Here is a 114,567-nt window from a genome sequence, read left to right as displayed (position 1 = left end):
GATTTTAAAGAAGGAGCAGCAAGAGCAGTCGTCGGCCGCTTAAAGCCAATCCAGGAACGCTATTACAGTTTGATCGAATCTGAAGAGCTTGATCATATCCTGGATCACGGAGCCGAAAAAGCGAATCGCGTAGCAAACAAAATGCTGAACAAAGCGGAACGTGCCATGGGATTGGCCAGAAAACGTTTATAACAGAAGAAAGCCTCCGCATGAAGCGGAGGTTTTTTCGTGCACAAGTGATTTTTCAAAAGCAGGACTCAAAAAGGAGACTCTTTAAGAGCCTCCTTTCTTTACTCAGTTTACATGTGTTCCATTTTCGAGTTCCCAAATCTTTTCAAAGTAGGGCTGACCTTTTACAAGCCGTTCGCAAATGGCGTAATGATGATTGCTCCAGCCGTCCTTGATTTCCGAATACAATGCTGCCCATGCTTCTTCAAATTCCATCGATTGAATTTTCATATACTCTTCTGGCATCCACTCGGTATACCAGTATCTCACCTCAGCCACATTCTGTGTCGTATGCAGCTGGTCGAGCAACATGAACAAAAGCTGCTTCAGCTGCCGTTCCTTTCTTGTGAGTCCTCTCATCACAACCGGTTCAGGCGAAAGAATATGATGCTCTTTTTCTTTTATATCCGGAGTAAATGTGTAGGAAACGGTCTCCATCTGCTCTGCCATTTCATACACGAGCTGTTCCTGCCTTGGGATCAGCCTGCTTTTTCGGATGGGAATACGGTAGCCCATTGTATCTATCACCATGGTTTTCTTTTCATCAGTGATTATAAAGCAATGGTCCAGTTGAACTCTCTGGTTGTTTTTCCTTACGTATGCTTTCTGGTGTACTTCATCTAAAAGGGAGTCTGGAAGATCGCTGAGTTCGTTTTCGATGTAGTGAAACAGTGAAGACTCTAATTTAACGATTGGCACCTGATCCAAAAGCTCGATGAAATCGTCCTTCCTCCACTCATGAAACTCACAAACGTTATAGCCATTTTCTTCACCTTCAAACCAATTCACCCAAACATCTCGTAAATATAACATTTGCTACCCCTCACTTACCGATTTAGTTAAAAACAGTATAGTCAGAGGTTGTCCAAAATATTCTTTTGTAAGAAGAATTATCTAGAGCAAATAAAAAAAGATGGCTGATTGCGATCAACCATCTTTTTACTCTTACTCGCTGTATTTTTTAAAGATCAAGGTTGCATTATGCCCGCCAAAGCCCAAGGAATTACTTAAAACAGTATTCACTTCCGCTTTTCTGGCTTCATTTGGTACATAGTCCAAATCACACTCAGGATCTGGTGTTTCATAATTGATCGTAGGTGGAATAATTCCATCCTGAATGGATTTTACTGAGAAAATCGCTTCGATTCCACCTGCTGCTCCTAACAGATGGCCTGTCATGGATTTAGTGGAGCTTACAGCTAGTTTGCGTGCATGATCACCAAAGACTTCCTTGATGGCCATCGTTTCAAACTTGTCATTATAATCAGTGCTCGTTCCGTGAGCGTTGATATAGTCGATTTCTTCAGGTGCCATTCCGCTGTCCTGTACAGCCTGAGTCATCGCACGAACGCCGCCTTCCCCGCCAGGAGCTGGTGCCGTAATGTGGTATGCATCTCCTGTTCCGGCATAACCCACGATTTCAGCATAAATTCTGGCTCCGCGTTTTTTTGCAAATTCAAGGTCTTCAAGAACCAGGATTCCTGCACCCTCGCCAATGACAAACCCGCTGCGGTTTGCATCAAACGGACGGCTTGCAGTGGCAGGATCGTCATTATAGGACAATGCTCCAGCCTGACAGAAGCCGGCAAGCGCCATATCGGTAATTGGAGCTTCCGTTCCTCCGCAAATCATGGCGTCCGCATCTCCACGCTGAATGACTTTAAATGCATCGCCAATAGAGTTGGCCCCTGAAGCACACGCTGTTACAGTACAAGAGTTCATTCCTTTAGCGCCAAGCATGATGGAAACCTGGCCTGCCGCCATATCGGGAATCATCATCGGTACGAAAAACGGGCTGACCCTGCGGTATCCCTTTTTCTCAAAAATGCGGAATTGCTCTTCATGCGTATCCATGCCGCCAATACCGGAACCGATCCACACACCTACACGAGGGGCGATTTCATCCGTAATATCAAGCTCGGCATCGGCTACCGCCATTTTTGACGCAGCGATGGCAAATTGAGTGAAGCGGTCCATTTTTCTCGCTTCTTTACGGTCCATATATTCATGAGGATCAAATTCTGTTGCTTCTGCAGCAACTTTTACCGGGAATTTTTCCGGATCCCTGCGAGTTAACGGGCCAACACCTGATTCACCGGCAATAATTCGGTTCCAGGTTTCTTCTACACTATTTCCAAGGGGAGAAATGGCTCCCATTCCTGTGATTACTACGCGTCTTTTCATTGTTAATACAACTCTCCTTTGAAGAATAGTCAGCTTTTACTTCTATCTTCCCCACCGGAGCGCAACGGCACCCCATGTCAGGCCGCCGCCAAATCCAACGAGGACCAGCAAGTCATCATCTTTTATCTTACCATTTTTTAAGGCATCAGAAATAGCCATTGGAATGGAAGCAGATGATGTGTTTCCATATTTATTAACGGTTACTGCCATTTTTTCCTTAGGCAGCTCCAACCGCTCACGAGATGCTTCCATGATGCGGATGTTGGCCTGATGAGGGATAAGGTAATCAACATCATCTTTTGTCAATCCTGCCTTTTCAACCACATTCATGGAGGATTCACCCATTTGGCGTACCGCAAATTTAAATACCTCGCGACCATTCATATGAAGGTACTTATCCTGGTACAGATGTTTTGCGCCTCTGCCGTCAGACCCCAGTTCAAAGGACAGAATTCCTCTTCCTTCAGATACTCTGGACATAACTGCAGCTCCTGCTCCATCACCAAATAATACAGCTGTATTTCTGTCATTCCAATCGGTAATCTTAGACAGCTTTTCAGCGCCAACCACCAATACATTTTTATAGGTATTCGATTCAATAAATTGTTTGGCCATCACCATGCCATACATAAATCCTGAACATGCTGCACTAATATCCATTGCTACAGCATGAACTGCGCCCAACCGTTCCTGAATTAAACAGGCTACAGAAGGGAATGGGGAGTCAGGAGTTACAGTGGCAACAATGATTAGATCAAGCTCTTCTGCACTCAGACCGGCATTTTCCAATGCTTCCCTTGCTGCCTGTTCTGACATATGTGATGTATTAACATCGTCTGCCGCAATTCTTCGCTCTTCTATTCCAGTACGGGTGCGAATCCATTCATCGCTGGTGTCCACCATTTTTTCAAGATCAAAATTGGTTAACACTTTTTCAGGGACATAAGCACCTAAACCTATTATTCCAGCATTCATGTTATTACCCCTTTATTCTTATTTTTATGTTGTTTCTTTCTGCATTTGGTTTAGTATCAATTTTTAAGACCTGGTACTAATTTTAATTTATATTTCATTTTTTGTCCAGTATGCTGATTACATGGGACAACACACCATCTATTCATACAGACATATTCTATAGAGAGCTTATCAGTCTGAATACAGGAGTGGTACATGTGAATTTTCCTCGCTATGGGCCTCCTTCCCCGATGCGGCAAAGATCGGCCATGCAAGCCAGACACCCATTTCCACCGCCTCGGCAAACAAGGGAACAGCAGCCGCCACCCAGCGAGCCGCCTTTTATCCCAATGGCCTACCGTCAGCCTTTTCCCCGGCCGAATCCTTTAATCAGCGCCTTCAGGACGAATGATGGAAACTTTGATTACAATAAACTGATGGCTGTCATCGACCAGACCGTGAAAGTTGCACAGCAAGTTTCCCCTCTGTTTACAGCTTTCAGGAAAAAGTAAAAGAGCCAACACCAGAAGTTGGCTCTTTTACTTTACTGACAAACGTTATTCTTGATTTTGTTTTCCAAGTTCATAAGCATCGTTCATGACTTTCAGAAGAAGATTCAGCATGGGCTGGATATCCTCCATGGACAATTCTACTCCTTTTTTCTCCAAAAGCTCTTTTCCTTCTGGCAGATGCTTCATGGCAATTTGCATAAACTGCATGTTCAATTCCTGATTCATTGGACTTCCTCCTGAGTTTGTTCTCGACTGTATTTTCCGTTGGGGAGTTTTCCGGTTTTTTTATACTCTTCAATGTCCTTACTGATCTTTTTCTGAAAAGCATAAGGCACCCGGGGACTGAAACGGCCCATTGTAATGGCTTTTTCCTTGAAACCATATTGAAGATTTCCGGTCTTAAGCTTTCCAGCATCAAGCTGTCCAGCAACAGATTTATATACATATTCTACGTTTTGCACCGTGCTTGTCAATACCGTAGCACGGCCTAAATCTGATTGATCCGTTACATATCCGATGGCATATAATGCCTTCTTTTTTACTTCTTCAATTACCGGTACAGTATAACCGTCACCAGTTGGATAAAAAACATCTGAACCATTAGCAGCCATCCGCTTAAATGAAGCAATGGCCCGATCCTTATCGCTCCAGCTGTGCATCACTTCGGTCTCGACGGTGATATCCTTTTTTTGAAAATGGGCTCCCTCGGCAAATCCTTTGATTTCAGGCTGCCATTCCTGAGCGGCGATCACACCCAGGTGGTTGGAGTGGCTCATTTTTGCGGCAACCATGCCGGCAAAAAAACCCATCGCGTACGATTTAAAATGAATGCTTGTCGTATTTTCACCTGTCACATCGCCATTAAAGCTCACAAAATGCATCTTCGGATAATCCTTGCTGATCTGACTGAATAGATCGGCATAAATTTTCCCGTGGCCAAAAACAAGGTTTACATCATCCTTTTGAAATTCTTTAACCGCCTGCTTAACTTCAGCTTTCATTTGCATCTGTTCTTTATATACTACTTCGTTTCCGTATGTATCCTGGATCTTGATCAGGCCTTTGTATCCTTGGTCCGCCCAGCCTTGATCATTAATGGTATCCTGGACAAGGAGCCCTGCATTTTTAAGGTTTCCTTCCCTTTTTTCCTGACATCCAGTCAGCGCGGCCAGCAGACATGCGACCAACAGCCCTTGTAAGATCTTCACGGTTCACGTTCACATCCCATTCTTTCATCCTGGTTAACCCCCTAAACTAGTATAATAGAAGAAATAAAAAAAAGGGAAACATAATTTCCCTTTTTTCATCCTTCATTCTTTCTCCATTGCCTGGTATGCTGTATTTGTCTTTTTAACCCCTCTTCAATGTGGACATCCAATTGAAACCCTAATTCCTGCTGAGCTTTTTCACCGACAACCACCATGTTCCTCTTTTCCTTTGGAAAGTCTTCTTCTTTTATGGAGAGAAGTTTTAACCCCTTGCTCCATTCACCGTTTGTACCGCTTCCTATATTATAAATCGTCCGTTTTTCTCCTTTTTCTGCTGCCAGGCATAATGCACGTACGGCATCGTCCACATAAATGGCGTCCTCGGTTATAGAATCTTTTTTAATGTTCATGGTGTCCCGTTCCTGTTCGTTAACATTGATGATTTGTTGAAAAGTCATTTCAGCTGGCTGCCAGGGACCATATATCGTGGGAAAGCGAAGAATAACGTAGGAAACTGGATGGTTTGCTGCTGCCATACGAATATAATTTTCTTCTGTCAGCTTGATGAGGCCAAATAAGGTTTCAGGATTGGTTGTAGAGGTTTCTGTCACTTTTCCTGTTTTTTTTCCATACACATCATAGGATGACGCATAGATGAGTTTGACTGATTTCGAAGGTATTGCCTGGATCAGACTCCTGGTGGATTGGATATGCTGCTTCACCTTATTTTCTATGTCATTCCATGCTTCATTTGAATGGATACCGCATGCGAGATGAAAGACGGTATCGGCTTTTTTAATGATTTTCTTTAAATTCAGTTGTTCCATGGGCTCATTGATAAGTTCAAAATTTGCATGACGGCCGATATAATCCAGCTTTTCTGTGGATCGGGCCGAATCAATTCCAATTACTTCAATCTCATCTTCCAGCAGCTTTGTGCATAGATGTGAGCCAATAAATCCTGCAGCTCCTGTAACAACAGCACGTTTCATCAAATGCTCCTCCGTTCTTTTTCTCTCTCTATATCGTATTGTTCAACCCGCTGAGTATGCATCTCAATCAATTTTCACAAAAAATCCTGCAGCAGGTTGCTACAGGATGGATTCATATAAACTGAAAAACCGAGGCACAGCCTGAAAATTCCCCAGACTTTTACTGGCCATTTGTATGGTCAGGGAAACAGCATATCCCTTTTCAAGGCAGGATGCTTCAAATGGCCGGCTGTGAATTTCAAATGGATAAACAGTGCCTGTTGCATCATGAAAAATTTTAACCGGCACCTCATGTTTTAAGGTAAAACGCGTTACCGTTTTCTCTAAAAATTCGTCCATATTTTCTTCCTTAATCCCGTAGGCCTGGCTAATTTCTTTACGAACTCTTTTTAAAAATAATTTGTTCTTTTTCTCCTGCTGAAAATGGCTTTTGAGATTCAGGCATGGATTAAGGAAAACCGCAGAACGGATGGATCCTTCCATGTCATTGATAAAATCCAGTGCGGTGAGCGCACCCATACCCTCCGCTAAAATATGAATAGACGGATTAAGAATTTCATATTTTATAACATAACGGTAAACTCTTCTTGCCAGGGATACCGCATCCTGGTTGCCCCAATTTCTTCCATATAGATTGGAATAAAATACGGTGTAGCCTTTTTGCTTGAGCGTTTGAATAAGTTCAAACCGGTCCTTGTTTTGTTTCCACAAACTTGACTGTTGATCTACAAAATGATTGCAATCGCCAAATATCATTACTGCAAAACCGTTTGGCTGTTCAGGAAGATGTATCGTATTCCATTGTCCATCTAAGCTGAAAATCCTCTCTTCGATGCTCACTTTTCTCCCCTCATCCAATATTTTCTTACTTATACTATGTCCGTTTTGTGAAACTGGAGAAGGGATATGCCTATTCTCGGGTGATTTCCTTAAAGATTTAAAGACAAAATCTTTATTTTTTGTTACTATATCAGAAGAAGAAGTCGTTTACATAAAGTTGAGGTGAACAAAATGCGTTATATCTGGACAATCATCTGGTCTTTACTACTTAGCAATATGGCTTTTTACGTACTGGAATCGATGCAGGGCGGAAAATATGACTCTGCAACATTTTCTACGGCATCTGTTTTCGGTGTAGTATTTGCCGTATTTGTCATCATCATTGGTGCCGTACTTCCCGCTGAAGCAGAAACGGCAGAATAAAAAAAAGCAGCCCCTCACACTCTGTGAAGGGCTTTTTTTCATCATATAGGAGGTTATCAACCATGAAAGAGGTACTAACAGCATTCCTCGATGAACAATATCCACTTTTTAAAGAAGTTGCACGATACATCTGGAATCATCCCGAGCTCGGCTATGAAGAAATAAAGTCCTCCGCTAAACTTATTGAAACCCTGGAACACTTTGGATTTGAAGTAGAGCGTAACATTGAGGGGATGGAAACGGCATTTATTGCAACCTATAACAGCGGAATACCCGGCCCTGTGATCAGCTACCTGGCTGAATATGATGCCTTGCCCGAGATTAATCATGCATGCGGACATAACTTGATCGGTACCATGAGTACGGCTGCAGGAATTGCAGTAAGCACAGTGATCAAGGAAACCGGTGGCAAAGTTCTTGTCTACGGAACGCCTGCAGAAGAGACAGGGGGAGCGAAAGTTCATTTGGCGGAAAAGGGCTACTTTGACCGTGTGGATGCAGCGCTGATGTGTCATCCTTACAAGGCGTTTGAACGAAGCGGCTCAAGCATGGCCATGGAGGCATTGCAATTTGATTTTAAAGGAAAATCAGCGCATGCAGCTGCTTCCCCGCATGAAGGAATCAACGCTCTCGACGCGGTGATCGCCTTGTTTAACAGTGTCAATGCGCTCCGGCAGCAAATGACTCCTGATGTACGAATCCACGGCGTTATTACAGCCGGAGGAAATGTTCCCAATGTTATTCCTGATAAAACCCAGGCACGGTTTTATGTACGGGCAGCTACCGTTGAACAGCTTCCTGATCTCGTCCGCCGAGTAAAGGACTGTGCCGCAGGGGCAGCACTTAGTACAGGGTGTGAATGGGAAGCAACCCATTACGAGCTTGGCTACGCCAACTTGCTCACCAATGAATCCCTGTCAGATTCGTTTACAAAAAATCTTGCATCGTTAGGCATTCCCGTAGAGGAAATTGAGACTGGAAATGACCACGGATCTCTTGACCTGGGAAATGTAAGCCAGGTGGTTCCTGCTGTTCATCCTTACATCAAAATAACCGATGCTTCTCATAATCTGCATACAACCGAGTTTTGTGATGCTGCCAATTCGGAGCAGGGATATAACGCCATGCTGACCGGCGCTAAAGCACTGGCACTGACCGGATATGATCTGTTAACAGATCCCCATCTCCTGCAGGATGTAAAAGAAGAATTTCAAACCAGAGAAAAAAGGGCCTGAAACAGGTCCTTTTTTTTCTCTGCCTTATGGCTTGCGCTTATAGGTCCAAACCCGGTTATGGTTGGAATTCTCGGGAAAGGAATCGCCTGCGCTAAGCTTAACTTCCTTTGGATCGTTTACCATGCTGCCCGTTTCCCCGATTTCTACATAAATGCCATTGTTCGGCGCTTTTTGTCCATGCTTGAATTGATGAGACTGCCCCATTTGATCACCCCTTTAACATTTTTGTATTTTACTATGCCCAATTAGGCATAAAAAAACCAGCCATTACGGCTGGCAAAAGTCTTTCTGTTTTAGTAATACGTAACCGGCATCACGTTCCCCAGATTGGATAAAGGAATGATAAACCGTTCGATCTCATAGCTTCTGACCGGCTGTACAAAACCATAATAAGGGTAATCCAGTTCCGTATCACTGTTATCTCTTTCACTGTTCTGCCCCTCGTCCACGATGGGAGAAGCAAAATAAATATTCTGACCGTCCATAAATTCAATAAATCCATCGTACATGCTGCCATCCAGCAAGGTGACTGAAACAAAATGCTGAATATTTTTCCGGCACAGCTTCTGCATTTTTTTTATCATTTGCGGGTTGGGGTAGGCTTGCTGCTGAAAGCCTTGCTGTTGATAGCCTGTTTGCTGCTGTTGGCCTTGCTGCTGAGTATAATAAGGATTTTGATTGTTAAACATGGGGCACCTCCTTACTAACTCATGTTATTCACCCAGCCCCAATGTGTTCATCCCCTTACATGACAGATGCCATTAGCGCTTTTTGAACATGGAGACGGTTTTCCGCTTCATCAAAAACGACTGAATTTGGCCCGTCAATTACATCAGCTGTCACTTCTTCCCCGCGGTGTGCAGGTAAGCAATGCATAAAGATATAATCCGGTTTGGCTAGTGCAAGTACCTTCTGGTTTACCTGATAATCCTGAAAAGCGGATATACGTTCATTGGCTTCGTCTTCCCAGCCCATGCTTGCCCAAACATCGGTATAAACTGCATCTGCATTACAGATACCGTCCTTCAAATCGTGAGTAACGACAATTTCCGCACCTGTTTTTTGGGCAATTTCTTTGGCTTTTAGAACAATCTCTTGTTTCGGTTCGTAGTTCTCTGGCGTAATGATTGTGCAGTTGAGCCCTACCTTTGCAGAACCAATCATGAGTGAGTGGGCCATGTTGTTTCCGTCTCCCACATATGCGAGCTTTTTACCCGCAAATGATTTTTTGTATTCCAGAATGGTCATTAAATCTGCAAGTACCTGGCATGGATGATAATCATCAGTGAGGCCGTTAATCACAGGAATATCTGCGTGCGCTGCCAGCTCTTCCACAATTTCATGTTGAAACGTTCGGATCATTATGCCATCCAGATAACGAGAGAGTACTTTTGCCGTATCCGCAATTGATTCTCCTCTTCCCATCTGAATATCTCGCGAGCTGAGATGAAGAGCATGGCCTCCGAGCTGCAGCATTCCCACCTCAAATGAAACTCTCGTTCTCGTTGATGATTTTTCGAAAATCATGCCCAGTGTTTTGCCTGCCAGCAGCTGTTTTGGCTGCTTTTCCTTTTTCAGCTGAATGGCATAGTTCAGGATCTGCTCAATTTCTTCTGAAGTCCAATCTGCCAGGGTAAGGAGATGCTTTCCTTTCAAACTGATTTCTTTGTGAGTAATTACCGGATTCATAGTCGAACTTCCTTTCTATCCTGAATTTCTTTAATATGAAAAACCTGATCCGTCGCCTGTACAAGCCCATAAAGATAAAAGGCGCATGTTTCCCATTGAGTAAAGACGTATTTTCCTGAAAGACTGGCTTTTTTCAATCTAACCAGTGCCTCTTCATCCTTGCCTTCGGAAAAATAAATGCCGTTCTCTCTGGTTGACACCCATTCTTCAAAAGAGAGCTCCTCCGGATGGATGATGGTAACCCCTTTGTTTTTCCAGCTTTGAAGGATTTTTGTCTCGTTAAGTGTCAGTACGTCCTTGTTTACATCTGCATAAAGACTGACAGGATGGCCACCTTCGCCCGTTCTTGCTGTCGGATTGGTGCCAGTAAGCACTTTTTGCACCGCCTCCTCAATGCTTCTTCCCGTTCCAAGAACCTCCCCGGTTGAACGCATAATCGGTGCTCCTTTTGGTGACAATCCTGGAAGTTTTATGTTGGAATAAACAGGCGCTTTTACTGCTGTAAAATGGCTTTCATGCAGACCGGCGTGTATTCCCTGTTCCACAAGGGTTTTATCCAGCATGGCATGAACCGCAGCCTGAATGATATTCACACCCGAGATTTTATTAAAAATCGGTGCTGTACGGGAAGCCCGTGGATTGATCTCCAGCACAAAAACATCAGGTCCATTAATGACAAATTGAATATTGTATACGCCTTTGAATTCCATGGAAGCCGCAATTTTCTTTGAATAAGAAACGATAACGTCGATGATGCCGGGTTCTAAACTTACCGGCGGAGTAATCGCTGTACTGTCGCCTGAATGAACGCCTGCAGGTTCAATATGCTCGAAGATTCCCGGGATAAATGCATGGGTCCCATCTGAAAGAACATCCACCTCTGCTTCCTTACCGGAAATGTAACGGTCCACCAGCACCGGATACTCGATTGTATGCTGGGCGAGATACGTTTTCAGCTCTTCCTCGTTCTTAACGATGACCATCCCTTTCCCTCCAATTACATAGGAAGGTCTAAGCAGCACGGGGTATCCAATGTTCATCCCGCAATTCAGAACCTCTTGGAAGTCAAAAGCTGTTTCTCCAGGAACATGCGGTATATTCACGTTTTTCAGGAAACCATAAAAACGTTCACGGTTTTCCATTTCGTCAATCAGGTCCGCTTTGGAGCCCAGTACTTCAATACCGGCTTCCTCGAGCTGTTTTGCCACGTTGATCGCGGTTTGTCCGCCAAACTGAAGAATCACTTTTTGTGCTCCTTCAAATTCTAAAACGTTCATAATATCTTCGAAAGAGAGCGGTTCAAAGTACAGCGCATCCGCGACTTCGAAATCCGTACTCACTGTTTCAGGATTATTATTGATCAGTATAGTTTCAAATCCTGCCTCTTGCAGGGCAAGGACACCATGTACACAGCAGTAATCGAATTCTACACCTTGGCCGATTCGAATCGGACCTGACCCGATAACAGCGATCTTCTCCTTATTGCTCGGAGTCTTGTCGTTTGTCCCGCTCCAACTGGAATAGTAATAAGAAGTGTTAGCCATGAACTCGGCAGCACAGGTATCCACCATTTTATAGGTAGGAACAATTCCAGCCGCTTTCCTTATTTCTCTGACCTTCTCCTCGGTTACGCTCCACCCCTTGGCGAGAGCTTGATCAGTGAATCCGGCTTTTTTCCATGCGGATATCTGCTTTTTTTCAGCAGCAGCGATAGAGCTGGACTGGATTTCCTGATAAAGATCCACCAGTTTTTTAAATGCATAAAGAAAAAACGTATTGATCTGCGTGAGCTCATGTACCTCTTCCACTGCCACTCCCCGGTTGAGCAGCTCCATAATCGCAAAAAATCTGCGGTCATCGGCTTGAATGAGAAGGTTTTTCAGCTCCGGAGTATCCCAAGCCGTCAATTCTTTAAGGAAGAAGCCTTCTGTATCCAGCTCCAGCGAGCGGACGGCCTTTTGGAGGGCTGCTTCAAGGTTTCTTTCGATTGCCATGACTTCGCCTGTTGCTTTCATTTGTGTTCCGAGCTTTCTTTCTGCTTCCGGGAACTTATCAAAAGGCCAGCGCGGCATTTTAACGGTAATGTAATCAAGAGCCGGTTCAAAGCTTGCATAGGTCGTGCCGGTTACCGGATTTTTCAGTTCATGAAGGTGATATCCCACGCTCAATTTGGCAGCAATCTTGGCGATTGGATAGCCTGTTGCTTTTGATGCAAGAGCAGAAGATCGGCTGAGGCGCGGGTTAACCTCAATCAGATAGTATTGCTTGCTTTCAGGATCCAGGGCAAACTGGATATTACATCCGCCAATAATTCCGAGTGCGCGGATGATTTTTATCGCTGATGAACGCAGCATATGGTATTCCTGATCTGTCATCGTCTGGCTTGGCGCCACCACAAGAGAATCACCGGTATGTATGCCAACCGGATCAATGTTTTCCATGTTGCAAATCGTTATGCATGTATCATTGGCATCCCTGACCACCTCATATTCGATCTCTTTGTAGCCTGCAATGCTTTTTTCAACCAGGCACTGGGAAATGGGGCTTGCTGAAAGTCCTTTTTTGATGATAACGGTCAGATCTTCCTCCGTTTGAGCGGTTCCACCGCCAAAGCCCCCCAACGTGTAGGCCGGGCGCACGATTACCGGATACCCGATCTCCATTGCAAAATCAATGGCTTCCTGTGGTGTCGTTACAATTTGGCTGTCCGGTACAGGCTCATTCAGTTCGTGCATGAGTGACCTGAAGCATTCACGGTCTTCTGCTTTTGTAATGGAGTCCAGATTTGTTCCCAGGAGAGTCACATTATGTTCTTCAAGAACGCCGCTTTTTTGAAGTTCCATGGCAAGGTTGAGTCCGGTCTGGCCTCCCACTGATGCCAAAAGTCCATCGGGCTTTTCTTTTTTAATAATGTTGGCCACTGATTCGGCAGTCATGGGTTCAAAATAGACTTTATCGGCATACGTTTCATCCGTCATAATAGTAGCCGGGTTGTTATTTACAAGAATGACGTGAATTCCTTCTTCTTTCAGCGCAGCGCAGGCCTGGGTTCCTGCATAGTCAAATTCAGCGGCCTGGCCGATGACGATTGGCCCTGATCCAATGACCAGGACACTATGAATCTCTTGATGCTTAGGCATAAATCTTCTCGCTCCTCTTTTCACGAATTAATTCAAGAAAACTGGAAAACAAATGGGCATGATCTTCTGGTCCGGGATTCGCTTCGGGATGAAATTGGGTGGTCACAACAGGATAGGTATCGTGATACATTCCTTCCACGCTTCCATCATTAATATTTTTATAAAGAACATGAAAACCCGTAGAAATGAGGCTTCCCTCTTCCACGACATAGCCATGGTTCTGAGAGCTCATCGCCACTTTGTTTGTTTTAAGATTAATAACCGGATGATTTGCCCCTCTGTGGCCGAATTTCAATTTTTGGGTATTCCCCCCGAATGCAAGTGCCAACAGCTGATGTCCGAGACAAATACCAAAGGAAGGATAAAGTTCGGCGAGCCTTCGGTATACCGGCATGTAGGGAGCGAGTTCTTTCGGATTTCCAGGGCCGTTGGAGAACAGCAGGCCATCTGGTTTTAATTTATGAATGACTTCTTCTTTCTCATCAAATGGGACAATCGTTACTTTGCATCCATTTTCTACAAGTGCCTCCACAATGGATTTTTTATAACCAAAATCAAGAAGAACAATATGGTATTTGCCTTTGCCATGTGTCTCAGCTTCCTGAACAGAAACCTCTTTTACCAGTTTGCCCTGCACGCCTTTCTTTTCTTTATACTGCTCGATATGCTGCAGGCTGGATGAAAGTACCCCCTTCATGTCGCCTTCTGCACGGATCAGCTTGATGAGTGAACGGGTATCCACATCACTGATCAGCGGAATGCCATGCTTATTAAGCAATGCCGATAAAGGTTCAAGTGACTGATAGTGATGGCCTGTTTCATCTGCGGCACACGTGATCACACCTGCCGGCTGGGGAACAATGGATTCAAAATCCTCTCCATTAATTCCATAGTTGCCTATCAGTGGATAAGCAAACACTACGATTTGTCCGTGATAGGAAGGATCGCTCAACACTTCCTGATAGCCGGTCATTCCTGTAAAAAACACCACTTCTCCGCTCGTACACTGCGGTGTTCCGTGCCATTGTCCTTCAAAGCTTTCACCGTTGGAAAGCTGCAAATATCCTTTCATCGTTTCTTCTCCTTTGCATATACATTTATTTCATTGAATTTTTATACATAAAATTGTATAAAAAGAGGACTTTATGCAGTCACTGTTTGTTTCTTTATCGCTTTGCTGATTTCTTCGATTCCCATCTTTAATTCGTCATAGGATACAGTTAATGGAGGCAAGAGGCGTAAAACATGCTCTCCGGCAGACAATGCAAGAATTCCCTTTTGCTGAAGCTCTGTGATCAGATCTGATACTTTTCCCTTGCATCGGATTCCGATCATCAGCCCAATCCCTTTGACTTCCTGGACTTCATCATAGGTTGATAGTTTATTTTGAAGCTCTTCCTTCAGGTATTCACCCTTCTTCTGAACTTCTTCCAAGAACGAGGGTTCAAATACTTCTTTCAATACTGCACTGGCTGCTGCCATGGCCAATGGATTTCCGCCAAACGTAGTGCCGTGGCTTCCTGGCCCGAATGCGCTGCTTACTTCTTCTGTTGCGATAACGGCACCTACAGGAAAACCGTTTCCGAGCCCCTTCGCTGCTGTTACAATATCAGGCTCAAGACCGAAATGGCTGAACGCAAAGGGCTTTCCTGTTCTGCCGATCCCCGTTTGCACTTCATCAATGATGAGAAGAATGCCATTTTTCTTGCATAGCTCTCCGACAAACGTTAAATAGCCCTCCATTCCCGGGTTGACCCCGCCTTCTCCCTGGACAACCTCGATCATTATCGCTGCCGTATTGGCATCTGCTGCCTGTTCGAGTGCGTTTGAATCATTAAACGGAACGTGTTCAAACCCTTCCACCATGGGTCCAAAGCCCACCTTGATTTTCTCCTGTCCGGTGGCTGACATAGAACCATATGTTCTGCCGTGAAACGATTGAAGGCAGGTGATGATTTTTGTTTTTCCTGTATATTTTCTGGCCAATTTAATGGCACCTTCATTCGCCTCTGCCCCGCTGTTACAAAAAAGGACTCTGCTTAGATGAGTGGGTGCGGTGAGCAGCTGTGCCGTTTGCTCCTGCAGAGATGATTGAAACAGGTTGGATGTATGCCAAAGTTTGTTCAACTGCTCGGTAACTGCTTCTGTTACTGCTGGATGAACATGACCCAAATTGCAAACCCCGATTCCGCTTGTAAAATCCAGATATGTTTTTCCTTGTGTATCGGTCACCTGGCAGCCATTGCCTTTATCAATTTCCAGGTTCCATCTTCCATAGTTGGAAAACAACGCGCTCATGAGAAAACCTCCTCTTTGACAATCAACGTTCCATTTAGCTCTTTGCCGACAATTTGAATTTCTTTTATTTTGCACTGTAGGCAATTCAATGCTGCTTCAACTTTTGGTATCATTCCGCCTGTTATAATACCGGTCTCGATCAGCTTCTGGATGGAAGATGTGGTTGCTTTTTCAACGGTCTTGCCTTCTGCAAGAATCCCGTCAACATCCGTCACGAAAATCAAGGACTCTGCCTCCATGGCCGAAGCGACTTCAAAGGCTACCGTATCGGCATTCAGGTTCAAAATATCACCGATTAAATTTCTGGACACCGAAGCAATGACCGGTATAAAGCCTGCACTCATGAGCTGTGTCAGCGTTCCCTTGTTTACGGATACGACCTTGCCCACATGGCCCCATTGTTCTTTTTTTAAATAATCACATTCCAATAATGCTCCATCGTTTCCATTTAACCCAATGGCCTTCAGTCCGAGCTGGTTCAACTGGTACACAAACCAAGGATTAAGCTGTCCGGCGAGCACCATTTCAGCCGTTTCAGCGGCCTGCCCGGAGGTGCGTCTTACTCCGTCAATAAATTGAACAGGAATGGACAAGGCGGTCATGTATTTGGTGATATCCGGCCCGCCGCCGTGAACGAGAATAATTTTCTTGCCTTCTTCCTCCATTTCCTTTAGCCGCTGAAAAAATAAAGGCTGGAGAGATTTCAGAACACTGCCGCCACATTTAATGATTACGATTTGATCCAATGCCTTCTCCCCCTCACGTTGTGTAGCTTGAATTGATTTGTACATAGTCATACGTTAAATCACATCCCCACGCCTTACCTTTTCCATTTCCAGCATGAAGGTTCACGGTGATAGAAATGTCACTGCCGCTCAAGTAGGAAGAGATGCCTTCTTCATCAAATGGTAAAATTTCGCTGGATAACAAAACTGGAAAATCACCGATCGACAAATCAATCTGTTCTGGAACAATTTCAACATTGGCATAACCAAGGACCGCTACAATCCTTCCCCAGTTAGGATCACAACCGAAAATCGCGGTTTTTACAAGTGGTGAACCCACGATGGATTTTGCCGCAATCCGCGCTTCCTCATCGCTGGCAGCTCCATCTACCGTTACTTCAATTAATTTGGTTGCCCCTTCACCGTCTCTGGCTATACTCTTTGCCAAATCGGTAGAAGTGAGGGTCAATGCCTGCAAAAACGTTCCCCAATCCGGATGCTGAGGCGTCAGCTCTTCATTTCCGGCGCATCCGTTTGCCATGACGAGGACCATATCATTTGTAGAAGTTTCCCCATCCACTGTAATACAGTTAAAGCTTAAATCCGTTACTTTTCTTAGGGCATAGTGAAGGTTCTCGGATGAGATGTTGGCATCTGTGGTCATAAACGAAAGCATGGTTGCCATATTGGGATGAATCATCCCTGAGCCTTTGGCTGTTCCGGCCAGCACTACTTCTTTTTCTCCAACATGGAAGGAATAGCATGCATTTTTTGTTTTAGTATCTGTTGTTAAAATCGCCTGGCTGAATTCAAGGGCGTTCTCTAGTCTGGAATGAGGATGAAGCTTTCCAATCCCTTCAAGAATGGTATCAATAGGCATTGTTTCACCGATGATTCCTGTTGAAGCCACTCCTACATGATGCTCGCTCAAGCCAAACACTTCGCTGACCTGGCTTCGCATGGCATAGGCATCGAGGGTTCCCTGGGTGCCGGTAAACGCATTGGCATTGCCTGAGTTGACGATCACAGCCTGCAAGATTCCTTCGGTTTCAATACTTTCTTTTGTTACTGCAAGCGGTGCTGCTTTGATTTTATTGGTCGTATAAACTGCGGCGGCGGCGGCCGGTTTTTCACTCAGAATGATGCCTAAATCTTTTTTCTTGTATTTGATGCCGCAGTTGATTCCCGCCGCAGAGAATCCTTTCGGCAAGGTAATATTTGATCCTGTCACTTTTTTTAAGGTTGATACGATTGAAGCCACATCAACTCTCCTCTCATTATGGGAACAACGGACTTGCTTGTAATCCTGTATTTTCCGGGAACCCGTTCATTAGGTTGAAATTTTGTACAGCCTGACCCGCTGCACCCTTCATTAGGTTATCGATGACAGCGACCGTTGTGATCCGATTTGTCCGTTTATCGAATGACCAGCCAATATCACAATAATTGCTTCCAAACACCTGCTTTGTGCAAGGGAATGTTCCCTGTGGCGAAAGTCTGATAAATGGATGCTGCTCGGCAAATTCAGAAAATGTTTCCTCAATCTCCCGTTCCGTCGTTCCCTCATTTACCGTGGCATACATGGTGTTCATGATTCCCCGGGTCATCGGAACCAGATGGGTATTAAAGGTTATGGGATCCTTTGTTACGGAATAGTGATGAAGCATTTGTTCAATCTCAGGAATATGCTGGTGCCGGTTCACCTTATAGATTTGAAGATTATCATTGGCAACCGGAAAATGTGCCGCAGAAGAAGGAACTGCACCTGCTCCGGAAATGCCTGACTTGGCATCAATGATGATCGACTTTGTATCTATTAAACTCTTAGTAACAAGCGGCAGCAATCCAAGCAGCGCTGCCGTTGGATAACAACCGGGATTGGCAATCAACTGGGCCGATTTGATGTTTTCCCTATTGTATTCCGGCATTCCGTATACCGCTTTTTCCACCCACTTTCGCTCGGGCGGTTCTTTTTTATACCACCGCTCATATACTCCTTGTTTCTTAAGACGGTAATCTCCCGCCAAATCAATAATCCTCATCCCCTTTTCAAGCAATGGAGGCAAGAGGCTCGCAGATACACCCGTTGGCGCAGAACTGAACAAGAAATCAACCTGTTCCGGCATTTTTTCATGATCGATCGCCTGCAGTGTACCTTCAGCCAATCCGTTAAGATGGGGATAAACCGACTGTATATGTTCATCTTTTTTGCTGGACGAATACAAGATAAACTCATTTACTTCAGGATGCTGCTTCAGCAGGCGGATAAGTTCCAGTCCACCAAAGCCCGTAGCTCCTACAATACCGACTTTCAACGACTCCACCTCAATGTTTTTGATTTATGTATCATTATATGTATGTATAAAGATAAATTCAACTGTATATTTATAAATTTTTATATTTTTTTGATTTGTACGGTGATTTTTAGGGTTTATACTAAAAGTCAAGCTCTTTAGTGAATGTTTGCTGGGGTTGTTGTTTTCCGTTCCAGGATGCTCGCTTTTACCGGCGCGAGCGCCTACTTTCGCAGGGCGTGTGCTGAGCCCCTGGGCGCAAGCGCCTGCGGGTCTCACCTGTCACGCTTCCCCTGCAGGACAAGGAACGCTTCGGCAGCGATACATCGCACGAAGAAAATGTGATATTCATTTTCGAGGAGTCTCGCACCTTCCACTCCAACCAACTTGTCAATGAAGAGTTTAGCCCCCTAAAAAACGAGTAAATGTTATTAAACAGCCAAAGGAGGAATAACGGTGAAAGAATTAGTGGGAAACTGCAGCCAATGTAAAAAGCCCGTCTATTGTCTAGAGGGCTTCTTAAATGGAGTCCACGTAAACGGGACTCTTTTATGCTTTTCATGTTCAGAAGAACGGGATCAAAGCCCCGGTTTTTTATCCTCCGCTGACAGGCGGAATAAAAGCGACAACATCTCCTGAACGAACTTCCGTATCATCTTCAGCAAACTCTTCATTTACTGCGGAAAGACAGCCTGTAAACATTTGCGGAAAATCATATTGATTTTCCAGCTTTCTTTTAATTTCCGAAACAAGAAGATGCGGTTCGTCCAGTTGAATTTCGCTTTTCCCTGCACGCTCCTGCATGCCGGCAAACAGCAATACTTTTATCATTTGGTTTTTCCCTCGCTTTCCGGGCGGCCTTTTGGATAGGAAGTGGTTTCCAGCTGATCCCCAACCCACATGCTCCCGTCTTCCCAGTGCTCTTTCTTCCAGATTGGGACGATTTCTTTAATCCGTTCTATCGCATACCGGCACGCTTCAAATGAATGCGCGCGATGGGGAGTGGAGACAGCGATCACAACAGCAATCTCTGAAATCCCAAGTTCACCAATCCGGTGAGTGATGGCGCATTTCGCATCCGTCCATTCAGCGGCAATTTCTTCACCAATTTTTCTTAACTGCTTTTCCGCCATCGGAATATATGCTTCATATTTCAAATAGGTGGTTCTCTTCCCCTTTGTCATTTCCCGTACGGTACCAATGAAGCTATTCACCGCACCTGCATCGGGATGGATGACCTTATCAATGACTTCCTGAACAGAAATGGGGTCTTTTGTTATTTCAAATGGTTTCATGTGCTCATCCCTTTCATCCAATCCTTCAGAAAATCGATATATTGTTCTTTTTCATTCAGCCTGTAAACAGGATACACCCGTGGAATCAGCTCTGCTGATACCGATGGCCAGATGATAACCAACAGGACATGTGTACTGCTTTGGAGCAGCTGTACATCTTCATCATGTTTTAATAAAACTACGCGAGGAAGCTGTTCTTCCTTAAACCCTTCGATCAGCAGGAGATCAAGTTCAAGCGGCTCATATAAACGAACCAGCCCAGAGAATGATACTGGTTGGTCCAGGCAAAGCTGAAACGTATCTTCCCCCTGCACTCCAGAAACAATTGCTCCTGAGCTGCGGTGGATTCCTGTATCACTGTTTTCATCCTGAAATGCGATCCGTCCGCCATGTCCATGATGCTTTAAGGTTCCTGCCCGAAGGCCGTCTGCAGCAGCTGCTTGCAGCAGGTCTGCAATCAGTGTCGTTTTTCCGCTGTTTTTATATCCTACGATCTGGATTTTAATGCTTGATCCCATGGCCAGACACTTCCTTCTCCATCCAACAAAAGAGTCATCACCTGTGATCCTTTTTCCCAGCCTCTTGTCCCTCCTGGAAGAACGATCAAAGCATTTGCCTCTGACAAGGAGGATACAGACCCGGACTTGTCCAGCCCGACAGGTGAAGCAGCCGCGGCAGTTGCGTTCCATTCCACCCTGCCCCTGACAAATCGTGTAAAAGGATTGGGTTTTGGATAATCCTTTTGGAGGATAGACGTGACAGCACCCAGGTGGACCTTTTGGGCATTTAAGGAACCCAGCAGATATGGCCTTACGAACAATTCGCAGCCTACAAAGCAAGCCGATGGGTTTCCCGAAAGGCCGAACAACAGCTTTCCTTCAAATACTGCCGCAGAGGTCACACTTCCAGGTCTCATTGCGATTTTATTAAAAAGAAGATCTGCTCCCATTTTTTTATAAATGGCAGGCAAATGATCAAAATCCCCGACGGAGACCCCCCCTGTTGTGATGACCAGGTCTGTTTTTTCCATCGCTTTCAGGATGCCCGCATACGTTTCATCAAAGTCATCCGGCAATTTCCCAAGAATTTGCGGTTCTCCGCCCATTTTTTTGATCTGCGAAGCAATCATGTACGCGTTGCTATTTCTGATTTTACCCGGAACCAGGTCTTCGTCCACGTCCAAAAGCTCCGTACCTGTGGCCAGAATTCCCACAACCGGCTTTTTAAAAACCTTGACCGTATGATATCCGAACGTCGCGAGAACTGCAGTTACACCCGCATGGATACGGGTGCCTCTTTTTAGGATCGTTGTTCCTTCAGGTGTGTCCTCTCCCTGTACGGAAATATTATCGCCTGCCTCGACTTTCCGTGAAATCGAAATCATGTTATTTTCTTTTTCCGACACGAGTTCAAGCATGATGACCGCATTTGCACCCTTTGGAATGGCGGCACCGGTCATAATTCTGACTGCCTCGTTCTGTTTTATTTCTTTTTTGGAAACATGGCCGGCGCCAATGGAATCGATCACATTAAGCTCCACAGGCTCATCCCTGGATGCTCTGGCTGTGTCTTCTGCCCGGATGGCAAAGCCATCGTACGGAGACCGGTCAAAAGGCGGAACATCATGCGTGGCCAAAACGTCTTCACCAAGGTAGCGGCCATCACTTTCCTCAAGGGTGACCGATTCTAATGGAAGTTTTAGCTGATACTTCAGGACTTTTTTTACGGCATCCCAAACCTGAATGATTTCCCGTTTTTCAATCGGCATGCTGATCACCTCTTTTTAGTTGTTTGAGTATTATAGATGTTTGATGAACCACTTCACCGCTTCGAGATAAGCCGTCCTGGATACTTTATGGCCAGATGTTTCATCAGATATGTACTGAATGTTTTCAGGATTTTTATAGAGCGGTTTTGCTTTTTGGTAAAATTCATGGCTCTGGCTGTAGGGAACCACCTGGTCGACTTTACTGTGCCATAAAAGCAGCGGACGGTTATCAAGTTTCTTCATGTTTGTTGTCAAATCAAAGGGCTTGATAATTGACATGATCTTCGCCAGCGCTTCCTGGGAATATGGAAGCGAGACTTCAAGCTGCTTCATTTTTTCAATCTGCCAATAGGCAAATGCTTCATATCCCGGTGTTGCCATAAGCGTAACCGCTGTTTTAATAAACGGATATTGCGACAAGGCGCCAAAGGTTATAATCCCGCCCATGGAAGTCCCGGAAAGGCCGACTCTTTCAGGATCAATCAGTCCTTCTTCATCCAGCGCTTTAACCAGGGTATTCACATCTTGAATTCCCTGAATCACGATATCCCAAAAGGAATACATTCGCCTGTCTCCGGAAACATCACTCATCCGATCGCCATGGTGAAGCATGTCCGGAAGAATAACTCTATACCCTTTTTCTGCAAGCGAATAGGCGAAATGAAGGTTGTGCTCCTTTGCACTTGTAAATCCGTGTATGAAAATCATAAATGGAAGTTTGTCGCTCTGTTTCTTTTCATCAAAAGCATGAAGCACGGGAATGGATTTTATAGAACGTGATTCGATGTTTACCATATTCTTCTCCTTCATCGTTATTCTTTTTATATCATAACAAGTTAAATGAAATTTGCCGATAAAAAAACCCGTTTTCACGGGTTCATCGTAAGGTTGAGTAAATTTATTGTTTTCAATATTACTGCTTTTTATTGTAATAATTAACCGGATACACGCTTCCCTCTTCAACCATTTTCGTATCTTCGTAATCATAAGGATCAGGATGACCTGCTTTTTTCACAGGTAAATTCTTAACGTCATCTTTTTTCATAAATGGTATTATTTTTTCTATTACCTCATTGGCCATCATTTTGGCCATGGTGCGGTTTGATCCTTTTCTTAACAGGTAGGAAGTGACTCCTGCAGCGGAAATTGCAAAGCCTGAGAGCAATAAGTATTTTTTCTTCATGGAAAATCTCCTCCTCGTATATATAGTTAGCATTACCCTCACACAGTCTGCGTAAAACTTCCTAATATTGGGCTTATATTGGACAGTGACACGGGAAACCATTACACTTAATTTGAAATTGACGAAAAGGCAGGAACCCTAATGAAGAAACCGTATTTAATTGCACTTGATCTGGATGGCACATTATTGAACGACAATAAAGTCATTTCACAGCGTACAAAAAATGCTGTTCTGAAGGCGAAGCAGGAAGGGCATATTGTTTGTATATCGACCGGCCGCCCTTACCGTGCAAGCACGGAATATTATGAGGAGCTTGGGCTTAATACGCCGATCGTTAATTTTAACGGAGCATTTGTTCATCACCCTCATGATCCATCGTTTGGTGTATATCACTCTCCATTGGAATTGTCACAGGCAAAAAAGGTGATAAAAACGGCAGAGGATTTCCTTGTAAAAAATATAATGGCAGAAGTGCTGGATGATGTATATCTTCATAAAGAAGACCAGGTTATCGTCGATACGTTTATTATGGGTGAAAATCCGGCCCAAACAGGCGATCTTAACGAAAGACTGAATGATGATCCAACATCCCTGTTAATTCATCCTCAGGATCACCATGTAAACGAATTGCGGGATCAGCTTAAAAAAGAACACGCCGAGGTGATTGATCAGCGTGTATGGGCGGCTCCCTGGAATATTATTGAAGTCATTCGTTCCGGACTGAATAAAGCAGTTGGTTTACAAAAAATATCGGCTTATTACAATATCCCCAAAGAAAGAATCATCGCCTTTGGAGACGAAGATAATGATCTGGAGATGATCGAATATGCCGGCCATGGAATTGCCATGGGCAACGCCATTTCCGAACTAAAAAACATCGCCAAGTATGTCACTAAAAGTAATGAAGAAGACGGTATTGCTCTGTATTTGGAGGAAGTCCTTGCGCTGAATATGTAATACGCTAAACATCCCGGCAAAAAGTTTGCCGGGGTGTTTATTTTTGGAATGTTTCCTTTTCTACATAAAACTCAGGTAGCTGCAAAAACTATACTAAACCCTTTGAGGAGGTCATCACCATGAGCAAACACAGCAAATCAAAGCGGGCGGTGCAGCAAGGGGCAGACGCAGTCAAGCATGTAAATGCAGAGCAGCACCTGAATGAAGAAATCAAAGAAACACAACAAGAGGTGCAGAAAAATATAACGTTGGGAGGTAATTAAATGGGAAACAATATTTTTCAGCGGGCAAAAGAAGCTGTTTCCAACCTCGTTGGCAAACATGAGGAGCATGAGCATCAACATCAGAACAATCCTCAACACGAGCAATTGAGTGCCCAATCCAACGATTTCAACAATGAAGATATTTCAGTAGCGGAAAACATCATTTCATCTGCAATGGCAGATTCCTCCGATGCTGAACGCCAGCAGTTGGCTGAACTTCAGGAAGAACTGGATCAGACAAAGAACAACAGCCAGCAAGATCTATAAAAATAAGGCTGAGAGGTCCTCTCTCAGCCTTTTTGTATTTTAGCCATTGCGGCAAAGCCTTTTTTTGTTTTCTTGGCTTTCTTTAATTTTTCTATTTTTTGAATGACCAGACCTGCTAACAGCTTATAGCCTTTTTTATTAAAGTGAAGCCCATCATTTACCAGCATCTGATTATAGTTCCGGCCGGTCATTTCAGTCCATAAATCGATAAAATGGGTGTTATACGTTTCAGCCAGTTCTTTTACAGCTTTCGCATATTGTTGCGTGCGCTTATTCGTTCTGGCATGCTGCTGGTTCTCATCCACCGGCGAAGGCGAAATTAAAATTACTTTTGACGGTCCAAGCTTTTCGATCATATAAACTAAATTGTTCTTATATTCTTCCACATCAATCAAACGGTGTACGCTCGCATCATTTGCTCCAAAAAGAATCGTAACCAAATCAGGTTCATGCCTCAGCACATCTTCCTGAAATCGGGTTAAGGCCAACCTCGTTGTCTCAGCTGGTACACCTGCGTTAATTACATTCCACATATTAAACGACAGACGGACTCGCGAGGTCAGTCTCAGTGAATCATCATCATTTATTTCGTGAGCTGTAATGCTGTCTCCAAAACATACTAATGTTTTCATGAGCTTTCCTCCTGCTCTTTTGTACTCCTCATAAGTATTCGCTTGTAAATTTCATTTGCTCACAGTCGCAAGCAGAATATTTTGTTATAATGTAGCTACAAAACCTATTTGCATGGAGGAACTCGATGTTTGTCTATGAAGTACCAGCTACTGCTTCTGATGAGGTTACGAAGAAAATTGCGGATCTGATCTCTCAACAAAGAACACGATCCGAAGACGACGGAAGCTATGAGAGAGTATTAACCGGCATTTCCCTTGCAATTAAAGAAGAGTCTAATTCGGGAGTCATCATTGCTGAAGAAGACGGAGAAGTCCTCGGCGTTGCCTTTTACAACATAGGAATCAGCCTTCCTCTTGGCGGGCCGTACCTGTGGCTGAACGAACTTTTTGTCCGTGAAGATGCCAGAAATAAAGGGATTGCTCGTAAGATTCTGCTTCATTTGATACACTGGGCAGAACGGGAAGGGATCAAATCCATTGATCTGGAAACCGGGATCAACAATTCTGTCACAAAGCACCTTTATAATTCACTTGATTTTCACGACATCATTTCACAGCGTTATCGATTTAACTTTTAACTTTTATCTTTTAACTGAACAGGAGATGATCACATGGCTCTTGAATTCGCCATCGAACCAACACCCAATCCAAATGCATTGAAATTCTCTGCCAGCCAGCCGTTTCTAGAAGGACGATTGTCAGCACGTGCTGGAGATAACTCTGATTCTCCCCTTGCAGCATCCCTTCTTGCCATTGATGGAGTTGAGTCCATTTTTGGATTTCAGGATTTTTTGACCGTTAACAAATTTGCGGAAGCTGACTGGGAGACACTTGTTCCCCATATTAAAGAAGTACTCGAAACATTATAAGACAAGCAAAAGCGGACTTTCATGTGAAAGACCGCTTTTTCATTGGCTTTTGGAAACAGATTTCTTCACGAGCATTTGTCCTGCGGGATATGCGTGACAGGTGAGACCAGGTAGGCGTTTACGCTGGTAAATGAGGTGCTTGCGCCGAAAGTTAGCCGTTGACGCCGGTCGGGCTCAGCGCACGCCCTGCAAAAGCAGGCGTCCGCGCCGGTAAAAAGAGACACCCTGGAACGGAAATACTAACTTTCGAGTGCACCAAGGTTTGCAAACAGACCTTCCTTTTAATCATCTCTTCGGAACAACCCAAAGATTCCTGTAGTATTGACAATGTTGGTAAAGGCATTCGGATCGACTTCTTTTAGGATATTTTCTAAATCGTAAAGTTCGTAGCGGGTAACGACAATGATGAGCATCTCTTTATTTTCATTGGAGAAGGCCCCTTTTGCCGGGACGATGGTAATACCCCGAACCAGCTTGGAGTGAATGGCTTCTTTCAGTTCGCTCCCTTTTTTCGTCACGATCATAGCCGTCAATTTTTCATGGCGTGTATGAATCGCATCGATGATCCTTGTGCTCACATACAAAGTCACCAAGGTGTAAAGCGCTTTTTCCCAGCCAAACAGCAAACCGGCTGCCAAAATGATAGAACCATTTAGGATCAGAAAATATGTGCCGATGGGACGATTGTGCTTGCGTGACAAAATCATGGCCACAATGTCCAGTCCTCCTGTTGAGGCACCATATTTCAGCGTGAAGCCGACCCCGACCGCTGCGATTACTCCTCCAAATACGGCATTAAGGAGGATGTCTTCCGATATTTCAGCTACGGGTATGATTTCCAGAAAAAAAGACATCATAAAGACGCAGAAAAAACTGTATATGGTGAAGGATTTGCCGACCTTCATCCAACCGATAATAGCCACCGGAACATTTAAAACAAACAAAAGCACACCCGTTGAAATCGGTACAGGGGAATGAACAAGGAGTGAGGATACGAGCTGGGCCACACCTGTAAATCCACTGGCATATACTTTTGCCGGTATTAAAAACAAATTAAGGGCAACCGCATTAAGCGCTGCACCGAACACAATGACGATAATTTTCTTTAATTCTTGGAGTGGTGAGTAGTTCATGGAGGATTTCCTTTCAAATTATATCTTTGTCCAACTATCTGTTTTTATCAAAATTACGTTGTATAGTCAATAGGTTTCCGGCAAACAATCTATTGCCTTTACCTGGGGTGAAGTATACACTTAACGTATCATACATAAAAAAGTGCAGGTGATTGATATGGGCGTCCAGATCATAACAGACAGCGGCTGTGATTTACCACAGCACATCGTCGATGAATTTAACATTACGATGCTTCCTTTAGTCGTTACGATCCATGACCGGGAAGAATATGACCGGAAAACCATACAGCCCGGCCAGCTGTATAATCAAATGCGTGAGGGAGCGGCTCCAAAAACATCCCAGGTTCCTCCCCTGCTGGTCAGAGAAGCGTTCCAACAATACGCAAAGGAAAATACTCCCTGTGTATACATCACTCTGTCCTCAGGTTTGAGCGGCACGTACCAGACGGCCGAGCTGATTCGCCAGGAAGTAATGGAAGAATTCCCTGATGCCGAGCTTTCGGTCATCGATTCACAATGTGCTTCTCTTGGTTTTGGGCTTGTCGTTTATCAGGCTGCCAAACGTGCAAAGGAAGGCGGCTCCTTTGATGACGTAATCACTACAGCAGAATATTGTAAAAATCATACTGAGCATATCTTTACCGTAGATGACCTTGAATATTTATTGCGCGGCGGAAGAGTCAGCAAAACACAGGCCATGATGGGGAGCCTTCTTAAGATTAAACCCGTCCTTCATATGAAAGACGGAAAATTGTTTCCCATCGAAAAAATACGGGGGAAAAAGAAGGTATTTGGCCGGATGATCGAACTGATGAAAGAACGCGGAACCGATTTGAGTGACCAGATTATCGGCATCAGTCATGCGGACGATCAGGAAGCGGCAAATTCGCTCAAAGAAATGATTAAAGCAGAAACAGGTTGTGAGCAGATCATGATTTCTATGATCGGATGCGCCATCGGCTCTCATGCGGGACCAGGAACCATCGCCATGTTTTTTAAGACAAAACCTTACACTGATGCATAATGCCTGATATCCTCGTTCATGTTAATCATGAGGAGGCGATATCCCATGGCACACAAGTACACAAAAGACGATGACAAAAGAAAACAAGACCATCAAGCGGAGAATCAACTGAAAAACGAAGCAGAACAGCAGAATGAAAAAGCTGGAAAACATTCATTCTCCAAGGAAACAGACCACTTATAAAATAAAAAAACATCCGTAATGGATGTTTTTTTATTTATGAAATCAGGCATTTACCACTTCTGGTTCTGTCAGTTCTGCGGCAGGGCCGAAGAATTCAAAATGGATCTGGCTTTCAGGGATATCTAAATTCGTTAGGATGCGGTATACAGCTTTCATAAAAGGAACCGGTCCGCAAAAATAATATTCAGCTTTTGGATCCAGAGCCAATTCTTTCAGCCACTCTTCATTGACATAGCCTTCCTTATCGAACGACTTTTGACTTCTATCCTGTTCTAGCGGTTTCTCATAAACCACATAGCTTTTTATAGTCTCATGTTCATCGGTTACCTTTTGTACATGTTCCTTAAACGCATGGTGGTTGCTGTCAATTGCTGCATGAATAAAAGTAACCTGGCGATTGACCCTGCTTTTCACAAGTGAATTCAGCATGCTGACCATTGGGGTCTGACCCACCCCACCGCTTAAGAGAACCACAGGGCCAGTGCTTTCTTCATTAAGGTAAAATTCTCCGGCTGGAGCACTGACTTGGAGAATGCTTCCCTTTTCTATATGATCATGAAGATGAACAGATACTTTACCTGGAACATCTCCCATGCTTTCTTTTTTCACACTGATTCTGTAATATGCTTCATTCGGTGCATCGGAAAGGCTGTACTGGCGGATATGAGTGTACTCCTCCCCTTCGATCTGGAATTTGATAGAAATATATTGTCCGGGCTTATACGAAGCAATGGGCTTCTGGTCGGCCGGTTTGAGATAAAAGGAAGTAATCACAGAGCTTTCCTCTTCCACACGGTCGACAACAAAATCCCTGAACCCTTCCCAGCCGCCTGGCTGTTGTTCTGCTTCTTCATACATTTCACGTTCAACGTCGATAAAGGCGTCAGCAATTACCCCGTATGCTTTTCCCCACGCTTCAATTATTTCTGGAGTCGCTGCATCTCCCAGAACCTCTTTGATCGCAATGAGGAGATTTTCACCGACAATCGGATAATGCTCGGGCTGAATTCCCAGGCTTCTGTGTTTTTGGGCAATTTGTTTTACCGCCGGCAGAATGGCTTCAAGTTTATCAATGTGTGCAGCCGCTGCATACACGGCATTCGCCAAAGCCGTTTGCTGACGGCCTTTCTTTTGATTGGCATGATTAAAAATATTTAAAAGTTCCGGATGTTTGGTGAACAGGTTACTGTAAAATTTTGTTGTTATTGCTTTTCCATGGATTTCAAGAACAGGCACAGTTGATTTGATGATATCAATTGTTTTTTGATCCAGCATGTTAAAGACCCCTTTGTGTGTTTGTTATTTACAAATACATTATAAAAAAACCCTAAGGGTCACTTTGTGATTGCAATCACTTTTCTCATGTCAGATTTGTGAAAACTAAAAAAACATCCGTTAAGATGTTTTTTCCTGGGCTTGAGGTAGTGAGATTGAAAAGATGGTTTGCTCTTCATTCGATGACACTATAATCCGACCGTTATGCTTTTCAACGATTTGTTTACAAACCGAAAGGCCAAGTCCTGTTCCAAGCTCTTTGGTCGTGATGAAGGGTTCAAAAATATTTTCGAGCAGGTGAGCCGGAATTTGTGAACCATTGTTCGATATCTCAAGACCGATTCTGGAGCCCATTAGGAAGGCGCTCACATGAATAATCCGTTCTTCCGGCAAATCGCACAATTCCTCAACGGCATTGTTCAAGATATTTAAAATCACCTGTTTCAGCTGATTTTTATCTCCCTCCACTTTCAGATTTGGGGCAATGTTTGCGGTTAGGTTGATCTTGGCTTCAAGAAAACGCGGATACATGAAATCGATCATTTCATGTAGACAGGCAGACAAATCAAATATGGAAATCAGGTCGTCCAGTCCTTTCATTTTTGACAACAAAAGAAACTGGCTGATTTTTTCCTGTAGATTTTCCAGTTCACTATTAATGATGGATGTATAGTAATCCGTTTTGGGAGAAGGGGTTAATTCAGAGCTTAAAAGATAGATGAAACCTTTGATAGACGTTAGCGGATTACGAAATTCATGGGCAAAGCTGGCAGCAATTTGTCCTAAGATCGTAAGCCGGTCATTATGCATCTCCTGGATAAACTGATTTTTATTTTCGATGATGAGATCGTTCAGCGCCGAAAATTCTTGGATCGCAAAATAAAGAAGATTATCAAAAAACTGATTGATCATGAGACTGATCCAGCGCTGTTCATTCGTGCCGAAATCAGGAATAAAGATCCGTTCGTGGACAATTTGTCTTCCTGAATTAATATTAAATACAAATTCACTGATATCGGTTTTGGCTTCAATCCGTTCAGGAGCAATCTTTTTGGTGAAATCCTTTATCAGTTCAACGTCCGGATTTTCAAGGTATTGACACAGCAAATGAAGTGTTGTGCTGCCATTCCTCATTACCTCTGTATAAAAGGGATCCGCTTTTTTGATCATCGCGCGATCCAGCCATTCAGAAACAATTATTTCATGATGCGTACGCAAGTGATGAATTGCGAAGTCGAGCTGTTCCACGGTTAATGTTTCTACACCTATCATGAAACCACTGCCTCTCTTTTCTCATGTCTTTTCATTCATTATGCAACACTTTAAAAAGATGAACAATATCTGTCCAGCTTTTTCTAAAAAAGGTTTGATGGAAGGGGGATTGTGGAAGAATAACATCGTATTCAAACATTGGAAAAAGGAGCGATGATGCATGAGCGATGAACAAAACCGAAAAATAGACCCTCCTGCCCAGCACCAGTCTCACCAGCCGGGAACCGAAACGGAGATGACTCCGCAGCCGCAATCGGATGCCAAAACGTACAGAGGCAGTGAAAAGCTAAAAGGGAAAGCGGCAATCGTAACAGGCGGAGACAGCGGAATCGGCAAAGCAGCCGCCATTGCCTTCGCCAAAGAAGGTGCAGATGTCGCCATTGTTTATTTGAATGAGCAGCAAGATGCGGAAGAAACTAAATCCCTCATAGAACAGGAAGGCGTTCGCTGCCTACTCTTTTCCGGTGATCTTGGTGATGAGAACTTCTGCAAAAACGTTATCGAGAAGACTGTCGGTGAATTCGGAAAGCTTGATATTCTCGTAAACAATGCCGGTGAACAACACCCGCAAAACAGTCTTGAAGACATTACTGCCGAACAGCTGGAGAAAACGTTCAGAACAAATATCTTCTCCATGTTCTATCTGACAAAGGCTGCATTAAAACATTTAAAAGCTGGCAGTTCGATCATTAATACGACTTCCATTACAGCTTATCAAGGAAATCCAAAGCTGATTGATTATTCATCCACCAAAGGAGCCATCCTATCATTTACACGTGCACTCTCCAATTCCATCGTGGAAAAAGGAATCCGTGTTAATGCTGTTGCTCCAGGCCCAATCTGGACCCCGCTTATTCCAGCAACTTTCTCTGCTGATGAAGTCGACAAATTCGGCCAGAACTCCCCGATGAAGCGTCCAGGACAGCCGGAAGAACTTGCTCCTGCTTACGTCTACCTTGCAAGCGATGACTCTTCCTACGTGTCCGGGCAAACCATTCACATCAATGGAGGCACTGTCGTCAACGGATAATAGAATATTTATGAAAGCCGAAGTTTCATCGGCTTTTTTTGTTTGGATAAAACCACCCGTCATTGTCACAAACTAAGCAAAAGAATGCTATCGAAAGGGTGTTGACAATGCATACGATGTGGAAAGGAAGCATAAGCTTCGGGCTGGTAAATATCCCGATTAAATTGTTTGCCGCAACAGAAGATAAAGATATTAAAATGAGATACTTGCACAAAAAGTGCCATAATCCTATCAAATATGAAAAAACATGCCCTGTTTGTGAGCAGCATGTTGAACAAGAAGACATTGTGAAGGGCTATGAATATGAACCGGGAAAATTCGTCCTGATTGAAAAAGAAGATCTCGATAAAATCGCGGGCATTAAAAACAAAGCCATTGAAATTATCGATTTTGTATCTTTGGAGGAAATTGACCCTATTTATTTTAATCGTTCCTATTTTATCGGACCTGGAGAAAATGGCACGAAACCCTTCACTTTATTGAAGGAAGCCATGAAAGAAAGCGGGCGGATCGGCCTTGCCAAAATAACGATCCGCTCTAAAGAAAGTCTTGCCGCTGTCCGGGTCTATGACAAAGGACTTGTGATGGAAACCATCTATTACCCTGATGAAGTAAGAAACGTAGATCATGTTCCCGGCATCGACGAAGAAGTACAGGTGAATGATAAAGAGTTGGAAATGGCCAAGCAATTGATCGAACAGCTGACCACTGAATTCGAGCCTGAGAAATACAAAGATGAATATCGGGAAGCGCTTCTCGAAATCATTGACAGTAAAATTTCCGGCAAAGAAGTCCAGATTTCAGAAGAGCGTCCGCGTACCAATGTGGTTGATTTAATGGAAGCATTGCAGGCAAGCATTGACCAATCTAAAACGGGTGAAAAAAAAGCGGAAACCAAACCAAAAAAGACGAAGCCCAAAAAGAAGAAAGCCTGATTGCGTTTTATGAGCAGTATACCATTCAAACCGATGCTTCCTTCCCTGGTCAGCGAAATCCCATCTTCTGCTGACTGGATATATGAAACCAAATACGATGGCTACCGGTGTATTGCCAAATGGACGGAAAGCAATGTGACACTACTTAGCAGGAACGGTCAAAACCTTAATTCTGTTTTTCCGGAGGTTGCTGAAAGACTGATCTCGCTCACACCAAGCATCCGCTCTTTTTTGCCACTTGTCCTTGATGGAGAACTTTGCATTCTGAAATCTCCGTACAAAGCAACATTTGAACCTCTGCAAAAAAGAGGCCGTTTAAAAAATCCAGAAAAGATCCAGTATTTTTCAAAGCTTACTCCCTCTACTTATGTTGTGTTTGATATGGTACATATCCGTGGAGAGACGATCACCGATAAACCGCTATTAGAAAGAAAGGAAATGGTCAACATCGTGTTTGATCACCTGTCAGACCATCTGGCAAAGAATGACCGGATCGCTCTTGTACCTTCCCATAAAGAGAGCGATCAACTCTGGGCGCACATCAAAGAAGAAAATGGTGAAGGAATCATTGCTAAAGTGAGCGGAAGTACCTACGATCCCGGTGCGCGGACCAAAAAGTGGGTTAAAATAAAAAACCCCCAAAAGGGTGTATTTTTCATTACTGCTTATGAGAAATCCAACGGTTTTTTTCATGTAGCAACACTTCAAGAAGGAAAACCGGTCCTTGCGGGTTTATTTTCCCACGGAATATCACCTAAAGAACGGGAAAGCCTGATACTGATTATGAAAAAAAACAAAGTAACGGAGGATGCCCGGTTCATTACCGTTTCTCCATCCATCTGTGTTGAGCTGGAATATCTGGAAATCTATAAGAATCAGTTAAGGCATCCCCGGTTTGTTGCCTTTCGTTTTGATGTCAGCTGGGAGGAATGTACATGGGAAAAAATATTCAGCAGGAAGTAATGATCAATGGCATTAAGGTGGGCATCACGTCTCCTGATAAACCACTGTGGCCAAACCTCGACATTTTGAAGCTCCACTATCTTGAATATTTGGCTAAAATGGCTCCATTTCTCCTTCCCTTTTTGCAAAACCGCGCATTGACAGTTATTCGTTACCCCCACGGTGCGGGAGATGAACGGTTTTATCAAAAAAACTGCCCGGATTATGCCCCCGATTTTGTGGAGACTGTATTCGAGGACGGAATTCACTATATCGTCTGTAACAACCTTCAAACCCTGCTGTGGCTCGGCAATCAGCTTGCCTTTGAGCTGCATATTCCTTTCCGGAAAAACGGAACTGCCTATCCCTCAGAAATTGTTATGGATTTGGATCCGCCTTCAAGAGATGATTTTATTTTATCCGTGGAAGCAGCCCTGTTGATCCAGGAAGTGTGTGAGAGGCTGAAATTGAAAACATTCATCAAAACAAGCGGCAACAAAGGACTGCAGGTTTATATCCCCTTGCCCGAGGCTCGATTCACATTCGATGACACAAGAAAGTTCACCCACTTTCTTGCTCAATATTTAATTACGAAGGAACCCCAGTGGTTTACCATTGAACGGCTTAAAAAAAACAGAGGAAACAAATGCTACATCGATTTTATCCAGCATGCCGAAGGAAAAACAATCATTGCTCCCTACTCGGTGAGAGGCAACGAAGAGGCATTGGTGGCAACCCCTATCCACTGGCAAGAACTCACTCGTGATCTTCGGCCAGAAGCCTTCCCCTTGCCCATCATCCATCGGCGGGTCATGGAAAACGGAGATCCGTTTGAAGAATTTGAAAAAGCAAAAACCAGCCAGCCGTTTGGTCCTGTTTTGGATTGGCTGAACGAACAGGGCTTATAAAAAAACAGCTCGGCGCTGATCCGGAGCTGTTTTTTATTATATCGATCCCTGCTTTTGAGCTGTTTTTGCTTTACAGGACTGCCGTTCGATCAGACGGTAAGGAACTGCGACTCGCATGGGTTTTTGATCCGGATTTGAAATCAGATCCATTAAGCACACCGCGGCTTCGTAACCGAGCTGGAAAATGTTGATATCCACTGAAGTAAGGCCCGGAGTAGAAAAAGCGGCGAGCATGACATTGTTAAAACTGACAACGGAAATATCATCCGGTACTGAAAGCTGCATCTCATTTAGTGTTCTGAGGACCCCAAAAGCCATCAAGTCATCCATGACGAGCAACGCCGTTGGAGGCTCATCCAGCGCCAACAACTTTCTGATCGCTTCCTGTCCCCCTTTTTCCAGAAATTCCTCATGGATGATATAGTCCTCACGATAAGGAAGCTGATGGCTTCGGTGTGACTTCTCATAGCCGAGCAACCGGTCAATCGTCACAACCAGTCGTGAGCTCCCTCCTACAAAACCAATTTTTTCATGCCCCAGAGAAATAAGATAGTCCGCTACATCTCTTGCTGCCTGAAAATTATCATTGTCAATGTGCGTAATGGATTGTTCGTTTTTCAATGGCTTTCCTACAAGAGCAAACGGAAACTTTTTCTCGATCAGATAATTCATTACTTGGTCATCCACACTTGAATAAAGCAAAAGGATTCCGTCTACCCTTCCGCCTTGCACCATTCGCACGACACCATCATAAATTTCTTCTTCCGTTTTTCCCGTTGACATGTAAAGTGCATATTCCTTTTCATGAACGATCGTACTGATTCCGCGGATCACTTCCGGAAAGAACGGATTCTGAAAAGCTTTGTCAGCAGACCCGGGCAAGACCAGACCAATGGCCTGGGAGGATCGGTTGGCGAGGCTTCTTGCATTGAAATTAGGGTGATACCCCAAATGGTCCATCGCTTCCCTTACTCTCCGTTTCGTTTTTTCAGAAATTCTTGGATTATTGGCTATGACCCGTGAAACAGTGGACGGAGCCACATTTGCCAGTTTAGCGACATCTTTAATGGTAGCGGTCATTGTTATCCTCCTTCCGTCTGTTGTATGTTCTATTTTAATCAAAGGAACGGAAAAAGAACAGCAGACGCCAGTAAAAGCATATTCTTCCTGCTTCCAAATGCGGTATACTACATACAAATTCCATTTTGATTCCAGAACCGTATTAAGGAGGGAAAATGTGCTAAAAGAAGCTTTGTATCATCGCCCCAAAAACAATTTTGCATATGCCTATGACGAACAGACCCTTCATATCCGTCTTCGAACCAAAAAGAACGACATCGGGTCCGTACAACTGATTTATGGCGATCCCTACGAATGGAAAGACGGAAACTGGCTGCAAAAGAAAGAACCTATGATAAAAACAGGTTCGGATGTGTATTTTGATTATTACCTGGCTTCCGTACGTCCCGGGTTCCGAAGAATGAGGTACGGCTTCGAGCTCAGCGACGGAAACGAAACATTCGTTTTTACAGAAAAAGGGGTTTTCGAATCAGCACCAACGAATGACATCGCACCCTATTTTTGCTTTCCCTTCCTGCATCCAGTGGACGTTTTCAAGGCTCCCGACTGGGTAAAAAACACGGTCTGGTATCAAATCTTTCCCGAGCGGTTTGCCAATGGCAACTCCTCCAATGACCCGAAGGGGACGCTGGCCTGGGGTTCCTCCGAGCCCACTCCCGCCAACTTTTTCGGAGGAGACTTTCTAGGCGTCCTGCAGCATCTTGACCATCTTTCGTCTCTTGGCATCAGCGGTATTTATTTCACTCCAATTTTTAAAGCAACATCCAATCACAAATATGATACCATCGATTATTTAGAAATTGATCCACAGTTCGGTACTAAGGAAGATTTTCGGCAGCTGGTTGATGCATGCCATGAAAAAGGCATAAAAGTCATGCTGGACGCCGTTTTTAATCACAGCGGCTTTTACTTTGGCCCATTTCAGGATGTGCTCGTCCACCAGGAGAACTCAAATTATAAGAATTGGTTCCATATCAGGGAATATCCTGTCGTCACTGATCCATTACCGAACTATGACACTTTTGCGTTTGAAAAAACCATGCCAAAGCTAAATACTGCAAATCCTGAGGTCAAAAATTACTTATTAAATGTTGCGAGGTACTGGATCGAAGAATTTAATATTGACGGCTGGCGCCTTGATGTAGCTAATGAAGTTGACCATCAATTTTGGCGTGAGTTTCGAAGAACTGTAAAAAGCATCAAAGCGGACGCCTATATTCTTGGAGAGATTTGGCATGATGCTCTGCCATGGCTTCAGGGCGACCAGTTTGATGCGATCATGAACTATCCTTTTTCATCACTGGCCCTCGATTATATTGCCCGCTCCAACATCAATGCGCTGGAATTCACCAAAAAGATATCCGGCATCTTACACTCCTACCCTGAAAATGTAAATGAGGTGATGTTTAACCTGCTTGGTTCACATGACACCGAACGGGTTTTGACTGTAACCGGAGGAAATAGAAAAAAGGTTATGCAGCTGTTTGTGCTGCTTCTTTCCTTCCCAGGAACACCTTGCATATATTATGGTGACGAAATCGGGATGACAGGCGGACGGGACCCGGGCTGCAGGAAATGCATGGAATGGAATCCGGATGCCCAAAATCATGAATTGTTTGCAGGTCTTCAAAAGTTGATCCGCCTGAAAAAGGAAGTTCCATCGTTCAGTGCTAAAAGCCCCATCTCTTTTCTTACCTCCGAAGACACTCTTAATCTGCTGACCTATATAAAAGCTGCCGGTGATGAAAAGCTGCTGTTCGCGTTTAATACCTCATCAAGTGAGCTAACGCTGAATCCTGCTCTCTTTGGGTCAGCAGAACCATTGATCAATATCTGGACCAACGAAACATTAAAATCCGATGAGGCAAGGGTGGAACCTGATGATTTTCTGATCATCAAATGGAACGCAAACTAAGAAAAGACCGCGGAAGGCAACTCCGCGGCTTTTTCAATCAAGAATGTTGATATTGTATGTGCCAAGCCAGGTTTCGATCTGGGCCAGGTGGGCCATCAGCTGCGGCCCGGTCATCAACTGGCCAAACCACGGCACCTTGAATGCTTCTCCATTGCTATCAATGATATCCTGAACTTTTTCTTTCTTAATCAGCTCCAGAAGTGGAGAAGACGGTTTGTCGATTATGGATTGAAGCCATTCCTTCACACTCAGTGTATAATTCGGATTATGTGTTTTCGGGTAAGGGCTTTTCTTACGGTAGAGTACGTCTTCCGGAAGCAGGCCTTCAAGGGCCTTTCGAAGAAGTCCCTTTTCCCTCCCCTGAAGCATTTTCATTTCCCAAGGGATGTTCCATGCATATTCTACGATGCGATGGTCAGCAAACGGAACACGCACTTCCAGGGATGCCCCCATGCTCATGCGGTCTTTCCGGTCCAGCAACGTGGTCATGAACCAAATCATGTTCAAATAGAAGATTTCCCGGCGCTTTGCTTCTACTCCTGATTCGCCTTCAAGCCTCGGCATTTCTTTCAGTGACTCTTCATAACGCTGTTTTACATAAGATGATAAATTCAGTTTATTCTTCCAGTGGTCATGCAAAAGATTTTCCCGTTCGGCTGTCGAACTCATCCAGGGGAAAAGCGGCCGGTTCATGACCTCCGGCTTGTGAAACCAGGGATACCCGCCGAAGATTTCATCCGCACATTCTCCGGAAAGTGCAACGGTTGATTGTTCTTTGATCAGCCTGCAAAACCAGATCAGCGAAGAATCTACATCTGCCATTCCCGGCAGGTCTCTTACCATGACGGCTTCCTTCAGGTGATTGACGAGCAGGTCAGTATCGATAATGCAGCTGTGATGAACAGAACCCGTGGCTTCCACCATTTTCTCGATCCATGGGCCATCGGCATTCGGCTGAAAATCACTCGCTTTGAAGTATTTATCATTATCTACATAATCAATACTGAAGGTGTGAAGGGGACCCCTGTTTTCCCGTTTGAAATGATTGGCAGCAATAGCCGAAATGGCACTGGAATCCAGACCGCCGGATAAAAAGGTGCAAACCGGTACGTCTGCTACAAGCTGCCGTTCAACCGCATCGGTAACCAGGTCTTTGACATTGGACACTGTTTCATCCAAGGAATGCGAATGCCTTTCACTTTTCACGTTCCAGTACCGCCATATCTTCTCACCTGAGCGGTCGAATTTCATCGCATGGCCTGGCCGGAGTTCATTGGTTCCTTTAAACACACCGTGACCCGGGGTTCTGGAAGGTCCGAGTCCGAAAACCTCCTGCAATCCTTCTCGTTCCACTTCCGCTTTTACCTCCGGATGAGCAAGAATGGCCTTCAATTCGGAACCGAACAACAAACGACCGCCCGATAATAAATAAAACAACGGTTTCACGCCAAGACGGTCACGGGCCATAAACAAAGTTTCTCTTTTGGCATCCCAGATGGCAAAAGCAAATATACCGTTAAAATGGTCGATGCACGCTTCTCCCCATTCGATATACGAGATTAATAACACCTCGGTGTCTGAATGGCCTTCAAAACGATATCCTTTTTTCAGCAATTCTTTCCGCAAATCTTCCGTATTGTAGAGTTCCCCGTTATAGCAAATGGTGAAGGTCGCCTCTTTCGCTTCTCGGGTCATCGGCTGCGCGCCGCCCTCCAGATCCACTACAGCCAGCCTCGCATGGCCAAATCCAACGTGTGTCTGACTCCAAACATTCAACGCATCCGGTCCCCGTTTGGAAAGGGTCGCCGCCATTTTTATCAAGGTTTTACTTTCCTGTGAAATGTTGCGCTGCCAGTCAATCCATCCCGTTATTCCACACACCATTATCACCCTTTCTCGAACTGAGCTGATTTCTCCAGACATAAACGCCCAATACTTACTTTATGCAGCGAAGGGATAATGGTTCATTTTTTCAAGGATTGAAAACCTGTCAAACTACCATATATAATAGATACAATACTAGTGAACGCAGGTGAAGCTATGCCACAGTCCAAAGCATTCCGATTCGGTTATGCGATTCTATTGATCTTTCTAATTATTTTAACCGGAACAAAGATTCATTTTGTTTTCCGCCCGCTCGTAGTTCTTGTCCAGACTCTCTTTTTTCCGTTCTTGCTGGCGGGGGTACTGTATTACTTGTTCAGGCCGATCGTTAACTTTCTTCATAAACGAAAGGTGCCAAGGTCCCTTTCGATATTACTTATTTATTTAGCCGCCATTGGATTGTTTGTTCTGCTCTCCTATGCCGTTGGCCCTGTTCTGCAGCGCCAGATCAACAGTTTGATCCATAATACACCGGGACTGATCGATGCGATCCGGGGCAAAGTGGTAGAGCTGCAAAACAATGAATGGGTAAACCGTATTCTTGAAAACAGCCAGTTCAGCGTCAATGACATTTCGGATAAGGTAACAAACTATCTGTCCAAAAGTGCTTCGATGATCGGAACAAGTGTGACAAACTTTATCGGTGTGCTCACGAACATTATCATGGTGTTTGTTACCGTTCCTTTTATCCTCTACTACATGCTGAAAGAAGGGGAAAAAGCACCAAAGATGGTCCTTCGTCTTCTTCAGCCGACACAGAGAAAAAACGGCACAAAGATTTTGGCCGACATGGATATGGCACTGAGCTCTTATATACAGGGCCAGATTTTGGTCAGTATATGTGTGGGAATTCTTTTGTATATCGGTTATCTGATTATCGGAATTGACTACTCATTGCTGCTCACGGTCATCGCCATGTTTACGAACGTCATTCCTTTTCTGGGGCCGATCATCGGGGTAATTCCTGCATTGATTGTGGCGGTCATTGATTCGCCATTCATGATTGTTAAAGTGCTCATTGTTATGGTCATTGCACAACAGATTGAAGGAAATATCATTTCTCCGCAGGTGATGGGTAAAAAGCTTGATATCCATCCTTTGACCATTATTTCCATACTCCTTGTTTCAGGCTCCCTTGGCGGCCTTTTGGGACTTATTCTTGCTGTTCCTGTCTATGCCGTGCTGAAGGTTATCGTTCTTCACACCTACAGCCTGATCAAGCTTCGTAAAGAACAATCGATTGAACAGGACAAAAAAATTATTTCCTAATACAAATGACGTGCAAAAATCAGCACGTCATTTTCTGTTGCTCTGCGGCACTCACCGCTTTTTTCTCCAAACAAATCATACACCATGCCCCTTCTTTTATGATGGGTCTGGTTTCTTCGATTTTGAATCCGCTTTGAACCGCAGCATTTTGTATCTCTTTATAGGAAGGAAGCGGATACAAATTTTCGTGTGCACTCATAAAGCTGTTAAAAGCGGAAGCAAATGCATTCCCGTTTTTATAGTCCGAAAGCGGTGTAATGATGACCAGTGTCCCGCCATTTGTGAGCAGCGAGTTTGCCTTGCACATGATATCAATGCGTTCTTTCGGAGGAAAATAATAGAGAAGGTTGTTCATCATGATCAGCTCTACCTTTTCTGAGACGGTAAATTGCTTGAGGTCGACTTGAAACAATTCAATGCATTGGTTATATTCGTAGCACCGTTTCAGAGCTTCTTCATATACCTCTTTATTCTTTTCCACACCTGTCAGCCGCATTTCCGGATTTTTCGAGGCTATTTTCTGAAGATACCCCGCATGTCCGCAGCCCAAATCCAAAACCGAACGGACCCCTTTTCGTTTTAACACCTGATGGATTTTGGGGAAAGCGAGCTTTTCAATTAATGTAGATGTTTCCGCAACGGTATAGGCGAACTCCTCTTCGGCAAACAGTTTTGACTTTTCGCCTCTCATCAGTTCAGGGTAGGAAAGCAAAACCGGTATGTGAAGCTCGAGCATTTCCTTTAATAGAATTCCAACAGAATAGGGACTTTCCTTTGAAACATACTGCTTAAGCATTCTGGAGGCGATGATTTTCCCGTTCCTTTTCCGCTTCAGGTGGCCGATGGCAAGCCCCACTTCAATCCAACGCTCAAGAAGCAGCTTGTTCAGCTGCATTCTTGCCGCCACACGTGCAATATCCTCCGCCTGCTGAAAGGCATTGAAGAGATCCAATGTATAGCCGACATAGGCATGCCATGTATAAAGAAAGGATTGGTTTCGCTTCATCCAGCTCCTGGCTCTCCATAATTTGATCCAATCGTGTATCATCGTCTTTTCCCCTTCTTTCCTGATCCGGAGGCTCTTGTATACGCCCAGGGATAATCTTCATCCTCAGCAAAATAGTAGGATCTTTTGCTGCGTTTTAATTTCCGATTCACGGGGGCCGGAATACCTGCCTGCTGCAGACGGTCGCCGATGGTAAACGGCAGCATGCCCATCCCCGATATATTCAGCATCTGTTTAAAATGGAGATGCGAAAACGTGCCGGTCTTCTCAATTCCTTTTTTCCGGAGCTTCTGGAACCAATCATAAGGATACGAATAAAAAAGAGCCGCCTGATGGCTCAGCCGCATCATAAATTCAGCTCTGGGCTTTCTTACCTCTTCATACCACTGCAATTCCTTTTGTGTAAGGTTATTTCCACGTATAAGGTATACGAGAAGCTCCCCCAATATATCTGCATCCTGTATGGCCATATTCATACCTTCACCGGCCATGGGATGAACGGTATGGGCGGCGTCCCCAATCAGAACTTTATTTTGTTTTACATACCTCGAAGCATGATGGCGAAAAGGGATCATCAACTGAATTTTGCTCCAGGAGTCGATCTGATCCACATAACCTTCGAGCGAGGGAAGAAAATCGGTATACGCATCATAAAAGGAGGACAGGCCGTTTTTCTTCATTTCTTTCATTTCGCCCGGTTTGATCAGAAGAACGGTTCGTAGTCTTCCATCCGGCAATGGAAAAAGTCCAAGAAACCGGTTTTGCCAGGAGAACATTTCTGCCTTGGTCAAATCGGGCGGTCTTGGAAAAGACACCGTTAAAAACTGATGATTGTATGCATATTCTTTATAGGAAACACCCATTTCCCGGGCAACCCGAGAACCCCTTCCTTCCGCTCCCACAAAGATCGCTCCGCGAATTTCCTGTGTTTCACCCCGGCTTTCCACGAGAGCTGTCTGTTCATCCTTAAATGAAAGAAACTTGGACTGATTCATGTAATGAAAGGTGCTGAAGGATTGCGCTTCCTTTAAAATGATGGATTTTAATTTTTCATGATCGATCATGCAGGCATAATTATATGGCGGATCCAAAATCTCATAACTGAAAACATTGTTTGCCTGCGGGATGAGCCGTCCATTCTCCCTGTTCATCTCAATGAATTCAATCTCAGGAAGGATATAACAATTATCAAGAATGAGAGGAAGGATTTCCAGCCGGTCAAAATGGGAAAGGCTCTTTGGCTGTAGAAGCTCGCCCTTATACAGATGTGATGATTTGCTTTGTTTTTCAATGACTAAGGTTTCCACATTGGACCTGGCGAGTTTCAGACCCAGTGTCAAGCCGGCTACGCCTCCTCCAATGATAACCACCTGATATACCATTCTCTTCCTACACCACCTTTATGACAATAACTACCACCAACTCACCTTGTATAAACCTTGAAAAAAGCATAAAAAAAACTGCCACAAAAAGAAGTTTCCTTCCTTCATGGCAGTCTGTTGTTTATTTTGCTGGGATTCCCTCTTTATCGTAAATCGGCACCCATCCTTCTTTGGCTTTAAAGATTCGAACAGCAACGACTTTTCGATCATCCATCAATGTAAAATAATGACGGTAGTTTTCGGGAACGGAAATCAGATCGCCCGGCTCCAGTTCCACATCAAAGAATCGGCCTTCCGGACCTTCAATGGCAAAAATACCGTGCCCGCTTACGATAAACCGAACTTCATCATCGGAATGATGATGCTCGGCCAAGAAGTTCTTCAATAGCTCATCAAGATTTGGTGTGTCCGGAGACAATGAAATAACATCCTCGGTGACGTAGCCTCTGCGCTTGGATAGTTCGTCGATTTCACTTCTGAACACTTGGATCACTTCTGCTTTTTCCTCATCGGATAACGAATAGTTTTCTATCAGATGAGACGGCAGCTTTGCAATATCCCAGTTTTCATAGATGACACCCTGGCTTTCCAAATAACCACTTACTTTGTCCAGTTCTTCCACTCGTTCATTATTATCATGAAAACGTAATTGTGCCATATTGGCATCCCCCTTTAAACTATTTTTTGACTTTAAAATGCATACTGTGGCTGAAGCAATCTCATTTTAACGTGGTAGGAAAAGAGAAATTCCAATGCCTCAAGATGTTTTTTGGCTTCGAATCCATTTTTCCCCCAAACCGTCACTCCATGGTTTCTGATCAAAACAGCTTTTGTGTCCGGAGTAAGGGCTCCAGCAAAACGCTCAGCAAGAGCAGTCAAATCTGCCGGATTCTCGATGATTGGCACAGTAATGGACCCCTCTTCATCCCAGATGTTAAATGCCTTAATCAATTCCTGACCACGGAAGGTAATTTCCCCCTGATCGCCATACAGCTCGGAAATGATATTGTTATCTACAGTATGAATATGCAAACAACAGCACGCATTGGTATGCTCATACACTTTTGCATGCAATCCGGTTTCAGCTGAAGCACGCAGATGGGTTTCTTCTACAGCTTTACCCGAAACATCCACCAAAACAAAATCTTCATTCGTTCGTTTCCGTTTATCCTTGCCGCTTGCAGTCACCAAAAAAGTAATGGGATCGCCACTAACCTTGATGGACAAATTTCCACTTGTACCCGGAAACCAGTCCCGTGAAGCCAGTTCATCCTTAACATCAGCCAGCTCTTTCCACAATTCCCCCAATGAACTCAAATGCTCACTTCCTTTGTTTGCAGATACGCAATAATGTCATAAAACGTAGTGAAAGGTTTAAAAGCGATGTCTTCCTGTTCACACTTTTCTTTCAAAAAGTCCCTTGCAAACACTTTGTCTGCCATTTTGGCTGCCTGTAGATCGGTGATGGAATCGCCGATTACGATTCTTTCGCATGAATCCGAATCAAAGCTTCTTAAAATAGCCGGCTTGCAGCATCCGCAATCATTGCTGCACTGAGTGTCACAGCTGTGCGGCCAAAGAATTTCAATCGTTTCTCCTGCAAATGAACTGCCGTTGCAATAGATCTGTTCCTCGTCCACTATATTTTTAAGAATCGGATAAACAAAAAAATCAATTCCTCCGCTTACCACGTACAATGGGATGCTCTGGTCTTTCGTATACTGAACAAATTCTTCAAATCCATCCCTGATTTTTGCCGTGGAAAGAACGTATTGAATGATTTCCTCTTTTTGGCTGGAAGGAATAAGAGAAAAGAGCTGTCCGACTCCTCCCCTGATGGATATTTCCTGATTCAGTATTTTATCCTTGATCGGCTCCCATCCTTCGGGAGCAAAGTTTTTCATGATGTCAATGATGTTGTCTTTTTCGGTAATGGTTCCGTCAAAATCACAAAAGATAATCCGTTCTCTGCTCATGATTTCACCAGACCGCCCCATAGATTCAATGCGGCTTTCAGCGGATCGCTCTCCTCGCTGATCTGCTCCAGCGATTTGTTAAGCAGCAAGCCATCAATCGCATCGCGGAACGCTTTTCCTCCGGCAACGGCTCCTCCTGGATGCCCGTGAACTCCGCCGCCGGCATTAATAATGCTGTCGATGCCAAAGTCCTGAAGCAAAAGAGGGGTCAATCCCGGATGAATTCCGGCTGACGGCACTGGGAAAGCACCTTTCCAGTTTATATGCTTTTCTGTCAGCTCTGCAGCGATGCCAACAGCGTCTTCTTTCCTGAGGGCCACGCTGCCATATGGCGACGGAAACAGCACCAAGTCCGCTCCAGCAAGCCGAAGCAGCTTCCCTAAAAGAAGCCGGTTGGAAATGCCATAAAACTCGGATGGTGTCAGTGCACCTGAAACGGCCGGGTGAGCCATGATGGGCAGATTAATTTCAGGATCCTCTGCCAGGCTTTGCAGCACATCCAGTCCGTAGGCAAAAACATTGAGCAACAGGGCGCTTGCCCCGAGCTCGGCTGCACGTTTCGCCTTGTCTTTTAATTCAAATGTCCGTCCCGTTAAATTAACGGCATACAGTGTTTTATGGCCAGTCTCCTCTTCCGTTTCGGCCAGTACTTGTTTGGCTGTTTTAATACGTTCTTCAAATGGGGTCCGCGGATTATCGAACAGGATTTCATCATCCTTGACCAAATCAACGCCGCCAAGTGCCTGTTCTCTCAGCTGATGTTTAAAGTAGTCCATATCTCTGCCGATCACAGCCTTGAAAATGCTCATGAGCAGCGGACGTTCATAAACACCGAGCTGATTTCGAATCCCATCAATTCCAAAGGATGGCCCTGGAAATGCGCTGCTTAAGTCTTCCGAAAATTCCAGATCGATAAGTTTTACCTCGCCATCCAGTGAAAGCTTTCCAAAAACGGTCGTTAAGATCGCTGGAAGGTCAGGAGAAAAGTTTGCAGCTGGATAAGAGATTTTCAGAAGTGCCTGCTTTCTTGGCGAACCAAAGTATTGGTTTACCCGTGCATCTTCCGGCAATTCAATGATCTCTGCCACACTGCCTTTATGATTTTTAAGCTGCTCCTTTTGCAGATCCGGAAGATCGGTCCAGGAGCCGACGGTTAACCCCAGCGCAATTCCTTCCGCTTTTTTTTCAAAATTCCCTTTAGGATCATGAACAAGATAGGTCGCAGTTACTGACGCCATGATGTATCCCTCCAAAACATAAATTCACACGAAAAAAACCTCTTCCCGAGGGAAGAGGCATTATAGACATAAGGATGCCGCTTCCTCTCATCTCCCAGCATGCGCTGCAAGATTTAGCACCGTGTAAATCCTTAGGATAACCGGTTGCCGGGCTTCATCGGGCTAGTCCCTCCACCTGCTCTTGATAAGAGAAAATGTTCATATTACTTCGAATGTTAGAATTACTTGTGATTATGACAGGTTATAAAAAATCTGTCAATCCAATTATAGCTTAGAAGATATTTAATGCGCGGATTCGATCTGCCGCTTCTTTCAAGCGCTCTTCATCCGTAAGAAGACCCACTCTTACATAGCCTTCTCCCTCTTTGCCAAATCCGATGCCCGGAGCGACCACAACATGTGCCTCCTTCAGCAAGTAATCTGCAAAACTCTCTGAAGTATGTCCTTCAGGCACGGGAAGCCAGCAGAAAAAGGACCCTCTGGGTGCCTTAACATCCCACCCGAGTTCCTGCAACCCTGAAATAAAAACATTTCTTCGCTTTTCGTACATGTCGGCAAGCTCCCTGACACAATCCTGCGCCCCAAGCAGTGCCTTTGCCGCTGCTTCCTGTACCGCCGGAAACAGGCTGACATAAAAATGATCCTGAAGCAGATTAATGCTTTCTATCACACTCTCATTTCCAATCGCAAATCCGACTCTCCAGCCTGCCATATTATACGTTTTACTCAATGTATAAATCTCAATTCCCTGTTCTTTGGCACCATGCGTCTGCAAATAACTGACGGGCTTTTCTCCATCAAACCCAATGGCTCCGTAGGCAAAGTCATGAACGACCAGAATATCATGCTTTTTGGCAAAGTCCACGGTTTCCTTGAAAAATTGCGGAGTGGCAACACCTGCTGTTGGATTGTTTGGATAGTTGAGGAACATTAATTTGGCACGGTCGGCCGTTTCTTTATCAATTTCGTTATAGTCGACAAGAAAGTCATTTTCCTCTTTCAGCGCCATCATGCTCATTTCTGCTTCCGCCATGGCGACGCCCGACCAATAATCCGGATAACCCGGATCCGGAACTAAAGCGGTATCTCCTTTGTTCAGAAAACACTGTGCTACTTCTACGAGACCTGCTTTTCCGCCAAACAGCACAGCCACTTCTTTTTTGGGATCAACCTCTACCCCAAACTCGTTTTTATAGTAAACAGCTACCGCTTCTTTCAAAAAATCATATCCCCGAAAAGGAGAATATTTGTGGTACTGAGGATTAACCGCTGCCTCTTGCAAGGCAGCAACAATATGAGGAGGTGTCGGCTGGTCAGGGTTTCCCTGTCCAAGATTAATCACATCATGCCCCTGTGCGGCAACCGCATTCACTTTTCCCACAAGCTTGGCAAAAAATTGTTCAGGCAGGCGTTTTAACGCATCTGCTTGCTGGAAACGTTTCACATTCACACATCCTGTCATTCATAATTTTCTTGAAATTCTAATCCAATATGTTATACGCTTATTAAAAATCTGTCAAAATGTTTTAATGGGGGATACGCATGAAACTGAATGTAGCACTGATCCAAATGGACATCCAGCTCGGATTGCCGGAAGAGAATATTAAGAAAGCCGTACAAAGAATTGAAGAAGCGTCAAAACAAAACGCAGATATCGTCGTACTGCCGGAACTCTGGACGACCGGCTATGATTTGGAGCGTCTTGTTGAAATTGGAGACGCCAACGGGGATAATCTGAAAAAGCTGATGAGCGGTTTAGCACGGCAGCACCGCATCAATATCGTTGCCGGCTCTGTTGCCAATAAAACAGACAATGGCATTTTTAACACACTTTACGCCTTTAATCGCGAGGGTGAGCAGATTGGAGAGTACAGCAAACTGCATTTGATTCGCCTTATGCAGGAAGAGAAGTTCATTGCCCCCGGATCCACCAAGGGGAATTTTATGCTGGAGAACATTCCGGCTGCAGGAGTCATCTGTTATGACATCCGTTTTCCGGAATGGATCCGCGCCCATGTTCTCGATGGTGCCTCCCTTCTGTTCGTGCCGGCCGAATGGCCTGCCCAAAGGCTCTCTCACTGGCGAAATCTCTTAATTACGAGAGCCATTGAAAACCAATGCTATGTGATCGCATGCAACAGAATCGGCCGGGATAACAATAACGCCTTTGCCGGCCACTCTATCATCATCGATCCGTGGGGAGACGTCACCGCTGAAGCAGATGGTGAAAATGAAACCATTTTATTTGCCGAGATCGAGACGGATCTCGTTGATGAAGTCAGAAGCAGAATCCCCATTTTTGAGGACCGCAGACCCGAACACTATTAAACTTCTTGAAAATTGCAATTGACAGCTTCCTTTGAAAGCTGTATGATAGCCATTGTAAATTATTATTGCATTCTGTGTTTTCTAACAACTTAATGATGAATGTCTCTTATCAAGAGCAGGTGGAGGGAATTTGGCCCGATGAAACCCAGCAACCGACCGTAATACCATTGTGAAATGGGGCGTCTTTATTTGAAGCCTGGAACTTCCAGTATGGCACGGTGCTAATTCCAGCAAAGCTTAAGCTTTGCAAGATAAGAGGCGTGGAAACTATACATCCAGGCCTCTTTTCTTCAAGAAAAGAGGCCTTTTTTACATTTATCCTTCGGAGGTAAACCCTATGGCAACGACAACAAAACAAGCCTACACACCGCTCAATGAGCAAACCGTGATCGAACTATCCCAAAAACTCGACTTGTTCAGTGATTACAGATCCATTGAGGTCAATGAGATCGGTGACGGCAATTTGAATCTTGTATTCCGGCTGGTTGAACCGTCTACCCAAAAATCGGTTATTATCAAGCAGGCGCTTCCTTATGCCAAAGTCGTTGGAGAGAGCTGGCCGCTTACCCTGGACAGGGCACGTATTGAAAGTGATTCACTGAAAAAATTTTCTGAGTTCGCGTCTGAACATGTTCCCCAAGTCATTTATACGAACAACGACCTGGCCGTTACTGTCATGGAGGATCTGTCCTCTCATGTGATTCTGCGCAAAGGCTTGATTGATGGAGTAACCTACCCGAACCTGGCTCAACATATCGGAACTTTCATTGCGAAAAACCTGTTCTACACCAGTGATTTTTATTTACATCCGTTTGAGAAAAAAAGATTGGTCCAGCAGTTTACCAATCCTGAGCTATGCAAAATAACCGAAGATCTCGTGTTTACCGATCCATTTTATGATATTGAAACCAATGATTATCCTGCAGAACTGCAGGATGCCGTTTCAGAACTCTGGAATGATTCGGCCCTAAGAAACAAAGCGGCCCGGCTCAAACTTAAATTTTTGACACATGCCGAAGCATTGCTTCATGGAGATCTGCATTCAGGGAGTATTTTTGTAACAGAGGAATCCACCAAAATTATCGACTCTGAATTTGCCTACTACGGTCCACAAGGATTTGATATCGCTCACTTTTTTGCTAATATCGCAATGAACCATATCGCTCAGCGGGCTCATATCAAAGACGGAGAAAAACGGGCCGAATACCAGCTGTACCTTTCCGGCTTAATCAGAGACACATGGATTACCTTTACGGATACATACAAAGAACTCTGGAGAGACGAGGGTGTGGAGCTGGCAACCAAACTCCCGGGTTTTGAAGATGAAGTCCTGGAGAGCATATTTACAGATATGGTCGGTTTCGCGGGCTGTGAAGTCATCCGCCGGACCATTGGCCTGGCTCATGTTGCAGACCTGGATTCCATTGCTGATTTCGATGAACAAATCATCCTTAAAAAGAAGGCTCTTAAACTCGGTCGGGATTGGATCAAGAACAAACAACGCATAAAAAATATTGAAGAATTTATTACCAGCATCAGGAGTGTTTAATTTATATGAGTACAACAGAAACGCAAATTTCATCTCTACGCTATAAAGGGGATCACCTGCTTCTTTTGGATCAGCAGCAGCTGCCCCATCATACGGTTTATATTAATGTCACCACCATTGAACAGGTTTGGGACTGCATCAAAAAATTGAACGTGAGAGGTGCTCCGGCCATTGGAATTGCTGCCGCCTTTGGAATCGTTCTTTGGGCAAAAAGCCACACCTCCCTTTCTTTCGTTGAATTTAAAGAACAGCTGAACCGTCAAACCGCTTTTCTTTCGACATCCAGACCTACGGCTGTCAATTTATTTTGGGCACTTGACCGCATTACAGCTTCGGTCGCCAATGTCCGCGAGACGAAAGAGGCAGTTGAACGCATTGAACAGGAAGCCCTTCTGATTCAGAAGGAAGATGAGGAGATTTGCCGCAAAATCGGCGAGAACGGATTAACCCTGCTAAGCGACGGAGACCGCCTCATGACCCACTGCAACGCAGGCGGGATTGCAACGGCAAAATATGGTACGGCGCTCGCTCCTCTTTATTTGGCAAAAGAAAAGGGATGGAATCTCTCGGTATACGCCAATGAAACACGCCCCGTTTTCCAGGGAGCCCGCTTAACCGCATGGGAATTAAAACAGGCCGGAGTTGACGTTACGCTGATTACGGATAACATGGCTGCTCATACATTAAAAACAAAACAGGTCAGTGCTGTAATCGTTGGATGTGACCGGGTTGCTGCCAATGGAGATACAGCCAATAAAATCGGGACGTTCGGACTTGCACTCCAGGCAAAGGCGCTTGGCATTCCTTTTTATGTTGCCTCTCCCCTTTCAACGATCGACCTGCATACCCCGACTGGCGATGACATTCCGATTGAAGAACGTCCTGCAGAGGAAATCACCCATGTACAAGGTGTGCCTATTGCACCTAAAGGGGTAAAAGTTTTCAATCCAGCTTTTGATGTAACGCCTCACGAGTACATCACAGCCATTATTACGGAAAAAGGCATTGCCCGCGGGAATTATAAGAAAGCACTGGCCAAATTTAAAAAATAACCACATACAAAAAAGCTCGTACTCCTTCATGATATTTCCTGGGGGTACGAACTTTTTCATTTTTTGTTAAAAATGCATTGGCAAAACTGAATATCCGTAATAAAAGACAAGGGCCAATGCCAAAATGAGCGTAATCCAGCGGGACTTTTTATCCTCATTTCGTTTTGCACCCAGCAGCATCACTTCAAACAAGCCGATAACTGCCAGACCCAGGATCCCTTTAATAATGAGCGGTCCCATATTTACCGCACCTGCCTGGATCCACTGATAGATAAGCATCCCACCAGAAAAGATGGTAGTTATGTACAGAAGACGGAGAATCATATGCAAAATGCGGGAAATTTTTTTATTTTTTCTTTTGTATAGGGTATAAGTCAGAAAAAATAAAACAAGCGCAGCCGCCCATGAAAAAACGTGGAAGTGTAACATATTTATTTCCTCCTGTGTATAATCCTTCACTTTACTATACCATGAAGCGTTCCGGCGCGCTTCACGTTCGGAAGTAAGGGTAGGAAGAAAGCCTTTTCATTGCTATAATGTAAAGGAATTCACAATACTAAGATTGGAGTGAGAGATATGATTAAAACAGAAAACATCATCTCCAAAACAGAACAATACGGGGCGAAGAATTATCACCCACTTCCAATTGTCATCTCCAAAGGCGAAGGCGTATGGGTTTATGATCCGGAAGGCAACAAATATATGGATATGCTGAGCGCATATTCAGCAGTGAACCAGGGGCACCGGCATCCGAAGATCATTCAGGCGTTAAAGGACCAGGCAGACCGCATCACCCTGACTTCACGTGCTTTTCATAATGACCAGCTTGGAAACTTTTATGAAAAAGTAACGAAACTCACAGGCAAAAATATGGTATTGCCGATGAACACAGGGGCAGAAGCAGTTGAAACCGCAATTAAAACGGTCCGCCGTTGGGCGTATGACGTGAAAGGTGTTCCAGCCAATCAGGCGGAAGTCATTGCTTGCGAAGGAAACTTCCACGGACGTACAATGACGGCCGTTTCCATGTCTTCTGATGAAGAGTACAAACGAGGATTTGGTCCGATGCTGCCAGGAATCAAGTTGATTCCTTACGGTGACCTCGAAGCGTTGAAGCAAGCCATCACACCGAATACGGCTGCTTTTATTTTGGAACCCATTCAGGGAGAAGCAGGCATTGTCATTCCTCCTGAAGGCTTCCTGAAACAAGCTCGTGAGCTTTGCCGGGAAAACAATGTCCTTTTTGTCGCGGATGAAATTCAATCTGGTTTGGGACGATCCGGAAAGCTGTTTGCGTGCGACTGGGAAGATGTTGTTCCTGACATGTACATTCTCGGAAAAGCATTGGGCGGCGGGGTAATGCCAATTTCCTGCGTAGCTGCTGACAACGATATTCTTGGGGTGTTCAATCCAGGAAGCCATGGCTCCACATTTGGAGGCAACCCACTGGCTTCAGCGGTATCCATTGCCTCACTGGAGGTTATAGAAGAAGAAAACCTGGTGAGCCGGTCCCTTGAGCTCGGCGAGCACTTTTTGAATGAGTTAGCGTCTATTAAGAATCCGAAGATTACCGAAGTACGTGGCCGAGGGTTATTTATTGGCGTGGAGCTGAGCGAGGCGGCCCGTCCATATTGTGAGAAGCTGAAAGAAGAAGGTCTTCTTTGCAAAGAAACCCATGAAAATGTCATCCGGTTTGCACCTCCTCTCATTATTTCTGAAGAGGACCTCAACTGGGCGATCGAACGTATCAAAAAAGTCTTGTCGGTATAAGTGTTATAGCAAACAGAAACAGGCTGGAAGTCATCCAGCCTGTTTTTTTGTGGTTTAATCGGTGGGGAGTGAGTTGTCTGATTATTCAGTTACGTTCAATTATTTCTTTCCCCCCAATATCTTCACTTTTAGCTTAATAAATTTGAAACCTGCTCAATTCTCCATAAAAAGCTTCAGCTCCGCATCAAACTCGCAGTGCTGAAGCTCTTTTATTCTATAATGCCTTGACCATGCCGCCATCAATCAAAAAGGATTGTCCTGTGATGTACGTATTGGCCTCTGAACCCAAATAAACGATGGTCTTCGCAAATTCTTCCGGCGTTCCATACCGGCCAAGCGGAATGTTTTTCACCATTTCTTCCTTTACCTGTTCTTTGCTTATGGAACGCTGCTCGGCGATTTTACCATCCAGTTCCTGCAGACGGTCGGTTCCGATTCGTCCCGGCCCGATTGTATTGATCAGGATGCCGTCTTTACCCAGCTCCTGTGACAGGCTTTTGGATAACCCGCTGATCGCCGTTCTGAAGGTGTTGGATAGCGTCAATCCATCAATTGGCTGCTTGATGGATGAGGAAGCGATGTTGATGATACGGCCACTTCCATTTTTTCTCATGTGCGGCAGAACTTCACGCACCGTTCGGATGAGGCTTAACAAGGTGAGCTGAAAAGCGGATTCCCATTCCTCGTCACCAAAGGAATCGAAGTTGCCTGCAGGCGGACCTCCGGCATTATTCACCAATACATCAATGGTGCCAAACGCCTCCGCAGCCGCACTGACCAGACTGGTGATCTCCTCTTTTTTGGTGATATCACATCTCTTATATTCAACCCTGCTGCCTGTTTTTTCACTGATTTCCTCTGCTGTGGCCTTTAATGCGGCTTCATCACGACTTGTGATCATGACGTTTGCCCCTTCTTCTGCAAATCTCATGGCCGTTGCCTTCCCAAGCCCTTTGCTGGAAGCAAGAACCACTACCGCTTTATCTTTTAGCCCCAAATCCATCTCATTTTTCCCCCTTTGCATTTATATTTGCCAAAATCAGATGACGATGCTGACATATTTGGTTTCCAGATAGGCCTCCATGCCCTCTGTTCCACCTTCTCTTCCAATACCGCTTTCTTTCAGACCGCCAAATGGAGCCTGGGCAGCAGACGGAACACCGTCATTCCAGCCGATGACTCCGTAGTTCAATCCTTCCACCAAGTGTGTGCCTCGTGACATGCTTTCAGTATAAATATAAGCAGCGAGGCCGAACGGACTGCTGTTGGCAAGCTTGATGCCTTCTTCATCCGATGTGATTTTTTGCACCGGAATCACCGGTCCGAAGGTTTCCTCGTTCATGATGAGCATGTCGTGATTCACATCTTTTAAAACGGTCGGTTCAAAGAAACACGCATTTCCTTCATCCTGCCCTTTGCCGCCAAGCAAGCATTCTGCCCCTTTTTCAACGGCATTGTCGACATGCTTTTTAATTTTTTCATAGCCGTCCCGGTTGATAATAGGGCCGATATCAGTGCCCTCTTCCAATCCATTGCCGACCTTTAACCTGCTAGTTTCTTCAACCAGCTTTTTCGTAAACTCATCATATATTTTTTCGTGAACATACACACGGTTAATACAGATGCACGTTTGACCCGCATTTCGGAATTTGGAGGCAATGATCCCTTTCACCGTTTTCTCAAGATCGGCATCCTCAAGAACAATCGAAGGAGCATGTCCGCCAAGTTCCATGGACACGTTCTTAACCGTTTTCGCGCTTTGCTCAATGAGCATTTTCCCTACTTCTGTTGATCCGGTAAAAGTAATTTTCTTCACTTTGTCGCTTTCCATCAATTCACCCGCAATGAGTGAAGATGAACCGGTAAGCAGGCTGACGACTCCCTTTGGAAATCCTGCTTCTACACAGAGCTCCACCAATTTGATGGCGGTAAGCGGTGTTTCCTTCGGCGGTTTAATGATAATCGGGCAACCGGCTGCAAGCGCAGGACCGAGTTTGCGGGTGATCATAGCAGCGGGAAAGTTCCAAGGTGTGATCGCAGCAACAACGCCAACCGGCTGTTTCAAAACCTGCATCCGTTTATTTTCCGCAGACGCCGGGATGGTTCTGCCGTATACCCGCTTTCCTTCCTCGGCGAACCATTTAATAAAAGATGCGGCATACTGGACTTCACCAAGAGATTCCTTCATTGGTTTACCCATTTCCCTTGTCATAAGTTCCGCAATTTCCTCTTTTTGCTCAATCATCAAATCATATAGTTTATCCAGATAGGCGGCTCTGTCGTAAGCCGTTAATTTGGCCCACGGACCAAATGCCTCATGCGCACTTTCAATGGCTGCTCTCGTTTCTTCCTTTCCTGCAGAAGCTACCGTACCAACGAGATCACCATCCGCAGGATTCAGCACCTTGATCTTCTCCAGGTTATTACCTGTCCATTCTCCATTGATATATAACAACTTGTCCATGTTTTATGGCCTCCCTTGAACATAGAATACCTATCTACTTTTCCTTTTACCGAGTGACTTAAAACACATCAAACCACATTATTGACGAGCGTTCCAATGCCTTCGACTGTAATTTCGATGGTATCCCCACTATTCAGCAGCCTTGGCGGCTTGAATCCTTTGCCTACCCCTGCAGGTGTACCGGTCGCGATTACATCTCCCGGTTCAAGGGTCATTCCTTTTGACAGCGCTTCAATAATTTCTGGAATGGTAAAGATAAAATCCTCTGTATTGCCGTCCTGTCTGACTTCTCCATTTACTTTGGTGGTAATCTTCAGTTCATGCGGATTGGGAAGGTCCTCTTTCGACACAATCCAAGGTCCCATTGGACAGGAAGTATCAAGACTTTTTCCGATTAGAAATTGTTTATGCTTTTTCTGAAGATCCCTGGCAGTAACATCGTTGATGATCGTATAGCCAAATACATGGTCCATGGCCGTATCCTGGGTAATCCCCTTGCCTTTTTTACCAATAATAACCGCCAGTTCGCCTTCATAATCCAATTCATCAGTTACCTCTTTATGACGCAAAACATCCGCTTGATGGCCGATAACCGTTGTAGGCGCTTTCGAAAAAATCATCACATGCTCGGGGATATCTGCTTCACTACCCATTTCAACCGCATGATCTCTGTAGTTCTTTCCTACACAAAATATGTTTTTCGCCGGTCTTGGAATGGGAGCCATCCACTCCAGATCAGGGTCGGTTAAACCATATGTAAACAATAAATTCTCATGATAGGCTTCCGATAATTCATGAATCTTTTCCAAAAACTTCTCTTCAAGCTGAAGTCCTTCCAACAAGGAATCCGGAAATTCCATTTCTTTCTCCTGGGCAGCGAGCGACAGATTAAATACTACATTTTCCTCCTCAATCAGCTTACCTAAAAAGATGTCGCCCTGATACTTGGCAGTTACTAATTTCATCTCAAACCTCTCCTTAATACTTAAAGTTTACTGAACGCTTCGTCAAATAAAACAGCCATCTTAAGATCCGCCTGGGTCAGCCCGTTTACACTCCATGTGCTTAATTTCAGGGTAACCAGTTTGTAATTGATGGTAATATGCGGATGATGCTGAAAGCTTTCGGCCAGCTGTCCTACTTCACTAACAAATTCAATTCCGTCTAAATAGTTATCAAACTTGTACTTTTTCACCATCCATTTCCCCGGAATCAGTTTCCATTCGGGATATCTGTTGGCAAAACGGTCGATTTCCTGAAGGGTAAGCAGTTCAGCCATTTCTGTTCTTCCTTTCCTAGCCTATAGTAAAACTATACCTCTCGAATAATTGAGACGTCAAAATATTCGGTTAACAAGAGCGTTTTATTTCCATGATCAACTATGCTAAAATTATATGTTGATTAAATCTAGCAGATATGAGGGATTGCCATGAACATTGTAGTGAGCACACTCAATGCAAAATATATTCATACCTGTCTGGCCCTCAGGTATTTAAAAGCGTACAGTGAACCGGATTTTCACGTAGAAATGGCCGAGTATACGATCAAGGACCCTGCCATTAACATCGTAAGTGACCTGTATATGAAAAAGCCTGATGTACTTGGCTTCAGCTGTTATATATGGAACATCGAAGAAACCATAAAAGTAATTGAGATGGTCAAAAAAATCAGCCCAGAAACAGCCATCGTTCTCGGCGGCCCGGAGGTTTCCTATGATGTTCCTCACTGGCTGGACCGGATTCCGGATGCCGATTTCATCATCGTCAATGAAGGCGAGATTTCCTTTAAGCATTTTCTTGCCGAACATTCAGGGGAAAAGCGCTATGAAAAAGTGGCCGGGCTTGCCTGGAGAAAAAATGGGAAACCAACAATCAACCCTCCAAGGGAAAAATTGGATCTTAAGACGGTCGCAACGCCCTACCGGTTTGAAGAGGACCTGGATCAGCTGTCCAAGCGGGTAACCTACTTTGAAACGAGCCGCGGTTGTCCTTACTCCTGTGCCTTTTGCCTTTCTTCCATTGAAGTCGGTGTGCGGTACTTTGACATCCAGAAAGTAAAAGACGATCTTATTTTTCTGATGGACAATGGCGCGAAAACGATTAAATTTGTGGACCGTACGTTTAACATCAAACGCGATTATGCCTTGGAGATGTTTCAATTTCTAATTGATAACAGACGACCGGGTGTTGTTTTTCAGTTTGAAATTACCGCGGATATCATGCGTCCGGAAGTTATTTCCTTTTTAAATGAACACGCCCCCGCCGGGTTGTTCCGGTTTGAGATCGGCGTGCAATCAACAAACGATCATGTCAACGAGCTTGTTCAGCGCCGGCAGAATTTTGAGAAACTGACGCGAACGGTCATGACCGTAAAAGAGGGCGGAAAAATTGCCCAGCATCTGGACCTGATCGCCGGTTTGCCGGATGAGGACTACCAGTCCTTCCGAAAAACCTTTAATGATGTATTCGCGTTTGGCGTGGAAGAAGTCCAGCTCGGATTCTTAAAAATGCTGCGCGGTACCGGCCTGCGCCTGACAGCTGATCGGCATGACTATGTATATATGAATCACTCGCCTTATGAGATTCTGGGCAACAATGTGCTAAGCTTTGATGATATTATCAAAATTAAGCGGGTGGAAGATGTGCTTGAAAAGTACTGGAATGACCACCGGATGGATGCCACACTGAACTACTTAATCTACCATGTGTTCCACTCTCCATTCGATTTCTTCCAGGAGTTTGGAGATTACTGGGAGAGCAAAGGCTGGTCCAGAATCGGCCATCAGCTGGAGGATCTGTTCGCCCGCCTGAAGGAGTTTTTAACGCAGCGCGGCACCCATAATGAAATCATAGAAGCTCTTATGAAGTACGATTACTTCTCACGAAAAAAACACCGTCCTCACCGTTCATGGTGGGAGGAAACACTTTCAAAAAGTGATCTCGAACACTATCACCGCTGGCTGAAGCACCATCCAGAACGTCTTTCTGACGCATTCAAATCATACAGTCTGAGTGAAAAGGATCTAATGAAGCACACGGTACTGGACCTTGTGCCATTTGATCTGAACCATTATTTAACAACCGGGGAAGTAAAAAAAGACCAGATTCTGTCCCTGATCTACTATCATCCCAAAACACACGAACCTGAGCACTACAGTATTTCTTTGAATCAAATTCAGCTGGAAGAACGTTCTGCTTTAAGTTAAACCAAAAAGGCTGCCCCTATTGTTTGGCAGCCTTTTTTGTGTCTTTTACGGGATCTTTTCTTTTGGTATCGTCTTTCTTCGTTTCGGAGGTAAATACTTCGGTATTTTCGGTCAGATAAGGTGTCGGGTTGGAAACAACGCTGTTGTTATATTTGATGCCTGATGTGATTTCGATCCATGAGCCATATTCCAAGCCGGTTTTTACAGGAACTTTTTTCAAATAGCCCTTTTCCACCATATAGACGGAGGTTTTTTGTTTTTCCTTCATCAGGGCAGTTTCCGGAATAACAACAGCATCTTCCTTGATCACTGGCTTCAGTTCAATCTTTACGGCCTGTCCTGTTTTAAATGGATGCTCCTGGTCGAATTTGACGGTAAAAGGGAAGATGGCTTTTCCTTTTACTTTTGTTGCCTCGCGAAATTCTGCAAGCGTCCCCTCCCATTTCTTTCCTGGTAATGCAGGGGAAACAATCGTGGTTTTCTCACCAGATTGGACAAGCATAGAATCTTTTTCATCCAGCTCTCCATTTATTTGAACATCATCGGTTGAAACCACCTCTACGACCGGTACGCCTGTATCGGATGACCCCTGGTTAACCGACTTGACTACTCCGGTTGTATTACTCTTGATGGAGAGATTTTCCTTTTCTTCATTCAGCTGGATCAGCTGGGTATCGACAGCTGCGGCACGAGTTGTTGCCAGCTCGCTTTTCATTGCCGCTTCTGATTGTTCTTTTTCCAAATCTGCTTTCTTTTTCACCGAATCGGGTTCATCAACCGGCAATGCATCGGCCTGGCTTTGTAGCTCGGTTTGCATTTCCTGATAGTGTTTTTCTTTAACGGTATATTCCTCTTTTTTTTGCTGCAAGTCCGCGATTTTATCGTCAAGCTCGGCATTTCCATACACAAACAGCACAGTGCCCAGTGTAACCTCGTCTCCCTCTTTGACCGCAATTTCTTTTACATAGCCAAGTTTTTCTTGCACGTAAAATTTTTCATTTTCCGAAGGTACAACGGCTCCCTCGGCTACAATGGTTCGTTTAATATCCATTACTCTCGCAGGAGCAAGGTGAACATTCTGCGCACGGGCAAAGGCACCCTCGTCCTTGGAAAAAATCCAGATATTGAATGCAAGCAACAATAATGAAAATACAGCAAGACCTGTCATCAGAATTCTTTTTCTCATGTTGATTGCCTCCATTATAATGTCAGCTGGCCATACTGCAGTGCATGGGTTATTGAGGACAACAGCATAAACCCTATGTATAAAAGCGATACAGCAGCAAAAATATAAGTTTTGGACTTATAGCTTGCCTGTTTCAGTCCCGCATACGTCAGATAAAAGGCCCAAACTGTAAACACCGACAAAAAAGCAAGCACCGAGATTAAAAAGGCATTATTGGAGAAATAGTTCGCTGCCACACCCAGGCTGAACGGGCTCCATACTTCATCCGTATTCAGCAATCCTTGAAAAGGAAGCTTGAAAACAGCAGAGATCATAAATACACAATACACGACAGATTGAAGGATAAAGAGCTTTTTAAAGCCCACATCCCTGAAAAAGGGAAGAAACACAATTGCCATAAAAGCAACCGCAATAACTGGCTTTACCAAACCGATAATCAGTCCGGCTACGAAAAGCAGGTATTTGCTTGCCTCCAGCTTGTTTTCCGTCAGATGAACGTCCTTGACGATGGGCATGTCGAGAAGATGATCTGAGGAAAGAAAGTAACTTATTGCGGTAATGAGAGCACTCACAATACAAATCATTAAAAAACGCAGAAAAAAACCTTCCGTTTGGTTGAAACGGCGGAAATAACCAAATTGCTCCCTGGGCCTAACCAGACTTTTTATAAGATGCACTTCACCCGGCAACGCATGGTCCCCCTCTACTTCTTCTTTTTTCTCCATCATATCACAATTTAATCCAATATTTTGTCCTGATTTGCCAAATAACGTAATTTTATTGCTACAAACGGTAACTGTTTGAATGATTTTAAACAATCATCACAAACTAGCAATAAACCATAATTCAACTAGGAGTGCATCATCATGAAATCGAGGAAAAAATGGTCCCAGCAGTTATATAAAACACCAGAAGACCCTCCTATTCCCTCCACTGCCTCTTTATCACAAAATGTGGAGTATTTGAAAAGCTCTTGTTTTTATACAGATGATCTTATTACAAGGAATCTTAACTATGAAAACAAACCGGGCACCAAAGACCAACCGTGTGCTTACAAAAATGCAAAAAGCGAATTCCGATACGCTTGGTATCGGGCGTGAACTGATCGCCTACCACCCTGATCTGTGGAAAAAAACCGACTGGGAAAAGGATTACCCCAACATCGACCTTTCGGCCAAAGTGACCGTCAACATCGTCGATCACGGAATCATCAATTAAAAACGCACTTGGATGACGACCAAGTGCGTTTTTTCTATGTTTGTTCTATAGCGACTCTGCTGCCGTTGCCTTCGCCGTTGGCCGGAGTGACAATCAGCTTTTTCGTCAGTCTTGCTTTTAATTCCGGAACATGTGAAATAATGCCGACCGACAAGGCGTTCATATGAAGTTTCTCCAGCGCAGTAACGACCGTATCAAGCAGTTCCTGATCCAGTGTTCCAAAGCCTTCATCCAAAAAGAAAAACTCCAGCGGGTATTTACCTCTCAGTTGAATCTGGGTGGAAAGCGAAAGAGCCAGTGCCAGGGAGGTCAGGAATGTTTCACCGCCGGATAGTGTAGATACCGGCCGTTTCACCCCTCCATTGGCATCGTCCCTGATGACGAAGCCATTGGATGAATCAACCTCGATTGCATATCTGCCCCTGGTCAGCTGTCCAAGACGATTGGAAGCATCTCTTGACACCTGAATCAATTGCTCCTCTGCCACGAACTCGACAAAGCTATTGCCCCTGAACACGGCTTGAAGCTTTCCAAGCGTTTTCAGTTGGTTTTCCGTTTTCTTTCTTTCCTTTTCCAGCACTTGATAACGCTCATGCTTGGTTTCAAGTGTCTTGTAGTATTGTCCCGTTTCACCCATTTTTTGGACAGCATTCTGCAAGTCTTCTTTCATAGCCTTTAGAGATGATGTCAGTCCGTTCCATTGTTGCTCTGTTAAGGTTTGCCCGTTCAGCTGTCTCAGCAGTTTTTCTTTTTCGGAAGCATTTCGCTTGAAACTGTCAAAGTGCCTTTCGATTTCTGTCTGCCATTCTTGCTGTTTCAAACGGTTTGCCAGACTTCTCCTTAAGTCTGGCATATCTGTGAACGGAGAAGAACTTCTTTTTTCCTCCCAAATCGCCAAAGCTTCTGTTTTCCGTTGACCGCTTCTTTCTTTTGCATCCTGCGCCGAACGCCAGTCTTTGTCCAGAGCATGGTAAGCATCGATCGCCTTCTGACGGCTGGTTTCCAGCCGATTCACCTGTTCTGTCAAACGTTTGAGGCTGTTCTCTGTGTCAGCAAGCCTTGCCTTACATGTTTGATCTCCTGCGATCCGGTTCACTTTTGCTCGTAAACCACGGCTGTCTTCGCGTAAACTCGCAAGCTCTGATTCCAGCTTAGCGATACTTTTTTCAATCTCTGCAACATGCTGTCTGCACGTTTCGATGATTTTTTCTTTTTCTTCAATAAAGGGAACGGATTTAACCAATCCTTCCTCAATCTTTTCGCGTTGGGCATCCAGTGTACGAATGCGCTCTTTTTCTTTTTCTACCTGATCAACGGGAAAATCGGGAAATTCTTTTTGCCACTTGTTTTGCAGTGCTTCCAAGGCTTTCTCTGTTTTTTCCAGTCTTTGCCGGCGTTCCTGGTCTTCTTTTTGAGCAGAAGACATCTGGGCTTTCACCGTCGCTTCTAGGGAAGAAAGCTCTCTATATTCTGCTCCGACTTTTTTTACCGCTTCATCCGCCTCAAGCACATCCTGACGTAACCCTTTCACTTGAGTTAACGTTTGGGTCAGCCACTCTTCCAGTTGTGCGAGTGATTGCGGAAGTACGGATGGAGAATGAGAAGGAAGGCTGCTTGCAGCGGCTTCCGGCTCTTCCATGTATTGCTGAAGGCTCTCTGACAATCGTTCCAGCGTGCTTTTCATCATATAGATTTCTTTTTCCAATGAGCCCGCCTGTTTTTGGATTTCCCTCACCATATGGATCTGTTGTTCTAGCTCCTGATCCGGTTCATAGTGCCGGATGGGATCTGGATGCTCGGTTGAACCGCACACCGCGCATGGCTGCCCGGCGGCTAGCTGCTGAGACAGACGGGATGCAAGCTCCCTTACCTGATCCTTTTCTCTTCGTTCTGCCAACTGTTCTTCATATTGAGCAGCATGGTAAGACAATTGTTCCTGGACGTATTGAACCTCCGACACCTCATGAAAAACAGCAAGAACCTTCGAGCTGGACTGGTGAATTTTTGTTTCAAGCTGCTCTTTCCTGCCTTTGAACCTGTGAAACTCGTCGATGGAGCTTTGATGCAGCAATCCGGCTTGATCCACTGCTTTCTGCGCTTCTGATACCTGCTTTGCTTCATACTCCAAGTTCAATGCCGCTTCTTGTGCCCGGTTGATTTTGTCCCGTTCTGTTGAAGAAATGATCGTTTCCTTTAATTGTCTCTGCAGTTCGTTCTGTCTATCGACCGCTCGATGCAGCAGACCCTCGGCAGCCTTTTGTTTGGACGCTACCGCTTCCTGCTTCTGCAGCTGGTCGTTGAGCTGTTGTTCCTTCTCCCCTGCCGCTTGTTCTTTCGTTTCCGCTTCCTTTTCCATTTCCATGGCAGAAAGCAGCTGCTCCCGCCTGGAAATCAGTGAAGGCTCTTGATCATCTTTTTCTTTTTTTGCAGCTTCATACGTTTTCTGAACTTTATCCGCAATGCTTTTAGCCTCTGCCGTTGCCTGTCTTAAATCCTGCTCTTTTTTATTGCAGTCTTCCGCTTCCTTTTGAGCTTTTTCAGCTTCATCACCATATGGGTTCAACAGGTCGGCAAGCCTTGCCCTCTCCAGCTTTTGTTCAAGACCCTGGATTAGGCTTGCATTTTGCTGAAGATTTTTTTCCTCATCTTCAACCTCTTTTAAGTGCTCTTGAGCCTGCCATACTTGCTTGTTCTTTTCATATCTTCGTTCTTCTTCCTCAGCATGGCTTCTTTTGTGTTCTACTTCTTCCTTTGCCTCTTTCCAGACCTTCTCAGCTTCTTGCAGCGCTTCCTTGGATGCGTCGCCAAGACCCGCCTGTTCAGCGGCCAGATGTTCCATTTCCGTCCTGGACTTTTCCACCCGTTTTTTCAGCTTTTGATTTAATTGGTCTCCGTACTTTTCGAGCTGAAAAAGCCGCTGAAGCATCTGTCTCCGCTCTGCACCTTTCAGAGATAAAAATTCAGCAAACTTGCCTTGAGGAAGGACAACTGCCCGGGTAAAATCCTCAATCGTCAATCCCAGGAGCTCCTGAACCTTCTGTGTAACATCCCGTTCCTTATCTGCCTGCACCGTCCACTCCCCATTTTCCAAAAAAAGGAGCCGGCAGGTGCTTGTCCGGATCGTATGATCTCCGCTTCGCTTATAATTCCGCTCAATCCTGTACCGTGATAAGTTTTCTCCGGCACCCAGTTCGAAGGCAAAGGACACTGACAGCTCATTTTCTGCGTGGTTCAAAATCCCTTGAGTTCCGCCTGCGGCCCGCTCGACTTTGCCGTAGAGCGCGAGTGTGATGGCATCAAGTATGCTCGACTTGCCGCTTCCGGTCGGACCGAAAATCCCAAAGACCCCACCGCCGCACAGCTGATCAAACTCTATCGTCTGTTTTTCCCGGAAACTTTGAAGTCCTGCAACCTGCAATCCTACCGGTCTCATTCTGCTGCACTCCTTTCCTCATCCTCATCCGAGATCAGCTCTAGAAACAAGGACAGGACGTTCTCGTCAGGCACACCGCCTCCGGTTTGCCGTTCGTAAAACGTTTTGAACAGCTCATCGATTGGCAGATTCTTTTGTACAGACGTCTCCTGCTCCCTTGTTCCTTCAAATGCAGGTTTAATATGAATAATTCCTTTATGCGCTTTCCGGATAGCTTGAATGTCCTCCATCGCAATACTGTCCTTTACAGTAATCGACAGATCTACCCATGCCTTGCTCGGACAGACTTCATCCAGCCATTGATGGACGTCTGCCACACCGTTCGCATGATAAACCATCAAAGGGTGTCCGCATGTGAGCGGTATTTCCCTGATGGACGCTTCCTTGCCAGGTGCCAGATCCACTATGGTTACAGACTTTGTATGTCCCGCTTCAGAAAAACTGTAACTTAGCGGCGATCCCGAATAGCGGGCGGCTGTTTTGGCCCGTTTGACGTTTTGAGGCCGGTGAAGATGACCGAGCGCAACATACTGCGCCTTTTGGGGAAGCGTTTCTGCAGCAACGGTGTAGGCTCCGCCAATATGTACAGGCCGCTCCGAGTCACTTTCGTTGCTGCCTGCAACATACAAATGACTCATCGCAATATTCACAGCCTGGGGGTCAAACCATTCTGTCATCCTATTAAAATACTGTCTGACCCAGTTGTCATATTGATTTCTTAAATGCAACTCCTCTCCTGTATCTGACAGAACTTCCTTCAAACGAGATTCGGACGGATAGGGAAGCGCACAGATATTGAGCTTTTCCTGTGTCCGTTCAATTCCATAGGAATAAAGCTGTGTTGTTGGAAGTCCCACCAGTGTAATTCCCAGGTTCCCCGACAACGGGGAAGAAGCCGCCAGCCGGTCGGGATGATCGTGGTTTCCGGCAATGGCAATCACAGGGCGTCTGCCGCGGTCACTCAGCCTGGCCATGCCGTCATAAAACATTTGCTCTGCCGCCGCCGGCGGATTGACCGTATCAAATACATCGCCTGCCATGATGATGGCATCCACCCTTTCCTCCTCTGCAATCTGTACCAGCTCATCAAGGAACTGCTGTTGTTCTTCCAGCCTGCTGCGGCCTTCCAGCGTTCTTCCCAGATGCCAGTCAGCTGTATGAAGCAGCCTCATTGCGCTTCCTCCTTTTCTCGTAGAAACTCTATTTAACTTCTAATAAATGTGCCCCATCAAAGAAATACAAATAGCTTGCCTTGACCGGTTTTTTCAAAATACGTTCAATGGCTTTGCCATACAGTTCAAGCTGTACTCTGTACCTTTCAAGCAAAACGGGCCTTGCCCCTTCAAACCCTCCTGAAAAACGGTTCGTAATAGCATCGGTTTTATAATCTATTAAAAGAAAGCCGTCTTCTTCAGGAACAAGACAGTCAATGACCCCTTGTACAAGAATTCTTTCATTTGTTGTTTCATTCCAGCCCAAGGCCGCTTCTTCTACAGGAAGAGCCATGTTAAACGGCATCTCGCGAATAACTTCCGTTGCTTGTGTTACTTTTTTGCCGATTTCGGTTTCAAAAAAGGCCGAAATTGCAAAGGCATCAACATGATTTGCCTGTTCCCTTGTCAGCAGCTCCATGGCCACCATCTCTTCCAATAGCTCGTTCACATGGTCCGGAGTTACCGGACGGGATAAATCGATGTGCTGCATGACCGCATGCATCGCAGTTCCCCGTTCGGCAGCCGTCAGCGTTTTTTCTTGCATGAACCGTGGACGGCTGGCCTGGGTGGAGGAAAATCCCCCTGTTAATTTACTGCCGTTGTATTCATCATCAATGTATTGATACTGACGCTTCAGTTCTGTCACGGACTGTTTTGATAAGGTGGCAGTGGAGGCCTGATGCTCGTACTTCCAATTTAAACGCCGCTCCACTTCCTCTTGTTCTTTAGAAGTGATCGCCACCGGATCGTACTCCCGGATCATAGAAAGAATTTCTTCCTGAAGAGCTTTTCTTCCTTCACTTTCTTCTTCATAATGAGCGGCATCAAAGGTCTTGACCTTCCATTTGGCGGGATCTGTGTATACTTCTCCCCTTCCTGTCTGAGCAGCCGGGAGCAGCTTCCTGAGCTCTCCGCCATCCTTGTGCCGAATGACAGAACGGCCAATCCAGTCAAGGTATGTTTTCGCCTGCGAGCGCTCATAGTCCGGCAGCACCCAGTCTCCGCTTTCCAGTACATCTGCCCATTGTCCAACGGACTTTTCCAGGTCATTAAGCGTACCGAGAAGATACAGTTTTTCTTTTGCCCGCGTCAGAGCCACATAGAGCACCCTCATTTCTTCAGCGAGCAGCTCCATTTTTTTTCTGCGCAATATGGCAAGCTGGGGCAGTGTCGGATAGGCGACTCTATACCTTGGATTGATATACCGGGTTCCAAGTCCAAGTTCTTTATGCAGCAAAACAGTTTCCTTGAGATCCATCGTATTAAACTGCTTATTTAATCCTGCAGCAAAAACAACGGGGAACTCCAGGCCTTTACTTTTATGAATGGTCATTACCCGGACAACATCTTCCTGTTCACCAAGCGCACGGGCAGCTCCGAGGTCTCTTCCGCGGTCTTGCATTCGCTCAATAAATCGAAGAAAGCGGAAAAGCCCGCGGAACGACGTTTTTTCATACTGTCTGGCACGATCGTACAACGCCCGCAAGTTGGCCTGGCGCTGTTTGCCTCCCGGAAGGCCGCCGACAAAGTCAAAATATCCCGTTTCCCTGTAGATCCGCCAAATGAGATCGGCCAGAGACCCCTGCCGCGCAGCTTCTCTCCATTGGCTCAGGTTTTTCGTAAAATGAGCCACTCGGCTGCGGACATTTTCATCTTCACCGCTGTTTAGATACTCAGTAAGGGCATCAAAATAAGTTCCCTTGCGGTCAGCAAGTCGCACAGACGCCATCTCGTCTCCTGTCAAACCGACAATGGGCGACCGCAGTACCGAGGCAATCGGAATGTCCTGCAGCGGGTTGTCAATCACCTTCAACAAAGACAGCATAATACTGACCTCAATGGCTTCAAAATATCCGGTCGAGAGCTCCGCATAGGCCGGAATTCCCTGCCGTTTAAATTCCTCCAGGATAATAGGGGCCCACGTGCTTGTGGCGCGAAGAAGGATGACAATATCTTTGTATTTTACCGGCCGCATTCCACCGGTGTTTTTATCGAGCACCTGGTACGGCAATTCTCCTTCAGTCCCAATGAGTTGTTTGATTTTTTCCGCCATCACCCTCGCTTCCAGGATGACGGTTTCGCTGTCTGATTTTTCGCTTTCGCCGGTTGCCTCTCCATCTTCATCCCTTACAGGAGAGCTTTTATTGATCAAGAGAAGTTCTGCTTCTGCACTCTCAGCTTCCGGATAATACTCCGCACCGAAAGACAAGGCAGCTTCACTGCTGTATTCAATTTCGCCCACGGATTCGTTCATGATTTGTTTGAAGATATAGTTGGAGGCGTCCAGCACTTCGTTTCGGCTTCGAAAGTTTTTTGCCAGATCGATCCGCAAGCCCGCACCTTCACCCGGGATTTTGCCAAATTGCTTGTATTTTGAAAGAAAAAGACCAGGCTCCGCCAGGCGGAACCTGTAGATGCTCTGTTTCACATCGCCTACCATGAACAAATTGCCTTGAGCCGTGTTTCCTTTGCTCACAAGCCGGACAATCGTTTCCTGTACCAGGTTGGTATCCTGATATTCATCCACCAGTACTTCCACAAAGCGATTCCGGTATTCCTGCGCTGCCGGGGTGGGTACAGGATTCTCGATCGTTGAAGATGGCTGCTTCAGGATTTCCAGACAAAAATGTTCAAGATCACTGAAGTCCAGCAGCCCCTTTTCCTGCTTTTCTCTTAAAAAACGGATGCCAAATTCCTGTACAAGCTCTACAAGACATTTGACGACAGGCGCCATTTCCTCCAGATGAATCACATAGGACTCCGGCGGCCTGCTGAATAGATCGTCTTTTATGGCATTGACCCTTTTCTTCACCTGATCCCGCATTTTTTTGACATTTTCTTTAATAACAGGATCCACTTCTTTTCCTCGAACCTGCTTCATGGTTGCGAACGAGCCGTCACTGAATACATCATACAAGTCCTGCCAGGATTGCCCCGCCGCTTCTTCCAGGCGTTTTAAATAGGCGAGGTCATTTTCGAGTGTTTCGCCATATGGCGCAGGACCTTCCGGTGAACGGGCTGCTTTTAACGCACGGTCCAGAACATTTCCCAAACCTCTTAGCTGCATCGCCACATCCTCAAGCAGCTCTTTTGTCCAGGGCAGATCATCAATGTTCTCTGCTTTCACATCATACTGGGCAGCCATTTGATTGAGCCAGAGGTCCGGGTCTGGATGGCTTCTCGAAAAATCATACAGTTTTAAGATGAGGCGCTGCAGCTCTGCATCGTTACGGTCTGAACTGTAGGCATCCACCACATTAAAGAACACCTGGTTATTTTCTTTGCTGTACTCCTCTTCAAACAGATCTTCCAGGACTTCCTGCCTGATCAGCTCTGCTTCTGTGTCATCGGCAATACGAAATCCCGGATCAAGATCAATTTGGTAGTAATACTTTCTCAGGACTTCAATGCAAAAGGAATGCAGCGTTGAAATCGAGGCTTTGTTCAACAGTCCCAGCTGTCTTCGCAGATGAAGCGAAGCAGGATGAAGGGAAAGCTCCTTTTCAATCGCATCCCCAATCCTTTTCCTCATTTCAGCTGCTGCAGCATTGGTAAACGTTACAATCAGCAGACGGTCTACATCAGCAATTTCTTGTTTGATCATGGTGATAATCCGTTCAACCAGCACCGCTGTTTTACCGGAACCGGCGGCTGCGGCCACAAGAATATCCTGCCCTCTCGCCTGAATGGCCTGCCACTGATCATCCGTCCACAGGCTGTCTTTTGGTTTTTCCGCAATTTTAATCATTCGCCTTCTCCTCCTTCCTCACGCATTTTGGCCAGGATCTCATCATCGTTTTCCTGCTTTAACAGACGATACTGATTTTCTTCCAGTGACTGATCAAACTGGCACACAGATCTGTAGGAACAAAATGTGCAAGGCATTTTGTTTTTCATTTGATAGGGCGCAATATCGATGACACCTTCGGTAATGTCTGTGCCCACCTCTTTGATCACCTTGCGGACATATTGGGTCATGGTGGTGAAATCTTCTTCGGTCGCGACCGAAGAATGGGTTGGATGAAATCCTTTTGACGTCAAGGAAACAGGAATAATGTCCGATTTTTTTTCAAAGACGGTATCCATCAGCTGTACCGTTTCCGTATCGGCCAGTACCAGGCCTTTCATCTTAAACCGTTTGAAAAGCTCCTGCTGTACCTCTTCAAGAGTGAGCAATTTCTTTTGTGACAATAACGGATTATGAACATGAAAATACAGCACTCCGGCGGGATGCGCTTCTTTTCCAAGCCACTCCACGGAATGGCTGATCACAACATCAAGGTATGTCAGCATCTGCAGGGCAATCCCGTAATACACCTCGGAAAGGTTCAAACCGGTTGAACTTGATTTGTAGTCGATGATTCGAAGCATCAACCCCTGGGACCCTTCCGCTGAATCAACACGGTCGATCCTTCCAATTATCTCCATGGAAGTTCCGTTTGGAAGTGTATATTTAAGAGGCGGAAGCGGCTGCTGTTTTCCGAATCCCAGTTCAAGACCCACCGGTGAAAAACCGCTCACCCGCGCATGCTCGCTCAGCATATGAGATGCTCTGCCCACGATGTCACTCAGTTTGTTTTTGATATACAGATGGCGGTTGGTTGATAGCAGAATCTGGCTTTGCAGTTTTAATGCAAGGCTGTCCACCACTTCTCCCGCAAGCCTGTAGCAGTCTTTCATGGACAGATCACGCCAGGTCATTTGATGGGTTCCCAAATAGTCGTCCATGTTTTTTAATGCCGCATGAAAAAGCTGGCCGATATCGGGAGCTTCAAGCCGGTACAGCCTTCGTTCCTGAAGTTTCAGCCCATATGAAAGAAAGTGCGAAAATGCACACGACTTCTGAAGCTCCATTCGTGATACGCTCGCCGTTATTGCATCGCCATATAATTCTTTCGTGACGGAAGAAGACAGTTTTTTCTCCTGGTTGTAATAGAAAAGACTGCCCAGCACCGTTTGTCCAAGCCACTTCCATTGGTCTTGTGCTGTCGTCCAATTGTATACATCCCACCACAGTCCTGAAATCGGGTACCCCTTCTTCCACTCCCGCAGCTGGGTGTTCAAGTGGGAAATCGCCTTTTGCGGATGATGGATGTAGGAAAGATCATTGCCATACTCCGGATCATTTTGGATAAAGGTTTCCGTAATTCCGGGAAAGAGAGATTTGACCCTGTTGATCACCATGGAAGGAAGAAGGTTTTTTCCTTCTTCGTCAGCAAGCGGATAATAAATATACAGCTTGTCCGTTGCGTTCGACAGCGACAGATAGATCAGAAACTGCTCATCAAGGAGCTGCCGTCTCGCACCTGGCGCAAGCGCCACTCCGTTCTTTTCGAGCAGATCGCGGTCATCTTCTGACAGGATGCCATCGTCCTTTGGTTTGGCGGGTAGTATACCGTCATTCACACCAAGTACAAAATGGCATTTCACACCCGAATAACGGGACCTGTCCATGGTACCAGCCAACACTTGGTCGATCGCCGGAGGAACAAGCGCGAACTTCAGGCTTTCCAGGCCTGTATCGAGCATTTTGATCCACAGTTCAAGCTTTATCGCTTCACTTCCTGTAATTTCAACCATTTCATCCAAAAGCTCAACGACCGCATCCCAAACCTGATCATGTTCGCGCGCCATGCGAAGCCTTCCCTCTTCCTGCGCTTTGCGGCTGAGACGCTCCAGCTTGGCCGGAATATGAAGACGCTCCAGGTAAACAAACAGCACTTCACAATAATCCCTTACCGTTTCCGCCTTTTTCAGATCCCGGGATAGCTTGTCCAGCGGTGACACGATCATATGCCGAACTTCATTCAAAACTTCCTGTTTATGGACCTCTTCATCAGTCTGAACGAATTGATGTTCTTCAAGTGCCTGAAAACGCTGCACCTTCCAGGGCTTTTTATCCTTCCAACGTGTGCCCTGTATGCCATAAGCCAGAACATAATTTTCAAGCTCATCCATTTCATGCCTAAGCTTCGAGGAGGTATACTCGCTGTTTTCCGGATAGAGCAAGTCCGTCTTAACCGCACGGAATACGGATTCGTAACGCCAATTGGCCGTGACCGTTTCAAGAGAAGAACGGATCAGTTCAATAAGCGGATGGTGAAGCATCGGTTTCTTTTGATCCAGAAAGACAGGAATCTCATACTCTTCAAAAACTGTTTCAATCAGATCCTGGTACTCATTCATGTTTCGGATTGAAATGGCGATATCTTTAAATCTGTATCCCTTGTCACGTACCAGGGTAAGGATTTCCCGTGCAGCTCCCTCTACCTCCGCACGCCTGTTGACCGCTGAAGAAATGGATATATCATTTGAAAAACCAAATTCCAGCGCAGGCCGCTGCTCATACTGGCTTTCAAGATGGGCGAGCGAGGGGCTGCCATTAAACCTCGGACACTCCTCAAGGACAACCGGCTCCTCTTCCATCACACCTTCTTCTTTGGCAATCTTGCGGATAACCGAGGAGGTCTTTTTCGGGGTATAAAAAAGATCCAGCTCATGCGGATTTTCAGTACTTTTCCCTGCATCGAGGGTCAGTGCCACGGTGACACGGCGGGCATGCTTTAGAAGCATGCTCAGCACTTCCAGTTCCTGCGGTGTAAATTGGTGAAAGCCGTCTATGTAAAAATCGGCCTGTTGAATGTATTCCGAGTGAGGGATTTTTTCAGCAAGCAGCCTCAAATAATCCTCATTATCCATGTACTTGTAAATTAACGCCTTTTCCATCTCTCCATAAATAAGGGCCAGATCTGAAAGTTTATCCCTGAGCACACTACCTTCATCTGTGCCCGAGAAACTCAAAAGAGTTTGTGCATTCCATTCCAATTGCTCCGGGTTCACACAGTACCGCTTGAATTCCGTAATCATGGTTTCCATCAGCGAATAAAAGCCATTCTGTTCCGAAGCCTTCTTAAACACTTTCAGTTCCTGCTTTTTATTTTCGATAATCTTTCTGAGCATCATGTTCATGCCGACACTTGTAATATGAAGCCGCGTCATCCCGCCGACATCGCCAAGGATCTTCCATGCCAGACGGGAAAAACTGAACACCTGGGCACGCATCATACCATCGAGACCAGGTGTTTTTGCCAATTCATATTCAGACTGAAACGTCATCTGTTCTGGTACCAAATAGATAATCGGCCGGCCTTGCGGCTGTTCAAAAAGAGAGTCTCTGATCTCTCCCAGACTGCGTTCCGTCTTTCCGCTTCCAGCCCTTCCCAGAATAAACCGCAAACTCATAAACTCACCTCTGTCAAACTGTTAATCTTATTTTATTATCTCATAAAACGGCCTGTAAAAGAATGATAGGGACACTCTAAAAACCTGCTCCGGTGTTGTGTAAAAGAGCAGGCATTAACGGCTTCGTTTCCATTTTTTGTACCACCTGTAGCCGATCCTGACTGCATTTAAAACAGGGTACGGCAGTTTAACAGGATAGTTATAAAAAACAGGAAGATACACTCTATAGTAAGCTTTTCTTAAATCGTTCCATTTCGAGCATTTTTCTCGTTTGCAAAAGTCAGAAACATCCACAATGATGCCCCGCCCATCCAGCAGCATAACGTTCTTGCCATGCACATCCCGGGGAAAAAGACCAAGGCCCCGTGCGTAAGACAGGGCGTTATCCACGTCACGTATCACCGTCTCCGGAATTTTTATTCCTTTATGAAGACAATCATAGAGAGTTACTCCTTTGATCCTTTTGAGAATCAAATGGCGTTCACCATAGCCATAGCATTGGGAATAGGCAGGGTGTTCACCAAGGGTCTCGTACACAAGGATCTCTTCCCGCAGCCCTTCAGGATTTCTGCCGTAAATTTTAACAACGAGGTCCGGAAATTCGGGATGAAGAAAAACAGCAGCATAATTTCCGCATCCTACCACTTTCCATGGTTCGGGATGAGTGAGCACTTCTACAGGGTCGCCCGGATCCCGGCTGACTATTTTTGTGTTTTCCGTTAATTCCTCTGCCAACTTCATGTACGTTTTCATGGTTCACCTTGCCGATCATTCAGTCTCCGGCGTCAAGCCTGATTTGCTATTTTCGCTCTACCAGCGTACCAAAAAGAAAGTGTTTCATCAGCAATTCTGCCTTATTCCGGAGATGTACATTGGGAAACCTCATAACTTCCTGATAGCCTCTGATAAAAATCTGATATTCGGTCATATCATCAACCGGCCTCCCATCCGCTACTTTGATCTTCCGCTGCACCATCTCTTTTTTCACGTCCCTCAGCTCAAAACTGATGGCATTCATTACATTCTCTACCAAGGTAATATAGGGCTGCCTTAATTTAAAGGGGGACTGTGCGATCACTTTTAAATCCCGATTAAAAATGGTCAGGAGCATGGGGTACATAATATACTTATCCACCAATACTCGGTCCGTTTCATCACCATATAACATCTTCCGCTTCCTCCACCATCTGTATTAAGCCGTGTTTTTTGCCACAGACAATATATTCGATACTTTAAACGTTCGTATTTGCCTGCGCAGACAGCAAAAAGCGGTTAATGTTTCTTTGTCACAGGAAATGGGATAAACCATACGCTGAGTAAACTGACCGCGGCCAGATTGATAAATAATCATAAAAGGATTTCGTTCAGAAACATAACGCGCCAGCAATGAATTCATAACAGCCACCGCCTTGTTCGTTATTTATTTACAGTATATGCGAACAAACGTTCTTTATGCAACTAGAAAAATATGCCTATCCTTCATAAGGATAGGCATATTGCCATAGTGATCATACGTTTTGAAGCAACTTCTTTTGCTGGAGCGCCTGATGCAGGCTTCCCGCTATGGAAAACCCTTCAAAACTTATCCCTAAGGAAACCACCGTCTGTGCGAGTTCAGGGCGCATACCGGTCAATGTAACGGCCACACCCAGGAGCTTCAGTGAAGTAATGACCTGAAACAGATTATGTGCAACCATAGTATCAATCACCGGAACACCAGAAAGATCAATAAACAGGTGATCGATTTTCATTTCTACGCATTCGTTCAATACGATTTCCATGATCAGCTTCGAACGGTGAGTATCAATAGATCCGACAAGAGGCAAGATACCGACTGAATCCGTGAGGCGCACCACAGGAACAGAAAGCTCTTCCAGTGCTTCCCGGGCCAGGCCAAGCAAATGATTGTTATAGTCTACGTAGGCGACGCTAAAGGAATACACCACTTTGTCCAGTAGAGGATCAATGATTTGAACAGCTTTCATCGCCGTTTGGCCAGTATATCCGTGCTTTGCCACTTCCGTGCTGATGAAATCCAATATGGTCGATCTGTAATAGCGGGTAGTATCAAGAGCAGTATCCAGCGACAATTGAATCTTCACCGCAACTTCTCCACTTTTTTTACCCCAGTCCAAAAACTTTTTTTCAGATTGGGCAAGGTCTGAAAACAATGCTTCACCTAAATATTGAAACAGTTCGATCCTCCAATCGATCAAAAGCTGCTTTTGTCCATCGTCCGATGGGTTGATGCCATTTTGGATTCTGTTTTTAGTGACAATGGCCGCAAGTTCCTCTTTATGCTGTATGATGCAACTTCCAAGTTCCTTTAACTCTTTGTCCATAAGTAACAAACCCCTCATGTCTTGCAGTATGATTGTATCTATCACATACAATATCCCCGCCATCCAATGAAACAAAACAGGGAAAACCGATTAACGCTGCTGCCTCGCCTGATCATACGATCCAAGATATTCATCGATATAGCCCTCATTCAGCCACGCAATCCGGTTAAACAGCTTATTTAAAAAGTACCGATCATGAGAAACGGCCACTACCGTTCCGGTAAATTCCTCAATCGCATCTTCCAGAACTTCTCTTGAATCGATATCCAGATGGTTGGTCGGTTCATCCAGGAGAAGAAAGTTCACATCCTGATGAACCAGCTGTGCGAACCGGAGCCTGGTTTTTTCTCCCCCACTGAGGTCTTTTACCTTTTTAAACACATCCTGTCCGTAAAATAAAAACTTCGACAGGAGATGCCTCGCCATTCCTTCATCAACAGCCACCGCATCACGGAAGGCTGAGAGAACCGTATCTTCCGGCTGATGACTTATCCCGCTTTGCGAGAGGTAGCCGAACTTAACGGAGGTTCCGACTTCCATTGATCCTGTTGTCTTGTGCCACCCCATGATGGCTTTTAGCATCGTGGACTTTCCTGTACCATTATTGCCCACGATAGCAACTTTCTCCCCGAACCGTATAAAAAGGTCTACCTGCTTTAAAACCTCTCTTCCTCCAATGATCGTTCCCACTTCGATCAAAGACAGAGCATCCTTACCGCTGCGGTCTTTCATTTGAAAGGCCATCTCTGCTTTTCGGCGCTGCAGAATGGGGCGTTTGATCTTGTCCATTCGCTCGACGGCGCGCTCCATACTGCGTGCACGGCGGTGGAGATCACCATTGTCGCCCCGAATGGCCCATTCACGCAGCCGTTTAATCGCTTCCTGCATTTTTTTTATTCGCTTCTGCTGCTCCTGATACTGAGCAAACTCGGCGAGGAGGCGCTTTTCTTTTTCCTCTGAAAAAGCGGTATAGTTGCCGTGATAGAGAGTCAGTTGACCATCCTCGAGATCATAGACCTTGTTCACTGTACGATCCAAGAAATAACGGTCATGGGAAATGCAAACCACTGCCCCCTTGTATTTTAATAAATAATCCTCAAGCCATTCCATTGTCCGCAAATCCAAATGGTTGGTCGGTTCATCAAGCAAAAGCAGGTCAGGCTCCTGCAGGAGAAGGCAGCCGAGTCCCACTTTGGTCTTTTCACCTCCACTGATGGAGGAAAACGGTTGGTTTTGAATCTCTTCCAGTCCGAGCCCTTTTAGAATGCCGTTAATTTTGGACTCAATGGAATAGCCACCCATGGCCTCGTATGCTTCCTGCAGGCTGTAAAGCTGGTTCAGCCACTTACCCAGTTGCTTTTCATCACAATCACTCTTCATTTTTTCAGTTAAAGCATGGATTTTTTCCTGTATCTCACGCTGTTCGGAAAACGACTGCATAAACACATCATTTACAGCAGCCTGATCGGATTGAACCGGGATCTGTTCCAGATAACCTGCAGTTGCTCCCTTTTTTAGATGTATCTCTCCTCCATCCGGCTGCTCGGCCCCTGTCAGCAGTTTAAACAAGGTACTCTTCCCGGTTCCATTACGGCCCACCAGGCCGATACGGTCTCCTTCGTGAATCTCCAGTGATAAGTTATTAAAAACAGCATGGCCGCCAAAACTTTTTGCCAGGCTGTATGCAGAACATAGCATCATAGGTAACACTCCTTAAATTTGGTGGTTACCCATCCCAAAGGGTCAAACACTGGCTGGAACAGCTGCTGCATAACCTTTTGCAATACAAAAAAACCAGGTTTTTTGCCAAAGTAAAAAAACAAGTTTTTTTGCAAACAAAAAAAACCATGAGCAAGTACTCCTGCCCATGGTTTGTCCGTAATAAAAGGATGGGTATGGAAAAACTTACTGATGTACGCATATTGTATGAAAATTGGACAGACTTCTCCTGTCATCAGTCATTTCATGTGTTATCGAACGGACTTCAACTGTCAGCCAATCAACCATACAACGTACACCATTCAGCATTCCAACCCCTCCTTTCCTTATTAGATACAAATAGTATATCACCGTATAAAGAACCTTATCAATAACCATTTACAGAAAAATAAATCAAATCTGTCATTTTGTTTTGGTAATGACGGCATCAAAACCCGCTTTTTTCGCCAGCTTTACCATTTCCACTGCATTTTCCCGTTGTCTGTAGCTTCCAATTTGCACCCGGTATAGCGTTCCCTGTTCTTTCTCATCATCTACTGGGCCCATCGTGGTCAACTCAGCTTCAACTGCTTGAAGAAAGTGCTGATATGTTACTCCATATTTCTTAAAGGCGTTTACTGGATCTGCTCTCCTGGCAGGATCCAGCTGAAAATGGCCTTTAATCGAATGTTCAGGAATCCATCCATAGTGCCGGCACAGCCATGCAAAAAACCAAACATACCGTTTATAGGCTTCTTTCCAAATGATGTTGCCTCCATGGCACAGTTCTACACCTAATGCCCAGTCATTGGCATCTGAAACCTGACTCCTGACATGCCATGCTTTTTCACTCAGAGGGATGATCAATAGAATTTCTTGGTCATCTATGAACACATGAGCGGAAGCTTCCAAATTCCTGCTGTTGAAGTACTTGTAATTTTGCTTAGCGGTGGACCCTTCGTTTCCTGTATCATGAGCGACTGCATACCTTGGAATCCGGTTTCCTCCCGGTCGCTGATTCCATCTCTGATCAAGCAGCATAGTGGTTATTTTATAGTTGGCTCCCATAATCATCCCTCTTTCACTTTTTATCCATAAGTAGAAATAAAATCCATAAAAGAGGCAAAAAAAGAGCTGTGGATACAAATTTTTGTCCCCACAGTTCTCTATGTGTCTATTCTCAATTTGTAGCAAAGACCACGATCCAGTAAATAACCCCTGCCAGGAAACCTAAACCAAGCAATAAAAACCATAGTGTGCTGTTTTTCATCGTCCAACCCCATCCCTGTTCATTTCCACTTCGAGGGTACCATACAAAAAAAGAGAAAAAAAGCGAAAAATCAGGAGATTTTGTGTCCAAACCCCATAAATGTTTGAGTAATTGGCGTGCAAAGTATACTATGTAAGTAGGAGTGTCGATAACTAATACTTATTAAAATGTAGAATAGGTGATTGCTATGAATGATAACCGCACAAATAGGATCGCAGAACTTGAGAACAGCTTCCTGACTGTTTTTCGGACCTTCAGAAAAGACATTAACGACCTTTTCTCTGATGATGTGCCTGCCAACGAGTTTGGCGTCCTTAATCTATTAAAGGATAAAGAATATCTTACAGCCTCTGAGCTAGCGGGTGAAATGAAGGTTTCATCAAGTCATATTACAGGGGTAACCGACCGTTTAATAAAGAAAGATTTAATAACCAGAGAACGATCCTTGACAGACCGAAGAATCGTTTATGTAAAAATCACAGAAAAAGGCCAGGCAGTTGCTGAAAAGCTGTCAGCGATCCGCCGTGATTATTATAAAGAGAAATTTTCGGGCCTTTCAGATCAAGAGATGGAAAATATGATTGACTACTTAAACCGCATGTCGTAGCACACAAAAAGGCAAAAACACATACGCTGGTGTTTTTGCCTTTTTTAAGAACGTGATGGTTATTAGGAATACATGCTCCACATGCCGATATCCATAAAACCGATTCGTTTATAGATGGATCCCGCTCTTGGGTTATTATAGAACAAACACAAGGATTTCCCTTCGTTCAGCACATCTTCGCATAGTACCGCGGTACAGCGGCTCGCCAACCCTTGCTGCCTGTAATCCACATGGCTACACACCCCCACGACCATAGCCGAGCGGGAATTCTCCGCCGTGGTTGCCGCGGAAGCTACCATCCGCCCATCCTTTTTTATAAAATATGTTCGTCCGGTTTTTGTGGTCAGTGTTTGAATCAGACTTTCTCTCGCGGATTCTCTCCTCTGAAATTCTTTGATTGAGTTATGCATCTCGATAATGTCGTCTACATCATTCACTGTTGCGTATGTAAGATCATCGCGCCCAAGGCCTTTCATGGAAAAGTCCCCTTCCTCAAGCTCGGCAAAATACAATTCCTTTTTTGATGTGAACGAGAAAATGGATTGAAACTGTTCAACAATTTCCTTTTTCCCTGAAAGCATTTCAAGTGGCGGGCCGCCCTTAATAATCTCTGAAAATCCTTCAGCATTAATCTCCTCTTTTGCGTATGGAAGATAGTTTCCAAAGTACCGAAGCAAAATCCCCCGTATCTCCCCCTGCTCCCCAAGATCCACCCAGATATCCTGAAAATCCGTATCGTAACCAAAGTTCTCAATATCACCGATGATGAATAGATTCATTGCCTTTTCCTCATCGAGATAATCCAAAATCTGTTCATTCAAAGTATCGTCTGCTTTAACAATCATGTTGCTTCTTCTCCTTCATCGTTTTCAAATGTATCTTTTCTCTTTATTACTGCGTTTGCGCAAGGTACCGTACTTCCTCAAGCATGCTCCGCCTTTTTTCATCACCGGCCAATATCACGTTGCCAAAATAAAGTGACTGGATGGGCTGTATCCCGCAGAACTCAAAAATACTAAGGTTGCGCGCCACGTTCATGGCGTCATGCATCCCGTTCTCCTCGTATATATCAGAAGGGGTTCCGGTCGTGCAAATCGTAATCGCCGTTTTGCCTTTTAGCCGTGGAATGGGATCTTCCCCGTCCAGCTCATATGCAAAGCCATAGCTGAATACGCGGTCTATATAACCCTTCAGCAACGCGGGCATGCCACCCCACCAAACCGGATAGATCAGTGTAATGCAGTCACACCAGGCGATATGCTTCTGTTCGTTGAGCACATCCACCTCATACTGACCTTCCAGCGAATTCTCGTATTCCCTTTCAGTCAGAACCGGATCAAAGGCCAGATCATACAGATTCCTTATAATGACCGGATGGCCCTTTTTCTCCAGTTCTTTCGAATATACCTCGAGCAAGGCATGATTGAAGCTGTGATTCGACAGATGACAGTACAGTAAAAGATGATTCATCATGTCTCGCCTCCTTCCCAACTCCTATACGACACCGTCCTTTTAAAATCCTTTTCACTAGTAAAAAAAGATGTTTGATTACCAATATCAGGGGAATTTGTATAGAAACAGAGGAGGCTGAAAAAATGGAAATGCTCAATAATGTGGAGCGTGCACTGCAGCTCTTTGCCCGTACCGGTATGGAACTAAAGGAAGCTATGTCCAAGCTCTCTGAGGAAGAACAAATTCTGTTGAATAAGTCCTATCCTTTTGATATCCCGTTCAGCGAATTCTCCAACAAAATTTTAGAATGGAAAGAAGAAGTCGACAGGCTTGTAGAAACCCGGTAACACAAACAGCCGTCCAGTGCATAAGAGACTGGACGGCTGTTTGTTGTTTTCAGATTAAGTGTGAAATAAAAATTGATGCGGTACCAAAATACACGAACAACGAAAAAATATCATTAAGCGTGGTGATGAGCGGACCGGAAGCCACTGCCGGATCCACATTGAAACGGTACAACAGGAGCGGGATCAACGTCCCTGACAACGTTCCGATAATTAAGGTCAAAAACAATGAACTTCCAACCACCAAGCCCAGTATGGCATTCCCTTGCCAAAAATAGGCGACAAGTGCAATGAGAATACCACAGGTGGTGCCAATGATCAGTCCCACACCCAGTTCCCTCAGGATGAGACGCAGCACCACTTTTTTATCAACATCATTCGAAACCAGTCCGCGAACAACGACGGCCAGCGACTGTGTGCCAGTGTTCCCTGTCATCCCCGCAATCATTGGCATGAAAAAGGCGAGCGAAACAACTTTAGAAAGAGTACTCTCAAAGGCAGAAATGATGCTTCCCGAAATAATACCAATAAACAGTAACAGAATCAGCCATGGCAGCCGCCGGTAGGACGCAACAAATGCACTTGTATTAAAATCGATTGATTTACCGGAAGCAGAGAGCTTTTCGATGTCTTCGTTTGCCTCTTCGATTAAAACGTCGAGTACGTCATCCACTGTTACGATCCCTAATAGCACATCATTTTCGTCAACAACAGGGACTGCGATAAAATCATAGCGTTCGATGGTCCTTGCCACTTCCTCCTGATCCATTTCGGCTGGAACCGAAATGACACGGGTGAACATCACCTCTTCAATTTTGTCATTGATATCCGCAAGGAGAAGGTCCCGATAGGATACAACTCCTGCAAGCTGCTTTTCTTCGTTAATGACATACAAATAATAAATGTTCTCCGCAAAGCCAGCAAATGTCTTCAATTTGTCAACCGCATCCCGTACAGTAAACATTTGCGGAATCCAAACAAAGCGGTTGGTCATAATCCCGCCGGCGCTATCGGCGGGATACTGCATGAGAGATTGAACCGTCCGGGACTCATCCGTCCTCATGGATGCGAGAAAATCCTGAATTTCATCAAATGAAAAATTGCTCAGAAGGTCGGCCAGATCGTCATTTTCCATTTCGTTCATGATATGAGATGATCGCTCAATGCCCAATTTGTGCAAAATCTCTATTTGGAGATCGCTGTCAAGCTCCTGAATAAGAGAGGCAAGCTGCCTGGTGGTCAGGAAGGTGAGAAATTTATGCCGGTGCTTCTCCGGCAGCGTTTTATAGACTTCCGCCATATCATATGGATGCAGTTCATCCATTAATTCCTGAAACTCTTTTTTCCTCAGTTCTTTCAAGCTTTTAATCACAAAAAGCAGAATCTGATTTTCCGTCATTTCCTTGAACACGAATGTCACCCCCTTTATTAATGTTCCTATTATATAAGAATCTCCAAGAAACTGCGAATGCAACATAATATTTATCAAGATTTGCAGGGTTGAATCTTTTTGTAAGCTTGGGGTATAATCTAAACAGAATAAATAAAAGCAGCAACTGACGAGAGCGTGTGGAATTGACCACAAGGAAGCTGCAAGCATCACCTAAAAAGCCGTTCGTCTGGGCAGGGGTAAGGGATCAGTGTATCTATTCCTTGCCTCTTTTCTATTCTCAGGAGGTAATCAGAGTGGAAAACAAGCTAATACTCAATGGCACCCGTGTCGCAACCGATATCAAGGAACAATTGAAAGGAAGAGTGGAAGAGCTGACAAGCCGGGGCGTAACCCCTTGTCTGGCTACAGTTCTTGTCGGCGATGATCCGTCTTCGGCCACTTACGTCAAAATGAAAGGCAACGCGTGTGAAAAATTGGGCATCCTGTCCAAAAGAATTCACCTTCCTGCCGAAATCACTACAGAAGACCTGTTAAAAACCATTCATGAACTTAATGAGGATGAGGCGGTACACGGGATTCTGCTGCAGCATCCGGTACCTTCACACATTGATGAGAGGTCAGCCTTTGAAGCCATTGACATTGAAAAAGACGTGGATGGTGTAACAAGCTGGGGATTCGGACAAACGTCATTCGGCTTTGGAAGCTATCCGTCCTGCACCCCTGCGGCCATTATGGCAATCTTGGATTACTATGATGTCCCTATCGAAGGAAAACACGCGGTTATCGTCGGCAGAAGCCCTATCCTTGGAAAACCGGTTTCCATGCTTCTGCTGAACCGCAACGCTACCGTAACAACCTGCCATTCCCGCACACAAAACCTGCCGGAAATCGTTAAGCAGGCAGATATTGTTGTCGCTGCCGTTGGAAAGCCAAAATTTATTAAAGGTGACTGGATCAAACCAGGAGCCGTTGTCATGGATGCCGGCTACAATCCTGGCAACATTGGTGACGCGGATTATGAAGAATGTGAAAAGAACGCAGGTGCCATCACCCCTGTTCCTGGCGGAGTCGGCCCTGTGACCATCTCCATGCTGCTGAAGCACACCGTTGATGCAGCCGAAAAGAAACTAAATCAGCAATAAGAAGTAAAAAAGAGCCATGCGCAAGGGTGCATGGCTCTTTTTTTGTGTCTGACATAACATAACAAGTGTTTTGGCGCGTAAATGACGAATTTCCGCGGGTATCTGAAAATTAAAATGGCAGGTATTAAGTAAAGACCGGTCCTGAAGTCCGGTTTTTTGCAAGAGCTCATTTACTGTGCCGTCAAAATAAGCGGGCCATCCTTCGTGATCGCCAGGGTATGCTCATATTGTGTGGACAGGGAACCGTCAAACGTCCTTGCTGTCCAGCCGTCATCATCAATTTTCACATAGCGTTTACCGGTGTTTAACATCGGTTCAATCGTCAGCACCATACCCTCTTTTAGCAACGGACCAGTTCCTTTCGGGCCTGCATGAGGGACTTGCGGGTCTTCGTGCATCGAACGGCCAATACCGTGGCCGATAAATTCACGCACGACCGATAACCCCTCGCTTTCCGCATATTGCTGGATTGCATGTGAAATATCGCCGATCCGGTTTCCGATCACTGCCTGCTCAATGCCGAGGTATAAGGATTTCTCTGTGACTTCCAACAGATGCTGTGCTTTTTCCGAAACCTCACCCACTGTGTAGGACCATGCCGAGTCTGCAAGCCATCCATTTAGGTTTACAACCATATCAATCGTTACGATATCTCCCGATTTTAGCTTTTTCTTATTCGGAAAACCGTGGCAAATGACATCATTTACAGATGCACATGTCGCGAACGGATATCCCTGATAGCCCTTTTGCTCGGGAGTGGCTCCATTCTTCTTTAAAAAATGCTCCACAAACGCATCGATTTCCAGCGTTGAAATCCCCGGTTTAATGATTTTTTTGATCTCCTTGTGGCACTCTGCCAAAAGAGTTCCTGCCTCGTTCATTTTTTCAATTTCACGTTTTGACTTATAAATAATCATGTGTTTTCCTTTCCATCCTGCATGATAAGTAGGTTAACTTACTATATTCTTGGTTTCTGCATTTGTTCCCCTGATCGGATGCTTAAAAACAGCGCAAGGCGCAAATCAATGATTGATTTACGCCTGGTGGCTTTGTTTCATTCTTGATTCCACCACCTTGCCTCCAAGCCAGAGAACAAGGATGCCGAATACCGCAAGTCCCAGTTTTAATGGATTTTTTATTACATCCAAAAAGTCATAGCCGATAAAAGATATAATCGCGATCATCACCAGTTTTCCAAGGGTCACCGCAAGCATGAATGTCTTTTGGTTGACTCTTGACAGCCCTGCAATCACATTAATTAAGGCAGAAGGGGTAAACGGAAAACAATAGATGAGAAAAAGAGTTCCAAATCCATGGCGTTCCATCCAACCCAGCAGCTTCGCAATCTTATGATGCCTCGTGACAAAGTGAAGGAATCGCTTTTGTCCGAATTTCCGTACAAGAAAAAAGACGACCAGTGACCCGAGCACTGCTCCCAGCCACGATAAAAGCGCCCCCAGCCAAAACCCATAGGCGGCTGCATTACCAGCTACGATAATGAAAAGCGGCAATACGGGTATGATCGCCTCCAGCAAGGGGAGAAGCACGCCGGGCAAAAAACCTAAATCCCGGTATTGCTCTAAAAAATGCAGAATGTTTTCTTGCGTTAAATACGATTTCCACTCACTCCAATTCATAGCCCGGTCTCCCTTCTTTATAGCATCATAATTTCCATTTCAGCTTATTTTAATCCCATGGCGGATCTCTTTATATGTCGCCAAAATTAGACAGACTTTTCAACTAGTTTACCATATTTACGCCATTCGTCCTAGTAACACGTACCTGCAGAGCCGAGTCATCCTCACAAAAAAATCCCCGAAATGGGGATTTTTTCATTCATCCATTAATGCCTTATAAACTTTCAGGTCGAGTTCCTTTGCCTTTTCAGCGTTATAGGTTTTCTCGTATCGGGGTTCCTGAACAATCTTAGCTCCCCAAAACATACTTTCATACACATGCTGGATTTCCACTTCAATCTTTGCCAGTTTAAGAGGTACACCTTTCATCTCCTCTTCCAGTACGGCCGCATTCCCGTTGATGGAATAGACGGTTTCAAGCCCTACAACCGTTAAAACGACCTGGGGGTTGGCCTTGATGTTGGCAATGATTCTTGAATTGGTTGTCACCGAAAACCGGATTCTTTTTTCGTCACAGCTTTTTACCCAGGAGATGGCCGAAACACCAGGAGCCTTTGAATTGGCTTCCACCGATCCCAGCAGAACCAGTTTTTCTCCTTGTAAAAACTCAAAAAGCTCACTTGAGAGTTGGGCAGGTACGTCCATTTTCGCCATGTTATTTGCTCCTTATCATGTGACAAAATCAGGCTTTTGCTGTGCCAGTACCGCTTTAGATTGGATAACTGGCTGCCCGGAAGCCGAATCAATAAATTCAGTGGCTTCCGAAAACCAGCTGTCTGGCGCTTTATGGCCCCAAAATGTCTGGCGCCTCGGATCGTTAATATCCCATTTCACCGGCTCAAAATCGGGGTCACATGTCAGATAATCACCGTTATACAGCTCTATGCGATTTCCGTCCGGATCCCGGATGTACAGAAAGAAAGCATTGGAAATCCCATGGCGGCCCGGCCCTCTTTCAATGCAATCCGCATGCCCCATACTCGCCAGAACATCGCAAGCATGAATCAGGCTCAACGGATCAGACAGCCAAAAGCCAATGTGATGCAAACGCGGTCCTTCCCCATTCATAAAGGCAACATCATGGACGGAGGATTTTCTGTGCAGCCAGGCCGCCCAAATGCTGTCATCTGCAGTCGCAGTGTATTCCGAACAGCGGAAGCCCAGTTCATCATTGTAAAAGGCCACTGTTTTCCCTACATCAGGCACCATGCAGTTTACATGATCGATCCTTTGCATCCGGGCACCTTTATATAAATCATATTTCTGCAGGCACCGTTCCACCGTTTCCATTCTCGCAAAAAACTCCAATGGTATTCCGTCCGGGTCAGTCGCTTTGAGCGTACGGCCAAGAGCTTTCTGAGCACCCGCTTCTTCCCATTCCGTATGAAGTGTCTTCTTTTTGAAAAGGCTTTCAATTTTCTCCAGGTCATCTTCATGCCAAACCTTGTATCCAATGGAATGAACACCTGGTTTCACCGCTTTTTTTAGCACGAGACAATGATGACAATGTTCTTCAAGTCCTCTTAAATAAATGTGCTGGTCATCACTTTCTGTTTCAATAAAGCCGAGAGCATTAACGTAAAAGTCACGCGAGTTATTCAAATCTGTAACATTCATGACGACCCGGGCCACACGAAGAATATTAAAATCCATGACACGCCTCCTTAAATACCGGCATAATTGTGGTCAGACGTTTTCACTCGGTTCAAAAACTCCTGAACCATTTCTTTGTAAGGTTCCTTATTGAACCCATCATAATAAATGTTAGACATTCGCGCCGGGTCACCAAAGAAATAGTATTCATAAAGGGCCTGCCTGCCGCCGAATGAGCTCATGCATACATCCCAGGCGAGGCGGAAAAGCTGGACACGCTCGTAGCCATTGATATTTGCCCCCTGCGTATAACGATGCACAAGTTCTCCGATATCATCTGCCTGAAAATCGGCTTCCGTCGGAATTCCCATCAACCCCGATGCTCCGAGGATACGGACGATCTCCACCATACGCTGATACATCTTCGGGAACCAGTTTCTTGCCGCATTAAGCGGTGCAAAGTCCGGCGTCATGTTCCCATAGGCATCAAGAGAAGCATTTTGCTCGGCCCGGAACAAATGGGATCTCATCGTTTCAAGGATCAGCATTACCTCGGAAGCTTTTTCCTTTACATGAGGGAAAACATCTATACCAATCGCGTCCATAATATTGAGAATGATTCCGAGAACAAATTCTGTTTTAACCGTATTCTTTGCCACCACCTGGTGGGCCATATGCACGATTGCGTTCGTTTCCACATAGGTCCGGTTGCAAATATCGGAACTTCCTCCAACAAAAACGCGCTCCCAGGGAACAAGAACATTATCAAAAACAACGATGGCATCGCTCTCTTCGAATCGCGAGCTTAATGGATGATCCCATTGGTTCCGGCCCTGATCAAAGGATTCACGGCACAGAAATTTCAACCCTTCCGTGTTGTTCGGAATAGCAAATGCCATTGCATAAGGATCATCTTCTGAAGCCGCTTTATTGAGAGTAGAAGGAAATACTACGATCTCATCCGTCACACCGCCAAGCGTGGCCAACAGACGGGCACCTTTTACGACAATGCCATCCTTGTTCTTTTCTACGATTCTCGCAGAAAGGTAGGGATCCTTTTGCTCGGACTGCTTTTTCGAGCGGTTGGTTTGTGGATGAATGAGTGTATGAGTAAGACTTACATCATTTTCACGGCAATAGTGGTAATAGTTTCGGGCGTTTTCGGCAAACATAGGATCTCCCTGGGCGAAGAAAGAGTCTGCGGTTCCAAACGCCATGACACTCGTATTGAGGTAATCGGGTGTTCTTCCCATCATTCCGCCGGTATAGCGGGCCCACTCTGTGAACATCTCACGCCGTGCGATTAAATCATCCTTTGATTTTGGTGCAATGAAAGACAGGCCCACCTTTTCCCCCGTCGTATCCGAGGTATAGAGCATTTTATCTTCTTTTTCGTACTGGAGATCGAACAGGTTCGCGATGGATCGTACAACATTTCGCAAAGCAGGGTGTTCGGTTACGTCGCTCACCCGTTTTCCATGAATCCACACATTGTTGTTTGCCGCTTTCAAACCATTCATATATTGTTCTCCCGTGCGTGCAGGCATTTTCGTTCCCTCCTTTAAAATTAGTTTACGAGCTTCCTCATTTTCAGGCCTTCGTATGGGTTGTAGCCGTTTTGTTCTTTTTGCCAAACTGCTGAATGTGATGATCTCCCACAGCCACATGGACGACCTTCATTTCCGTATAAAATTCAAATGCATAATGGCCGCCTTCTCTCCCGATCCCGGACGCTTTGGAACCGCCAAACGGAATACGGAGATCACGAACATTTTGGGAATTCACCCAAAGCATGCCCGCTTCCACCGCTCCGGCTACGCGGTGTCCTCTTTTCATGTCACTGGTCCACACGTAGCCAGCAAGTCCGTATTGGACATCGTTGGCAAGCTCAATGACTTCTTCTTCCGTTTGGAACGTCATGACGGTGAGAACCGGGCCGAATATTTCTTCCTGTGCCACTTTCATGTCGTTTTTCACATTCAATAAAAGGGTGGGTGCGACAAAATTGCCATTGGAAAGGTGCTTCGGAATTTGCCCGCTGTAAACTTCACACCCTTCCTGAGAAGCGATGGTTAAGTATCGTTTGACGTTTTCATAATGGTCTTTGTGAATGAGCGGGCCAACCTCTGTATCTCCATGAGACGGATCACCCACAATAATATTTTGCACACGCTCCTTGAGAGCCGCTATAAACCTCTCACTTATGGATTCTTGGATAAACAGCCTTGAATTGGCCGTACACCTCTCCCCATTAAATGAAAAGATTCCCCATACACAAGCATCCAGTGCTCGGTCAAACTCGCAATCTTCAAAAACAATAATCGGTGATTTGCCGCCAAGCTCCATCGAGTACCGCTTTAAAGAGTCAGCTCCATTCCGCATAATCTCGGATCCCGTTTTCGTCTCGCCGGTAAATGATATGAGCTGCACATCCGGCTGAGCGACCAATGCGGCCCCGGCCTCTTCACCAAAGCCATGTACAATATTAAAAACCCCTTGCGGAAGGCCTGCCTCATGGATGATTTCACCCAATTTATGGGCGGTAAGCGGCGACCATTCGGCCGGCTTGAGCACAACGGTATTTCCGGTAGCCAAGGCGGGAGCAACCTTCCACGTTTCGAGCATAAAAGGGGCATTCCATGGGGTAATCAGGCCGGCAACCCCCACCGGTTTTTGCATCGTATAGTTAATGAACTCATCGTCAACATGATAAGCCTCACCCGTCATCCGGTTTTTAACCATCTCCGCATAAAACCTGAAATTATCCGCAGCCCTTCCCACCATTTTTTTGGTTTGGGAGATGGGCAATCCCGTATCAAGCGATTCCAGTTTGGCCACTTGTTCAATATCACGGTCGATCAAATCCGCAATCTTAAAGATGTATTTCAGTCTTTCATTAAGTTTTAATGTGCCCCATTCTCCCTTCTTAAAGGCTGTTTTTGCTGCAAGAACGGCGGCATCGATATCTTCCTTCCTCCCTTGTGAGACCTGATTTAATTCCTCATTGGAATAAGGACTGATATTGGCAAACGTCTCACCGGATAACGACATAACAAACTCACCATTAATATAATGCGGAACCGGATTCTTAAGATTGCTGCTCATGAACCGCACCTCCTGACGGCGTGTTCCTGCTTCGCCCATCAAGAATCTTGTTTTCCAGACTGCCGAGATAATCAATCTCCAGACGTACCGTGTCTCCCGGATGAACATGAGAGATACCCTTCGGTGTCCCCGTCCAGATCACATCATTTTTTTCAAGCGTCATAAAAGAAGAAATAAATTCAATAAGCTCGGCAATGCCATAGATCAAGTTCCTGGTGTTTCCCTGCTGCCGCAATTCACCGTTGACATACGTGCGCAGCTCCAGGTTATTCACATCGGGAATATCTTCCGCATCCACAAAATACGGTCCGAGCGGTCCAAACGTGTCATGCCCTTTAGCACGGACCGGCGGCCGGTACATATTGTTGACAAAGTCACGGACGGTTACATCATTCGCAATCGTGTAACCGCTTACAATATGAAACGCATCATTCGCTTTAATGTTTCTTCCTTCTTTGCCGATTACCACTGCCAGCTCATTTTCATAATGCATGTATGTTGCTCCATCAGGATAGTAAACAGGGGCTTTGTGGCCTACCAAAGAACTGTTTGGCTTGATAAAAAGAACCGGCTCTGCAGGTCTTTCCAAACCGAGTTCATCGGCGTGATCGGCATAGTTCAGCGCCAACCCGATCATTTTATTCGGCATAAGTGGAGGCAGCCAGGCCTCTGCTTCGTTCATGGCAATCATGCGGCCACAGTTCAGCAACAGCTGATCGTCCTGAACAATTGCGGTTCGTTCACGCCCTTCAAAAATGATACGTGCATGCTTCATTACGATTCACTCCCTACTTGGTTTAACAGTCCGTAGCTGTTTAATACTGTGCGGATTTCTTCCTGTATGCTCTTGGATGGCACATCCATCGGCAGCCTTAGCCTTGGCTTGATTTTCCCCATCATGCCAAGGGCAGCTTTCACCGGCGCCGGATTAGTATCTCTGAACAGAACATCATTCAGTGGCATCAATTCATAATGCAGCTGCATGGCTTCTTCCACGTTCCCGGCTTCCCAGGCATTATAGACCTCGGCGACTTTCCCCGGAAGGACATTGGCAGTTGCGCTAATATAGCCTTTTCCGCCAATGGCCAGCATTGGATAGCAGAGCAGCTCAATTCCGGAGAAAAGAAGAAAATCTCTTCCACAGTTTAATAGCACGCGATTCACATGTTCAAAATCTTTATTGGATTCCTTCACACCGATGATATTCGGACAATCTTCATTCAGCCGGGCAAGTGTTCTCGCCTCCAAATTAACACCGGTTCTTCCCGGAATGTTATACACGATAAGTGGAATGTCCACAGCCTCGGCCACCGCTTTAAAATGCTTGAACAAGGCGTGCTGGGATGGTTTATTGTAGTAGGGGACGATGACCATGGCTGCGTCAGCCCCCATCTCTTGGGCGGCTTTTGTTAAATGAAGTGTCTCCTGGTGATTGGTTGATCCTGTACCAGGTACAAAGGGCACTCTTCCGGCAACCGCAGAGATTGCCGTTGCCATAACCTGCTCTCTTTCTTCAAGCGTTAAAGAACTTGGCTCCCCCGTGGTCCCCGTAACTGAAATGCCATGGCTTCCACTGTCAATGTGCCAATTGACCAACTCTCTCAACGTTTCGAGGTCCAGGCTGTCATCCTCCGTAAAAGGAGTAATCACAGGGGCAATCGATCCCTTTAGTCTTTGCTTTGTTTCTTCAAAGTGATTTTCACTCAACTTCATCTCTCCTTTAACTATTGTCCCTTTATGTGTAATTTCTTAGCTCCCTGTCGTTCTTTTCTTCCAGAAATGCCTGTACGGTGTTCAGCTTATGAGTTCGGACATAAGCTTCAATTTCTGCAAATGGTCTGGCGCCTCTCAGCATATCAATTATTACTTCATGTTCCTCAATCGACTTTTTTGCACGGGCCGGTTTCGTTGCTGCTCCCATCTTCCTCACCCGGTCCAAGCGGTTCCAGGTGGATTTAATATTTTCGGTCAAAAAGTGATTATTGCAATATTGATACGTTAAGCTATGGAATTCCCTGTTGCAATTGCCAAACATTAGAAAATCACAATCATCGAGAGCTTCTTTCATTCGTTCGTTAATTGCGGTAAGCTCCTTGATCCTGCCCGCAGGAAAATGCTGTGCTGAGATGGCGGTTGCATAACCTTCGAGCACGGCTAGCACGGAAAGTGTCTCCAGGTATTCTTTTTCGTTAAATGGAGTAACAATCGCACCACTGTAGGGTTTAAAATGAATCAGACCATCTGCCTCAAGATTTCGAATGGCTTCCCTTACGGGGATAGCGCTTGTTTGAAGCTCCCTCGCCAGCTGATCAATGACAATTTTGTATCCGGGTTGATAACGCCCATCAAGAATCCTTGATTTTATGACTTTGTACGCATATTGTTGTTTACTGATTTTGGAATTGTTTTTCATAATACTATGATAATTCAGAATCATATATGATTTCAACCTATTTTTCACTAAATCCTATATGATTTGAAATCAAAATTTGTACTGAATAACTGTCTGAATAAAGATTTTAATTTTTCTGACAAAATTTCTTGCTACTAAAACTTTTCTATGATATAGTAATTCCAACCATTTAGACTTTGATTACATATTCAGTATCTTTGTAGTAAATGTTTGAAAGGTTCTATGGTAATAAAAAGGCACAGGGTGCAAAGTTTTAGGAGGCTAGGAATGCAAACAGGTAAGGTAAAATGGTTCAACGCAGAAAAAGGATTTGGTTTTATTGAAGTTGAAGGCGGAGATGACGTATTTGTACACTTTTCTGCAATTCAATCTGAGGGCTTCAAGACATTAGAAGAAGGCCAGGAAGTTGAATTTGAAATTGTGGATGGCGCTCGCGGACCGCAAGCTGCTAATGTTGTAAAAAGATAAACCCATAAATAAAAGGACCGGCGTAACGCCGGTCCTTTTTTATTTATGTATAGAATTATTCGGGGAAAATAATTTTAAAATGAGTACCTTTGCCCACTTCGCTGGTCGCTTCAATCCGTCCGTTCATTTCTGCTGCCATACGATAGCTGGCCATTAATCCTAAACCAGTACCTGTTGATTTTGTCGAAAAGAACGGGTTTCCCAGCATCCGCAGCTGTTCTCTGCCCATGCCGATCCCTGTGTCCGATATATGTATAATAATCTCCCGGTTCCCCTTTTCTGCTGACAAGGTAACCACCCCGCCTTCAGGTGTAGCTTCGATGGCATTTTTTATGATATTCATCAAGATCTGTTTTAATTTCCCCTTATCTCCGATAACATGAACCTCTTCTTGTCCATTTTGCACCAGCTCCACACCTTTTAATAACGCAAAAGGATACATCACTCCCTTTAAAGAGGACAGTAATTCGGTTATATTCAACCGCTCAATCTTTGACGTATTCGTTTTAACCAGTGATAAATAATCGGAAATAATCGTTTGTGCCCTGTCGATTTCCTCAATCATCATTGTTAAAAATATCTTTTTGTCTTCGGGTATGTATTTTTCTTTTTGAAAAATTTGCATGAAGCCCCTTGCCACCGCCAGCGGATTTCTAACTTCATGTGTTACTGAAGCGGCAAGCTGCCCGACGGAATGAAGCATTTCTGACTGCTGCAACTGAAGGTTCAATGTGTGTCTGATTCGTTCAATCAGGGAGACAACAGCAATAACCGCACCTGCCTGCAACACCGGGTAAAAGGTATAAACGGCTGTTTTCACTGCATCCCATTCCACTCCTCCGGCGAAATAAAGATAAATATAAAGAAAAATCAGGTTTGAAAGCGTAAGTCCGAATAAGATGAATGATACTCTTACAAGTTTTTTCCGGATCGGAAGCCTATGATACGTTTTATACTGAGCGAAAAACACCCATCCGGTCATCAACGCAAAAAAGACGGCAGTCACCAAGCCGTCCCCGCCAAGATAGATCCGGTAAATGATGAGCAATCCTGCCGTCAGGCACCCCGGTACAATTCCACCATATAAAAAACTAATGGTCAGCGGGACATAGCGCAAATCGAAAAATATACCTTTTGCAAAGGGAATAGGGAAACTCATGCATACAAGAAGGACACCTGCATTGATGATATTAAACATAAATAAAGATTTTGGCCGTTTGACATTGGAGTTTTTTGCAAACAATACAAACTGCAAAGCAATAAGCGGAACGAGGATGACCAATAAATTTATGATCAAATGTTCTATCATCTATATATTCCTCCCTCCAGTCCTATTTAGTTATTTCTTCAGGTTTCTCCATTTCCCTTCTCTTTTTTGACAAACTTTGCATATTCATCGGAATCCTTCCTTACTTCATTGTAGCAAAGAAACATAAGCAGAAGACCGCTCACTACAGAAATAAAGTAAAAGCCAAAACTGGCTCCAGGAATGAAATAGAAGCCAAGAAAACAAATAATGGCCATCAACGCCAACAAGTGGAATAACCAGGACTTCAGCATAAAGCCTCTCCCCCACATGATTTTTTAACAGTTTATTCTTCCGCTCTATTCCTGTGTTTGTCTTTTATTTATCAGATTGTCTTTGATTAAAATGCATGATTTTTTTTAATATCTCATTCTTATCCTGTTCACTGAACAAGCCCAGATGATGAAGAAAAATGGTATAGGTCTCCACTCTTTTCAACGGGTTAAATTGGCTCCAATTCATTATCTTTGCCCTTTCTTTCCTCAGGGAAACTTTTTTTATTATAATAAACATCATATGCAGAGGGAAGAAACGTGGACACACTATTTCTCTATTAAAATATTTTATTTGTCGAATATCGAAGTTTGAAATGTCGAAAATTGTGGAATCGGTTACTAGTATCCTAAAAAAACAGCATCGAGAATACAATTAAAGGAGCTTTTGCCTGTGAGACCTTATCAATTCTTTGAACTGGAAGGGTACAACAGGAAGCCGTTTCATTCCAAAACAATCGGGCTGTATTCCTGTCAAAGTAATACGTTTGAACCAACGAGGTGGCTGACACTCTTTCAAAGTCGCTTAACGTCTGTTCAGTCATTGATGAACCAATTGTGTTTGGAAATTGAACAGCTGTACAGTGAAACCAGTTGTACCATCATGCTGTTCAACCCGCAGAAGCAATGTTTTTATGTAGGAGCTTCACCTTCCCAATCGGACCGGTACATTCAATCCTTAAATGGAATAACACTCACAGTCAATCAACACGAAAAAAAAAGACTCCCCCCTCCCATCCATACCATCTTGTCGATCAGCAAAGAATTCTGCGATCACTTATTTCTCTCCGAGCTTGCCAGTCATTGTGTCATCCCTTTTTATCATTACGAAACCCAACAACTAATTGGACTATTTGTTGTAAATCTGCCTTATGAAACCCATTTATCCAATCAGCTGCTTTCTGGTCTTTGTCATCAGACGGCAATTATGAGCCTGGAAATGATACAGGCCGCTGGCCAGTAATGAATGAGCAATTATTCCTTTTTATAACAACAAAAAAGCCGTTTCCACGGCTTTTTTTCAGGTACAGACAAAGGATGAAATTCGGTTTGTATCCATGCCAAAGTAATTCCATCTAAAGCCGTTCCACCGGAAGCCTGCGATCGAGCGAAAACCAGCAAATGTCAGCCATGCCCAAAATCCCTGACCATTGTTTAGCCAGATGTATACATACCGGAACAAACATGGCCGTATGGCACCAGGATCTACAGCAAATGTCCCCGCTTGCCCGGACAGTGATGCCGGTGATGCTTGCGGTACAAAAGTCGGCGGTGGTCCCGGTGGGTAGCTTCCTCCCTGGCCAGGTGGCGGTCCAGGCGGGAAGCCACCCTGACCCTGCTGCTGACCAGGAGGTGGTCCTGGTGGAAAACCTCCCGGAAATTGCCGGCTTCCCTGGCTCCCTGGAAATTGAAACTGTCTATTATTCAAAGTCTCATCTCCCTTTTGTGTACTACCTTACATCCTATGTCCTCCTGTCCAATGTGTATAGGCAACGGGCTACGTTTGGAAGAAAGTTGGCCGGAGGTTTCGGAGGTTTGTTCACTCTTCAATAAGGGGTAAAGAAGTAAACAAAAGGAGGGATCGCATGTCTCGTATAAAAAGCGGAATAAAAGGTGCAGTTGTTGCCTTTTTAATCAGAGAAGGAAAAAGAAAAGTCCTTCCTTACGTCATAAAAAAAATTAAAAACCGACACAGGTGAAGTGACCCAAAGAGGGTCACTTCTTTTTATGTAGTCCCAAACGTAGAATGGTTGTCGCTGCCCACAGCTTTGTTTTTCACTTTCTGCCCAATCTGAAAAAGGGGCAGTGCCAGAAGGGAAAGAAGGCTCAGGCATCCAAACACATAGAATCCATGCGTAAAACCAAACGACTTAAGCAGCAATCCCCCAATCCAGGGCCCCGCACTGAAACCGATGGAGCGAAACGACATGGCCCCAAAATAGGACCCGCGCATATGATCGGGAGCCAAATCATCCAGAAGGACATCGCTGACCACAAATACGATAATCTCCCCAAGCGTTAAGACTACCATTGAAACAACAAGGAATATCCAATTCGATGAAAGGCCAAACCCTACAAGGGCCAGACTGAAGGCGCCACTTCCAATACGCAGGGCAAACATTGGGTCAAATCTCTTTACATAATTCGTAACGGGATACTGAAGCACTAATACGGTAACGGCATTGGTTACAATAAGGTAGGAAAACAGGGTTACTCCATGGTGGAATAACGGTGAACTTCCCATATATTGTGCAAGCGTGGAATCCATTTGTGCCTGTGCCATGAGCACCACAATATTCCCGAGCAAGAAATACAGCAGCACTTTGTCGCGGCTGATCACATGAGCCGCCATTTTTAAGGTTAGCTTCTTTTCCTGCTGTGGCTGAAGACTGTTTTTATATTTTTTCATTAGAAACATTACCACAAGGGCATATAGAAAATAGACAGCTGCGGTAATAAAAAAAGTCGTCATGGAACTTGAGCTGCCAAGATAGGTTCCCGTAACAGGCCCTAGAGCCGCTCCTGCATTAATCGCAAAGTAACGGGCATTGAACACACTCAACCGGTTTTCCTTTGTGGTCACATCCGCCAGCAATGCCCGGGAAATCGGCTCAAACCATGACCGGCACAACCCGTTTAATGAATTCAAAACGAAAAAACTCCAGACCGTATCGGCCACTGCGAAACCGGCGAAGACCGCACTCCATGTAAAGATGGCGATAATCATGACCGGAAAGCGTCCAATCCGGTCGGACAAATAGCCACCGATAAAACCGCCAAACGTCCCGGTCAACGCGCTGATTCCAATAATCAGGCCGATAGTCTCCGGCTCCATTCCTTTCTCCTTGTGAAGGAAAATAGCCAAAAAAGGCATCGTCATAAAAAAAGCTGCTCTTGAAAAAAAGGTTCCCATTATTATCGTTGTTACTACAGGATGCCAATGGCGAAAAAATTTATTCTTCATTTTCCATACCCCATGTCCCTATTTGTTAACTGCTCTCTCTTTTTAATTTATCATGACTTCCATTCCTTACCTATCTTTTTATTTTCTATTATAAAAAGTGAAACCTTTTTTACGTATCCCCCGTCTAATAGAGTGTAACCCCCTTTTTCAAATAGAACATAAAAAAAGCCCCTGACCAGGGTTTTTTTTATGATTTCTCAAAAAAACATTAGGCTTTTTTTATGTTTGTGAAAAAAAGCACAGGGTTTTTTTTATGATTTGCTCAAAAAAAAAACATTAGGCTTTTTGTTTGTGAAAAAAGCACAGGTTTTTTTATGTTCTTCAAAAATACCAAAAAGGGCTTTGATGCTTATCAAAAAAATCACATATTCAACTCTCTCTATTTCAGGTTTGATATATTGTACTCATCCCTATCAACCCCCTTTTTCATCGTAGAATGAAAAAAAGAGCTTTGCAGGCCATACCTGCAAAGCTCTTTTTACGTTTAGTAGCACTCATCGCCTTCACAAAATTGCATCTTTTCGTCTCTGATTCCGCACCGAATGGCTTTTTCGATCGCTTTCTGAGGATAAAGCCCTTTTAACTTTCGGTCACCAATGACCATAGTTGGAGCGGCTGTAATGTTTTCAGTTTTAATTTCTTCCCGTATTTGGTTCAATTTTCGATCATACTCTTCAGAGTCCAAAACTGCACGAAATGAATCTTGATCAAGTCCTGATTGTTCTGCAATCTCTGTCAGGATGTGTTTAGAGCCGATATCCCGTCCCTCTTCAAAGAGAGCAGAAAAAACACGTTTTACATAATCTTGGGCTCTGCCTTGTTCTTTTGCATAAATGTACCCTTGAAGGGCTAAATGTGTATACGGTAAGAACGCTTCTTCAGGATGCTTGATTGTGATCCCCAATTCTTTCGCATAGGGGAGAACGGAAGACTTCCAGCTTTCTTTCACATCTTTCCATTCTTTTGTTGGCGAAGGAAATGGGTGCAGTTCCAATGGAACCCACTCTAATTCAACATCCTTGCCTTCCGCGGCCCTCTGAATCACAGATTCCGCAAGATAGCAGTAAGGGCATGTAAAATCAGAGTACACTTTAAGTTTCACAGTCATATGACACACCTTCCTCGCGATAATCGGAAAGGGGTTACCCTGTCCTTATTCATATAATAGCAGAGCTCTCCACAGAAATGTACTATTCAGCTTAAGGCAAAAGTGATATATTTAGAAGGTCTTTGCCCATATAGCACTATATATAGATAAAGATAATTACATACATATATACACAGTATCAAACAGGGGGAAAATTTTAGTGATTTTAATGGCAGGAATGATAGGAACAGGCAAAACTACCTTTGCCGAGCTGATCAGCTCAAGGCTGGGAAGTGAGATATATTATGAAAGTGTGGGAGACAACCCCATTTTGCCTGATTATTATGTGAATCCAAAGCGGTGGGCATTCCCTCTGCAGATCTATTTTTTAAATACCCGTTTTAAAACGATTCGGCAGGCATCAAAAGCACAGGACAATGTGCTTGACCGCAGTCTGTATGAAGACCTGATATTTGCCGAATTGAATCATGAAGCCGGAAATATGAGCAAGCTGGAATTCGAAACGTATAAAGACTTGCTTGAAACGCTTATGCGGGAATGTGCTCCATCACCTGACACGCGCCCTGATCTTTTGATCTATCTGGACAGTGACCTTCCGACCGCTTTATCCCGCATCAAAAACCGCGGACGTGATTATGAACAGGTTGAAAACCACCCTGAGCTTTTCGACTATTATAAGACGTTGCACAGAAAGTATCAGGAATGGATCAAACACTATACAAAAACGCCGGTTTTGATCATAGACAGCACGAAATACGACTTGCATGATCCACAGGATGCCGAGAAGGTCCTCAGTCAGGTTAAGGAAAAACTGCTCTCTCTTGAACCGGTAGCCGTTTAATCGGAAGAATGAATAATCAGCTCCTTCTTAAAAAAGACTAGTACTAACAATAAAACGAGGAGCTGACTATTTGTGCTAATGTGGATCCTAATGGCAGCAGGCTTTATCATTTGTGCTGGCGGACTGGTATGGTCAATGAAGGCAATGCAGTCGAGGCGAACTAAAAACGCTTCAGACGGAAATGTGAATGCAGCAATAGCCAAGCATACAGTTGTCTTAAACCCGATTCACCTGACCTACATCGTCTTTGCGATTGCTGTTATCATCATCATTTTTGCAGTTTATTTCATCTATACTTAAACCAAAAGCTGCTCTGTAGAACCATACCGCAGAGCAGCTTTTTTTTGCTTCATTTTAGTCAAGAATCCCCATGGATTCTATGTGTTCGCGTGTTAGGTGCTGACCATGATCATGGATAAATTGGTAAATGTCTTTTAACGCCTGGTCATAACGGTGATTGTCAGGATCGTTATGATAAGGGACATAAGGAACGTGAGATCGCCAAAACGTATCCCTGGCAGCTTCATCACATGCCCTGAATAGCTTAGTAAGACGGTTAACCTCTTCACTCGTTGCTTCGATTTCAAACTCAAAAGTGGAAACCGTTTTGTCTGAATGAACTTCTCCTGTTTCCACGTTCACATAATACGGCTGCTTTTCCAGAATCATCACTCCCGCTTTTTTCTTATATCATGTTTCACTTCCTGTAAAAACATGCATTGCCATCAGTCCCTGCAAAACAAAAAAGCAGATCCTGTTGGATCTGCTTTAATTATTCCCCCGGTATACATATTGCTCTTTTGGAGCGGATGTTTGTTTCCAGGATTGGACCTTAACATACGGAATATTCGTTTTAAACGGCTGATAATAGATCTCTGATATCTTGCCTTTTACCGTAATCCAGTCATCATCTTTAAGCTTCACGCCATCCGGCATTTCCACCATCATTCCATATACGCCCGAATCAGCGACACAATGGATAATGCCAAACCGAAAGATAAAGAGCTGGTTCTTTTTCGTATCCGGATCATTGTACACAAAACCCTTAAACGAGATGGTTTTATCTTGAAAATCCCCCGTATAATTATAGATCGTTTCCATTCCTTTAAGAAAGTTCGTATCATTCAAAGCAAGGGTATCATATTTCGTATATTTCTTTTTTTCCTTCCTCATCAGCTTGTCATAAGCATCCTGGCCATAATATACACTGGTGTCCGGACGCAGAAACTGATTCTGTGCATAAGGATCCCCTTTGGACTCCTGATTGACAGGGAAGTGAAACCCCTTTGCTTTTACAATATTTGAATCCATGGTGGCAACCGGGAGAAAGATACCGGTAATGACCGGAAAAGCAAAAACGGTATATACAAACAATTTTTTATACCAAGTATCCTCAACGGAATGATCATGGTCGCAATGATCGCAGCTATGGCCGCCTTCATCTTCCTTCACGGCATTCCGAAATTGCACGATGGTCAAAAGAGCCAGTGCGAACATAACGCTGAATGACAGGTACGAATATTTCATATTAATATACTTACTTATATTTCCGGTCGCATGAAGCTGCATAATCAAAAAAGTGAATCCCATTAACAGGCATCCCCGCATCATAATGCTACACCTCCCTAGAACAGCATCGAATATAAAAACACTACAACAGACAATGAAACAACTGTAATGAGCACCAGCTTTGTTTTAAATGCCGAGAGCATCATCAATAAATTTTTCATATCAAGCATCGGACCGAATACTAGAAAAGCAACGATCGACCCTGTGGAAAAGGTACTTCTGAAGGAAGACGCGATGAACGCATCAGCCTCAGAACACAGAGATAAAACAAACGCAAGTCCCATCATGACAAGTGACGAGGAAGCCTGTCCCTGACCGATGGCAAGAAGAGTTGAGGTTTTCACATACGTTTGCACCGCTGCAGCAATCAGTGAACCGATCACCAGGTATTTTCCCATGGAAAAGAATTCTTCAACCGCATGATTTAGCGTTTCACCAAGTTTTTGTTTAACGGAAAGCTTTTCATGCGTGTGATGATGATGTTCTGGTGTAATTTTCAGGCCATCTCCCTTATAAAAGAAAGCGAGAATCAAACCAACAACAACAGAAACAACAACAGCTCCTCCGGCCCGATATAAAGGCATGGACCAGTTGCTTCCAAAAGCGACGTAGGTCGAAAAGAGAACAACTGGATTGATGATCGGACCCGTCAGCATAAAAGCAACCCCGGCGTAGATAGGCACCCCTTTTTGAACAAGGCGCCTTACAATCGGCACAATTCCGCATTCACATGCAGGGAAAAGGGCGCCAAGAAATGAGGCGAACAATACGGCAAGAACCGGGTTTTTCGGCATAATTCTAGCCACCAGTTCCTCTGATACAAAGATTTGGATGATACCTGCAATAAAAACCCCGAGTACTACAAAGGGCAGTGCTTCTATTAATATGGATATAAAAATGGTATTCATCTGCAAAAAAGATTGCGGCAATGATAAAAAGAGCATAGTTTGCCTCCTGGATGATAAACTACTGCAGTTACTATACGGCAATATGGACAAGTCGTCCATATGTTTCATGCCGGAAATTGACGCGTTCCATTATATCAATCCTCCTGATTGAAGAAGAACATCGTGTGAATTATTACACAGAACGCTATCAGAACATTAAAAAAAGCCCGTGATACGGCATCACGAGCTTCATTTGTTCTTCTTATTTCACCAAATATTTTTCAATGTCATCAAGCATCAGGTTGGCTGCCTTCACGCCTCCTGCTGTATTCCAGATGGCATCAGAAACCTTGTGGACGTTGCCCTGTTTCACTGCCTTTAGGTTTTTCCAGAGCGGATCATTGGTCCATTCTTTTTCCTGTTTGGTCGCTCCTCCGTCCCCTGCTTCATATGTAAAGTAAAACAGTTCATCTCCATCCATTTGCGGAATTTGTTCTTTCGTTACTTCTGCTGCAAAATCATCCTTGCTTTCCACCTTCGGGCGTTTAAAGCCAAGCTGGTCAAGGATCACACCGGAAAACGAGTTGGATAAGTAGATGCGGGAAACCCCTGGCATGAAACGGACAACAGATATCTCCTTGTTCAGGTTATCTCCCGCTTTTTCACTGATCTCTTTTACGCGCTGATCGTAATTACCGATTACCTTGTTTCCTTCTTTTTCTTTATTTAATGCTTTGGAATACAATTTGAAATTCTTTTTCCAGTTGCCGCGCAAATCTTCTGCAAAAACAGTAGGTGCAATTTTATTTAATTGATCGTAAATTTTTTCTTGTCTCATTTTATTTCCAATAATAAGATCCGGTTTAAGGGAAGCGATCTTTTCCAGATTAACCTGGCTTTCGTCACCAACCACCTCTACACCTTTCATATCATCTTTTATGTGATCATACCATGGATCGCCGAGCCAGGATTTAACGGCTCCAACAGGTTTTACCCCCATTGCCAGCGCCGCTTCTGTTCCTTCATTCGTCAAAACAACAACGCGTTTTGCGCTCTTTACCTCGGTTGTCCCCATCGCATGCTTAACACTGTATCCTTTAGAATCTTCTCCGGATGATTCCTTTCCATCATTCCCTCCGCAAGCTGCCAAAAGCATCAGCGAAAGAATGGCTATAATCATTCCCCATTTTGAATATGTAGATTTTGCGGTATTCAAATTTCTTCTCCCCCAATTGATAATGAATTTCATTTACAGACAAATCATACCTGAAAGTAAAAATAAAAGTCAACAGTAATTGATAATGATTTTCAAATTCATTGACATGCTGCTTTATCTTTTTTAAACTATAATTGTAAATTTCTAATAATGAGGTCCTTATGAACGGAGTAATTCAATCATCAAAAGCGAAGATTGCCATTCTCGCTTTGGCAGTTCTTTTGTTGGCTGTCTGTATGGCACTTAGTGTTGTATTTGGATACACCGACACAAGCTGGAAAACAGCTGTTGCAGCATTCACTGATTTTAATGGATCCAATCAGCATCTTATTATACGAAATGCCCGTCTTCCCCGCGCTTTGATCGGTGCGGCAGTTGGAATTTCACTGGCATTGGCCGGTGTGCTGCTGCAGGCGGTGACACGGAATCCAATTGCATCCACTGATATTTTCGGATTGAACGCGGGAGCTGGTTTTTTTATTGTAATGGCTGTCTCATTCTTTCAAATCAGTTCTCTTCAGCAATTCACCTGGATTGCGTTTCTTGGTGCTTCTGTCTCGGCTTTGGCCGTATACATATTGGGTTCTGCCGGGCGCAGCGGTTTAACGCCAATAAAAATGACACTGGCTGGTGCAGTTATTGCTGCAATGTTTGCCTCTCTTACACAAGGAATGCTTGTGGCCAATCAAAAAGCGCTGGAAGAAGTACTATTCTGGCTGGCAGGATCGATACAGGGCAGAAAACTGGAATTTCTATATCCGGTGCTTCCTTATCTTCTTATTGCCTGGATCGGTTCCTTGCTGATGTTCCGCCAGCTTAATACCTTTTTACTTGGTGAAGATGTTGCCAAAAGCCTCGGCCAGCGGACACTGCTCTTTAAGGTCCTGGCCGGTGTCTTGATTGTGCTACTTGCCGGTGGATCCGTCGCAGTGGCGGGCCCAATCAGTTTTATCGGTATTGTTGTTCCTCATTTCGCCCGTTATCTTGTCGGAAATGACCATCGCTGGGTTATTCCCTTTTCCGCTGTATTTGGCGGGATACTGCTGATCACTGCCGACATTGGCGCCCGATACATCGTACTTCCGGAAGAAGTTCCGGTTGGTGTGATGACCGCCTTGATCGGTACGCCGTTTTTTATTCATATCTCCCGAAAAGGATCGTTTAAATGAGCAAGTATATTACAGCAAGGTCCAAAAGATTTTCGTTTCTAATAGAAAAAAAAACCCTGTTCACTTCACTGATTCTCATTTTTATAACAATGGCCATCATGTCGGTAAGCATCGGGGTTGGGGAGCTGTATATATCTCCTCTGGACGTCATAAAGTCATTAACTGGGACTGGTGCTGGCATTAACAATGTTGTTATACATGAATTCAGGCTTCCCAGAATACTGATTGCCGTGATTGCAGGGGCTTCCCTCTCCCTGGCAGGTGCCATTTTGCAGGGGATCATCCGAAACCCACTCGCTTCGCCAGATATGCTTGGCATTACATCCGGCGCTGGCTTTGCCGCCGTTACCTTTATAACGGTCTTCAGCAGCCAAAGCAACAATTTGACAGTGAGCATCGGTTATTTGCCTGTTGCTGCTGTAACCGGGGCATTTCTTATGGGAGCCTTGATTTACCTGCTTGCCTGGAAACGCGGAATTTCACCGGTAAGGCTGATCTTAATTGGTGTGGGCCTGATGACCGCAGCCCAGGCCCTGACAACACTCATGATCGTACTCGGACCCATTTATGCTGCTCCGCAGGCAACGATCTGGCTGACTGGTACGGTTTATGCGACAAACTGGAAAGATGTATACAGTCTATTGCCGTGGTTTCTTATCCTGACACCTCTTTTGCTTGCATTCGCAAGAAAACTGAACGTTCAGGAGCTCGGTGATGACGTGTCCGCAAGTCTTGGGCATTCCGTGAACAAGAACCGTTTTTTATTACTGCTGATTAGTACGGCCCTGGCTGGCTCGGCCGTCGCTTTTACAGGAGCCATCGGATTTGTTGGCCTGGTCGGGCCGCATATTGCCAGAAGGCTGGTTGGCTCTTCCTTCGGCGCACTGCTTCCTGTATCCGGCTTTCTTGGGGCCATTATCGTATTGCTCGCTGATTTGGCCGGTAGAACACTTTTCTCGCCGCTGGAAGTTCCAGCAGGAGTTTTCACCGCTGCCATCGGTGCTCCCTATTTTATTTACCTGCTATTTAAAAATCATGGTTAAGGAGCGATCTCATGTCCATTCTTGAAACGGAATCTCTAACATTATCTTATGGAAAAAAACCTGTGATTCAAGACCTGAATCTTTCGATACCAAAAGGGGAAATCACCGTTTTAATCGGCAGTAACGGGTGTGGAAAATCGACACTTTTGCGTTCCATGGCGCGCCTTTTGGCACCAGAAGAAGGAGCAATTCTTTTAAATGGGAAGGACATCGCCAAACGTTCAACAAAGGACGTGGCAAAAGAGCTGGCTATTTTACCACAAGGACCAGTAGCACCCGAGGGCCTGACTGTTCTCCAGCTGGTTAAACAAGGAAGGTACCCATACCAATCATGGTTGAAACAATGGTCCAGGAAAGACGAAGAGGCGGTTACACAGGCCTTGAAGGCAACTAATATGCTTGAATTTGCAGAAAGAAGTGTTGACTCTCTCTCAGGAGGACAAAGACAGCGTGCGTGGATTGCTATGACCCTTGCCCAGGGAACGGAAACCATCCTTCTCGACGAACCGACTACCTATTTGGACATGACACACCAGATTGAAATACTTGATCTGCTCTTTGAGCTGAATGCAAGGGAAAAAAGCACCATTGTAATGGTCCTTCACGATCTTAACCTGGCATGCCGGTATGCCCACCATCTTGTGGCCATCCAGAATCATTCTGTAGCCGCTCAAGGCTGTCCTGAAGATATCATGAATGAAAAACTGGTTGCTGATGTTTTTCATATGCCATGCAAAATTATTGAAGATCCTTTATTCGGTACACCAATGTGCATTCCATACGGAAAGGGGAGAATCGCGAAAAATGGCTTACCCACAGCACAATATGCCTAACCTTAACGGCTGGTCCCTTTTGGAAAAGACTGATATTGAAAAACGCTCCAGCTTTAAATTCCATTTTTCAAATGAAAAGGCTGCCTTTCCGGCGTCTCTCCTATTAAATAAAGAACTCATGCTTTCCTATATGGAAACCGTGGGTGAAAAAATCGGTTCCAAAGAGAAAAGAGTCATCGCCTCTATGTTCTTTAAGCGCTATGTTTTCTGCATTCTCACCTCTTCCCTTTATGCCTTGTCAATGCTGAATAAGCAGTTTGATATTCGTCTGGAAAATGTGGTGATCATTGAAGAGGAAGATAGCGAAAAAGAACACAGCTGGCTGCCGTCTTTTTCTCTGCAAAACAGTGATGGGATGCCTATGGCCGGAAACCGGGAAAATTGGAGATCATCGGTTGTTGAAACACTTTTCGCCAAAAACATATCGGTGATGCTGGATTACTTGGCTGCAAGCACAAAAGCATCGAAAGCAATGCTTTGGGAGAATGCATTAATTTATATCGCCTGGCTATATAACACGTGGAAAGGCGAGAACCATCCTTCTGAAATTCATGAAAGGTTGATAGACGACTACCAATTTCTTATGGAGCAGGCGCAAGGCTTTCACTTTGGAGCAGCCTCCAATCCTTTCATCGAATTAGCTGCCAGATATGAAGACCATCAATTTCAGCAGCGAAAAACATGCTGCCTGTACTACCGGACAGACGGTGGCACTTGCTGCAATACATGCCCATTAAAAAAAGCCGACTGATCTTCTGAATATCAGCCGGCTTTTGTTTGTATGATAAGTATAATGGGTATCACAAGAATAAAGAGATTGAAGGAGGGCAATATTTTGGTCATCATCTGGATTAGCATTGCAATTGTTGTCGCAGCATTGGTCTTCCTTGGAGTCTATGCTGTTAAACTAATGAAATCGAGCAAGTCAACCATCGAAAACTTAAACCGTACCACTCAGCTGATGCAGGCGGAAGTAAATGACGTCACGAACCAGACCGCACTGCTCAATGAAAAAACCGAGTATTTGAAATACGACGTCTACAATAAAACACAAAGCATCAAAAGTGTAGGAGAATCTGCAAAGGAATTAAAAGAGAACGCGACGGAGTTGTTTAAAACCGTAAAACGATAATGGCCGCAAGCCCAGTTCAGGGGCTGCGGCTTTTTTCATGTTTAAAGTTTTACAAGACCGTCTGCAATCCGGTTATAATCTTCGATGAGGCTTTCGACCACCTGCTTTGCCGGCCTTCTTTTGGCCAGCGGGGCACCCTGCCCTGCCCATAGGGACATATACCCTTTTTCTCCCCGGCTGGCAGCAGCTTTCCTAAGGCCGGAAGTCAATGCATTTTGAATGGGGTATGGAGGAAGGTTGTCAACCGCTGTCATCTCTTCCATAAAAATATTTGTAATGCCTCTTGCCATTTTGCCCGAAAACGCTTTGGTCAGCCTCATATCCGTTTCCTTCGATTCCAGCACGGCTTCTTTATGCAAATGATGAGCTCCGCTTTCTTCTGCTGTTAAAAAAGCGGTACCCAGCTGGACAGCGCTTGCCCCAAGCGCCAAGGCGGCAGCCATTCCCCTGGCATCCATGATCCCGCCGGCGGCTAATACTGGAATAGAAACCGCATCAGCAATTAAGGGAATCAAGGTCATTGAGCCAATCAGTGCCTGCTCTTCGCTTCCAAGAAATGTCCCTCTATGGCCCCCTGCTTCACTTCCCTGGGCCGAGATAGCATCGATGCCTACTGCTTCGAGACGGACCGCCTCTTCCACGGTGGTGGCAGTGGCAATCGTAACCACGCCTTCTTGTTTCAGCCTGTCGATTATTTCTTTGGTCGGCGCATTGAATGTAAAACTGATGACTGGTACTTTCTCTTCCATTACCACATCCAGCTGATCCTGAAAATGAGACGTCCATCCGGTAAACCGGGACGACTTCTCCATTCCCAGCCTTTCTTTAAATCCTTCGAGTGTTGCTTCCATTTTTTCAGTCTGATCTCTGTCAAACGTAAATTCCTCGGGCAGAAAAAGGTTGACTGCAAAGGGCTTGGCCGTCATTTCCTTGATGCTCTTGATTGCGGCTTTTACGTCGTTGGGCGCCATATAACCCGCTCCCAACGTACCTAATCCGCCGGCATTGGAAACTGCCGCTGCTAACTCCGGCGTTGCCGGGCCACCGGCCATTCCAGCCTGCACAATAGGATATCGAATGCCGCACAGTGAAGTAAAAGATTCATTCATAGCTACACCGCTCCATCCTTATTTTTTTGATATGTACTTCTCCAACAAGTGTAACAAAAAACGAGATGTCCAAAAAGTCTGGAAGCCGTTGATTTTCGTTCAAGGCCGCTCGCTTTCCGTGGGGCGTGCGGTGAGCCTCTTGGCGCAAGCGTCTGCGGGAGTCTCACCTGTCACGCTAGTCCCACAGGAGTCTCGCGCCTTCCACTACAATCAACTTTTCATGGAAGATTTTGTACGCAAAAAGGGGATGCCTGAAGGTCCATTTTTGACTTTCAGGACAGCCCCTTACGTTTTAATCTGGTTGAACTGACGATAGACCTCCTCAATCACCCGCTGGATATTCTCCTGTTTATATCCGCATTCCCTCATGGCTCTGGAAATACAGTCGGCCACCTCCTCTTTTTCTTGTTCCCCTCTCATTCTCATAAGCACCTCATTGATTTTTTTGTTTCTCGCCAGCTCATCCATTCTCCTCACCCGCCCGCTTTTTTTGATAAATGTATGACCATAAACATAGAAAAAGACCCTTGAGACAGGGCCTTTCTACGAGCAGTATGATTTATTTTTTTCCTTTTCTTACTTTAAAGACGATCACAATGAAAAGGATGACAATGGCGCCAATGGCAATCCCTCTCGTAAATGGAGCGGCAATCGTTTTAATGTCTTCCCAATTGCTTCCCAGCTGGCTTCCCAGATAGATAAATAAAATCGACCAGGGAATGATAGCCAGCAACGTATAGATCGTGAATTTAGAAAATGACATTTTTGCAATGCCTGCGGGAATTGAAATGGCATGCCGGACAACAGGAATGAAACGGGCAAAGAAAATGACACCATTGCCGTATTTCTCAAACCAGCTTTCTGATAAATCAATCTGTTTCTGACTGATCAGGATATACCTTCCGTACTTTTCCAAAAAGGGTCTTCCGCCATAATATCCCATCCAATATAAAAACAGCTGTGCGATGGTTCCTCCGATTGTTCCGGCAATAACTGAACCGGCAAAACTCAGATGTCCCTGCGAAATGAGATAGCCCGCATACGACAAAACCAACTCGCTTGGAATAACCTCTACCATAAGACCAAGCGCAATTCCGAGATGTCCAAGCCCCACAATCCACTCCAAAAGTGACAGTACCATTTCTTTCATTGCGTTTACCTACTCTCTGTATAGTAATAGCTTGTCCGGTATTACCGGCTGCCCAGCACGAACCCAGCCAACGCAGCCAGTATGCCGACGATGTAACTCAGTGACAAATATAGAATCAGCACGTTCCATTGCTTTTTTCGATAAAAATGAATGTTCTCCAGCTTAAGTGTGGAGAACGTTGTGAATGCCCCCATAAATCCTATTCCAAAAAACAGTCTGATAGAATCAGAAGGTTCCATTCCAGTAAGCCATCCAAGCAAAAAGGAGCCTGTAATGTTCACAAACAACGTTGCCAGGGGAAATGCAGTAACCGTATGTTTTTTCACCCATTGGCCAATTCCGAAACGGAACACAGCGCCAAAAAATCCCCCCGCAGCCACAAGCAACATGTGAGTCACAATGCGGTCCCTCCATTGGCGACTCCGATTCCTAAACGAAAACCTGCCCAGGACATGAAAAGTCCGCCGATTAAGCTGAGCAAGATGTAAAGAAGAGCCGTAGCGGTCTGTCCGGTTTGGAAGAGCTGAATGTTTTCTACACTAAAGGTGGAAAACGTGGTAAACGAACCGATCAGACCCGTACCAACGACCAGGGATGTATACGGATTTGCGGATGAGCGTCTCCCGAGCCGAAACGTAAGATAACCAAGCGCAAATGATCCGGCCATGTTGGTCAGGAAGGTAGCAAGCGGAAATCCGCCTCCCCAGATATCACTCACCGCAAGGCCCAGTCCATAGCGCAGAAGCGCTCCGGCCATACCTGCAATCCCTACCCAAATATACAAAAGCACAAGCTTTCAATCCTTTCTTTATGCGCGCTCATTAAACAAAACAGACTCCTGCAGGAAGTCCTGCAGGAGTTCAATATCTCCGTTATTCAGTTTATCATGTTTACTTTCAGGTGAACAATAATCAATCATGTTTAAAGATCGTCAAATCCATTTGCATCCGATACCTTTGTATATTGCCGGGGCTTTTGTTCGAAAAAATCACTCTTGCCGCTGTCCACATGCTCGTACGCCCTGATCCATTTCATCGGATTTTCCCTGAATCCCTGGAACGGCCGTTCTACCCCGAGTTCATTCACTCTTTTGTTGGCCATAAATTTAATATACGCTTCAAGCTCCGGCATGTTCAGTCCGGCAAATCGGTCACCGATGATGTAGCGGGCCCACTGTATTTCCAGCTCTGCCCCCTTTTTAAAGGTTTCCTGTACGAAACGCTCCGTTTCTTCATTGTCCAATTCCGGTACTTCTTTCAGCAATTCTTTAAAGATTTGGCAAAACAGCCGGACGTGAAGCTGTTCATCACGATTAATATAATTAATCATCGTGCTCGTACTCATCATTTTTTGGTTTCGCGCCAGGTTGTAGAAAAAGGCAAAGCCCGTATAGAAATTCAAGCCTTCTAGGACCACATCATAGACAATCGATTCCATAAATGTTCTCGATGTCGGATTTTCCGTAAACCGCGTATATCCCTCTGCTATAAAATCATTTCGTTCCCGCAGTACTTTATCATGCTTCCAGTACTCAAAGATTTCATCCTGCTTCTGCTTGTTCACAAGGCTTGAAAGCACATAGGAATAGGACTGGTTATGGACGACCTCCTGGAAGGAAAGCACAGTCATCAGCGCTGAAAGGCTTGAATCGGTGAGATACTCGGCAGCCCTGGAAGAATAGTCGGTTTGAATGCTGTCCAGAAAAGCCAAAAGCCCGATAATTTTGTTAAATGTATCCTTCTCCTCGCCGGAAAGCTGCTGATATTGCTTTACGTCGCCGGACATATTGATCTCAAACGGAGTCCAAAAATTAGCCAGCATATTCTTGTACATCGGATAAGCCCAACTGTACCGGACATCATCCCAGTTCAGTACGTTTGAACTTCTGCCATTCAGAATTCCCGTTGATGCATTCGGGGCGGTTACATCGTATAATTCTCGTTTGCTTAATGTTTTCATCCTTATCCTCCTAGCTCGAACAGCTTTCACAGTCTTCAAGTTCCGAAACGGATGTTGACCGCGTATAGTACGTGGTCTTCAACCCTGATTTCCAGGCGGTCATATGAAGATCCAGCAGCTCTTTTGCCTTGATCGTACTCTTCACATAAAAGTTAAAGGAAATCGATTGGTCCACATGCTTTTGCCTTGCCGCATTTTGTTTAATGCTGAAATGCTGATCCACTTCATACGCCGATTTATAATACCAGTTCGTCAGGGGTGTCAGGTCGGGAGCGGTAACCGGAATTTTAAAATCCTTTTTCTCTTCTGAGTACTCTTTTTTGAAAATGGGATCCACAGAAGCAGTTGAATTCGCGATCAGGCTTGTTGTCGCATTCGGTGCAACCGCCAGCAGCCAGGCGTTTCGGATACCCGAAGCCTGAACCTCTTCCTTGAGCTTCAGCCATTTTTCAGACTGGTAGCCTCTTTGCTCAAAATAAATCCCGGTCTCCCAGTCAGACTCTTCAAAAGCCGGGTAGGAGCCTTTTTCTTTTGCCAATTCATTGCTGGCTTTGATGGTCAGGTAATTGACTTTTTCATACAATTCATCATTATATTGAACCGCTTCTTCCGATTCCCAGCGGATACCTTCAAGAGCCAGAAGATGATGAAGGCCAAACGTGCCGAGTCCGATCGCCCGGTACTTTTGGTTAGTGAGCACGGCCTGCTTGACTTCAATGCGGTTTTCGTTCAGATCAATCACATTATCCAGCATCCGGACTTGAATCGGAATAAGGCGTTCAAGGACATCCGCCTTTACTGCCCTGGCAAGAGAAATGGAACTTAAATTACAAGTTACATAGTCGCCGGGCCGTTTGGTGATGATAATCTTTCCATCCTCGGTGATCTCTTCCTCCACGGTTGTGGCTGAACCGTTTTGCGCGATTTCGGTACACAGATTGCTGCAGTAGATCATCCCTTTGTGCTTATTTGGATTGGTACGATTCACCGTGTCCCGGTAAAACATATAAGGCACTCCTGTTTCGAGCTGGCTTCTCATGATGCGTTTAAAAATCTCGATTGCCGGCACAACATAATAGCCACCGGACCCTTTTTCACCAAAATATCCCTGATCTGCCGCGTGAACACATTCCTCGTACTTTTGCCGGAAGCTTCCCTCTCCAGGCACTTCATCATAATAGTCATCCAGTTCATAGCCCATTACCTTTTTGACCATGTAAGGATCAAACAAATACCAATCGTCCCGGGCCTCTGTTTTTTCCATAAACAAATCCGGGATGCAAAGGCCGAGAAACAGATCATGCACCCTTTGCCGTTCGTCCCCATTGTTCAGCTTGGCATCAAGGAATGAAAACAAATCCTTGCCAAACACATTATAGTAAATGGCGATCGCTCCTTTTCGCTGGCCCAGCTGGTCTACACTTACAGCGGTCTGGTTCAGCAATTTCGCCCATGGAATGATTCCGGAGGAATTTCCTTTGAATCCTTTGATCTCGGAGCCGAGACTTCTGATTTTACCGAGATATACGGCAATCCCCCCGCCCCCTTTGGAAAGAGTGGCTGCATCTGTTGTAGAATCATAGATTCCCCGCAAGCTGTCCTCCATCGTATCAATGAAGCAGCTGGACAGCTGTCCATAGCTTTTTCCTGCGTTCGCCAATGTCGGTGTGGCAACGGTCATGTAAAGGTTCGACATCGCCCAGTATGCTTCTTTCACCAGGCCGAGACGCTTTTCTTCAGGCTCCCTGGAGAGCAGTGTCATCGCAACGATCATAAACCGCTCCTGTGGAAGCTCGTACACGCCGCCTTCATGTGAATGAGCCAAATAGCGGTCTGCCAGGGTCCGAATTCCGATGTAGGTAAACTTATGATCCTGATCCGGATTAATTACGCTCTCAAGCTCGTTGATTTCGGCGCTGGAATACATTCGCAGGAGGCTGCTGTCGTAAATCCCCATTCCGGTCAACTGCTCAATTAGTTCATATAGTGCCCCATAAGATTGTCCGGATTCATTGTTTCTGTTCTTTGCTGCCTCCCGGTACAGCTTTTTCAGGTGGATTCTTGCTGCTACAAAGGTCCAGTCTGGCTCTTCCATGGAAATATTCTCAAGGGCATAAAGTACCCCCATGTTCAGCATCTTTTGTGTGGATTCCTCCTGATGGGCAAAACAGGAGACTTTTTCTATGTATTCATTTCTGTGCCTCAGCTGGGGAAATTCCTCTAAAATCTCCTGGAGTTCACCAATTATCTGCTGGACTCTTGAAATATCTGTAGCCATTTATAGCTCTCCTCTCTTTTTCAAACAAAAATAAAAGGCCCATCCATTGGATGAGCCCAAAAACGACACGTAGTATGTAAAAAACAAAAAGCAGATTGGTGCCGCTTTTGTTTCTCACTCCCCGAAGAATCAAAACCGTGAAACAAATGGCAGGTCTACTGGCTACTGCTTCATCCTACTCCGGACCTTCCCATGTAAAAGCCACAGCTTTGTGCGCGGCCTTTACACAGTGGATCTCCGTTTCGTCCACATGACAGTTGCGGGGACAGCTCCGGAATTGCACCGGATTCCCTATTAAGTCTTTAACAGACACCTATTGTTTCATAATACTATATTTAGTTCCTTAAACCCTACTTTCACACTAAATATAGTAATTGTCAATACCTTTTCTTTATTTATTGTTATCCCAGATGGTACGTGCACAATATTTTATAATATCCCTTCGCCGGATAATGCCGATGAAATGGCCGTCATCATCCGTTACAGGTATAAAATTTTGGTCGGTTGCAAGCGTGATTAAATCTTCCATATTTGAATTAATGGAAACCGAAATATTATTCACCCGCTGCGGTACATCCTTTAACTTTGTTTTCACTACATCATGGAAACCAAGATCAAAAGCCTCTTTCAGTTTCCACAGCAAATCCCCCTCTGTCAAAGTCCCGACATATTGTCCCTCCTCAGAAACGAGGGGAACAGACGTATATTTGTGATACGAAAGCTTTTCCAAAGCCTGCCTAATGGTCGATTCAGGATTCAAATATTTTACCTCATCTTTAGGCAATAGATAAAAAGCGATGTTCATGCTGTGATCTCCTTTAACCCTTAATTGCAGCTGTTCATTATATACTATAGCAAAAAGGATGGTCTTCTTTCACACAAAAAAAGCCCTGAGAAGGACTCTTATGCTTTATTTTTATTCCCACACTAAGAAGGTGTTAAACTTTTTTACCCGGTTCTATGACAGCATCCTGTTGATAGAGCCAGCTTTTATACTCTTCTTCAAGTTCGGATAATGGCGATTCCAGCTCCTTGCTGATCCCGGCCTTTTTAAGCATCTGAATCAAAAATTTTTTTCTTTCTTCAATCGCTTTCCGCAATATCCCGCCCATCTGAAACCTCCCGATAAAGCGTTTTCATAATCTAGTATACGTAGCTGCCGAATAAAAAGTTTCAGCGTCTGTCACGCTTAACTAAATTTATTGGAAGCTGTACCCTTTTATGACATGAGATAGGCAGAACAAGGAAATGATCTGT

At 44.8% G+C, this 114,567-nt stretch carries 118 protein-coding genes and 4 riboswitches (2 of these 122 cut by a window edge); of the genes, 36 read left to right on the top strand and 82 right to left on the bottom strand.

The window, feature by feature from the left end:
* A protein-coding gene (gene trpS, locus QNH15_RS09835; RefSeq protein ID WP_283894395.1) for a tryptophan--tRNA ligase crosses the window boundary here: on the top strand, positions 1-192 show its final stretch. It extends 798 nt beyond the left edge of the window; the window shows 192 of its 990 coding nt (coding positions 799-990); its start codon lies off the left edge, out of view; its stop codon occupies positions 190-192.
* A gap of 102 nt (positions 193-294) precedes the next feature.
* Here the strand turns inward: trpS and QNH15_RS09830 are convergent, their stop codons facing one another.
* From QNH15_RS09830 to QNH15_RS09820, 3 genes are all read right to left on the bottom strand, one after another.
* Complete coding sequence (locus QNH15_RS09830; protein ID WP_283894394.1) at positions 295-1,041, bottom strand: YjbA family protein; 747 nt, start codon at positions 1,039-1,041, stop codon at positions 295-297.
* Positions 1,042-1,173: 132 nt separating this feature from the next.
* On the bottom strand, positions 1,174-2,412 hold the full coding sequence (gene fabF, locus QNH15_RS09825; RefSeq protein ID WP_283894393.1) for a beta-ketoacyl-ACP synthase II: 1,239 nt from the start codon (positions 2,410-2,412) through the stop codon (positions 1,174-1,176).
* 42 nt (positions 2,413-2,454) lie between these two features.
* Positions 2,455-3,387, bottom strand: a complete 933-nt coding sequence (locus QNH15_RS09820) for a beta-ketoacyl-ACP synthase III (protein WP_283894391.1) — start codon at positions 3,385-3,387, stop codon at positions 2,455-2,457.
* A gap of 197 nt (positions 3,388-3,584) precedes the next feature.
* Here QNH15_RS09820 and QNH15_RS09815 point away from each other — a divergent pair, with 197 nt between their 5' ends.
* On the top strand, positions 3,585-3,878 hold the full coding sequence (locus tag QNH15_RS09815) for a YppG family protein (protein WP_283894389.1): 294 nt from the start codon (positions 3,585-3,587) through the stop codon (positions 3,876-3,878).
* A 45-nt stretch (positions 3,879-3,923) separates the two neighbouring features.
* On the opposite strand, the gene QNH15_RS09810 is transcribed toward QNH15_RS09815, so the two are convergent.
* From QNH15_RS09810 to QNH15_RS09795, 4 genes are all read right to left on the bottom strand, one after another.
* On the bottom strand, positions 3,924-4,103 hold the full coding sequence (locus QNH15_RS09810; protein WP_090232892.1) for a ComZ family protein: 180 nt from the start codon (positions 4,101-4,103) through the stop codon (positions 3,924-3,926).
* On the bottom strand, positions 4,100-5,086 hold the full coding sequence (locus tag QNH15_RS09805; RefSeq protein WP_283894385.1) for a BMP family ABC transporter substrate-binding protein: 987 nt from the start codon (positions 5,084-5,086) through the stop codon (positions 4,100-4,102). The genes QNH15_RS09810 and QNH15_RS09805 overlap by 4 nt, the downstream gene beginning before the upstream one ends.
* A gap of 95 nt (positions 5,087-5,181) precedes the next feature.
* Complete coding sequence (locus QNH15_RS09800; RefSeq protein ID WP_283894383.1) at positions 5,182-6,078, bottom strand: NAD-dependent epimerase/dehydratase family protein; 897 nt, start codon at positions 6,076-6,078, stop codon at positions 5,182-5,184.
* A 99-nt stretch (positions 6,079-6,177) separates the two neighbouring features.
* The gene (locus tag QNH15_RS09795) at positions 6,178-6,918 is read right to left on the bottom strand and encodes a hypothetical protein (protein WP_283894382.1); all 741 of its coding nucleotides are present in this window, start codon (positions 6,916-6,918) and stop codon (positions 6,178-6,180) included.
* A 171-nt stretch (positions 6,919-7,089) separates the two neighbouring features.
* On the opposite strand from QNH15_RS09795, the gene QNH15_RS09790 reads away from it, so the two are divergent.
* Entirely contained in the window at positions 7,090-7,281 is a 192-nt protein-coding gene (locus tag QNH15_RS09790) for a YjzD family protein (protein WP_061968958.1), read from the top strand.
* 62 nt (positions 7,282-7,343) lie between these two features.
* A complete protein-coding gene (locus tag QNH15_RS09785) occupies positions 7,344-8,516 on the top strand; it encodes a M20 family metallopeptidase (RefSeq protein ID WP_283894381.1) in 1,173 nt (390 codons plus the stop codon).
* A gap of 24 nt (positions 8,517-8,540) precedes the next feature.
* Here the strand turns inward: QNH15_RS09785 and QNH15_RS09780 are convergent, their stop codons facing one another.
* The 15 genes from QNH15_RS09780 to QNH15_RS09705 all read right to left on the bottom strand — a co-directional run bounded on the left by QNH15_RS09780 (position 8,541) and on the right by QNH15_RS09705 (position 22,908).
* Entirely contained in the window at positions 8,541-8,720 is a 180-nt protein-coding gene (locus tag QNH15_RS09780) for a YjzC family protein (RefSeq protein WP_061968954.1), read from the bottom strand.
* Positions 8,721-8,809: 89 nt separating this feature from the next.
* Positions 8,810-9,205 (bottom strand): hypothetical protein, encoded by a 396-nt coding sequence (locus tag QNH15_RS09775; RefSeq protein ID WP_283894379.1) that lies wholly within the window; start codon positions 9,203-9,205, stop codon positions 8,810-8,812.
* Between the two features lie 55 nt (positions 9,206-9,260).
* A complete protein-coding gene (argF, locus tag QNH15_RS09770) occupies positions 9,261-10,205 on the bottom strand; it encodes an ornithine carbamoyltransferase (protein WP_283894378.1) in 945 nt (314 codons plus the stop codon).
* A complete protein-coding gene (gene carB / locus QNH15_RS09765) occupies positions 10,202-13,345 on the bottom strand; it encodes a carbamoyl-phosphate synthase (glutamine-hydrolyzing) large subunit (protein ID WP_283894376.1) in 3,144 nt (1,047 codons plus the stop codon). The genes argF and carB overlap by 4 nt, the downstream gene beginning before the upstream one ends.
* Entirely contained in the window at positions 13,338-14,417 is a 1,080-nt protein-coding gene (locus QNH15_RS09760) for a carbamoyl phosphate synthase small subunit (protein ID WP_283894374.1), read from the bottom strand. The genes carB and QNH15_RS09760 overlap by 8 nt, the downstream gene beginning before the upstream one ends.
* Before the next feature lie 71 nt (positions 14,418-14,488).
* The gene (gene argD / locus QNH15_RS09755; protein ID WP_283894372.1) at positions 14,489-15,643 is read right to left on the bottom strand and encodes an acetylornithine transaminase; all 1,155 of its coding nucleotides are present in this window, start codon (positions 15,641-15,643) and stop codon (positions 14,489-14,491) included.
* Positions 15,640-16,389: an acetylglutamate kinase gene (argB, locus tag QNH15_RS09750; RefSeq protein WP_283894371.1), complete on the bottom strand. Its 750-nt coding sequence runs from the start codon at positions 16,387-16,389 to the stop codon at positions 15,640-15,642. The genes argD and argB overlap by 4 nt, the downstream gene beginning before the upstream one ends.
* A gap of 13 nt (positions 16,390-16,402) precedes the next feature.
* Positions 16,403-17,620: a bifunctional ornithine acetyltransferase/N-acetylglutamate synthase gene (gene argJ, locus QNH15_RS09745; RefSeq protein ID WP_283895520.1), complete on the bottom strand. Its 1,218-nt coding sequence runs from the start codon at positions 17,618-17,620 to the stop codon at positions 16,403-16,405.
* A 25-nt stretch (positions 17,621-17,645) separates the two neighbouring features.
* Complete coding sequence (argC, locus tag QNH15_RS09740; protein ID WP_347343376.1) at positions 17,646-18,692, bottom strand: N-acetyl-gamma-glutamyl-phosphate reductase; 1,047 nt, start codon at positions 18,690-18,692, stop codon at positions 17,646-17,648.
* 564 nt (positions 18,693-19,256) lie between these two features.
* Positions 19,257-19,493, bottom strand: a complete 237-nt coding sequence (locus tag QNH15_RS09730) for a MoaD/ThiS family protein (protein ID WP_061968934.1) — start codon at positions 19,491-19,493, stop codon at positions 19,257-19,259.
* A complete protein-coding gene (locus tag QNH15_RS09725; protein ID WP_283894369.1) occupies positions 19,490-19,957 on the bottom strand; it encodes a molybdenum cofactor biosynthesis protein MoaE in 468 nt (155 codons plus the stop codon). Before QNH15_RS09725 ends, QNH15_RS09730 begins: the two co-directional genes overlap by 4 nt.
* Positions 19,954-20,475 (bottom strand): molybdopterin-guanine dinucleotide biosynthesis protein B, encoded by a 522-nt coding sequence (gene mobB / locus QNH15_RS09720; RefSeq protein WP_283894367.1) that lies wholly within the window; start codon positions 20,473-20,475, stop codon positions 19,954-19,956. Before mobB ends, QNH15_RS09725 begins: the two co-directional genes overlap by 4 nt.
* On the bottom strand, positions 20,445-21,725 hold the full coding sequence (locus QNH15_RS09715; protein ID WP_283894365.1) for a molybdopterin molybdotransferase MoeA: 1,281 nt from the start codon (positions 21,723-21,725) through the stop codon (positions 20,445-20,447). The genes mobB and QNH15_RS09715 overlap by 31 nt, the downstream gene beginning before the upstream one ends.
* A 30-nt stretch (positions 21,726-21,755) precedes the next feature.
* The gene (locus tag QNH15_RS09710) at positions 21,756-22,520 is read right to left on the bottom strand and encodes an alpha/beta fold hydrolase (RefSeq protein ID WP_283894363.1); all 765 of its coding nucleotides are present in this window, start codon (positions 22,518-22,520) and stop codon (positions 21,756-21,758) included.
* 118 nt (positions 22,521-22,638) lie between these two features.
* Complete coding sequence (locus QNH15_RS09705; RefSeq protein WP_283894362.1) at positions 22,639-22,908, bottom strand: hypothetical protein; 270 nt, start codon at positions 22,906-22,908, stop codon at positions 22,639-22,641.
* Positions 22,909-23,049: 141 nt separating this feature from the next.
* Between QNH15_RS09705 and QNH15_RS09700 the strand changes: the two genes are divergently transcribed.
* The 3 genes from QNH15_RS09700 to QNH15_RS09690 all read left to right on the top strand — a co-directional run bounded on the left by QNH15_RS09700 (position 23,050) and on the right by QNH15_RS09690 (position 24,395).
* Entirely contained in the window at positions 23,050-23,865 is an 816-nt protein-coding gene (locus tag QNH15_RS09700) for a Cof-type HAD-IIB family hydrolase (protein ID WP_283894361.1), read from the top strand.
* 119 nt (positions 23,866-23,984) lie between these two features.
* A complete protein-coding gene (locus tag QNH15_RS09695; RefSeq protein ID WP_156412555.1) occupies positions 23,985-24,128 on the top strand; it encodes a hypothetical protein in 144 nt (47 codons plus the stop codon).
* Entirely contained in the window at positions 24,129-24,395 is a 267-nt protein-coding gene (locus QNH15_RS09690) for a DUF3813 domain-containing protein (protein ID WP_283894359.1), read from the top strand.
* A gap of 23 nt (positions 24,396-24,418) precedes the next feature.
* On the opposite strand, the gene QNH15_RS09685 is transcribed toward QNH15_RS09690, so the two are convergent.
* Entirely contained in the window at positions 24,419-25,027 is a 609-nt protein-coding gene (locus QNH15_RS09685) for an SGNH/GDSL hydrolase family protein (RefSeq protein ID WP_283894358.1), read from the bottom strand.
* Positions 25,028-25,152: 125 nt separating this feature from the next.
* Between QNH15_RS09685 and QNH15_RS09680 the strand changes: the two genes are divergently transcribed.
* Both QNH15_RS09680 and QNH15_RS09675 read left to right on the top strand, forming a co-directional pair.
* Entirely contained in the window at positions 25,153-25,605 is a 453-nt protein-coding gene (locus QNH15_RS09680; RefSeq protein WP_283894356.1) for a GNAT family N-acetyltransferase, read from the top strand.
* Between the two features lie 33 nt (positions 25,606-25,638).
* Positions 25,639-25,896 (top strand): NifU N-terminal domain-containing protein, encoded by a 258-nt coding sequence (locus QNH15_RS09675; protein ID WP_061968919.1) that lies wholly within the window; start codon positions 25,639-25,641, stop codon positions 25,894-25,896.
* Between the two features lie 281 nt (positions 25,897-26,177).
* Here QNH15_RS09675 and QNH15_RS09670 read toward each other — a convergent pair whose 3' ends face one another.
* Positions 26,178-27,029: a YitT family protein gene (locus QNH15_RS09670; RefSeq protein WP_283894353.1), complete on the bottom strand. Its 852-nt coding sequence runs from the start codon at positions 27,027-27,029 to the stop codon at positions 26,178-26,180.
* Positions 27,030-27,186: 157 nt separating this feature from the next.
* Here QNH15_RS09670 and QNH15_RS09665 point away from each other — a divergent pair, with 157 nt between their 5' ends.
* Positions 27,187-28,053, top strand: coding sequence for a DegV family protein (locus QNH15_RS09665; RefSeq protein ID WP_283894351.1), 867 nt, complete (start codon positions 27,187-27,189; stop codon positions 28,051-28,053).
* 45 nt (positions 28,054-28,098) lie between these two features.
* Positions 28,099-28,236, top strand: coding sequence for a DUF3941 domain-containing protein (locus tag QNH15_RS09660; RefSeq protein WP_283894350.1), 138 nt, complete (start codon positions 28,099-28,101; stop codon positions 28,234-28,236).
* A 42-nt stretch (positions 28,237-28,278) separates the two neighbouring features.
* Here QNH15_RS09660 and hmpA read toward each other — a convergent pair whose 3' ends face one another.
* Together hmpA and QNH15_RS09650 are read right to left on the bottom strand one after the other, a co-directional pair.
* Complete coding sequence (gene hmpA, locus QNH15_RS09655) at positions 28,279-29,511, bottom strand: NO-inducible flavohemoprotein (protein WP_283894348.1); 1,233 nt, start codon at positions 29,509-29,511, stop codon at positions 28,279-28,281.
* A gap of 120 nt (positions 29,512-29,631) precedes the next feature.
* Positions 29,632-30,783 (bottom strand): histidine kinase N-terminal domain-containing protein, encoded by a 1,152-nt coding sequence (locus tag QNH15_RS09650; RefSeq protein ID WP_283894347.1) that lies wholly within the window; start codon positions 30,781-30,783, stop codon positions 29,632-29,634.
* A 160-nt stretch (positions 30,784-30,943) separates the two neighbouring features.
* Here QNH15_RS09650 and QNH15_RS09645 point away from each other — a divergent pair, with 160 nt between their 5' ends.
* The 4 genes from QNH15_RS09645 to ligD (QNH15_RS09630) all read left to right on the top strand — a co-directional run bounded on the left by QNH15_RS09645 (position 30,944) and on the right by ligD (QNH15_RS09630) (position 34,598).
* Positions 30,944-31,813 carry an SDR family oxidoreductase gene (locus QNH15_RS09645; protein WP_283894345.1) on the top strand — a complete coding sequence of 290 codons (870 nt, stop codon included), beginning with the start codon at positions 30,944-30,946 and terminating at the stop codon, positions 31,811-31,813.
* Between the two features lie 107 nt (positions 31,814-31,920).
* The gene (gene ku, locus QNH15_RS09640) at positions 31,921-32,748 is read left to right on the top strand and encodes a non-homologous end joining protein Ku (protein WP_283894343.1); all 828 of its coding nucleotides are present in this window, start codon (positions 31,921-31,923) and stop codon (positions 32,746-32,748) included.
* Between the two features lie 9 nt (positions 32,749-32,757).
* Entirely contained in the window at positions 32,758-33,711 is a 954-nt protein-coding gene (gene ligD / locus QNH15_RS09635) for a non-homologous end-joining DNA ligase (RefSeq protein WP_283894342.1), read from the top strand.
* Entirely contained in the window at positions 33,684-34,598 is a 915-nt protein-coding gene (gene ligD / locus QNH15_RS09630) for a non-homologous end-joining DNA ligase (RefSeq protein ID WP_283894340.1), read from the top strand. The genes ligD (QNH15_RS09635) and ligD (QNH15_RS09630) overlap by 28 nt, the downstream gene beginning before the upstream one ends.
* Before the next feature lie 36 nt (positions 34,599-34,634).
* Here ligD (QNH15_RS09630) and QNH15_RS09625 read toward each other — a convergent pair whose 3' ends face one another.
* A complete protein-coding gene (locus QNH15_RS09625) occupies positions 34,635-35,678 on the bottom strand; it encodes a LacI family DNA-binding transcriptional regulator (RefSeq protein ID WP_283894338.1) in 1,044 nt (347 codons plus the stop codon).
* A gap of 157 nt (positions 35,679-35,835) precedes the next feature.
* Between QNH15_RS09625 and QNH15_RS09620 the strand changes: the two genes are divergently transcribed.
* Positions 35,836-37,593 (top strand): glycoside hydrolase family 13 protein, encoded by a 1,758-nt coding sequence (locus QNH15_RS09620; protein ID WP_430667139.1) that lies wholly within the window; start codon positions 35,836-35,838, stop codon positions 37,591-37,593.
* A gap of 33 nt (positions 37,594-37,626) precedes the next feature.
* Here the strand turns inward: QNH15_RS09620 and asnB are convergent, their stop codons facing one another.
* Positions 37,627-39,477, bottom strand: coding sequence for an asparagine synthase (glutamine-hydrolyzing) (gene asnB, locus QNH15_RS09615; protein WP_283894337.1), 1,851 nt, complete (start codon positions 39,475-39,477; stop codon positions 37,627-37,629).
* Between the two features lie 156 nt (positions 39,478-39,633).
* Here asnB and QNH15_RS09610 point away from each other — a divergent pair, with 156 nt between their 5' ends.
* A complete protein-coding gene (locus QNH15_RS09610; protein ID WP_061968895.1) occupies positions 39,634-40,746 on the top strand; it encodes an AI-2E family transporter in 1,113 nt (370 codons plus the stop codon).
* Positions 40,747-40,765: 19 nt separating this feature from the next.
* On the opposite strand, the gene QNH15_RS09605 is transcribed toward QNH15_RS09610, so the two are convergent.
* The 7 genes from QNH15_RS09605 to QNH15_RS09575 form a co-directional block, all read right to left on the bottom strand.
* Entirely contained in the window at positions 40,766-41,794 is a 1,029-nt protein-coding gene (locus QNH15_RS09605) for a class I SAM-dependent methyltransferase (RefSeq protein ID WP_283894336.1), read from the bottom strand.
* Complete coding sequence (locus QNH15_RS09600) at positions 41,791-43,134, bottom strand: FAD-dependent oxidoreductase (RefSeq protein ID WP_283894335.1); 1,344 nt, start codon at positions 43,132-43,134, stop codon at positions 41,791-41,793. The genes QNH15_RS09605 and QNH15_RS09600 overlap by 4 nt, the downstream gene beginning before the upstream one ends.
* A 121-nt stretch (positions 43,135-43,255) precedes the next feature.
* A complete protein-coding gene (locus QNH15_RS09595) occupies positions 43,256-43,792 on the bottom strand; it encodes a 1,2-dihydroxy-3-keto-5-methylthiopentene dioxygenase (protein WP_283894333.1) in 537 nt (178 codons plus the stop codon).
* Positions 43,793-43,824: 32 nt separating this feature from the next.
* Positions 43,825-44,451, bottom strand: coding sequence for a methylthioribulose 1-phosphate dehydratase (locus QNH15_RS09590; RefSeq protein ID WP_283894331.1), 627 nt, complete (start codon positions 44,449-44,451; stop codon positions 43,825-43,827).
* A complete protein-coding gene (locus QNH15_RS09585) occupies positions 44,448-45,110 on the bottom strand; it encodes a 2-hydroxy-3-keto-5-methylthiopentenyl-1-phosphate phosphatase (RefSeq protein ID WP_283894329.1) in 663 nt (220 codons plus the stop codon). The genes QNH15_RS09590 and QNH15_RS09585 overlap by 4 nt, the downstream gene beginning before the upstream one ends.
* Positions 45,107-46,348, bottom strand: a complete 1,242-nt coding sequence (gene mtnW, locus QNH15_RS09580; protein ID WP_283894328.1) for a 2,3-diketo-5-methylthiopentyl-1-phosphate enolase — start codon at positions 46,346-46,348, stop codon at positions 45,107-45,109. The genes QNH15_RS09585 and mtnW overlap by 4 nt, the downstream gene beginning before the upstream one ends.
* Positions 46,349-46,432: 84 nt before the next feature.
* A riboswitch (SAM riboswitch) is annotated at positions 46,433-46,539 on the bottom strand.
* 80 nt (positions 46,540-46,619) lie between these two features.
* Positions 46,620-47,792, bottom strand: coding sequence for a pyridoxal phosphate-dependent aminotransferase (locus QNH15_RS09575; protein WP_283894327.1), 1,173 nt, complete (start codon positions 47,790-47,792; stop codon positions 46,620-46,622).
* 98 nt (positions 47,793-47,890) lie between these two features.
* Here QNH15_RS09575 and QNH15_RS09570 point away from each other — a divergent pair, with 98 nt between their 5' ends.
* From QNH15_RS09570 to mtnA, 3 genes are all read left to right on the top strand, one after another.
* Complete coding sequence (locus QNH15_RS09570; protein WP_283894326.1) at positions 47,891-48,676, top strand: carbon-nitrogen family hydrolase; 786 nt, start codon at positions 47,891-47,893, stop codon at positions 48,674-48,676.
* A 103-nt stretch (positions 48,677-48,779) separates the two neighbouring features.
* Positions 48,780-48,934: riboswitch (SAM riboswitch) on the top strand.
* Between the two features lie 79 nt (positions 48,935-49,013).
* Positions 49,014-50,225 carry an S-methyl-5-thioribose kinase gene (gene mtnK, locus QNH15_RS09565; protein WP_283894325.1) on the top strand — a complete coding sequence of 404 codons (1,212 nt, stop codon included), beginning with the start codon at positions 49,014-49,016 and terminating at the stop codon, positions 50,223-50,225.
* A 5-nt stretch (positions 50,226-50,230) separates the two neighbouring features.
* The gene (gene mtnA / locus QNH15_RS09560; RefSeq protein WP_283894324.1) at positions 50,231-51,277 is read left to right on the top strand and encodes an S-methyl-5-thioribose-1-phosphate isomerase; all 1,047 of its coding nucleotides are present in this window, start codon (positions 50,231-50,233) and stop codon (positions 51,275-51,277) included.
* 66 nt (positions 51,278-51,343) lie between these two features.
* Here the strand turns inward: mtnA and QNH15_RS09555 are convergent, their stop codons facing one another.
* Positions 51,344-51,706: a DUF1516 family protein gene (locus QNH15_RS09555; RefSeq protein ID WP_061968878.1), complete on the bottom strand. Its 363-nt coding sequence runs from the start codon at positions 51,704-51,706 to the stop codon at positions 51,344-51,346.
* Positions 51,707-51,853: 147 nt separating this feature from the next.
* On the opposite strand from QNH15_RS09555, the gene QNH15_RS09550 reads away from it, so the two are divergent.
* Positions 51,854-53,047 carry an ornithine--oxo-acid transaminase gene (locus QNH15_RS09550; RefSeq protein ID WP_430667137.1) on the top strand — a complete coding sequence of 398 codons (1,194 nt, stop codon included), beginning with the start codon at positions 51,854-51,856 and terminating at the stop codon, positions 53,045-53,047.
* Between the two features lie 214 nt (positions 53,048-53,261).
* Here QNH15_RS09550 and QNH15_RS09545 read toward each other — a convergent pair whose 3' ends face one another.
* From QNH15_RS09545 to QNH15_RS09530, 4 genes are all read right to left on the bottom strand, one after another.
* Positions 53,262-54,050: an SDR family oxidoreductase gene (locus QNH15_RS09545; protein ID WP_283894320.1), complete on the bottom strand. Its 789-nt coding sequence runs from the start codon at positions 54,048-54,050 to the stop codon at positions 53,262-53,264.
* Positions 54,051-54,086: 36 nt separating this feature from the next.
* Positions 54,087-55,511: an NAD-dependent succinate-semialdehyde dehydrogenase gene (locus QNH15_RS09540; RefSeq protein WP_283894319.1), complete on the bottom strand. Its 1,425-nt coding sequence runs from the start codon at positions 55,509-55,511 to the stop codon at positions 54,087-54,089.
* A gap of 68 nt (positions 55,512-55,579) precedes the next feature.
* A complete protein-coding gene (locus tag QNH15_RS09535; RefSeq protein ID WP_283894318.1) occupies positions 55,580-56,476 on the bottom strand; it encodes a fumarylacetoacetate hydrolase family protein in 897 nt (298 codons plus the stop codon).
* 20 nt (positions 56,477-56,496) lie between these two features.
* The gene (locus QNH15_RS09530) at positions 56,497-56,790 is read right to left on the bottom strand and encodes a 4a-hydroxytetrahydrobiopterin dehydratase (protein ID WP_061968866.1); all 294 of its coding nucleotides are present in this window, start codon (positions 56,788-56,790) and stop codon (positions 56,497-56,499) included.
* A 156-nt stretch (positions 56,791-56,946) separates the two neighbouring features.
* On the opposite strand from QNH15_RS09530, the gene QNH15_RS09525 reads away from it, so the two are divergent.
* Positions 56,947-58,716 (top strand): B12-binding domain-containing radical SAM protein, encoded by a 1,770-nt coding sequence (locus QNH15_RS09525; RefSeq protein ID WP_430667161.1) that lies wholly within the window; start codon positions 56,947-56,949, stop codon positions 58,714-58,716.
* Positions 58,717-58,732: 16 nt separating this feature from the next.
* Here the strand turns inward: QNH15_RS09525 and QNH15_RS09520 are convergent, their stop codons facing one another.
* Together QNH15_RS09520 and QNH15_RS09515 are read right to left on the bottom strand one after the other, a co-directional pair.
* Entirely contained in the window at positions 58,733-59,902 is a 1,170-nt protein-coding gene (locus QNH15_RS09520) for an efflux RND transporter periplasmic adaptor subunit (RefSeq protein WP_283894313.1), read from the bottom strand.
* A gap of 14 nt (positions 59,903-59,916) precedes the next feature.
* On the bottom strand, positions 59,917-60,630 hold the full coding sequence (locus tag QNH15_RS09515) for a YIP1 family protein (RefSeq protein WP_283894311.1): 714 nt from the start codon (positions 60,628-60,630) through the stop codon (positions 59,917-59,919).
* Between the two features lie 286 nt (positions 60,631-60,916).
* On the opposite strand from QNH15_RS09515, the gene QNH15_RS09510 reads away from it, so the two are divergent.
* Positions 60,917-61,120, top strand: coding sequence for a Ger(x)C family spore germination C-terminal domain-containing protein (locus QNH15_RS09510; protein WP_283894309.1), 204 nt, complete (start codon positions 60,917-60,919; stop codon positions 61,118-61,120).
* A gap of 34 nt (positions 61,121-61,154) precedes the next feature.
* Here the strand turns inward: QNH15_RS09510 and QNH15_RS09505 are convergent, their stop codons facing one another.
* The 10 genes from QNH15_RS09505 to QNH15_RS09460 form a co-directional block, all read right to left on the bottom strand.
* A complete protein-coding gene (locus tag QNH15_RS09505) occupies positions 61,155-64,553 on the bottom strand; it encodes an AAA family ATPase (RefSeq protein ID WP_283894308.1) in 3,399 nt (1,132 codons plus the stop codon).
* Positions 64,550-65,725, bottom strand: coding sequence for a metallophosphoesterase family protein (locus tag QNH15_RS09500; protein WP_283894307.1), 1,176 nt, complete (start codon positions 65,723-65,725; stop codon positions 64,550-64,552). The genes QNH15_RS09505 and QNH15_RS09500 overlap by 4 nt, the downstream gene beginning before the upstream one ends.
* A gap of 28 nt (positions 65,726-65,753) precedes the next feature.
* Positions 65,754-69,515 (bottom strand): helicase-exonuclease AddAB subunit AddA, encoded by a 3,762-nt coding sequence (gene addA, locus QNH15_RS09495; protein WP_283894305.1) that lies wholly within the window; start codon positions 69,513-69,515, stop codon positions 65,754-65,756.
* The gene (gene addB / locus QNH15_RS09490) at positions 69,512-73,009 is read right to left on the bottom strand and encodes a helicase-exonuclease AddAB subunit AddB (protein ID WP_283894303.1); all 3,498 of its coding nucleotides are present in this window, start codon (positions 73,007-73,009) and stop codon (positions 69,512-69,514) included. The genes addA and addB overlap by 4 nt, the downstream gene beginning before the upstream one ends.
* Positions 73,010-73,123: 114 nt before the next feature.
* A complete protein-coding gene (locus QNH15_RS09485) occupies positions 73,124-73,762 on the bottom strand; it encodes a serine/threonine-protein kinase (RefSeq protein WP_283894301.1) in 639 nt (212 codons plus the stop codon).
* Between the two features lie 46 nt (positions 73,763-73,808).
* Positions 73,809-74,177 (bottom strand): YhjD family protein, encoded by a 369-nt coding sequence (locus tag QNH15_RS09480; protein ID WP_283894299.1) that lies wholly within the window; start codon positions 74,175-74,177, stop codon positions 73,809-73,811.
* A gap of 24 nt (positions 74,178-74,201) precedes the next feature.
* The gene (locus tag QNH15_RS09475) at positions 74,202-74,405 is read right to left on the bottom strand and encodes a WYL domain-containing protein (protein ID WP_074440460.1); all 204 of its coding nucleotides are present in this window, start codon (positions 74,403-74,405) and stop codon (positions 74,202-74,204) included.
* 112 nt (positions 74,406-74,517) lie between these two features.
* Positions 74,518-75,351 carry an STAS domain-containing protein gene (locus QNH15_RS09470; protein WP_283894297.1) on the bottom strand — a complete coding sequence of 278 codons (834 nt, stop codon included), beginning with the start codon at positions 75,349-75,351 and terminating at the stop codon, positions 74,518-74,520.
* 90 nt (positions 75,352-75,441) lie between these two features.
* Positions 75,442-77,052, bottom strand: a complete 1,611-nt coding sequence (abc-f, locus tag QNH15_RS09465; protein ID WP_283894296.1) for a ribosomal protection-like ABC-F family protein — start codon at positions 77,050-77,052, stop codon at positions 75,442-75,444.
* Between the two features lie 420 nt (positions 77,053-77,472).
* The gene (locus QNH15_RS09460; RefSeq protein ID WP_283894294.1) at positions 77,473-78,117 is read right to left on the bottom strand and encodes an N-acetylmuramoyl-L-alanine amidase; all 645 of its coding nucleotides are present in this window, start codon (positions 78,115-78,117) and stop codon (positions 77,473-77,475) included.
* 389 nt (positions 78,118-78,506) lie between these two features.
* Between QNH15_RS09460 and QNH15_RS09455 the strand changes: the two genes are divergently transcribed.
* Positions 78,507-78,926: a MarR family winged helix-turn-helix transcriptional regulator gene (locus QNH15_RS09455; protein WP_061968838.1), complete on the top strand. Its 420-nt coding sequence runs from the start codon at positions 78,507-78,509 to the stop codon at positions 78,924-78,926.
* 62 nt (positions 78,927-78,988) lie between these two features.
* On the opposite strand, the gene QNH15_RS09450 is transcribed toward QNH15_RS09455, so the two are convergent.
* A complete protein-coding gene (locus tag QNH15_RS09450; RefSeq protein ID WP_283894293.1) occupies positions 78,989-79,771 on the bottom strand; it encodes a GNAT family N-acetyltransferase in 783 nt (260 codons plus the stop codon).
* A 46-nt stretch (positions 79,772-79,817) separates the two neighbouring features.
* A complete protein-coding gene (locus QNH15_RS09445; RefSeq protein WP_283894292.1) occupies positions 79,818-80,399 on the bottom strand; it encodes an NAD(P)H-dependent oxidoreductase in 582 nt (193 codons plus the stop codon).
* 122 nt (positions 80,400-80,521) lie between these two features.
* On the opposite strand from QNH15_RS09445, the gene QNH15_RS09440 reads away from it, so the two are divergent.
* Positions 80,522-80,725 carry a hypothetical protein gene (locus QNH15_RS09440; RefSeq protein ID WP_283894290.1) on the top strand — a complete coding sequence of 68 codons (204 nt, stop codon included), beginning with the start codon at positions 80,522-80,524 and terminating at the stop codon, positions 80,723-80,725.
* 49 nt (positions 80,726-80,774) lie between these two features.
* Here the strand turns inward: QNH15_RS09440 and mgtE are convergent, their stop codons facing one another.
* A complete protein-coding gene (gene mgtE / locus QNH15_RS09435; protein WP_283894289.1) occupies positions 80,775-82,133 on the bottom strand; it encodes a magnesium transporter in 1,359 nt (452 codons plus the stop codon).
* 131 nt (positions 82,134-82,264) lie between these two features.
* A riboswitch (ZMP/ZTP riboswitch) is annotated at positions 82,265-82,354 on the top strand.
* Positions 82,355-82,408: 54 nt separating this feature from the next.
* Between mgtE and QNH15_RS09430 the strand changes: the two genes are divergently transcribed.
* Positions 82,409-83,257, top strand: a complete 849-nt coding sequence (locus tag QNH15_RS09430) for a bifunctional 5,10-methylenetetrahydrofolate dehydrogenase/5,10-methenyltetrahydrofolate cyclohydrolase (RefSeq protein ID WP_283894288.1) — start codon at positions 82,409-82,411, stop codon at positions 83,255-83,257.
* Between the two features lie 170 nt (positions 83,258-83,427).
* Here the strand turns inward: QNH15_RS09430 and map are convergent, their stop codons facing one another.
* The 9 genes from map to QNH15_RS09385 all read right to left on the bottom strand — a co-directional run bounded on the left by map (position 83,428) and on the right by QNH15_RS09385 (position 92,005).
* Complete coding sequence (gene map, locus QNH15_RS09425) at positions 83,428-84,174, bottom strand: type I methionyl aminopeptidase (protein WP_283894287.1); 747 nt, start codon at positions 84,172-84,174, stop codon at positions 83,428-83,430.
* Between the two features lie 117 nt (positions 84,175-84,291).
* Entirely contained in the window at positions 84,292-84,894 is a 603-nt protein-coding gene (locus QNH15_RS09420; RefSeq protein WP_090232777.1) for a TVP38/TMEM64 family protein, read from the bottom strand.
* Between the two features lie 195 nt (positions 84,895-85,089).
* The gene (locus tag QNH15_RS09415; RefSeq protein ID WP_283894284.1) at positions 85,090-85,548 is read right to left on the bottom strand and encodes a pyridoxamine 5'-phosphate oxidase family protein; all 459 of its coding nucleotides are present in this window, start codon (positions 85,546-85,548) and stop codon (positions 85,090-85,092) included.
* A gap of 15 nt (positions 85,549-85,563) precedes the next feature.
* Positions 85,564-86,547: a 3,4-dihydroxyphenylacetate 2,3-dioxygenase gene (hpaD, locus tag QNH15_RS09410; RefSeq protein ID WP_283894279.1), complete on the bottom strand. Its 984-nt coding sequence runs from the start codon at positions 86,545-86,547 to the stop codon at positions 85,564-85,566.
* An 11-nt stretch (positions 86,548-86,558) separates the two neighbouring features.
* Complete coding sequence (gene hpaB, locus QNH15_RS09405; RefSeq protein ID WP_283894277.1) at positions 86,559-88,034, bottom strand: 4-hydroxyphenylacetate 3-monooxygenase, oxygenase component; 1,476 nt, start codon at positions 88,032-88,034, stop codon at positions 86,559-86,561.
* A 43-nt stretch (positions 88,035-88,077) separates the two neighbouring features.
* Positions 88,078-89,592, bottom strand: coding sequence for a 5-carboxymethyl-2-hydroxymuconate semialdehyde dehydrogenase (hpaE, locus tag QNH15_RS09400; RefSeq protein ID WP_283894275.1), 1,515 nt, complete (start codon positions 89,590-89,592; stop codon positions 88,078-88,080).
* Positions 89,576-90,367: a fumarylacetoacetate hydrolase family protein gene (locus QNH15_RS09395; protein WP_283894273.1), complete on the bottom strand. Its 792-nt coding sequence runs from the start codon at positions 90,365-90,367 to the stop codon at positions 89,576-89,578. The genes hpaE and QNH15_RS09395 overlap by 17 nt, the downstream gene beginning before the upstream one ends.
* On the bottom strand, positions 90,367-91,299 hold the full coding sequence (hpaI, locus tag QNH15_RS09390; protein WP_283894271.1) for a 2,4-dihydroxyhept-2-ene-1,7-dioic acid aldolase: 933 nt from the start codon (positions 91,297-91,299) through the stop codon (positions 90,367-90,369). Before hpaI ends, QNH15_RS09395 begins: the two co-directional genes overlap by 1 nt.
* A 28-nt stretch (positions 91,300-91,327) precedes the next feature.
* Entirely contained in the window at positions 91,328-92,005 is a 678-nt protein-coding gene (locus QNH15_RS09385; RefSeq protein ID WP_283895518.1) for a GntR family transcriptional regulator, read from the bottom strand.
* 267 nt (positions 92,006-92,272) lie between these two features.
* Between QNH15_RS09385 and cspD the strand changes: the two genes are divergently transcribed.
* A complete protein-coding gene (cspD, locus tag QNH15_RS09380; protein WP_061968810.1) occupies positions 92,273-92,473 on the top strand; it encodes a cold-shock protein CspD in 201 nt (66 codons plus the stop codon).
* A 55-nt stretch (positions 92,474-92,528) separates the two neighbouring features.
* On the opposite strand, the gene QNH15_RS09375 is transcribed toward cspD, so the two are convergent.
* Together QNH15_RS09375 and QNH15_RS09370 are read right to left on the bottom strand one after the other, a co-directional pair.
* A complete protein-coding gene (locus QNH15_RS09375; RefSeq protein WP_283894268.1) occupies positions 92,529-93,782 on the bottom strand; it encodes an ATP-binding protein in 1,254 nt (417 codons plus the stop codon).
* 38 nt (positions 93,783-93,820) lie between these two features.
* Positions 93,821-94,033 carry a hypothetical protein gene (locus tag QNH15_RS09370; RefSeq protein ID WP_283894266.1) on the bottom strand — a complete coding sequence of 71 codons (213 nt, stop codon included), beginning with the start codon at positions 94,031-94,033 and terminating at the stop codon, positions 93,821-93,823.
* Between the two features lie 412 nt (positions 94,034-94,445).
* Between QNH15_RS09370 and QNH15_RS09365 the strand changes: the two genes are divergently transcribed.
* Together QNH15_RS09365 and QNH15_RS09360 are read left to right on the top strand one after the other, a co-directional pair.
* Positions 94,446-95,015 carry a hypothetical protein gene (locus QNH15_RS09365; RefSeq protein ID WP_283894264.1) on the top strand — a complete coding sequence of 190 codons (570 nt, stop codon included), beginning with the start codon at positions 94,446-94,448 and terminating at the stop codon, positions 95,013-95,015.
* A 221-nt stretch (positions 95,016-95,236) separates the two neighbouring features.
* Entirely contained in the window at positions 95,237-95,605 is a 369-nt protein-coding gene (locus tag QNH15_RS09360) for a hypothetical protein (protein ID WP_283894262.1), read from the top strand.
* A gap of 172 nt (positions 95,606-95,777) precedes the next feature.
* Here the strand turns inward: QNH15_RS09360 and QNH15_RS09355 are convergent, their stop codons facing one another.
* On the bottom strand, positions 95,778-97,016 hold the full coding sequence (locus tag QNH15_RS09355) for an MDR family MFS transporter (RefSeq protein WP_430667136.1): 1,239 nt from the start codon (positions 97,014-97,016) through the stop codon (positions 95,778-95,780).
* A 484-nt stretch (positions 97,017-97,500) separates the two neighbouring features.
* Entirely contained in the window at positions 97,501-98,124 is a 624-nt protein-coding gene (locus QNH15_RS09350) for a DsbA family oxidoreductase (RefSeq protein WP_283894261.1), read from the bottom strand.
* Between the two features lie 208 nt (positions 98,125-98,332).
* On the opposite strand from QNH15_RS09350, the gene QNH15_RS09345 reads away from it, so the two are divergent.
* Positions 98,333-98,965 carry a deoxynucleoside kinase gene (locus tag QNH15_RS09345; RefSeq protein WP_283895515.1) on the top strand — a complete coding sequence of 211 codons (633 nt, stop codon included), beginning with the start codon at positions 98,333-98,335 and terminating at the stop codon, positions 98,963-98,965.
* Between the two features lie 72 nt (positions 98,966-99,037).
* Positions 99,038-99,265: a hypothetical protein gene (locus QNH15_RS09340; protein WP_283894260.1), complete on the top strand. Its 228-nt coding sequence runs from the start codon at positions 99,038-99,040 to the stop codon at positions 99,263-99,265.
* Positions 99,266-99,319: 54 nt separating this feature from the next.
* Here QNH15_RS09340 and QNH15_RS09335 read toward each other — a convergent pair whose 3' ends face one another.
* From QNH15_RS09335 to QNH15_RS09320, 4 genes are all read right to left on the bottom strand, one after another.
* Entirely contained in the window at positions 99,320-99,634 is a 315-nt protein-coding gene (locus QNH15_RS09335; RefSeq protein WP_283894258.1) for a hydrolase, read from the bottom strand.
* Positions 99,635-99,733: 99 nt separating this feature from the next.
* Complete coding sequence (locus tag QNH15_RS09330) at positions 99,734-100,576, bottom strand: TIGR03943 family putative permease subunit (protein WP_061968796.1); 843 nt, start codon at positions 100,574-100,576, stop codon at positions 99,734-99,736.
* Between the two features lie 14 nt (positions 100,577-100,590).
* Entirely contained in the window at positions 100,591-101,478 is an 888-nt protein-coding gene (locus tag QNH15_RS09325) for a permease (RefSeq protein WP_283894256.1), read from the bottom strand.
* 205 nt (positions 101,479-101,683) lie between these two features.
* Positions 101,684-102,601 carry an ABC transporter substrate-binding protein gene (locus QNH15_RS09320; RefSeq protein ID WP_283895513.1) on the bottom strand — a complete coding sequence of 306 codons (918 nt, stop codon included), beginning with the start codon at positions 102,599-102,601 and terminating at the stop codon, positions 101,684-101,686.
* 197 nt (positions 102,602-102,798) lie between these two features.
* On the opposite strand from QNH15_RS09320, the gene QNH15_RS09315 reads away from it, so the two are divergent.
* From QNH15_RS09315 to QNH15_RS09295, 5 genes are all read left to right on the top strand, one after another.
* Positions 102,799-103,806, top strand: a complete 1,008-nt coding sequence (locus QNH15_RS09315) for a FecCD family ABC transporter permease (RefSeq protein WP_283894255.1) — start codon at positions 102,799-102,801, stop codon at positions 103,804-103,806.
* Positions 103,803-104,849 carry a FecCD family ABC transporter permease gene (locus QNH15_RS09310; protein ID WP_283894254.1) on the top strand — a complete coding sequence of 349 codons (1,047 nt, stop codon included), beginning with the start codon at positions 103,803-103,805 and terminating at the stop codon, positions 104,847-104,849. Before QNH15_RS09315 ends, QNH15_RS09310 begins: the two co-directional genes overlap by 4 nt.
* Before the next feature lie 11 nt (positions 104,850-104,860).
* Complete coding sequence (locus tag QNH15_RS09305) at positions 104,861-105,682, top strand: ABC transporter ATP-binding protein (protein WP_283894253.1); 822 nt, start codon at positions 104,861-104,863, stop codon at positions 105,680-105,682.
* Complete coding sequence (locus QNH15_RS09300) at positions 105,654-106,433, top strand: IucA/IucC family C-terminal-domain containing protein (protein ID WP_283894252.1); 780 nt, start codon at positions 105,654-105,656, stop codon at positions 106,431-106,433. Before QNH15_RS09305 ends, QNH15_RS09300 begins: the two co-directional genes overlap by 29 nt.
* 84 nt (positions 106,434-106,517) lie before the next feature.
* Positions 106,518-106,814: a DUF948 domain-containing protein gene (locus QNH15_RS09295; protein WP_170834210.1), complete on the top strand. Its 297-nt coding sequence runs from the start codon at positions 106,518-106,520 to the stop codon at positions 106,812-106,814.
* Positions 106,815-106,855: 41 nt separating this feature from the next.
* On the opposite strand, the gene QNH15_RS09290 is transcribed toward QNH15_RS09295, so the two are convergent.
* The 10 genes from QNH15_RS09290 to QNH15_RS09245 all read right to left on the bottom strand — a co-directional run.
* Positions 106,856-107,923, bottom strand: a complete 1,068-nt coding sequence (locus QNH15_RS09290) for an NAD(P)H-dependent flavin oxidoreductase (protein WP_283894251.1) — start codon at positions 107,921-107,923, stop codon at positions 106,856-106,858.
* A 285-nt stretch (positions 107,924-108,208) separates the two neighbouring features.
* Entirely contained in the window at positions 108,209-108,391 is a 183-nt protein-coding gene (locus QNH15_RS09285) for a hypothetical protein (RefSeq protein WP_283894250.1), read from the bottom strand.
* Positions 108,392-108,482: 91 nt separating this feature from the next.
* Positions 108,483-109,073 carry an undecaprenyl phosphate transporter UptA gene (gene uptA / locus QNH15_RS09280; RefSeq protein WP_283894249.1) on the bottom strand — a complete coding sequence of 197 codons (591 nt, stop codon included), beginning with the start codon at positions 109,071-109,073 and terminating at the stop codon, positions 108,483-108,485.
* A 41-nt stretch (positions 109,074-109,114) separates the two neighbouring features.
* Complete coding sequence (gene crcB, locus QNH15_RS09275; RefSeq protein ID WP_430667160.1) at positions 109,115-109,462, bottom strand: fluoride efflux transporter CrcB; 348 nt, start codon at positions 109,460-109,462, stop codon at positions 109,115-109,117.
* Positions 109,463-109,467: 5 nt separating this feature from the next.
* Entirely contained in the window at positions 109,468-109,863 is a 396-nt protein-coding gene (gene crcB, locus QNH15_RS09270) for a fluoride efflux transporter CrcB (RefSeq protein WP_283894246.1), read from the bottom strand.
* A 131-nt stretch (positions 109,864-109,994) separates the two neighbouring features.
* The gene (locus tag QNH15_RS09265) at positions 109,995-111,032 is read right to left on the bottom strand and encodes a ribonucleotide-diphosphate reductase subunit beta (RefSeq protein WP_283894244.1); all 1,038 of its coding nucleotides are present in this window, start codon (positions 111,030-111,032) and stop codon (positions 109,995-109,997) included.
* Positions 111,033-111,042: 10 nt separating this feature from the next.
* On the bottom strand, positions 111,043-113,310 hold the full coding sequence (locus tag QNH15_RS09260) for a ribonucleoside-diphosphate reductase subunit alpha (protein WP_283894242.1): 2,268 nt from the start codon (positions 113,308-113,310) through the stop codon (positions 111,043-111,045).
* A gap of 131 nt (positions 113,311-113,441) precedes the next feature.
* Positions 113,442-113,642: riboswitch (cobalamin riboswitch) on the bottom strand.
* Between the two features lie 59 nt (positions 113,643-113,701).
* Entirely contained in the window at positions 113,702-114,115 is a 414-nt protein-coding gene (locus QNH15_RS09255) for a CBS domain-containing protein (RefSeq protein WP_061968768.1), read from the bottom strand.
* Positions 114,116-114,248: 133 nt separating this feature from the next.
* Positions 114,249-114,422, bottom strand: coding sequence for a hypothetical protein (locus QNH15_RS09250; protein ID WP_156412554.1), 174 nt, complete (start codon positions 114,420-114,422; stop codon positions 114,249-114,251).
* A 144-nt stretch (positions 114,423-114,566) separates the two neighbouring features.
* Position 114,567 carries a 1-nt sliver of a MogA/MoaB family molybdenum cofactor biosynthesis protein gene (locus QNH15_RS09245; protein ID WP_283894241.1) on the bottom strand. It continues 518 nt past the right edge of the window, so only 1 of the gene's 519 nt is visible here; its start codon lies off the right edge, out of view; only part of the stop codon is in view: it crosses the right edge, with 1 base visible at position 114,567.

The organism is Fictibacillus enclensis, from assembly GCF_030123385.1.
GTDB classification, from domain to species: Bacteria; Bacillota; Bacilli; order Bacillales; family Fictibacillaceae; genus Fictibacillus_C; species Fictibacillus_C enclensis.
The sequence above is the reverse complement of the archived record's forward strand: the minus strand, read 5'-3'. Positions and strand labels throughout refer to the sequence as shown.

Coding starts and splice junctions, on each gene's coding strand:
- QNH15_RS09830 (WP_283894394.1), bottom strand. CDS start 1,041: ATGTTATATTTACGAGATGTTTGGGTGAATTGGTTTGAAGGTGAAGAA.
- fabF (WP_283894393.1), bottom strand. CDS start 2,412: ATGAAAAGACGCGTAGTAATCACAGGAATGGGAGCCATTTCTCCCCTT.
- QNH15_RS09820 (WP_283894391.1), bottom strand. CDS start 3,387: ATGAATGCTGGAATAATAGGTTTAGGTGCTTATGTCCCTGAAAAAGTG.
- QNH15_RS09810 (WP_090232892.1), bottom strand. CDS start 4,103: ATGAATCAGGAATTGAACATGCAGTTTATGCAAATTGCCATGAAGCAT.
- QNH15_RS09800 (WP_283894383.1), bottom strand. CDS start 6,078: ATGAAACGTGCTGTTGTTACAGGAGCTGCAGGATTTATTGGCTCACAT.
- QNH15_RS09790 (WP_061968958.1), top strand. CDS start 7,090: ATGCGTTATATCTGGACAATCATCTGGTCTTTACTACTTAGCAATATG.
- QNH15_RS09785 (WP_283894381.1), top strand. CDS start 7,344: ATGAAAGAGGTACTAACAGCATTCCTCGATGAACAATATCCACTTTTT.
- QNH15_RS09780 (WP_061968954.1), bottom strand. CDS start 8,720: ATGGGGCAGTCTCATCAATTCAAGCATGGACAAAAAGCGCCGAACAAT.
- QNH15_RS09775 (WP_283894379.1), bottom strand. CDS start 9,205: ATGTTTAACAATCAAAATCCTTATTATACTCAGCAGCAAGGCCAACAG.
- argF (WP_283894378.1), bottom strand. CDS start 10,205: ATGAATCCGGTAATTACTCACAAAGAAATCAGTTTGAAAGGAAAGCAT.
- carB (WP_283894376.1), bottom strand. CDS start 13,345: ATGCCTAAGCATCAAGAGATTCATAGTGTCCTGGTCATTGGATCAGGG.
- QNH15_RS09760 (WP_283894374.1), bottom strand. CDS start 14,417: ATGAAAGGATATTTGCAGCTTTCCAACGGTGAAAGCTTTGAAGGACAA.
- argD (WP_283894372.1), bottom strand. CDS start 15,643: ATGAGCGCGTTGTTTTCCAACTATGGAAGATGGAACCTGGAAATTGAT.
- QNH15_RS09730 (WP_061968934.1), bottom strand. CDS start 19,493: ATGATAAAAGTATTGCTGTTTGCCGGCATGCAGGAGCGTGCAGGGAAA.
- QNH15_RS09725 (WP_283894369.1), bottom strand. CDS start 19,957: ATGAAACCATTTGAAATAACAAAAGACCCCATTTCTGTTCAGGAAGTC.
- mobB (WP_283894367.1), bottom strand. CDS start 20,475: ATGGGATCAAGCATTAAAATCCAGATCGTAGGATATAAAAACAGCGGA.
- QNH15_RS09715 (WP_283894365.1), bottom strand. CDS start 21,725: ATGCCGATTGAAAAACGGGAAATCATTCAGGTTTGGGATGCCGTAAAA.
- QNH15_RS09710 (WP_283894363.1), bottom strand. CDS start 22,520: ATGGTAAACATCGAATCACGTTCTATAAAATCCATTCCCGTGCTTCAT.
- QNH15_RS09705 (WP_283894362.1), bottom strand. CDS start 22,908: ATGAAGAAAAAATACTTATTGCTCTCAGGCTTTGCAATTTCCGCTGCA.
- QNH15_RS09700 (WP_283894361.1), top strand. CDS start 23,050: ATGAAGAAACCGTATTTAATTGCACTTGATCTGGATGGCACATTATTG.
- QNH15_RS09695 (WP_156412555.1), top strand. CDS start 23,985: ATGAGCAAACACAGCAAATCAAAGCGGGCGGTGCAGCAAGGGGCAGAC.
- QNH15_RS09690 (WP_283894359.1), top strand. CDS start 24,129: ATGGGAAACAATATTTTTCAGCGGGCAAAAGAAGCTGTTTCCAACCTC.
- QNH15_RS09685 (WP_283894358.1), bottom strand. CDS start 25,027: ATGAAAACATTAGTATGTTTTGGAGACAGCATTACAGCTCACGAAATA.
- QNH15_RS09680 (WP_283894356.1), top strand. CDS start 25,153: ATGTTTGTCTATGAAGTACCAGCTACTGCTTCTGATGAGGTTACGAAG.
- QNH15_RS09675 (WP_061968919.1), top strand. CDS start 25,639: ATGGCTCTTGAATTCGCCATCGAACCAACACCCAATCCAAATGCATTG.
- QNH15_RS09670 (WP_283894353.1), bottom strand. CDS start 27,029: ATGAACTACTCACCACTCCAAGAATTAAAGAAAATTATCGTCATTGTG.
- QNH15_RS09665 (WP_283894351.1), top strand. CDS start 27,187: ATGGGCGTCCAGATCATAACAGACAGCGGCTGTGATTTACCACAGCAC.
- QNH15_RS09660 (WP_283894350.1), top strand. CDS start 28,099: ATGGCACACAAGTACACAAAAGACGATGACAAAAGAAAACAAGACCAT.
- hmpA (WP_283894348.1), bottom strand. CDS start 29,511: ATGCTGGATCAAAAAACAATTGATATCATCAAATCAACTGTGCCTGTT.
- QNH15_RS09650 (WP_283894347.1), bottom strand. CDS start 30,783: ATGATAGGTGTAGAAACATTAACCGTGGAACAGCTCGACTTCGCAATT.
- QNH15_RS09645 (WP_283894345.1), top strand. CDS start 30,944: ATGAGCGATGAACAAAACCGAAAAATAGACCCTCCTGCCCAGCACCAG.
- ku (WP_283894343.1), top strand. CDS start 31,921: ATGCATACGATGTGGAAAGGAAGCATAAGCTTCGGGCTGGTAAATATC.
- ligD (WP_283894342.1), top strand. CDS start 32,758: ATGAGCAGTATACCATTCAAACCGATGCTTCCTTCCCTGGTCAGCGAA.
- ligD (WP_283894340.1), top strand. CDS start 33,684: ATGGGAAAAAATATTCAGCAGGAAGTAATGATCAATGGCATTAAGGTG.
- QNH15_RS09625 (WP_283894338.1), bottom strand. CDS start 35,678: ATGACCGCTACCATTAAAGATGTCGCTAAACTGGCAAATGTGGCTCCG.
- asnB (WP_283894337.1), bottom strand. CDS start 39,477: ATGGTGTGTGGAATAACGGGATGGATTGACTGGCAGCGCAACATTTCA.
- QNH15_RS09610 (WP_061968895.1), top strand. CDS start 39,634: ATGCCACAGTCCAAAGCATTCCGATTCGGTTATGCGATTCTATTGATC.
- QNH15_RS09605 (WP_283894336.1), bottom strand. CDS start 41,794: ATGATACACGATTGGATCAAATTATGGAGAGCCAGGAGCTGGATGAAG.
- QNH15_RS09600 (WP_283894335.1), bottom strand. CDS start 43,134: ATGGTATATCAGGTGGTTATCATTGGAGGAGGCGTAGCCGGCTTGACA.
- QNH15_RS09595 (WP_283894333.1), bottom strand. CDS start 43,792: ATGGCACAATTACGTTTTCATGATAATAATGAACGAGTGGAAGAACTG.
- QNH15_RS09585 (WP_283894329.1), bottom strand. CDS start 45,110: ATGAGCAGAGAACGGATTATCTTTTGTGATTTTGACGGAACCATTACC.
- mtnW (WP_283894328.1), bottom strand. CDS start 46,348: ATGGCGTCAGTAACTGCGACCTATCTTGTTCATGATCCTAAAGGGAAT.
- QNH15_RS09570 (WP_283894326.1), top strand. CDS start 47,891: ATGAAACTGAATGTAGCACTGATCCAAATGGACATCCAGCTCGGATTG.
- mtnK (WP_283894325.1), top strand. CDS start 49,014: ATGGCAACGACAACAAAACAAGCCTACACACCGCTCAATGAGCAAACC.
- mtnA (WP_283894324.1), top strand. CDS start 50,231: ATGAGTACAACAGAAACGCAAATTTCATCTCTACGCTATAAAGGGGAT.
- QNH15_RS09555 (WP_061968878.1), bottom strand. CDS start 51,706: ATGTTACACTTCCACGTTTTTTCATGGGCGGCTGCGCTTGTTTTATTT.
- QNH15_RS09550 (WP_430667137.1), top strand. CDS start 51,854: ATGATTAAAACAGAAAACATCATCTCCAAAACAGAACAATACGGGGCG.
- QNH15_RS09545 (WP_283894320.1), bottom strand. CDS start 54,050: ATGGATTTGGGGCTAAAAGATAAAGCGGTAGTGGTTCTTGCTTCCAGC.
- QNH15_RS09540 (WP_283894319.1), bottom strand. CDS start 55,511: ATGGACAAGTTGTTATATATCAATGGAGAATGGACAGGTAATAACCTG.
- QNH15_RS09535 (WP_283894318.1), bottom strand. CDS start 56,476: ATGAAATTAGTAACTGCCAAGTATCAGGGCGACATCTTTTTAGGTAAG.
- QNH15_RS09530 (WP_061968866.1), bottom strand. CDS start 56,790: ATGGCTGAACTGCTTACCCTTCAGGAAATCGACCGTTTTGCCAACAGA.
- QNH15_RS09520 (WP_283894313.1), bottom strand. CDS start 59,902: ATGAGAAAAAGAATTCTGATGACAGGTCTTGCTGTATTTTCATTATTG.
- QNH15_RS09515 (WP_283894311.1), bottom strand. CDS start 60,630: ATGATGGAGAAAAAAGAAGAAGTAGAGGGGGACCATGCGTTGCCGGGT.
- QNH15_RS09510 (WP_283894309.1), top strand. CDS start 60,917: ATGAAAACAAACCGGGCACCAAAGACCAACCGTGTGCTTACAAAAATG.
- QNH15_RS09505 (WP_283894308.1), bottom strand. CDS start 64,553: ATGAGACCGGTAGGATTGCAGGTTGCAGGACTTCAAAGTTTCCGGGAA.
- QNH15_RS09500 (WP_283894307.1), bottom strand. CDS start 65,725: ATGAGGCTGCTTCATACAGCTGACTGGCATCTGGGAAGAACGCTGGAA.
- addA (WP_283894305.1), bottom strand. CDS start 69,515: ATGATTAAAATTGCGGAAAAACCAAAAGACAGCCTGTGGACGGATGAT.
- addB (WP_283894303.1), bottom strand. CDS start 73,009: ATGAGTTTGCGGTTTATTCTGGGAAGGGCTGGAAGCGGAAAGACGGAA.
- QNH15_RS09485 (WP_283894301.1), bottom strand. CDS start 73,762: ATGAAAACGTACATGAAGTTGGCAGAGGAATTAACGGAAAACACAAAA.
- QNH15_RS09480 (WP_283894299.1), bottom strand. CDS start 74,177: ATGTTATATGGTGATGAAACGGACCGAGTATTGGTGGATAAGTATATT.
- QNH15_RS09475 (WP_074440460.1), bottom strand. CDS start 74,405: ATGAATTCATTGCTGGCGCGTTATGTTTCTGAACGAAATCCTTTTATG.
- QNH15_RS09470 (WP_283894297.1), bottom strand. CDS start 75,351: ATGGACAAAGAGTTAAAGGAACTTGGAAGTTGCATCATACAGCATAAA.
- abc-f (WP_283894296.1), bottom strand. CDS start 77,052: ATGATGCTATGTTCTGCATACAGCCTGGCAAAAAGTTTTGGCGGCCAT.
- QNH15_RS09460 (WP_283894294.1), bottom strand. CDS start 78,117: ATGGGAGCCAACTATAAAATAACCACTATGCTGCTTGATCAGAGATGG.
- QNH15_RS09455 (WP_061968838.1), top strand. CDS start 78,507: ATGAATGATAACCGCACAAATAGGATCGCAGAACTTGAGAACAGCTTC.
- QNH15_RS09450 (WP_283894293.1), bottom strand. CDS start 79,771: ATGATTGTTAAAGCAGACGATACTTTGAATGAACAGATTTTGGATTAT.
- QNH15_RS09445 (WP_283894292.1), bottom strand. CDS start 80,399: ATGATGAATCATCTTTTACTGTACTGTCATCTGTCGAATCACAGCTTC.
- QNH15_RS09440 (WP_283894290.1), top strand. CDS start 80,522: ATGGAAATGCTCAATAATGTGGAGCGTGCACTGCAGCTCTTTGCCCGT.
- map (WP_283894287.1), bottom strand. CDS start 84,174: ATGATTATTTATAAGTCAAAACGTGAAATTGAAAAAATGAACGAGGCA.
- QNH15_RS09420 (WP_090232777.1), bottom strand. CDS start 84,894: ATGAATTGGAGTGAGTGGAAATCGTATTTAACGCAAGAAAACATTCTG.
- QNH15_RS09415 (WP_283894284.1), bottom strand. CDS start 85,548: ATGGCGAAAATGGACGTACCTGCCCAACTCTCAAGTGAGCTTTTTGAG.
- hpaD (WP_283894279.1), bottom strand. CDS start 86,547: ATGGATTTTAATATTCTTCGTGTGGCCCGGGTCGTCATGAATGTTACA.
- hpaB (WP_283894277.1), bottom strand. CDS start 88,034: ATGCCTGCACGCACGGGAGAACAATATATGAATGGTTTGAAAGCGGCA.
- hpaE (WP_283894275.1), bottom strand. CDS start 89,592: ATGAGCAGCAATCTTAAGAATCCGGTTCCGCATTATATTAATGGTGAG.
- QNH15_RS09395 (WP_283894273.1), bottom strand. CDS start 90,367: ATGAAGCATGCACGTATCATTTTTGAAGGGCGTGAACGAACCGCAATT.
- QNH15_RS09385 (WP_283895518.1), bottom strand. CDS start 92,005: ATGAAAAACAATTCCAAAATCAGTAAACAACAATATGCGTACAAAGTC.
- cspD (WP_061968810.1), top strand. CDS start 92,273: ATGCAAACAGGTAAGGTAAAATGGTTCAACGCAGAAAAAGGATTTGGT.
- QNH15_RS09375 (WP_283894268.1), bottom strand. CDS start 93,782: ATGATAGAACATTTGATCATAAATTTATTGGTCATCCTCGTTCCGCTT.
- QNH15_RS09370 (WP_283894266.1), bottom strand. CDS start 94,033: ATGCTGAAGTCCTGGTTATTCCACTTGTTGGCGTTGATGGCCATTATT.
- QNH15_RS09360 (WP_283894262.1), top strand. CDS start 95,237: ATGGCCGTATGGCACCAGGATCTACAGCAAATGTCCCCGCTTGCCCGG.
- QNH15_RS09355 (WP_430667136.1), bottom strand. CDS start 97,016: ATGAAGAATAAATTTTTTCGCCATTGGCATCCTGTAGTAACAACGATA.
- QNH15_RS09350 (WP_283894261.1), bottom strand. CDS start 98,124: ATGACTGTGAAACTTAAAGTGTACTCTGATTTTACATGCCCTTACTGC.
- QNH15_RS09345 (WP_283895515.1), top strand. CDS start 98,333: ATGGCAGGAATGATAGGAACAGGCAAAACTACCTTTGCCGAGCTGATC.
- QNH15_RS09335 (WP_283894258.1), bottom strand. CDS start 99,634: ATGATTCTGGAAAAGCAGCCGTATTATGTGAACGTGGAAACAGGAGAA.
- QNH15_RS09330 (WP_061968796.1), bottom strand. CDS start 100,576: ATGATGCGGGGATGCCTGTTAATGGGATTCACTTTTTTGATTATGCAG.
- QNH15_RS09325 (WP_283894256.1), bottom strand. CDS start 101,478: ATGCTCTTTTTATCATTGCCGCAATCTTTTTTGCAGATGAATACCATT.
- QNH15_RS09320 (WP_283895513.1), bottom strand. CDS start 102,601: ATGATTATAGCCATTCTTTCGCTGATGCTTTTGGCAGCTTGCGGAGGG.
- QNH15_RS09315 (WP_283894255.1), top strand. CDS start 102,799: ATGAACGGAGTAATTCAATCATCAAAAGCGAAGATTGCCATTCTCGCT.
- QNH15_RS09310 (WP_283894254.1), top strand. CDS start 103,803: ATGAGCAAGTATATTACAGCAAGGTCCAAAAGATTTTCGTTTCTAATA.
- QNH15_RS09305 (WP_283894253.1), top strand. CDS start 104,861: ATGTCCATTCTTGAAACGGAATCTCTAACATTATCTTATGGAAAAAAA.
- QNH15_RS09300 (WP_283894252.1), top strand. CDS start 105,654: ATGGCTTACCCACAGCACAATATGCCTAACCTTAACGGCTGGTCCCTT.
- QNH15_RS09290 (WP_283894251.1), bottom strand. CDS start 107,923: ATGAATGAATCTTTTACTTCACTGTGCGGCATTCGATATCCTATTGTG.
- QNH15_RS09285 (WP_283894250.1), bottom strand. CDS start 108,391: ATGGATGAGCTGGCGAGAAACAAAAAAATCAATGAGGTGCTTATGAGA.
- uptA (WP_283894249.1), bottom strand. CDS start 109,073: ATGAAAGAAATGGTACTGTCACTTTTGGAGTGGATTGTGGGGCTTGGA.
- crcB (WP_430667160.1), bottom strand. CDS start 109,462: ATGTTGCTTGTGGCTGCGGGGGGATTTTTTGGCGCTGTGTTCCGTTTC.
- QNH15_RS09265 (WP_283894244.1), bottom strand. CDS start 111,032: ATGAAAACATTAAGCAAACGAGAATTATACGATGTAACCGCCCCGAAT.
- QNH15_RS09260 (WP_283894242.1), bottom strand. CDS start 113,310: ATGGCTACAGATATTTCAAGAGTCCAGCAGATAATTGGTGAACTCCAG.
- QNH15_RS09255 (WP_061968768.1), bottom strand. CDS start 114,115: ATGAACATCGCTTTTTATCTATTGCCTAAAGATGAGGTAAAATATTTG.
- QNH15_RS09250 (WP_156412554.1), bottom strand. CDS start 114,422: ATGGGCGGGATATTGCGGAAAGCGATTGAAGAAAGAAAAAAATTTTTG.